The following is a 115343-nucleotide window of genomic DNA, read 5'->3' on the forward strand; positions in this document are numbered from 1 at the left end:
CCGGCGAATCCGGGCAGTGCCCGCCGGGCGAGCTCCCGGTCTGCGACGGCGTAGCTGATCGCCATCACCAACAGTGTGACGGCGCAGAGGAAGAGGACCTCCTCGCCGATGAGGACCTGCGCGGTGACGGCTGCGGCCAGTCCGACGGCAGAGCTGATCATCCGTCGTCGGTCCGGACCGGCCGGCCGGGCGTGGGCCGTCTCGTCGGGTGTCGTTGGGCCTGGGTCGGACGCCCGGAGCAGCCGGACCACCAGCCAGACGATCACCGGCAGCAGCCACTGCGCCGTCATGTGCAGGTGGCTGTTGGACTGCGAGATCATCCCCGGACCAAAGCCGCAGAGTCCACCGCCGAGCGCGGCGGCCAGGCGGCGGGCGCGCAGCGTGCGGTGGAACAGCAGGTACCAGGCGAGGGCGGTGCCGGCCAGGTTGGCGGCGGCGAGCAGCGCGAACGTGGTGGGCGCGCCGAGCAGGAGGGTGATCGGCGCGCAGACCACGCCGAGCGCGATGACGGTGGTGTTAGCCATCAGGTTGACGCCGTCCGGGGCGTTGAGCCGGTCGGTGAGCAGGTGGAAGTCACCGAGCAGCGCCCTCGCGTCGACGGCCAGGAACCATTCGTAGAGCGCCTGGTCCTCGGGGTTGAGCGCCAACGTGCGCCCATCCGGGTCGGGCCACAGCCCGTGGGTCAGCCAGCCGGCCAGCGCCACCCAGACCACCGCGACCAGCAGGTCCGCCCGATGGCGGCGGACGGCGGCCAGCAGCCGGACGGCCCGGGTTCGGCGGTCGACCTGATCGTCGGAGCGGAAGACCTGGTCAGGTGCGGCGTCGGGGGTCGTTGGGGCTGCGCTGGTCACGGCATCGACCCTAATGTGGCCAGCCCGGCGGGGTACGCCGGGTCGCCGCCGACCGGCTACGGTGACACTGCACCCTGCGTGTCGGCGCGCGGGTGCCACCTGCCCGGGTGGTGGAAAGGCAGACACGGCCGCCTTAAAAGCGGCTGCCGAAAGGCGTGCGGGTTCGACCCCCGCCCCGGGCACCGGCCGCCACGGCCTCCGCGTTCCCATTCGTGATCACCAGGAGTGGGTCGGGCAGTTTACTCTTGGGGTGCACGTTCACGTGCAAACGACCCCCTGAGGGAGGCCAGACAGTGAAGACCTCGAACCCGGTGCTCGCCCGGCTCGGCCAGGCGGCCGAGCGGGAGCGCTCCGCCGGGTACGCCCCGGCCGGGCCGTACGGACAGCCCGGCATTCCCCAGCAGTACCCGTCCCAGGCCGGCTACCCGGCCGCGCCGCCCGCCGTGGCGCCCATGACCGTCGACGACGTGGTCGTCAAGACGGTCGCGTTGCTCGGCATCCTCGGCATCACCGCCGCGGCTGCCTGGGCGCTCGTGCCCGACGCGCTGGTCGGCACCGCCTGGATCGGCGCGGCGGTGGTCGGCCTCGTCCTCGGCTTGATCATCTCGTTCTCCCGGATGGCGAACCCGGCGCTCGTGATCGCGTACGCGGTCGTCGAGGGTGTCTTCGTCGGCATGGTCAGCAAGGCGTTCGAGTCGGCCTACGACGGCATCGTGCTCCAGGCCGCCGTGGCGAGCTTCGGCATCTTCTTCCTGATGACCATGATCTACAAGGCGAAGATCATCCGGGCCACTCCGGTCTTCGTGAAGGTCGTGAGCGCGTCGATCGTCGGCCTGGCGGCCGTCATGCTGATCAACCTGGTGCTGGCGCTGTTCGGCGTCAACACGGGCCTGCGTGACGGCAGCCCGCTGGCCATCGGCTTCAGCCTCGTCTGCATCGTGGTCGCCTCGCTGAGCTTCGTGCTCAGCTTCAAGGAGATCGAGGACGGCGTCCGGATGGGCCTGCCCCAGCGCTACTCCTGGGTGGCCGCGTTCGGCATCCTGGTCAGCCTGGTCTGGCTCTACATCGAGATCCTGCGCCTGCTGAGCTACTTCCAGGGCGACGACTGACCTCGTCCGTCCCGTCCGACCGGCGCCCGCCCCCGCTGTCGTGGGGGCGGGCGCCGTCGTCCGCGCCGTTTCACCGCCGCCGCCGGGCCGGGCGGGGCAGAGTGACTGCGGGGGGTACGCGGGCGAAGGAGGCGACGGTGCGCAGCAACAACCCGGTGCTCAACCGGCTGGACGAGACCGGTCGGTTGGAGTCCCGGGTGGTCAGCTCCCGCGACGTCGAGCCGATGACGGTCGACGACGTGGTGCTGCGTACCGTCGGGTTGCTCCTGCTCACCGGGGTGGCCGCGGCGGTGTCCTGGGCGGTGGTGCCCGACGCGGTGTGGCTCGGGGCCGCGCTGGCCGGCTGCGCCCTGGCCTCGATCGTGCTGGTTCTGGTCATCTCGCTGCGGGGGATCACCAACCCGGTGCCGATCGTCGGTTACGCGTTGCTCCAGGGGCTGCTGCTGGGGGTGGCCAGCCGGGCCTTCGAGCAGGTCTACCCGGGGATCGTGGTGCAGGCGGTGGCCGGCACCTTCGGCGTCTTCCTCGGCATGGCGGCGCTGTACCGGGCACGGGTGATCCGGGCGACGCCCCGGCTGGCGCGACTGGTGATCGGCACGCTGCTCGGCATCGCCGTGCTCAGCGTGGTCAACCTGGTGTCGTACCTCATCTCCGGGCGGCCGGGGTTGGAGGTCTACAGCGTCAGCGGGGAGGTCGGCTGGCTGCCGTACGCCTTCTCGGTCGTTGCGATCATCGCCGGTGCGTTCAGCTTCATCCTCGACTTCGACCTCGTCGAACGCTCGGTGCGCGACGGCCGACCCCGCCGGTACGCGTGGCTGAGCGCGTTCGGCCTGGTCACCGGCCTGGTCTTCCTCTACTGGCAACTGCTGCGGCTGCTCAGCTACCTCCGCCGCTGACCGGCCCGGCCCCCGGGCCCGGCGGCATGATCGACTCGGTTTTCCTGATGTCGGGGTGTCCGGGTCACGGTGATGCCCCGGTTTCCGGGAAGTCGAGTCGATCTCGGGCGACGCACGGGCCGGCCGTAGACTCGGCGGCGATGAGCGCAGCAGAGTTGGAGCGGACCGTGCAGTTGCTGGTCCGCCAGGTCGGGCACTGGGAGCAGCCGCGCTGGGCGGCGGCCGCGACAACCGGCAACGTGCCCCGAGCCGACCTGGTGCACAGGTTGGTGCAGGAGATCGCCAATCTGGCCGCCGACGCCGAGGGGCAGCCCCGCCGGACGGTGCCCCGGCTGGACAACGACCTGGCGCTGCCCGACCAGGTGCGGGTGGTGACGGCCGACCTGCTGGCCGCCAGGGCCGACGCCCAGGTGCTGGCGCGGGCCGCCGCCGAGGTGACGGCGACCCGCGGCGCGCTCTAGGGCCGGCCTCGGCTCAGTTCAGCCGCTCCAGCACCATGGCCATGCCCTGGCCGCCGCCGACGCACATCGTCTCCAGACCGATGGTCTTGTCGTGCCACTCCAGCGCGTTGAGCAGGGTGCCGGTGATCCGGGCGCCGGTCATGCCGAACGGGTGGCCGACCGCGATCGCGCCGCCCATGACGTTCAGCTTCTCCTCCGGGATGCCCAACTGCCGGTAGGAGGGGATGACCTGCGCGGCGAACGCCTCGTTGATCTCGACGAGGTCGACGTCGTCGATGGTCATGCCGGCCCGCTTCAGCGCCTGCCGGGACGCCTCGACCGGTCCGAGGCCCATGATCTCCGGCGACAACGCGGTCACGCCCGTGGAGACGATCCGGGCCAGCGGGGTCAGGCCCAGTTCCTCGGCCCGCTGGGCGCTCATCACCACGACGGCGGCGGCGCCGTCGTTGAGGGGGCAGCAGTTGCCGGCGGTGATCCGGCCGTCCGGGCGGAACACCGGCTTCAGGCCGGCGACCGCGTCCAGGGTGACGCCCGCGCGGGGGCCGTCGTCGGTGCTCACCACGGTGCCGTCCGGCGTGGTGACCGCTGTGATCTCCCGGGCCCAGAAGCCGTCGGCGATGGCCTTCTCGGCGAGGTTCTGACTGCGTACGCCGAACTCGTCCATGTCGGCGCGGGTGACGTCGTACACCTGGGCCAGGTTCTCCGCGGTCTGCCCCATGGTCAGGTAGATGTCCGGCAGGTCGCCGGCCTCGCGTGGGTCGGTCCACACCTCGGCGCCGCCCTGCGCGCGGCGCTTCGAGCGCTCGGCGGCCGCCGCGAAGCGCGGGTTCTCCCACCTGCCGCCGACAAGCGCCTGCGCCTCCGGTGGCAGACCGTCGGAGCTGCCGCGGGCGTAGCGGGACACCATCTCCACGCCGGCGGAGACGAACACGTCGCCCTCTCCGGCGCGGATGGCGTGCAGGGCCATCCGGGTGGTCTGCAACGAGGAGGCGCAGTACCGGGTCAGCGTGGCGCCGGGAACGGTGTCCAGCCCGAGCAGGGTGGCCACCACGCGGGCCATGTTGAAGCCCTGCTCACCGCCGGGCAGGCCGCACCCGAGGTAGATGTCGTCGATGGTGGTCGGGTCGAGTTGGGGGATCTTGTCCAGGGCGGCCTGGACGATTGTCGCGGCGAGGTCGTCGGAGCGGACATCGCGCAGGGACCCCTTGTGCGCCCGGCCGATGGGGGAGCGGGCGGTAGCGACGATGACGGCGTCGCGGGACGACTCAATCGGCATGAGCCAACGTTAACCCGCCGGTAACATGACGCGGAAGAAGTGGGCGCGGCGGGAAATGTCACCCCGGCCGGGTGTGCTCTAGCGCCGGGAGGCCACCGCCGCGGCGGCCACGACGGCCGGCAGCAGGGCGTGCGCCCACACCCGGTAGCCGTCGGCCGAGGGGTGGAAGCCGTCGTGGCAGAGCGTCCCCGCGTCGGCCCGGAAGACCGGCCCGGTCTCGGTGGCCAGGTCGACCACCGCGCCGCCCGCCTCCAGCACCGCAGTGGTCTGCGCGCGGGCGATCCGCCGCCCGGACCAGCCGACCAGCTGACGCAGCGGTGGCGCGATGGCGCGTACGGCACCGAGGTCGGGGCAGGTGCCCACCACCACCTCGACGCGTGCCTCCCGCAGCCGGTGCACCGCCGCCGCGAGGTAGGCCGACGCGTCGGCGGGCCGGCGCAGCCCGGTGGCGTCGTTCGCGCCGATCAGGATCAGCGCCACGTCGGGCCGCTCGCCGAGCAGGGCCCGGGCGACCTGGGTGGCGAGGTCCGTCGAGCGGGACCCGGAGACGCCGACGCTGGACAGGTGCACCCGCCGGCCGGTCGGGCCCTCGGCGAGCAGATGGGCCAACTGTCCACCGATGGTGTCCTCGAGGCGGTCGACGCCCACGCCCAGCGCCGAGGAGTCACCGAGCAGCACCAGCCGCAGCGGCGCGGCGTCGGCCCGACCGATGGTGGCCCGCAACGCCAGCCCCAGCTCCGGCTCCGCGTAGCGCCTGTGCCGCGCGACGAACGCCTCGCCGGCCAGTACGGCGGCGCCGCCCACAGTGCCGGCGAGCAGCGAGAACGCCGCCGCCCGACCCAGTCGGCCGGGGAGACCGGCGGTCACGCCTCGCTCGCTGCGCTCGTTCATGCCAGTCCCTCCACTGTCGAGGTGTCCGTCGCGGGGCCGGGCTGCGGCACCGCGTTGACACCGAAGAACGCCCGGCGACGCAGCTGCGCCCACCGGCCGGCCGGCCCTCGGTCGCGGCCCCGGACCTGGGTGCCGCTGACCTCGGTGCCGGCGTGCCGGGCCGCCTCCTGCGCGGCCTGTGGCAGCGACCGTACGCCCTCGCCCCGCGCCGGTGTGGCCCGTCGTTCCGGTCCCGCGCCGAGCGCGGAGAGCATGGTCGGCAGCAGCGCGGCGGCGGCCATCGCGTACCCCTCGGCGGAGGGGTGGAACCGGTCCCAGGCGAACATCCGGTGCGGTTCGGCGGCGAACCGTGGGCCGAGCAGGTCGCCGAGGGACACCGTCCAGCCGCCCGCCTCGACCACCGCCACCGTCTGGGCGGCGGCGAGCTGGCGACTCCACCGGTGCGCCAGCCAGCGCAGCGGTGGTTGGATCGGCCGGATCGCGCCGAGGTCGGGGCAGGTGCCGACGACCACCTCGCAGCCGGCGTCGCGCAGCGCGCGGACCGCCTCGACCAGGTAGCGCACCGCCAGGCCGCGCGGGGTGCGGTTGGTGATGTCGTTGCCGCCGATCAGGATCACCGCGATGTCGGGCGCGCACTCCAGCGCCGCCTCCACCTGGTGCCGGAGCGCCGCGGAGATGGCGCCGACCACCGCGAAGCGGCGCACCTGGACCGGCCGGTGCAGCCGCCGGGACAGCCCGGTGGCCAGCAGCGCTCCGGGTGTCTCCCGGCGGCGGTGCACCCCGTAGCCGGCCGCCGACGAGTCGCCGAGCACGACCATGGTGAGCGGGGGGCCGGGGAACTTCGCGCCGTACATCCCGTCGCAGCGTGGCGGCGGGGCCTCGGCCATCGGGATGGTGCGCCGGGCCTGACGGGCCTGGCCGAGCAGCACCCCGCCGGTCGCCATCGCGGCCGCCGCGGTGGCGCCCGTCCCGATGGCCGCCAGCCGGGCGATCCGCCAGGCGTGCCGCCAGCGCGGACCAACGGGTACGACAGAACCAGCCACCCCCATATGCCGACATTATCGCGCCGGCCCGACACACCGCTGTCGTCGTCCCGGCTCGGGAGTGCCTGGAAACCGACGCGACGGGGTACTTCTGCGGTGGAGGCCGGCCGACTTGCGCCGACCCGCCACGCTGATCCGGCGGAGAGGAGCGCGACGATGGGGAAGACACTGAAGCGCAGCGCGGCGTTCACGGCCCTGGCGCGGGCGCTGGTGGCGGGGGCGCGCGGCGGGCCCTCGCTGGGCACCCGACTGGCGGCGCTGCCCCGGATGATCCGCGCCACGACCCGCGGGGAGTACGACGGTGGCCTGCGGCTGGCCCTGATGACCGCGGCCACGGCGTACATCGTCTCGCCCATCGACGTGCTGCCGGAGATCCCGCTGGCGATCTTCGGGCTGGCCGACGACGCGGTGATGATCACCTGGCTGGCCGGCAGCGTGCTCGCCGAGACCGACCGTTTCCTCGAGTGGGAGGCCCGACGCAGCTCGGTCATCCCCGGGGGGCTGGTGCCCTGACGGCACGTACGCTGGTCGGCGAGGATACGTTCTGCCCGGCCGCCGTTGCCGGCGCCGCGACGAAGGGCACACAGTGCAGTACTACGACAACGTCGTCGACATGATCGGCAACACGCCGCTGGTCCGCCTGCGAAACGTCACCGAGGGCATCCAGGCCACCGTGCTCGCCAAGGTGGAGTACCTGAACCCGGGCGGCTCGGTGAAGGACCGGATCGCGCTGCGCATGGTCGAGGACGCCGAGGCCGCCGGCCTGCTCAAGCCCGGTGGCACCATCGTCGAGCCGACCAGCGGCAACACCGGCGTCGGGCTGGCCCTGGTGGCCCAGCTCAAGGGCTACAAGTGCGTCTTCGTCTGCCCCGACAAGGTCAGCCAGGACAAGCAGGACGTGCTGCGGGCGTACGGCGCCGAGGTGGTGGTCTGCCCGACCGCTGTCGCGCCGGAGGACCCGCGCTCGTACTACAACGTCTCCGACCGGCTGACCCGCGAGATTCCCGGCGCGTGGAAGCCCGACCAGTACAGCAACCCGGCGAACCCGCGTTCGCACTACGAGACGACCGGCCCGGAGCTGTGGAAGCAGACCGAGGGCGGGCTCACGCACTTCGTGACGGGCGTCGGCACCGGCGGGACGATCTCCGGCATCGGCCGGTACCTCAAGGAGGCGTCCGAGGGCCGGGTGAAGATCATCGGGGCCGACCCGGAGGGCTCGGTCTACTCCGGCGGCACCGGTCGGCCGTACCTGGTCGAGGGCGTCGGCGAGGACTTCTGGCCCGAGACGTACGACAGGGGTGTGGCCGACGAGATCGTCGAGGTCTCCGACAAGGCGTCGTTCGAGATGACCCGGCGGTTGGCCCGCGAGGAGGGCCTGCTGGTCGGCGGCTCCTGTGGGATGGCAGTGGTCGCCGCGCTGGAGGTGGCCCGCAAGGCCGGCCCGGACGACGTCGTGGTGGTGCTGCTGCCCGACGGCGGCCGGGGTTACCTCTCGAAGATCTTCAACGACTCGTGGATGGCCCGGTACGGCTTCCTGGACAACTCCGGCGCCGAGCCGACGGTGGCCGACGCGTTGGCCAGCAAGCCGGGCGGCCTGCCCGAGCTGGTGCACGTGCACCCGACCGAGACGGTCCGCGACGCGATCGACTACATGCGCGAGTACGGCGTCTCGCAGTTGCCGGTGCTCAAGGCCGAGCCGCCGGTGGTGACCGGTGAGGTCGCCGGCTCGATCGCCGAGCGGGACCTGCTCGACGCGCTGTTCACCGGTCAGGCCCACCTGCACGACACCATCGAGCGGCACATGGGCGACCCGTTGCCGATGATCGGTGGCGGCCAGCCGGTGAGCGAGGCCGTCGGCCTACTGGAGAAGTCCGACGCCGCGCTGGTGCTGGTGGACGGCAAGCCCAAGGGCGTCCTCACCCGCCAGGACCTCCTGGCCCACCTGGGCGCCCACTAGGTGGTGCAGGGGCGGATGCGCGAGGCTCTTCAGAGGGGGCGGGTGTAGCGGACCTGGGGGGTGAGGGCCGTGCCGATGTGCTCCTCGCGCTCCACACCCGTCGACGTCCAGCCGCCACGCTCGTAGAAGGCGCGAGCGTGAAAGTTGTTCCGTAGCACCCAGAGCACCGCACGACGCCAACCCCGGGCGCGCATGGCGTCCAGGGCGTCCACCATCAACAGGCGGCCGGTGCCCCGACCCTGCTCGGCCGGTTCCAGGTGGATCGCGTTGAGCAGCCCGGTCGCGGGGTCGTCCTCGTCGTCCGGGCCCACGTAACTGAACCCGACCAGCGCTCCCGCGCGCTCGGCGACGGTCAGCCGGTGGGTGTCCCGCTCCCACTGCCACCGTTCGGCCCAGTACCGCCCCATGGCCTCCGGCGTGGGGTCGTCCAGGGCCTCGGGCGGCAGGAAGGCGGAGTACGCGGCGACCCGGGAGCGCTGATGCATGGCGCCCACCGCCATCAGGTCGTCACCGGTCGCGGGGCGGAGCGTGACGGTCACCCGGCCGAGGCTACCCGGCGCGGCGGGACCTGCACGGTGGTCAGGTCCTCGGCGATGACCAGGTCGCCGTCGAAGTGTGCGCGCGCCTCGTCGAGGAACCGGCGGGGGTCGGGATAGCGCTGCGAGAAGTGCGTGAGCACCAGCGTACGTACCCCCGATTCGGTAGCCACCCGCGCGGCCTGCGCCGCGGTCAGGTGGCCGACCTCGGCGGCGAGCGCGGCCTCCGACTCCAGGAACGTCGACTCGATGACCAGCAGGTCGGCGTGCTCGGCAAGGGCGTACACGCCGTCGCAGAGCCCGGTGTCCATCACGAACGCGAACCGCTGCCCCGGCCGGGGCACGCTCACCTCGTCGCGGGTGACGCGACGCCCGTCGAGGTCCAGGTGCCCGACGCGGATCAGCTCGCCGACCGCCGGACCGGCGATGCCGTACGCGGCCAGCTTCTCCGGCAGCATCCGGCAGCCGTCCGGCTCGACCAACCGATAGCCGTACGTCTCGATCGGGTGTCGCAGCCGACGGGCCTCAAGCGTGCCGCTGCTCAGGGCGATCCGCTGACCGTCGGTCTCGATCGGGGTGACCGCCAGCTCGGCCGTCTCGTAGAAGGAGGTGGCGTGCCGCAGGCGGGCGAAGTACTCGCCGCCGCCCGCCGGGAAGTGCACGGCGACCGGGTGCGGCACCCGGTCCAGCGAGAGGCGCTGGATGGTGCCGGGCAGGCCGAGGCAGTGGTCGCCGTGGAAGTGCGTGACGCAGATCCGGGTCAGGTCGGTGGCGGTGACAGTGGTGTGCAGAAGCTGCCGCTGACTGCCCTCACCCGGGTCGAAGAGGATCACCTCGTCGTCCCAGCGCAGCACGTACCCGTTGTGGTTGCGCTGCCGGGTCGGGGCCTGGCTGGCCGTCCCGAGCACCACCAGCTCGCGCATGGACATCGCCGGTCCTCCGGATATGGAGCGACCCCCGGGGCGCTCCGCGCATGTGCGCGGGCCGGCTGGACTTGGCCGGCACCCCGGGGGTCGGGTGGCTGTCGTGGATTCGCCGCACCGCTGCCACACGGTCTCGACGGTCGTACTGGTTGCCCGCCTCGCGGCGGACGGATCACTGTCGAGGACAGCGGCTAGCTGACAGCCACCTCACGAGTCCGATTGCTATACAAGTCTGGACCACCTCCTTTCACGTGTACGGCCACGTTATCGAGTTCTCGCCGGGCTCTGCAACGGATTTCGATCACAGGGCCAAACGGGAATGCCCGGCCACCTCATCGGCAGCCGGGCATCGCGGTCGTACGGGTGGCGGAGGTCAGCCGGCGGTGCGGGCCACGCCCACCGGGCAGCTCAGCCCGTTCGGGCCGTGGTTGCAGTACCCGTTCGGGTTCTTGGTCGGGGCCAGGTACTGCTGGTGGTAGTCCTCGGCGAAGTAGTAGCTGCCGAGCGGGGCGATCTCGGTGGTGATCTCACCCTTGCCGGCCCGGCTCACGATCGGCTGGAACGCGTCCCGGGACGACTCCGCGATGGTCCGCTGCTCATCGGTGGTCGTGTAGATCGCCGACCGGTACTGGGTGCCCACGTCGTTGCCCTGGCGCATGCCCTGGGTCGGGTCGTGGTTCTCCCAGAAGACCTTCAGCAGGTCCTCATACGTGATCTTGCTGGGGTCGTACACCACCTGGACGACCTCGGCGTGCCCGGTCCGGCCGGAACACGTCTCCTCGTACGTCGGGTTCTTGGTGATTCCGCCCGCGTAGCCGGCGGAGGTGGTGTAGACGCCGGGCAGCGTCCAGAACAGCCGCTCGGCGCCCCAGAAACAGCCCATGCCGAAGACGGCGACCTGGAGGCCCTCCGGGAACGGGCCCTTCAGCGGGGTGCCCAGCACCTCGTGGCGGTCGGCGACAGGCATGGCTATCTGCCGGCCCGGCAGGGCCTGCTCGGGCGAAATCATCTCGGCGTTCATACGGCGCAGGAACACGGTGGGACTCCTCTCGTACCTCTCCCAGCGTGTAACACCGGTAGGTCTTCCTTCCTTACCCGCGTCACTGCGACTCAGGCCCCCCGTCACGGGCGGCGGCGATCCGATCGGCGTAGGTCTGCGCCTCGCTGTCGTCGGTGTACCGGGTGCGCGGCCAGAAGAAGCCCCGCAGCCCGTCGCCCTTGGTACGCGGCACCACGTGGGTGTGCAGATGCGGGACGGACTGGGACACCTTGTTGTTCATCGCCACGAACGTCCCACCCGCCCCCAGAGCGGCCTCGACCGCCACCGCGAGCCGCTGGACCAGCGCGAAGTAGCCGGGCAGCAGGTCGGCCGGAAGCTCGGCGAGGGTCACCAGGTGCACACGAGGCACCACCAGCACGTGCCCCTTGAACACCGGACGGGTGTCCAGGAACGCCACCCCGTCCGGTTCGTCCGCGACCCGGAACGCCGGCACGTCACCCGACACGATCCCGCAGAACACGCACCCGCTCATCGCCCCAGGCTATGCGGTTGGCCCTGCGGGACGCGCCCCCCGTGCATCCATCGACTGTGGTAGTCATTTACGGGTCTGAATCATATGGGGGGAAGGACGCACCTTGCGCATCAGAAGAGGCACGACCCTGGCGTTGGCGGTACTGACCGCCGGGCTGCTCGCCGCCACGATCCCGGGAGCCGCCCAGGCCGCCGCCGCGCCGACTGCCACCCCGCTGTCGTTGCCGGCGGTGTCCGACGTGGTGTCCGCCGGTGACCGGGTCTTCGTCAGTGGAGGCCGTTCCTCCACCGACGTCGTGGTGGCCAACGCGACGGGTGCGGTGGTCGGCACCCTGTCCGGCCTGCCCGGCCCCACCGACCTGCTGCTCAGTGCCGATCGGCAGACCCTCTACGTGGCGCTGCCCAGCGCCAACGCCATCGCCGCCTTCAACACCGGCACGCTTGTCGAGTCGGCCCGGTACGACACCGGCGCGGGCGAGTGCCCGTCGTCGCTCGCGTTGACCGGGCGCTACCTGTGGTTCGGCTACGGCTGTGACCAGTGGGGCGGCAACATCGGCCGGATCGACCTGGGACGCCAGCCGGCCCTGGTGACCACCGGGGTGGCCACCGGCCAGGACTTCTACGGCGCTCCGCTGCTGACCGCCGCCAGCCAGAACCGTTCGGTGTTGCTGGCCGGGCAGTCCGGGTTGAGTCCCGCGTCGGTGTACGCGTACACGATCGGCGCCGGGGGCGCACTGAGCGCGCCCCGGGAGAACGACTTCATGGCGGTCGGCAGCAACCTGCGAGACATTGCGCTCGACCCCACCGGCACCACCGTCTTCACCGCTTCCGGCTCCCCGTACAAGGTGCAGGCGTTCCCGTTCGCCGACATCAGCACCCCGTCGGCGACCTACGACACCGGTGCGTACCCGAGCGCGGTGGAGGTGTCCCGCGACGGCACCAAGATCGCCGGCGGAGCGGACGCCTCCTATGACCCGGACGTGTTCCTCTTTCGGGCCGACGGCACCGAGCTGGCCCACTTCGAACTGAACGACGAGCTCAGTCCTGGCGCGCTGGCCTGGGCGCCCAACGGAGCCCGGGTCTACGCGGTGTCCTACGACTGGACCGGGAGCAGCCCCGTCACCCTGCACGTCCTGCCCGTTCCGGCCGGCTGACCGGCCCGCCGGCGGATCGTCGGCGTGTGCGGGGCCGGGCCAGACGGTCCGGCCCCGCCCGGGAGCGCGGGTTCGGTTCCAGCCTCCTCCGTCGGGGCACTAGCCTCACCAGAATGAGTCACGGCTTCGAGACGCTCGCCATCCACGCCGGTCAGGACCCTGAGGCCCGCACCGGCGCGGTGATCCCGCCGATCTACCAGACCAGCACGTACGCGCAGGACGCCGTCGGTGCGCCCCGGCTCGGCTACGAGTACAGCCGCTCCGGCAACCCGACCCGCGACGCCCTCCAGGAGTGCCTGGCCGCGCTGGAGGGCGGGCCGGTGGGCCTCGCCTTCGCCAGCGGGCTGGCCGCGGAGGACACCCTGCTGCGGGCCGTCTGCCAGCCGGGCGACCACGTGATCATCCCGGACGACGCGTACGGGGGCACCTACCGGCTCTTCGCCCGGGTGGCCCAGCGCTGGGGCCTGGAGTTCAGCCCGGCCAAGGTCTCCGACGTGGCCGCCGTCCGGGCCGCCGTGCAGCCCGGCCGGACGAAGATCATCTGGGTGGAGACGCCGACCAACCCGCTGCTCGGCATCGCCGACATCGCCGCCCTGGCCGGTGTGGCGCACGACGCCGGCGCGCTGCTGGTGGTCGACAACACCTTCGCCTCGCCGTACCTGCAGCAGCCGATCGCGTACGGCGCGGACGTGGTGGTGCACTCCACCACCAAGTACATCGGCGGGCACTCCGACGTGGTGGGCGGCGCGCTCGTCGTCGCCGACGCCGCGCTCGGCGAGGAGCTGCGCTACCACCAGAACGCGATGGGCGCGATCAACGGCCCGTTCGACGCCTGGCTCACGCTGCGCGGCATCAAGACCCTCGGCGTACGGATGGATCGGCACTGCGACAACGCCGAGCGGCTCGCCGCGTACCTCGACGGGCACGCCAAGGTGGCCGAGGTGCTCTACCCCGGGCTCCCCTCGCACCCCGGTCACGAGGTCGCCGCCAAGCAGATGCGCCGGTTCGGCGGCATGATCTCGTTCCGGGCCGCCGGCGGCGAGGACCACGCCGTGGAGATCTGCAACCGCACCAAGCTCTTCGTGCTCGCCGAGTCGCTGGGCGGCGTGGAATCCCTGATCGAACACCCCGGCCGCATGACACACGCAAGTGCTGCCGGCTCGCCGCTTGAAGTTCCCGGCGATCTCGTGCGACTGTCTGTCGGCATCGAGACGGTCGACGACCTGCTCGCCGATCTGGAGCAGGCGCTCGGCTGACCGCTGGGGAGGATGGCCGTGCAGGACATCATGGCGACCTGGGTCGGGGCGACCGCCAAGCAGATCGCCCGGGGCGTACGCCGGGGTGACGTCTCGGCCACCCAGGTCGTCGCCGACCACCTGGAGTACATCGCCTCGGCCGACCGCGAGCTGGCCGCGTTCCGCGCCGTTCGCGGCGGCGAGGCGATCACCGAGGCCGAGAAGGTCGACGAGCAGGAAGACCTTGCCAACCTCCCCCTGGCCGGGGTGCCGGTGGCGGTCAAGGAGAACACCCCGGTCGCCGGGCTGCCCACCTGGAACGGGTCGGCAGCCGTACGCACCGACGTCGCGGAGGCCGACCACGAGGTGGTCCGCCGGCTGCGCGGCGCCGGCGCGGTGATCCTCGGGGTCACCCGCATGCCGGAGCTGGGGCTGTGGGCGCTCACCGACGACGACAGCGCGGTCACCCGCAACCCGTGGGACAACACGCGTACCCCCGGTGGCTCCTCGGGCGGCGCCGCCGCCGCGGTCGCCGCCGGTCTGGTGCCGATCGCGCACGCCAACGACGGGCTCGGCTCGATCCGCATCCCGGCCGCCTGCTGCGGCCTGGTCGGTCTCAAGCCCGGTCGGGGCGTGGTGCCCTGCCAGCTCGGCGCGGACGACTGGTTCGGCCTCACCGAGCACGGCATGCTCACCAGCACCGTCGCGGACGCGGCAGTCGGCTTCTCGGTGCTCGCCGGCCGGCGAGCGGAGAAGCTGGTCCCGCCGCAGCGGCTGCGGGTGGGCGTCTCACTGCGCTCGCCGGTGCGCGGCGTCTCCCCGGACGCGCCCAACCGGGACGCGGTGGCCACCGCCGGCCGGCTGCTCGCCGCCGCGGGGCACGACACCGTGCCGGCCGATCCGGTCTACCCCACGGCCCTGGGCCTGCAGGGCATCGCGACCTGGTTCGCCGCTGCCGCCGCCGACGTCCGGGCCGCCGGGTTGGACCGCCGTGGCCTGCAGCGTCGTACCCGGCGGCATGTCGCGCTGGGCGAGTGGGCGCAGCGCAGAGGCTACGTCCGGGAGGCCGACCGGGCCGCCTGGCGGCAGCGGTCGGTCGACTTCTTCACCGACCACTCCGTCGACCTGCTGCTCACCCCCGCGCTGGCCAGCGCCCCGCCGGAGGCCGGACGCTGGTCCGAGCGGTCCTGGCGGGCGAACATGTCGGCAAACATCCGGTACGCCCCGTACGCCGCGCCGTGGAACATTGCCGGCCTGCCCGCGATCGTGGTGCCGGTGGGCCGTCGACCGGACGGCCTGCCGGTCGCCGTGCAGATCGTCGGTCCGCCCGGCTCGGAACTGCTGCTGCTCGGCGTGGCCGGTCAGTTCGAGATGGCCGCCCCGTGGCCGCGGCACGCCCCCGGTTACCCCCTCGTCGGCACGGGGTCGCCGGCCGTCGCATGATCGTCTAACGTGTGCGCGCACCGTCGCGCGGACCCGAAGGACACCCATGCGCTGCCAGACCTGCGGGGACGCCACGTCCACCGAGCACAACGACTGCCAGCGCTGCCACACGCCGCTGGGGCAGCCCGCCGTCACGCCGGGGTTGCCGACCTACCGCGTCCGTGGGATCGGCCTGGCCGCAAACGTCGCCGTCGGCGCGACAGCCGTGTTCTACGTGGTGGTGTCGCTGTCCCCGCTGATCGGCATCGTCATGGCCCGTCAGGCCATGGCCAACGACGACACGGACCTGCTGCTCGGCGCGGCCGTCGTCGGAGGGCTGTTGGCGCTGCCCATGGTGGTGGCGCACCTCACCGCAGCCGTGCTGGTGATCATCTGGACGTGGCGGGCCCGGAAGAACACCGACGCCTTCCCGGGCGCGCTGCCGACGCTCGGGGCCGGCTGGGCGATCGCCGGCTGGCTGGTGCCCTTCGCGAACTTCGTGGTGCCGGCCCGGGTGGTGGCGGGCGTGGCGCGGGACAGCCTCTGGCGGCGGTTCACGCCGTCCCTCGTGGTCGTCTGGTGGTGCGCCTGGCTGGTGTTCAGCGTCGGCGGGCGACTGACCAGTCGCGCCGACGAGAAGGCGTACGACAGGTTGCCGGAGACCCCGTTCAACGACGTCGGCTACCAGGCGTACGTCGACTACTACGGCGACTCCCTGCTCCGCAACGCCCTGCCGGCGGTGGCCTGCGCGGTCTCCGCGGTGACGCTGATCCTGCTGATCCACCGGATCTCCGCCGCGCAGGAGGCCCGGATCGCCCGCGCCGCCCCGGTATGGCCGACCGCCCCGATGTGGCCGGGCGCCCCGGTCTGGCCGGCCCAGGCGTGGCCGGCGGCCCCGGCCGTTCCGGCGGTTTCCGCCGCCCCGGCCCCGGCGGCGCAGCCTGCCTCGGAGGGGGCGCCGGGGGCCACGCCCAACTCGTGATCGACTCCGGGGCGCCGATGTTGTGGTGTCGGGGCGCGGTTGATACCGCGACGTCGGGAATGTCGAGTGGATCAACCCGGTGTCGCCGCAGGGGGCACCGGGGCCGGGTGGCACGATCGGGGCATGACGGAACTGGTCGGCCTCGACGACGTACGGGCTGCGCGGAAGCTACTCGCCGACGTCGTCCGGACCACCCCGCTGGAGCCCTCCCGGCCACTGAGCGCGGCACTGGGCGGACCGACCTGGCTCAAGTGCGAGAACGTGCAGCGCGCCGGCTCGTACAAGGTGCGGGGCGCGTACGTGCGGATCTCCCGGCTCTCGGCGGCCGAGCGCGAACGCGGCGTGGTCGCGGCGAGCGCCGGTAACCACGCGCAGGGTGTGGCCCTCGCCGCCGGTCTGGTCGGCACGCACGCGACTGTCTTCATGCCGGTAAACGCGCCGCTGCCGAAGGTCGCCGCCACCAAGGGTTACGGCGCGCAGGTCGAGCTGGCCGGCAACACGGTGGACGAGTCGCTGGTGGCCGCGCAGACGTACGCCGAGCGCACCGGCGCGGTGCTCATCCACCCGTTCGACCACCCGGACGTGATCGCGGGGCAGGGCACTGTGGCGTTGGAGATTCTCGAACAGTGCCCGGACGTGCGGACGATCATCACCGGCGTGGGCGGCGGCGGCCTGATCTCGGGCATGGCGGTGGCCGCCAAGGCACTGCGGCCGGACGTACGCATCATCGGTGTGCAGGCGGCCGGCGCGGCGGCCTTCCCGCCCTCCCTGGTGGCCGGGGAACCGGTCCGGCTGCCGGCGTTCGCCACCATCGCGGACGGCATCGCGGTCGGGCGGCCGGGGGAGATCACCTTCAACCACGTCCGCAAGCTCGTCGACGAGATCGTCACGGTCACCGAGGAGGACATCTCGCGGGCCCTGCTGATGCTCCTGGAACGCGGCAAGCAGGTCGTCGAGCCGGCCGGAGCGGTAGGCGTCGCGGCGCTGCTGGCCGGGGTGGTGGAGGTGGAGACGCCAGTGGTCGCGGTGCTCTCCGGCGGCAACATCGACCCCCTGCTGATGCTGCGGGTGATCGAGCACGGTCTGGCGGCCGCCGGACGATACCTACGGGTCACGGTGCGGTGCTCCGACCGGCCCGGGCAGCTCGCCTCGTTGCTGAGCCAGATCGCCGAGCACCGCGCCAACGTGGTGGACGTGGAACACCAGCGGGCCAACCCGCACCTGAGCCTCGGCGAGGTGGAGGTGGCCCTGTCGGTGGAGACCCGCGGCGTGGAGCACTCCGACACGCTGATCAGCGCGCTGCGCGCCAGTGGTTACCAGGTGGTCTTCGCCGCCGAGGCGTGACACCGACGTGTGTCACACCTCGGCGGCGGCACGCCTCGGTCGGCGCTCAGGCGCCCTCGGGGCGCTGGTGCCCGGTGGGATCGGCGACGGTGGTGCGGGGCCGCGTGGCTCTCAGCCGGAGAAGGGCTCGAAGCTGACCACTGTCACCTTGATGTCGGCGCCGCTCGGTGCCGTGTAGGTGCAGGTCTGCCCGGCGCGACCACCCAGGATCGCCTTGCCGAGCGCCGACTCGGGGCTGTAGACGGTGAGGTCGGTGGTGGCGGCGATCTCCCGCGAGCCGAGCAGGAAGGTCTCGGTGTCGTCGGCGTCGTCGTCGAAGTAGATCGTCACGACCATGCCGGGCGACACCGCGTCGGCCGTCGGGGCCTCGCCAACCTTGGCGGTGCGCAGCAGCTCCTGCAGGTAGCGGATGCGACCCTCGGCCTTGCCCTGCTCCTCGCGGGCGGCGTGGTAGCCACCGTTCTCGCGCAGGTCGCCCTCCTCGCGGCGGGCGTTGATCTCGGCTGCGATCGCCGGACGGTTGGCGATGTGCTCGTCGAGCTCGGCCTGGAGGCGGTCGTACGCGTCCTGGGACAGCCAGGTGGCGGGCGCCTCGTTGCCAGTGGACACAGGCGTTCTCCTCGGTTGTGCGTGCTGGCTGACAGGTGAACTACCAAGTTACCAGTGCGGTACGACACAGCGTGTCGGCGATCACCGCCGGTGTCCGGATCCGGCACGGGCGGTAGACCCGTCGGGACGGGTTGCCCGAGGGCGTTACGGGGTGACGTGTCCGCAGCTCAGGCGGGAGGCCGGCAGCGCAGCACCTCGCCGATGAACGGTCGGGCGGAGGTGCTCAGCCGGTGCCGGGTGGCGACGTGCCGGTCGCCGGGTGCGGCGGTCACCGTGATCTCCGTACGGGCCACCTCGACGCCGGCGCGGTCCCGGGCGCGCAGCACACAGACCGCCGATCCGCCCGGCGGCACGGTCACCCGGAAGTCGACAACCACCTGACTGTCCGTGATGTCGGTGTACGTGATCACCTGGGCGTCGTAGACCGGGTCGCCGTACTGCCGGTAGAGCCGCAACGAGATTAGGCTCAGCACCGCCACCAGCACCAGGAGCACCAGCGCGGCCAGCAGCGTACGGCGGCGGCTTCCGCCGGGTGCCCGGCGTCGGCCGTAGCGCCCGGCCGGGAAAACCGGCGTGCCCGGTGAAATTGTGGCGTGCGTCTCGGTCACCGGCGGGTATCTCCTGGCGTTGTTGTCGGCGGCATCGGCAAGAATGGCAGGAGTCCATCCTCCCAGCCCGGCCAAACGGCAGGAATGGCAGGTCGGGCCCCCGTGGTGCCGACCGGCGGCGGGGTGCGGAGGGTCCCGGCAGGTCAGCCGGTCGAGCCCGGTCGGGTCTACCGTCCGGCACAGACGAGGAGCGCCGAAGTTGGCAGAGCAGCTGCGTCTCATGGCCGTCCACGCGCACCCGGACGACGAGTCGAGCAAGGGTGCGGCGACGATGGCGAAGTACGTCGCCCAGGGGGTGGACGTGCTGGTGGTGACGTGCACCGGCGGTGAGCGCGGCAGCGTGCTCAACCCCAAGCTCGACCGGCCCGACGTCTGGGCCAACATCGCGGACATCCGACGCGCCGAGATGGACGCCGCCCGGGCGATCCTCGGCGTCGACCAGGCCTGGCTCGGGTTCGTCGACTCCGGCCTGCCCGAGGGTGACCCGCTGCCGCCGCTGCCCGAGGGCTGCTTCGCTCTCCAGGACGTCGAGGTGGCGGCCGGCCCGCTGGTGCGCCTGATGCGTGAGTTCCGTCCGCACGTGGTGACCACGTACGACGAGGAGGGTGGCTACCCGCACCCGGACCACATCATGTGCCACCGGGTGAGCGTGGCCGCGTTCGAGGCCGCCGGTGACCCGGAGCGCTACCCGGAGCTGGGTGCCCCCTGGCAGCCGCTGAAGCTCTACTACGACATCGGCTTCTCCAAGGCCAAGATCATGGCCCTGCACGAGGCCATGCTCGCCACCGGCGGTGAGTCGCCGTACGAGGAGTGGCTCAAGCGCTGGGACGAGCGTCCGGACAAGGGCCCTCGCATCACCACCCGGGTGGACTGCGCCGAATACTTCCCCGTCCGTGACGACGCGTTGCGCGCCCACGCCACCCAGGTCGACCCGGACGGCTTCTGGTTCCACGTGCCCATGGAGCTGCAGCAGCGTGCGTGGCCGACGGAGGATTTCGAGTTGGCGCGCACCGTGGTGGACAGCCCGCTGCCCGAGTCCGACCTCTTTGCCGGAGTGCGGGAGACGGCGCACGCCGGCTGATACCCGGCCGGGGCTACTGTGGTAGGTAATCGCACATCGGAGGAACGCCATGCTGACCGCTGCACAGGTGCTCGCGGAGAACAACTTCGGGGACACCCGCACGGGTGGCCTGGCCGGGCCGATGGGTCTCTTCCTCATCCTGCTGTTGGCCGCCGCGACCATCCTGCTGATCCGCAACATGAACGCCCGACTGCGGCGTCTGCCCGACCGGTTCCCCCAGCCGGGGCGGTCGGTCGATGCGACCAGGACCGACGCTTCAGTCGTCGATCCGACAGACGGGATCAGCGCGCATGATTCATCCACGCCCGCTCCCAACGGGCACCAGCAGCAGCGGAACGGGTAGTCCGGGCATGATTCACGCCGAACCGGGTGGTGGACCCCTGTTGCGACCACCCGGTTTGGCTTAGCCTTCCGCCGGGGGGACCAAAAGTCCCCGAGCCGTGCGCGGAAGGGGGCGCCGATGACTGTCACAGCACCGGCCGCCCGCCGTACCGTTGGCCGGTCGGCTGACGGGGGAGGTCGATGAGCTCCCGCCCGGCCGGCGACCCGTTCGACCGGCTCGGGGTCCACGGCATGCCTGCCCGGCTGCTCGTGCTGACGGCTGCGGTGACGGTGACGGCTCTCGTCGCCGCCGTGGTCGGTCTGACCCTTCCGACCGGGCTGCCGTCCGACGATCCTCTCGGTGGTCCGGCCCGCTTCGGCATCGCCGTAGCCGTCCTCGCCGTGGCCCAACTCGCCCGGCTCCGCTTCCGCAGCTCCGCCGGGATGGTCAGCATCACCTGGGGCGAGGCGGCCCTGATCGTCTGCCTCTATCTCGCGCCGGCCGGCTGGCTGCCGTCGGCCACACTGCTCGGCACCGGGCTGGCCTGGACGGCGCTGTCGCTGCACAGTGACCGCCGTCCGCCGCTGGAGATCGTCCGGATCGCCGCGTCGCTGACTGCCGCGTCCGCGCTGGCCGTGTCCGTGACCACCGCCCTGGGGCACCCACTGCTCACCGCGCCGACACCGATGTTGGCGCTGGCCGTGATCGCCGGTTCGGTGACCTACCTCCTGGTGACCGCCTGGCTCGGTGGGGTGACGCTGGGGCTGCGACACGGGCTGCCCATCGGGCCGCCGCTGCTCGCCGCGCTGCGCAGCAAGCTGCTGATGTTCGTGGGTAACGTGGCGGTCGGCCTGGTCGTGATCGCGTTGCTGGAGCTGGATCCGCGCTGGTTGCTGCTGCTCCCGCCGTTGCTCTGGCTGCTGCAACAGACCTACCGCTACCGGCTGCGCGCGGACCAGGAACGCCGTACGTGGCGTGCCTTCGCCGAGGCCACCGCGGCCCTCAACCAGCTCGACGAGCGGGGCGTGGCCAGCGCGGCGGTGACCGGCGCGCTGGCGCTGTTCAACGCCGAACTGGTGGACGTGGACGTGGCCCGGGCCGACGGCAGGTGGCGCCGCTACCGGGGGGACGCCGGCGGTCAGCTGCTCGACCGGGAGGTGAGCCCTCCGGACCGGTCCGAGCCCGACGAGTACGAGTTGGTGCGGCCCCTGTCGGTGGGCGCCGCGCCGGTCGGCCAGCTACGGGTCCGGTTCCCCCGCTCCGCTCCACCCGCGATGAGGGAACGGGACGCGGTGGCGGCGTTCGGCGATGCGCTCGCCGCGGCCCTGCACGACGCCGCGACCCATCGTGAACTGCGGCTGGTCACCGCCCGATCGTCGTACGAGGCGGTGCACGACCCGCTCACCGGTCTGGCGAACCGCACGGCGATGCTCGGCAAGGGCGACCAGTCGCTGCGGCAGCTCGCCCACGATCACCCGGTTGCGCTGCTGCTGCTCGACATCAACCAGTTCAAGGAAGTCAACGACACTCTCGGGCACGCGGCCGGCGACCAGTTGCTGCGGCTCACCGCCAACCGGCTCAGCGCGCTGGCCCGGCCCGGTGACCTGCTCGGCCGACTCGGAGGCGACGAGTTCGCGCTGCTGCTCACCTCGGTCCCCGTGCTCGGCGATCGGGCCGCGCCGATGGCGCACGCGCTGCGGCAGGCTCGTGAGATCGCCGAGCGGCTGGCCGCACCGACCGAGGTGGCCGGGGTGCGGATGTCCATCGAGGTCTCCGTGGGGGTGGTGGTCGCCGACGCCGGCACCGCCGACCTGACCGAGCTGCTGCGCCGCGCGGACATCGCGATGTACCAGGCCAAGGAGGGCGGCGGCAGCGTCGCCGCGTACGACAGCACCCGGGACGCGGCCAGCACCGACCAGTTGGCTCTGCTGGCCGAGCTGCGTGAGGCGCTGAAGGTGGACGACCAGTTGGTGCTGGCGTTGCAGCCGGCGGTCGACCTGGCCACCGGCGCACCCACCGGTGTGGAGGCGTTGATCCGCTGGCAGCATCCCCGGCGCGGCTGGCTGAGCCCGGCCGACTTCATCCGCCCGGTGGAGAACAGCGAGCAACTCGGCACGTTCACCCGCTACGTGCTGGACAAGGCGCTCGGCGTGGCTGCCGGCTGGGCCCGCGACGGGCTGGACGTCCCGATCTCGGTCAACCTCTCGGCGCGCAGCCTGCTCGACCCGCGGCTGCCGGCGGAGATCGCCGACGCGCTGCGTCGACACCAGGTGCCACCGCACCGGCTGGTCCTGGAGATCACCGAGACTGTGGTGATGAGCGAGCTGGAGATCATCGACGAGGTGCTCGCCAAGCTCCGGTCGATGGGTGTGCAGCTCGCGGTGGACGACTTCGGCACCGGTTTCTCCTCGTTGACCTTCCTCACCCGGATCGCCGTGGACGAGTTGAAGGTGGACCGCTCGTTCGTGATCCGGATGGCCGACTCTCCGGAGGCTGCGGCGATCGTCCGGACCACCGTGGGGCTCGCCCATGAGCTGGGGCTGCGGGTGGTCGCCGAGGGCGTGGAGACGGCCGAGCAGCGACTGGCCCTGGCTGAGCTCGGCTGCACGTCCGCGCAGGGCTACCACTTCTTCAAGCCGATGCCGGCGGACAAGATCGGTGCGGTGCTCGGGTCGCTGCGCGATTCGGCCGAGTCGAACGTCTTCCGCCTGCGCGCCGACGGCGCCTCCTGACCGACCGCGCCAGCAGCGCCTCCGGAACGCTCGCGCGGCCTCACCCGCCTGCCGTGCTCGATGTCGGACGGGGCATTCGATCGCCGCGGAAGGCTCTACAGTCGATTGAGCCTCGTGGATCTACCAGGCTGCGGGGCCGTCCCATCCACCTGCCGAAGGGGCAGCATGCGACTTTTCCGGAAACGTCCCGTGCTCGCGGCGGCGCTCGCACTGACCGCCGCGACGCTCGGCGCCCTGGCGGTCACGTCACCCGCACAGGCCGCGCCCGAGTCCGCCTCGCTGACGGTCACCGGCGACGCGGACGATCCGATCAGCCAGGGCGACGGCGCGTCGTTCTCCACCGCCGCGGGCGACGGCTTCAACGTCTGGGGCACCGAGAACCACCTCACCGTCCAGGTCTTCGACCCGCCAGCCGGGCCCTGGATGCTCGACCTGAGCGCGCCGGTCGGCCAGCCGCTGACCGTGGGCACCTACACCGGCGCCACCGAGTACCTCTACGAGAGCCCGCTGCCCGGCATCGCACTGGCCGGTCACGACCGGATCTGTCCGTACGGGCAGACCGGCTCCTTCACCGTCACCGACATCTCCTGGGGCCCGCACGGATATCTGGAGCGGTTCGACGCCACGTTCGAGCAGCGCTGCAACTACTCAACGGGCTCGGCCCGGGGCGAGGTGCACGTGGCCAACCCGCCCGCGCCGCCGGTGCTCGCCGTCGGCGTGGCCGTGGCCCGCGCGGGCACCATCGACGCCGCGACCGGCGAGGTGACGGTCGGCGGCACTGTCACCTGTACCGCGCCCGCCACCGTCTACGTCGAGGGTGGCCTGACCCAGACGTGGCCCGGCAGACGCGCCGAGGGCAACGTCCGGGCGGAGGTTGCCTGCACCCCGGGCGCCCCGATCGCCTGGACGTCGAGTTCGCAGTCGTTCAGCGAAACCCCGTTCCGCAAGGGCGACGTCGAGGTCTCGGCGAACGCCAGTTCCTACGACACCACGTACAACGTCTTCGTCAGTGACGAGACCACCGCGCGGGTGGCGGTGCGGCGAGGCTGAGGCGCACCCGGCCCGGGCCCGTGTGGCCCGGGCCGGGTGACCGCCCGGCGCGGCCCGGCGGCGGTGGTTATGGTCGTCGGGTGAACCGACTCGCCGACTCCACCAGCCCGTACCTGCTCCAGCACGCCGACAACCCGGTCGACTGGTGGCCGTGGTGCGACGAGGCGTTCGCCGAGGCGAAACGGCGTGACGTCCCGGTGCTCATCTCGGTGGGCTACGCGGCCTGCCACTGGTGCCACGTCATGGCGCACGAGTCGTTCGAGAACGAGCAGGTAGGCGCCCTGCTCAACGACAACTTCGTGTCGATCAAGGTGGACCGTGAGGAGCGCCCGGACGTCGACGCCGTCTACATGACCGCCACCCAGGCGATGACCGGTCAGGGCGGCTGGCCGATGACTGTCTTCGCCACCCCGGACGGCACCCCGTTCTTCTGCGGCACCTACTTCCCGCGCGCCAACTTCACCCGGTTGCTCCAGTCGGTCACCACCGCCTGGAAGGACCAGCGCGCGGAGGTGCTGCGCCAGGGCGCCGCCGTGGTCGAGGCGATCGGCGGCGCGCAGGCCGTGGGCGGCCCCACCGCCCCACTGGACGGCCCGTTGCTCGATGCCGCGGCCGGCAACCTCGCCAGTGGGTACGACGAGACGAACGGCGGCTTCGGGGGCGCCCCGAAGTTTCCGCCGCACATGAACCTGCTCTTCCTGCTGCGCCACCACCAGCGCACCGGCGACCCGCGCAGCCTGGAGATCGTCCGGCACACCGCCGAGGCGATGGCGCGGGGCGGCATCTACGACCAGCTCGCCGGCGGCTTCGCCCGCTACTCGGTGGACGCGCACTGGACGGTGCCGCACTTCGAGAAGATGCTCTACGACAACGCGCTGCTGCTGCGCGTCTACACGCAGCTCTGGCGGCTGACCGGCGACCCGCTGGCCCGCCGGGTCGCCCGGGACACGGCCCGGTTCCTCGCCGACGAGCTGCACCGGCCTGGGGAGGGCTTCGCGTCCGCGCTGGACGCCGACACCGAGGGCGTCGAGGGGCTCACCTACGCGTGGACACCCGCCCAGCTCGTCGAGGCGCTCGGGGAGGACGACGGCCGCTTCGCCGCCGACCTGTTCACCGTCACCGCCGAAGGCACCTTCGAGCACGGGATGAGCGTGTTGCGGCTCGCCCGGGACGTCGACGACGTCGCGCCCGAGGTCCGGGCCCGCTGGCAGCGGGTGGTCGGGCAGTTGCTCGCGACCCGCGACACGCGACCCCAGCCGGCCCGCGACGACAAGGTGGTGGCCGCCTGGAACGGGCTGGCGATCACCGCGATCGCCGAGTTCCTCCAGGTCGCCGCGCTGTACGCGTCGCCGAAGGACGAGGACGCCAACCTGATGGAGGGCGTCACCATCGTCGCCGACGGCGCGATGCGCGACGCCGCCGAGCACCTGGCCACCGTGCACCTGGTCGACGGCCGACTGCGGCGGGTCTCGCGCGACGGCAGAGTCGGTCAGCCGGCCGGGGTGCTGGAGGACTACGGCTGCGTGGCCGAGGCGTTCTGCGCCATGCACCAGCTCACCGGCGAGGGTCGCTGGCTCACGCTTGCCGGTCAGCTGCTGGACACCGCGCTGGAGCACTTCGCCGCGCCCGGAGGCGCCTACTACGACACGGCCGACGACGCGGAGCAGTTGGTGGCCCGGCCGGCCGATCCGACCGACAACGCCACCCCGTCGGGTCGGTCCGCCCTGATCGCCGGCCTCGTGTCGTACGCCGCGCTGACCGGGGAGACGCGCTACCGCGAGGCCGCCGAGACCGCGCTCGCCACCGTGGCGCCCATCGTCGGGCGGCACGCCCGCTTCGCCGGGTACGCGGCCATGGTCGGCGAGGCGCTGCTCTCCGGGCCGTACGAGATCGCTGTGGCGACCGACGACCCGGCCGGCGACCCGCTGGTGGCCGCGGCGCGGCGGCACGCCCCACCCGGAGCGGTGGTGGTCGCCGGTCGTCCGGACCAGCCCGGGGTGCCGTTGCTCGCCGACCGGCCGCTTGTCGACGGACGCTCCGCCGCGTACGTCTGCCGGGGTTTCGTCTGCCAGCGGCCCGTCACCTCGGTCGACGAGCTGGTCGCCGAGTTGGGGTGAGCCGTAGCGCCCGGTAGTCGCCGGAATCGCCCACCTGGGCGGCCCGTCCGGCGCTACCGAGGTGGGTCTCCGGCCCTCCGGATCGCCACGTCGGCCGCCCGGATAGGCTGGCCGCGCTATGGATTCCCGTACCGGTCTCCCCGTTGTCGGCATGGTGGGCGGCGGCCAGTTGGCCCGGATGACCCACCAGGCCGCGATCGCCCTCGGCCAGTCACTGCGTGTGCTCGCGAGCGCCCCCGACGACGGCGCGGCCCTGGTCGCCGCCGACGTCCAGTACGGCGACCACACCGACCTGGCCGCCCTGCGCACCTTCGCCAAGGGCTGTGACGTGGTCACCTTCGACCACGAGCACGTGCCGTCCGAGCACATCCGCACCCTGGCGGCCGAGGGGGTGACCCTGTACCCGCCGGCGGACGCGCTGCTGCACGCCCAGGACAAGCAGGTCATGCGGGAACGCCTCACCGAGCTGGGCGCGCCCAACCCGGCGTGGCGGCCGGTCGGTGAGCCCGCCGACCTGGTCGGCTTCGGTGAACAGGTCGGCTGGCCGGTGGTGCTCAAGGCGGCCCGGGGCGGCTACGACGGTCGGGGCGTCTGGATGGTGGACGACGCCACCCAGGCCACCGAGCTGGCGACCACGCTGCTCGCCGGCGGCACCCGGCTGATCGTCGAGGAGCGGGTGCCGCTGCGTCGCGAGCTCGCCGTGCAGGTGGCCCGCTCGCCGTTCGGGCAGGTGGCCGCGTACCCGGTCGTCGAGACGGTCCAGCGTGACGGCATCAACGTCGAGGTGCTGGCCCCGGCGCCCGGCCTGGACGAGGAGCTGGCCGTCACCGCCCAGCAGCTCGCCATCGACCTGGCCACCGCGCTCGGGGTGATCGGCCTGCTCGCCGTGGAGCTGTTCGAGGTGCGCGACGACGCGGGTCGACCGGCGATCGTGGTCAACGAGCTGGCGATGCGCCCGCACAACTCGGGGCACTGGACCATCGAGGGCGCTCGTACCTCCCAGTTCGAGCAGCACCTGCGGGCGGTGCTGGACTACCCGATGGGTGACACCGCGCTGACCGCGCCGGTGGTCGTGATGGCGAACGTCCTCGGCGGTGAGCCGGGCGGCATCTCGATCGACGAGCGGCTGCACCACCTCTTCGCCGCCGAGCCGGGCGCCAAGGTGCACCTCTACGGCAAGCAGGTACGCCCCGGCCGCAAGATCGGGCACGTCACGGTGCTCGGCGACGACCTGGACGACGTGCGAGCGCGCGCCGCGCGAGCTGCACGCTGGCTGCGCGCGGGGCACGAGTGAGCCACGGTTTCGACAACGACGAGAGGGCCGCAGTGAGCACGGTTGGGCTGATCATGGGCAGCGACTCGGACTGGCCGACCATGCGGGCCGCCGCCGAGGTGCTCGACGACTTCGAGGTGTCCTACGAGGTGCGGGTCATCTCGGCACACCGGACCCCGGTCGCGATGATCGACTACGGTCGCGACGCCGTCGACCGTGGCCTCAAGGTGATCATCGCAGGCGCCGGTGGTGCGGCCGCCCTGCCGGGAATGGTCGCCTCGGTGACCCCGCTGCCGGTGATCGGCGTGCCGGTGCCACTGAAGCACCTCGACGGCATGGACTCGCTGCTGTCCATCGTGCAGATGCCGGCGGGGATCCCGGTGGCCACCGTGTCGATCGGCAACGCCCGCAACGCCGGCCTTCTGGCCGTCCGGATCCTCGGCGCCTCCGACGAGACCCTGCGCGCAAGGATGGTGACCTACCAGCAGGAGCTGGAACAGCTCATCAAGAGCAAGGACGCGGCCCTCCAGGCCACCCTGCCCTAACCCAGCCCCACCCAGGGTCGGCCCCACTCACGGTGACCGGCCGGCGAGTCCGGCCCACTCCCCGTCCCCACTCACGCAGCCTGCCGTGACCCTCCGATTCATCTCATGCCGCGTAGCGCGGTCTGGAGGCGTTCCTGGGCGCGGCGACGGCGCTCGTTGCTGGCTCCGAGGACGAGCAGCAGGAGCCCCACGGGGATCAGCGCCAGCCACGGGCCGAGGCTGAACAGCGCGTGGATCGCGGCGATCGCCGTGACCGACGCGCCGACGATCACCGGGGCCTGCTGCCGGCTCGACGAGCCGAAGATCAGCACCGCCACCGCACCGAGCAGCAGGAGCATCTGCCGCAGCGTGCTGGAATCGGTGGCCAGCACGATCGCCAGCGTCGGCACGAACGCGGCGACAAGCGCCGGCCCGTACGCCACCCAACTGCTCAGATCCGGTCGGTGGCGTAGCTCCAGCACACCGACCAGCAGGGCCAGCGCGGCGAACGGCAGCGTGTACGCCTCGGGCAGCGCCACATCGGCGACGCGCATCAGGATCCACCAGGCGGTGATCTCGCAGAACACCACAGCCCAGAAGAGGATCCGGCGTTCCACAGGCCGTCGGCCGGGCCGGGTCGCCGCGACGCCGAGGACCGCTCCCCAGGCGGCGAGCAGGGCGGCGATGTGCCGGGGGGAGTCGAAGGCGAGCGCCAGCGCGATCAGGGCCGCCGCGTACCCGCTCCACTCCACGGTGGACGCCTCGCGTTGCGCCTCGGGGCGGCGCAGCCGGGGCAGGGTCGCGGCGAGCACCTGGAGGACGGCGCCGACCGCGAGTACGCCGAACGCGGACCAGACCGCCGCCAGCCCGGCGACCAGACCTGCGGTGAGCACGAAGAGCTGAGCCATCAGCGACGCGAAGAGCCAGCCGAGGATGCGTGCCCGCTGTGTGACGCCGAACAGCGCCGCGACAGCGCCCACACCGACGGCGCTGCCGAGGGTGAACAGGGTCAGGTCCCGGGCGGCCAGACTGCCGGACAGGCCGGCGCTGCCGCCGGCCAGGCCGATGGCGAACACGAGTACCCGGGCCAGCCGCAGGGAACGGGCCGGCTCGACGAGCGGCGGTGGCGGGGTCAGCGCGAGGCCGAGCATCGCGATGGTGAAGACGGACAGGGCGGCGACGGTGCTCGCGGGCCAACCCCGGCCCAGCGCGGTGGGCGCGATCAGCAGCGTGACGGCGGCGCCGGGCAGCACCACAGGTACGGCACGGGACCGCCGGCCGCCGCTGAACCCGGTGGCGGCCAGGGCAGCCGTCGCGGTGAGCAGCAGCGCGGTCAGCACGTGGGTCGGGTTGACCACGTCCGGCGGCGGGGTGAGCAGCTCCGGCGGTGGGCCCTGCCAGATGCGGCTCAACGTGCGATGCGGCTCGACGAGGGCGACGATCAGGGCGGGCGTGATCGACGCGACCGCCAGGGCGGTCGGCAGCGCGGCGGCGGCGAGCGCGCCGGCGGAGGGGCTGACCCGCCACCGTCGCCGGTCCGGGTCGTCCGGCAGTCGCCGCAGCGCACCGTCGAGGAGCACCGCCCAGCGGCGGACCGGCTGGGCGGAACCGGTGGGCGGTACGGTCGCCGCGCGGATCAGCTCGGCGAGGACGCCGAGCAGAGCGGCGGCGGCCGCGTAGACCCCGGCGGGGAGGCCGGTGGGGATGGCGGCGAGCGCGCTGATGCTGGCGCCGCCGACCACGGCCACGCTGACCCAGGGCAGGTACTGCGGAACCTGCCGGCGTACGGCGGCCACGCCGGCCAGACCGAGGCTGGACGCGGCAAGCGCGGCGGTCAGCACCACCTGTGCCGAGTGCTGGAACTCGACGGCCAGCGCCGCCACCGCACCGGGCAGCGCGAGCAGCGCGGCGCCGGCAGCCGCGCCACCGATCTGCACGAGGTGCGGCGGCATGCCCTCGGTCTCCAGGTCGGTCACCTGCGGCCGGGCCAGGACGCGTGCCAGCGCGGCCACCACGATGCCGATCAGCGCGATGCTGCCCAGCGCCAGCGCGGTGGTCCAGGGGCGGACCAGGCCCGCGCCGGCCCCGTGCAGCGCGACCACCCCGGCCACGGTGGCCCGGGACAGCCCGGCCCGGGCCTCCTCGCTGGCCACCGCCGCCATGCCGTAGACGGTGGCGACCATGGCCCCGACGAGCACCGGCGACCACCAGGGCAGGTTGAACGCGGCCGGCGCGCCGATCGTGGCGAGCACCACTGCCACCCCGGACGCGTCCCACCGCCAGGGCGGCGGGAGCAGGACGCCGGCGGCGACGGCCAGCAGCAACAACGCGATCGGCGCCTGCCAGGTCGCGCCGCCGGTCGGCGCGGCCGGCCAGCCGCTCAGGTCGCCGTCCCAGATCGGCCCGGGGGTGGCCAGCACACCGACCCCTCCACGCAGCGCCGTCCAGCCGGCGAGCACACCGATGAGCAGGCCGCCGACGGCGATGCCGAGGATCGGACCGCGTCGCCACTCCTCGGGCATGGCGCGGGCGCCCACGGCAACCACCAGGACCAGGCCGGCGGCCACCGCCAGTTGCCCACCCGGGGCGAGGACCGCGGCGATCCGCACCATCGTGGCGATCAGGGCGGTGGTCACCGCCGCCGCGGCCAGGTCCGAACCGTCCAGGGTGAGGTCGGAGCGGCGGCCGGCATCGATCGACGGGGCCAGGAAGAGCAGCACCGCTGCGACCAGCAGCAGCGCACCGACCCAGGCGTCGGCGACCGTCGCACCGGGTGCGCCGAAGGCGGCGGCGGTGACGACCAGCGCCCCCAGCCCGGTGCCGACCGACAGGGGCGCCGGGATGCGCCGCTGGGAGACCTGCACCATGGCGGCGTACCCGAGGGTCACACAGACGGCCAGGAAGCTCGCCGCCAGCACCGGTACGGTCGCCTCGCGGAGGCTGGCCGGGGTGGGGGTCGGATCGACGGGCATGGTGGCGGCCACGAAGGCGGCCACCGCCCCGGGCAGCGCGAAGGCCGCTCCTCCGGCGGCCCAGTCCGTGACGGTGTCGGCGGCGGCCGACGCGATCCGGACCCGGGGGGCGAGCGCGACAAGCACTCCGGCCGCGAAGAGGGTGAGCAGGACCGCGGCGGTGAGCGCGGGACGGGACAGGCCGGCGCCCGCGCCGAACAGGCCCACCACGGCGGCGCCGACGGCGTGGGCCAGCGCGGCACGCGTGGTACGCGCGGAGAGGCCGATGACCCCGATGCCGATCGCGGTGACCACCATCGGCCAGGGCGCCGACGCCCAGCCGAGGCCGAACGACGCCGGTACGGCGAGCGCGGTCAGCGCGGCCCCGGCGACAGCGAACTCGCGGCGGATCTCCGGCGGCAGGGCCAGCACCGCGGCGATGGTGAGCAGGAACGCCGCGGCGGCGAGTTGCCACGTGGTCGGGCCGACGGCGGCGGCCAGTTCGGTGGCGTACCCGTCGAGATCGGCGCTCCACGCGGGCAGCGCGGCCCGAACCGGGGCGACCCCGGCGCGCAGTGCGCCTCCGGCGACCACCAGGCCGCTGACGGTTAGTGCGACCGCCGAGGCGATCTGCGGGCCGCGTCGGGCGGTCTCGGGGATCGCGCGCACCGCCAGCCCGGTCACCGTGATCACCGCCGCGATCAGCAGCAACGCCTGGCCGGGCAGCGCCACGGAGGCGATCCGGCCGAACGCGCCGATCACGGCCAGGGTCACGATGCCGGCCGCCACGTCCGGCAGCGGTGGGCGGCGCAGCACCAGCGCGCCGGCCAGCCCGACGGCGGCGGCCAGCAGGAGCACCAGCCCGGCGCCGGTGGCCGTCGGCACGGTCTGCGCCCGCAGCAGGGCGGTGACCGCGTACGCCAGGGCGACCGCGACGGCCACCGCGTGCAGCGACCAGGTCAGCTCGCGCAGCCCGGGGACCGGACGGGCGGGCCGGGCGTCGACGGCGCCCGCCCCGGCGTCGATCAGCTCGCCGGCCTCCTCCGGGTCGGCCTCCGGTCGGGCCTCGGCGTCGCGTTGCCGGGGCGTCGCCGACGGGTTGGCCGGGCCGGGCAGGTCGTGGCGGACGGGACGCTCCACCACGAGCGGGGAGCGGGCCAGCCACAGGTCGAGGAGGGCCACCAGGGTCAACACCAGCGCCCAGCCGCCCGGCCCGGTGATCCGGTCGTACGCGAGCAGCGGCAGCACCGGCTGCGCGGCGATCACCGTCGCGAAGCGGGGTGTGCGCAGTCCCGTCCAGGCGGCGTACCCGACGGACACGGCAGCGGAAGCTCCGAAGATCAACCCGGCGAACACGGCGCCGGAGGTGCCGTCGTCGGTGATCCGGTCCACCGCCCACAGCGCGTACCCGGCCAGCGGCACGAGCAGCAGGCCCACCGCCGAGATCGTCTCCGCGGTGGACGTGAGCCCGCGCCGGGCCAGCGCCGGGGGCGCGAGCAGCATCAGCACCGTGGCGACCAGCAGGACGCCGAGGCGGGCCAGCGCGTCCATCGAGCTGGTCGCCACCGCGGCGAAGACCACCGCGGCCACGGCGAGCAGCAGCGCGCCCAGCCCGAGTGGGATGTTCTGGACCTCCCGGGAGGACGCCTCCGGGGGGTGCTCGGGGTCGTCGGCGTCCCGCCAAGCCGACGGCGGAGGCGGCGGCGGATCCTCCGGTGCGGGCGGGGTGCCCTGACGTGGAACCCGGGGCGGCGCGCCGGCGGCGGCCGTCGGCGGGCGGCGACCGGGGCGGCGGCGCAGCACCCGGCGGGGCCGTGTGGCCTGCTTGGTCCGCTCCTCACCGGCGTGGGCGAGGATGTCCCGCTGGAAGAGCGCGGCCTGCATCTTGGCGGCGATCTGCCGCTGTTCGCTGGCGATGGCGGCGTCGCGCGCCTTCATCTCCGCGATCGAGCGCTCGATGTCCGCCAGGTGATCACGCCACTGCGGTTGGTCAGCCCCGCAGTGCGGGCAGCGCACGGCCGGCTTGATCTCCCGGCCGCACGAGGAGCATTGAAAGGTCGCCACGACACCCCTCCACCCGCACTGTGGACTCCCACTGTCGCAGCATGCCCAAAGCTGGCGCGGATTTCGACACTTGTCGGCGGGTCCGGGGCAAACAACATCATCGGCCGGCCGCGAAGGGGGGTTTCGCGACCGGCCGGTGAGTGGCGAACCGTCAGGGGCGGCCCATGCCGCGGTACTCCCAGCCGGCCTGGGTCCACAGTGCCGAGTCGAGGCAGTTGCGCCCGTCGACGACCTTGCGGCCGGCGACCAGCTCACCCAGGGCGACCGGGTCGGCGTTGCGGAAGTCCGCCCACTCGGTGAGGACGCAGACCAGATCGGCGTCGGCGACGGCCTCGTTGATGCCGGCCTCGTAGGTCAGCTCGGGTACCGCGCGGCGGGCGTTCTCGCTGCCCTGCGGGTCGTACACGTGCACGTCGGCGCCGGCCTTCTGCAACAGCGCGGCGACGGCGAGCGCCGGGGCGTCGCGGACGTCGTCGGTGTTGGGCTTGAAGGTGGCGCCCAGCACTGCGATGCGGGTGCCGGAGAAGTCCGGGCCGGCCGGCCCGGAGCGCCGGCCGAGCAGGTCCGCCGCGAGCTGGAGTACGCGGGTCCGCCGGCGCAGGTTGATCAGGTCGACCTCGTGCAGGAAGCGCAGCGCCTCGCCCGCGCCCAGCTCCTGCGCGCGGGCCTGGAAGGCGCGGATGTCCTTGGGCAGGCAGGCGCCACCGAAGCCGAGCCCGGCCTGGAGGAACCGGTTGCCGATCCGGGGGTCGTACCCGATCGCGCGAGCCAGCTGCGTGACGTCGCCGCCGCTGGCCTCGCAGACCTCGGCCATGGCGTTGATGAAGGAGATCTTGGTGGCCAGGAACGCGTTCGCCGCGACCTTGACCAGTTCGGCCGTCGCGAAGTCGGTGACCACCAGGGGCACCTCGCGGTCCTCCGTGGCGGCAAGGTCGAACACGCCCTTGTGCGCGGAGTAGAGCATGCCGTTGGCCCACTCGCTCTTGACGCCGACGACGATCCGGTTGGGCCGCAGGACGTCGTCGACGGCGAAGCCCTCCTGGAGGAACTCGGGGCTCCACGCCACCTCGACGTCCAGGTCGTTCGGGGTGTGCTTGCCGACGAGCTGCTCGACCCACTCGGCGGTGCCGACCGGCACGGTGGACTTGCCGACGATCAACGCCTTGCGGGTCAGGTGCTGCGCCAGGCTGGTCACCGACGCCTCGACGTACGACAGGTCGGCGCCCATCCCGTCGGCCCGCTGAGGGGTGCCGACGCAGATGAAGTGCACGTCGCCGAACTCGGCGGTCTCGGCGATGTCGGTCGAGAACCGCAGCCGGCCGGCGGCCAGATTGCGCTTGAGCAGCTCGTCCAGGCCGGGCTCGTGGATCGGCACCTCGCCGGCGTTCAGCATTGCGATCTTGTCCGCGTCGACGTCGAACCCGAGCACCTCGTACCCGAGTTCCGCGTAGCAGATGGCGTACGTCGCACCGAGGTAGCCGGTTCCCAGGAACGTCACCCGCGGCCGAGGCGCGCCCGAGGGCGGCGTCACCGCGGCGATGGCGGGGGTCGGCTGGATGGTGGGGTAGGGGATCGTCACGCCTGTCTTCTCCGCTCGCACTGGCGGCGCGTCGTCGCGTCGCATTCTGCTGCGGCGCCTGACGGGGCACCGGAGGGGTGGCTCACTGTCTGCCTTCCATCATCGCCCAGCGGCGCGGGTGCTCCGTCATGCCCATACCTACGCGCCGGTAACATCACCTGAACTGCAGTCGCTATCCTTCAGTCTGCGCGGTCGGCGGTCAGGGGAGGCCGCAGACTGCGCATGATAGCGGTGAAGGGGAGGGGCCGACATGGCCGCAGGGGAGTCGTTCGACGTCTACCGGTTGCCCGAGGAGCACGAGGCGATCCGGGAGGCGGTCCGTGAGGTCTGTGCCGCCAAGGTGGCGCCGCACGCCGCCGAGGCCGACGAGGCCGGCGAGTTCCCGAAGGCGTCCTACGACGCGCTGCGGGCCGCCGACTTCCACGCACCGCACATCCCCGAGGAGTACGGCGGCGCGGGCGCGGATGCGCTGGCCACCGCCATCGTGATCGAGGAGGTGGCGCGTGCCTGTGCGTCCTCCTCGCTGATCCCGGCGGTCAACAAGCTCGGCACGATGCCGCTGCTCCTGTCCGGTTCCGCGGAGATCAAGCGTCGCTACCTGACCCCTGTCGCGGCGGGCGACGCCATGTTCTCGTACTGCCTCTCCGAGCCCGAGGCGGGCAGCGACGCGGCGTCGATGACCACCCGGGCGGTGCGTGACGGGGATCACTGGGTGCTCAACGGCGTGAAGCGTTGGATCACCAATGCCGGCGTCTCCGACTTCTACACCGTCTTCGCCGTCACCGACCCCGCCGCCCGATCCCGGGGCATCTCGGCCTTCGTCGTCGAGAAGTCCGACGCCGGCGTGAGCTTCGGCGCACCGGAGAAGAAGCTCGGGATCAAGGGCTCGCCGACCCGCGAGGTCTACCTGGACAACGTGCGGATCCCCGCCGACCGCATGATCGGCCCGGAGGGCACCGGCTTCGCCACGGCCATGAAGACCCTGGACCACACGCGGGTCACCATCGCCGCGCAGGCCGTCGGGATCGCGCAGGGCGCGCTCGACTACGCCAAGGGGTACGTCGCCGAGCGCCGCCAGTTCGGCAAGGCGGTCGCCGAGTTCCAGGGCATCCAGTTCATGCTCGCCGACATGGGCATGAAGCTGGAGGCGGCCCGGCAGCTCACGTACGCCGCCGCCGGCAAGTCCGAGCGGGGCGACGCCGATCTGACCTACTTCGGCGCGGCGGCGAAGTGCTTCGCCTCCGACGCCGCCATGGAGATCACCACCGACGCGGTGCAGTTGCTCGGCGGCTACGGCTACACCCGCGACTACCCGGTCGAGCGCATGATGCGGGACGCCAAGATCACCCAGATCTACGAAGGTACGAACCAGGTGCAGCGAATCGTCATGGCGCGCGAGCTCCTGAAGGGCTGATTCGGGGCCGTTTCAGCAGCTCAGAGTGGGTGTAGCCGAGTCGATCAGTGCGGTAGCGAAGCGTGACTGATCGGTTACCTTGCGGGATATTTTCGGTCACCCCAGAACGCTTTCGGTTGGCGTTCTGGGGAAATCCTGGGGAACCCTATCCGTTTATCTACATGGATGAATTACATAGTGGACCTTCGGGCGCCGTTGGGACGTGGGTTGGTTCATCGAAGAATGCGGTTGAGTTCGATCGATGGGTTGCGTGCTGTGGATCGGAGCGGCGGTCACCTAGAGTGAGGGCGGCCGGCGATGGTCGCCATGCCGAGTCTGAGGCGAGGAGTGTCTGCCGAATTCGCCGAACGGGCAGCTGTCGTGGCAGGCGTCCGTGTGCGCACCGTCAACCTTTGTCGACGGGGAGCGGCAGGCTTCGCCAAAAGTGCTGTGATCGGCTGAGCGACGCCTGGCGGCGGGGCGGTACGGAAGGCAGGCGGACCCGCGTCAGCGGCACCAGACGACCCTCGTAGCTCACCGACGGCGAACGGGCTGGCGCAGGAGGTAGCGGTGAGCCGAAATGAACCGTGCGACCGCCTGCACCCACTACTATGCATAGGTGATCGTCTGGGTGTCCTCCTTTCCCCGGTCAGGCAACACCTTTCTTCGGATTGTCCTCAACCGGCTCTACGGCGTAAGGACATCCGTCGTCTATGACGTCGATGGCGTGGCTCAGCGCTTGGGTGCCGATCTGGTCGGCTTCACAGAACGTCCCGCACCAATCGAGGCCATGCGCGAGTCGTGTGAGCTTCACTTCGTGAAGACGCACCGACAGCGCGACGACCAGATCGACGAGATGGACAAGGCTATCTGCCTGGTCAGGGATGGCCGCGATGCGCTTGTCTCGTGGGCTCGCCAATCGAGCGAGACAGATGCCACGAGGTTCGAGACTGAGTTGCACGCCATGATCACCCGGCGGAGCACGGTCGGAACCGGCAGTTGGGGACGCAATGTGCTGAGCTGGCTGCTGCCGGAGGCGCCTCACCGAGTGGTGCTGCGGTACGAGGAACTCGTCCTGCGGCCGAGGGCTGCCAACGAACGAGTAGTGCAAACGTTGGTACCCCAGCTTGGACCCCTCGCTGACGCCCAGATCCCGTCGTTCACCGAGCTTAAACAATCTGACGACCGTTTCTTCCGTAGAGGCCTAACCAACACCCACCGCGACGAACTGCCCGCCGAGCTTCACCAACTCTTCTGGGCGCAGTCCGACAATGTCGCCGCGATGCAGCTACTCGGCTACGGCACCAAGGCGAGGGATTCGCACCGAACGTGAGGGTCTGTCCTTCGCTCAGTGGATGGCCGCCGACGACCGGCAGGCCAAGACTGCCGTTCGGCTGATCGGGAGCGTCGATGCCGAGCAGGTAAGGCCGGTGCGCAGTACCGGGTAGCGCTCCTAGAAGGTGGTGAAGGTCTGCGCTAGGCCGTAGAGATGGCCGCAGAGCCGGCGCATTGCTGATGTGCGACTCGCGGCGGCGCGACATGGCGTTCCAACGACCATGGGGACACAATGCGTAGGTGACGCATCACGGTGAGCGGGTGCCTGATCACCTGCTGGTCAGGATTGAGCAGCGGGACGACCCGGTGTCGGTGGTCTCGGAGGACGACGCCCGGGAACGCTCGATCGCCTATCCGACGCTCATGTGGAGCATGCCAATCTTTGGCTTCGCCCAGCAGGTCGATGGCCGATGGCGGATCCTTCGGCTCACCGCCGACGAGCCTCAGCATGCCCGCGACGGCCTCGCGTCCCACTTCCGCAAGCTTCTCAGCGAACTGCCGGAGATCGACGAGTACGCAACCGAGCGGGCGGCGTACGAGGCGGCGTACGAGTTGCTCGACTGGGAGCCGCTCGATGAGCTCACCGTCAACGGCCTGCACTACCGGATCATTCGCGCCCAACCGTTCATTCGGATGGGTCCGGATGGGCCCGAGCCGCCCCGACCTACCGACCCCGACCCGTACCCGCCGGGCAAGGCGGAACGGGCCGCGTTGCCCATCGACGGGTTCGTTATCGACCCGACCGTGGGCACCGGGCTCACCGACGGACTCGTCCGGATGGAAATGATCTCGGGTCACCTGACGTCGGAGGTCGTCTCGGAGAATGTGCGCGCAGACTCCCGGCGGGCGCTGACCACCCATCCGAACGTGGTGCTGCTCCCCGTCTGTTACACCATCGGGGGTTACGTCGACGGCGGTTGGCGGCCCCGAACGGCGGCCATGTACCCGACGCCGCAGGCGGCACGGGACGCAGGTTCCTTCTCTATGGGAGACGTCGCGCTTGACGAGAACACCCCGTTCGAGAAGGTCATGGCGGCGTACGAACGCGCCCGCGCAGCGCACCAGCCTCCACGTACCGACGACTTCGAGGTGCAGGGCGTGCCGTGCCGGGTGACCCGGGTCGAGATCTTCGTCCGGGTCGGCCCCGACGGTCCGGAAGGGCCACGCCCTTCAGACCGGGACTCGTATCCACCGCCCGCTCGGCAGGTCCACGACCTTCGCGAGCAGGGCCTGATGCCCGATCCAGACTGACCCGGCTACAGCCGCGTGCGGCAAGCCGCGCGGCGTACCGCTGCGACTGGCAGCCGCATCTGCGTCACGTCGAGAGGATCTGCCGCACGCGTGCGTACCGAGGAATCCTGCTGTCGATCCATCGTAGGTTCTCGGTGGTCTTGTCGGCGGGCAGCCGGCTGACCTTGGACCGCGTCGGAGGTTCTCACCGATTGGTCGGTCATTCTTTACCTCGGTCTGTCGTTATCCTGACGGTGTCGTCAGAACGAATGAGACGCAGGGCCAGCGATCCACCTCAGCGAAGTTGACGCAACTTGTCAGATCCCGAGCGGTCTTGCCGCCCGAGGATGCTTGCCAGTTCTGCCAGGGTGTCCTCGCCCAGCATGGAGGGGTTGGTCGCCATTGCCTCGAGCAAGCTCTTGACCTGATCGGACGGAAGTTCTGCTAGCGAGTGCTCCAACTCGGCAAGGCCTTTGCCGTCGACAATGTTGGCGCTAGTCACGAGCCTCATCTGCTCGTCGCTGTACGCTCGAGCAGCGAGGGCCGCTAGGTACCGAGCCTGCGCCTCTGCACTCGACATATTCGGGCGGTTTTCTTCAGACGTCTCAGTCAGTTTCTGAGATGGCTCGACAGCGGTCCCCTCCATAATAGGGGCCTTCTTCTGCGCCTTGCGCCGTGTGCGACGCTCAAGCATCTTGGCCCGATGGGCATCGATGGCTGGACGAGCCGTTTCCCGCCACCACAGTTCCGCGAAGGGCTTGGCTTTGGCGATCCCACGGTCGATCATCTGGGAGACCAGGTCATGGATGGCCTGATTGAGTTCTTCCTCTTCCCGAGTTCGGCGGCGCCGTTCGACGGGGACGTAGACCGTCTCAGTGACGACAAGAGGCTCGGGTTCGCATCCGTCGTCGGGGATGAACCGAGCGCTGCCCTTGAGGTTGCCTTCGCTGTCGAAGAGGTTCTGGTGGAGGCCGCCTTCCCTCTTCTGTCCCGGCGTGAGGTCATCGTCGTCCCACTCGTAGTGCCCCTTGATGCGCCCCATGTCGCCGAACTGTAGTTGCTGCGGCCACGGATCCCTGTGAACCCGCCAGCATCCCGGGACCGGGTGGACCTCCGCCGCGCCATCGGCGCCTTATCGACATGCCGACACCGACAAGTGCACCGACAGGCCGATGAGAAACCGAAAGATCTAGTGAGTACCAACATTCATGATCAACTCAAGCGGACACCGCGAGCGGCCATGAACGCGAAGGGTTCGGTGGCGTTGGCGCTACCTGGCGGGTTGCTGGTGTGAGTTTCGAAGTGCAGGTGAGGCCCGCTGGAGTGGCCGCTGGTGCCGACGACGCCGAGTTGCTGGCCGGTGCTGACGGGTTGCCCAACGGCAACGTATGGGCGGTGGAGCATGTGGCAGTAGCGGGTCGCGGTGCCGTCAGCGTGGCGGATCTGGACGTACCATCCGCAGCCTGGCGTGTTTAGCGAGCCGTCGATGTCGCAGTTGGCGCTGCCGCACCTGGCGGTGATGACGACTCCGGCGCTGGCGGCGTAGATCGGGGTTCCCTTGGGCGCGGCGACGTCCACGCCGTCGTGCGTGGGGCGTTCGGGTGTGCGGAAGCCGCTGGTGAAGGTGCCGTTGACGGGCTTGACCCAGGTGCCGGCCCCCGGCGAGCAGGTGAGGCTGCCGTCGGTGAGGGCGTTGACGATGGCGGTGGCGAGGGGTTCGTGTTGGGCGTAGGCGTCGGGGAAGGCGCTGACCTGGACGCGCTGGGCCACGACGGTCAGGGGGAGGGTCTCCCAGCCGGGTATGCCACGCATCTTGGTGAAGAACTTGGTGGCGGAGATGGCCGGGGTCATCAGTTCTTGGACGGTGCCCCATCCGCCTGCTCCGTCGGGCGGGAGTGGTCGTTGTTGGAAGAGCCCGACGCTGTCATGGTCGGCGCCGACTCCGTCGTGGGGAAGAGTCAGGGACCGCGGGACGTTCGCGTTGGCGAGGTTCCTGAGGTGGGACTCCTGCAGGGCGGTGGCAATGCCGATCACGGCGGCCCTGGCGGGCAACTTCATCTGAACGGACGCGGTGTAGATGCTCTGGGCGTGCGCCAGAGCGGTCGGCGCGAGGTCTTTCAACTCGGTCTGCGCGGCGCTTCCGGGTGCCAGGGCGGGTAGGCAGCCGGTGGTGGAGGCGGCGGGTTCGAGGCTGCCGCTGCCGGTGGCCGCGACAGCGACGCTCAGGGCGAGCGCCAGGGGTACGAGGGGTGCGAGCGTGAGCGGTCTCATCGCCGCCTCGGCAGGGGCGTGGGCATGGGGTACCTCGGACGGACGCAGGTCGGCCTGTATGCGATTGCAAACGGCATGAAGTGCCGCCGAGGATAGCCGAGCGAGGCGTCCAGCTGTCAACTATCGCTAACGGGATCAGGTGAGACTGGCGAAGATCAGGCCCGCGACGATGGTGCCGAGGAGCCCGCCGGCGACGACCTGCGCCGTGGTGTGGTCGCGCAGCGCGACGCGGGACCATCCCACTACCGCCACGACGACGGCCAGGGCGGCGATCGCGAGGGCGGGTAGCTGGCTGGCGAGCATGGTCGTGGCGCCGGCAGCCACGGCGGTGTGCACGCTGATCTTCCAGCGCAGGGTGACGACGGCGAGTGCCGCGAGGGTGGCGAACATGGCCAGGGTGAGGGCGACGACCGCGCGGGGTGCGTTGCCGACGGCCATGGCGCCGATGCCGATCCCGACCGACGTGAGGATGAGGATCATGACGGTGAGGCGGTGGCTGCGTACGCCGAGGTGCCGGTCCGCCCACCGCCCGGCGGTGACGCCGCGCTTGATGACCAGGACCGGGATGACCGCGGCGAACACGGCGCTGACGATGCCCCATCCGAGGCCCGCCCACCGGCCGGCGGTCCAGCCGGTGATGAGGCTGACGGCGACGATCCAGGTCTTCGGGTCGAGCCAGTCGGTGACCCGGCGGGCGGTGCGGGACTCGTCGGCGAGGGCGGCGGTCATCGGTGCGGCTCCGGTGCGGTATTCACGTGGGTCAGGGCGTCCCGGACCGCCGTGGTGTCCCAGACGTGGGCGAGGTCGAGCAGCCGGGCAAGCCGCTCGGACGGGTTCGGCGACGTGGGCGACGGGGCGTAGGGGGCGGCGGGCGTCACCGTGGGCGGCAGAGCCTGGGCGATGCGAAGCAGGCTGGCTTCGGTCGCTGCCGCGAGGTCCTGGCTGGTGAGCCCATGGGTGGCAAGGCGGTCGCGGACGCGATCGACGAGGTGTTCGTCGGTACGGCGGTACAGGTCGTGGATCGTGTCGTGGAGTTCGACGACGTGACGGGAGAGCCTCTCGCGGGGACTGAGCCCGGGTGGATCGAGACGGTGGCCGGCAGGCACGAGATCGTGCCAGAGCGGGTTGAGTGTCCGTAGATGCCGGCGGGCTCTCAGGTTGGCTCGCGTTCCGGGCGCACCGGCGATGGTGAGCCCGGCTGCGATGAGCAGCATGGCGAGGTACTTGATGTCGTCGGAGAGGTCGACGTAGAAGATGTCACCGCGGCTTGGTGGGCCGACGGCGAGACGTGCGCCGAAGTAGGCGGCCCGGTACAGGGCGTACCCGGTGCCGATGATGCAGCCGATGACGAGCACCTGTTGACCCGCGCGTACGACACGGTGTCGGCTGGCCTGGTGAGCGCGGCGGAACAGCCGGGCGGACAGGGCCATCGCGATGCCGAGATACACCGTCCAGCTCAGGATGTACGCCGTGGCGATGGGTTTGCCGGCCGCCTGGTCAGCGAAGTCCTCGGAGTCGACGCGGGGCATCGTCCAGAACAGGCAGGTCATGATGACGACGGTGACCGCCAGGCCGGCCAGGGAAATGCCACGCCGGACATGGGTGGCCGTGCCCAGGACGGCAAGGTCGAACAGGGCCGCTACCGCCACGAGTCCGGCGAGGTGTTTCACCAGGACGCCGGCTCCGTGTACGCCAGCGAGTTGGTCGATTGCGTGCGCGATCGGTTCGACACGGACCGTCATCGACACTGCCAGCCCGGTGATGGCTGCCCACACCGCCCGGTGAGCAGGTCCGCTGCGCAGGGCGTGTGCCCGTGCGGCCGACACGATCCACAGCGCGGCAACCACGACGAGTTCGGCGTTGGAGGGCTCAGACATCGTCGAGCGCGAGGGCGGATGCCACCCGGGACAGCCCGGCGGGGGCGCCAGGTGCGGCGCGGCCGGCGCGGTCGATGATGACGGTGGCCATCATCTCGGCTTCGCGTTCCTGGTCGCTGGTGAAGTCGTGCCGGCCGAGCATGGCGCGCACGACGGTCATGTCGAGGTCCGGCAGCAGGATCTCGCCGAGGTCGACGTCGGATGCCTCGTGGCCCCACAGCATGTGGCCCACCTCGTGCGCCGTGATGTGGTCCTGTTCCCACGAACTGCGGGTGGGGTCCACGAAGATCAGGTCCTGGGTGGCGGTGTGCACCCACAGCCCGGAGTGCTGGCCCGACCGCGAGGGCGCGGGAAGGTCGCGCAGAGTCACGGGCCGTCGTCGGTGCCGGGCGATGGCGGCGGCGAGAGCGTGCCGGTCAAAGGGGGACGGGACCACGATGCCGTTGTCATCGAGTAGCTGCTCGCACCGCCGCCGCAGATCGCGTAGATGTGCCTGACTCTCGGGTCCGGCGGCCCGTGGTCGGCGCATTGCCTCTCCCATCGACTGACGAGCCGGGGCACAGGGCGACCCGGGCTGTGGTGCGATGAGTCAGGCTAGTGGCCTGCCGTGGTGCGGCGTCAAGCCGAAGTCGCAGGTCAGAGGCATTTCACACTCGATTGACCGGCAGCGTCCCACCGCTGTCGGCGTCCGGCAAGCCCTCAATCCGGCGGGCGTACCGTAGCTGCGCCTTGATCGGCTCGAGGGCCTCCGCTGACAGCCCGGCGGCGAGCCGGGCGAGTTCCCGCACCCCGTCGTCGCGCAGCTCAGTGACGATCTCCAGCTGTGCGTCAACACGTTCCGCGACGATGTCATCGCTGAAGTAGGTCACCGGGACGCCGAACAACTGGGCAACCCAGGCGAGCTTGTCCAGGCTCGGCGTTTTGCGCTGGCCGGTGCGGATCTGCTGGAGATAGACCGGGGAGATCACCGCTTCGCCACCGGCCAGTTCGGCGATCTTCGCCGCCGCCTCGCGGTAGCTGTAGGGGCGGCCCAGCGTCGCGGGGTAGACCGTGCGGAACAGGTGATCCAGGCGCGCGGCGACGCGGTGGGTCCTGTCGTCGGTCGTCATCCCGGCATTGGCCTTCCTGTACGTGCGTCGGTCAAGCCTGCAATGACAGCAATCGCAGACGCAAGTTGCCACATGACCTATGTCACCCAGGCGGGTCTATCCCTGCGGACGGCGGGCTGCTTAAAGTCTGACCCTGCTGTACGCGATTGCTAACACCGCTGGTCAGGTCGCGGCGGCGTGTCCCTCCGCTCTGCAAGGAGTTCGTCATGCACACCCTTCCCTCCGCCCTGTCCGTGCTCGCCGACGTGCCCAACCCGGCTCCGGCTGACCCGACGGGAGGCAGCAACGGCATCTCGCTGCTGCTGTCCTACGTCAAGTGGGGCGCGCTGATCGGGTGCGCCATCGCCGCCCTCGCCTCGGGCGGCCTGATGGCCGTCGGGAAGCTCTCCAACCGGCCCGGCACCGCTGAGATGGGCAAGAGCGCCTTCATCTGGTCGCTCGGAGGGGTGATCGTCACCGCCATGGCGATCCCCCTGGTCAACACCGTCTTCGGCGCAGCGAACTGAGCCGAGCCGTGAACGACTTCATCGACCCGGGACCGCGCCGCGCCCGGTGGGTCGTCATCGCCTGCGGAGCACTCGCGACCCTGGTCGCGGCCGCTGGGCTGATCGTCTGGGTGCTGAAACCCCATTCCGGCGACTCCCAAACGGTGCCGCCGGGCGCGCTGCCGCCCATGGCCACCGGCTCCTCAATGTCAGTTCCGAGCGGGCCGGTGCGGCTGGGCGCCGGTAGCCAGACGGTGCAGGGCATCGCGGTGGGCCACCCGCACTCACCAGTGGGTGCGGTGGCGGCCGGCACCGAGTACCTCACGCAGGTGCTGTCGAACCTCGACCCGGCTCGCGCGCGGACGATCGCCACCGTGATCGCCGACCCCTCGTTCGGCGACGCCAGCGACTACCTCGCCGAGGGGGCGGTGAACCTGCGGCGCACCCTCGGCGTGTCCACGGTTGGGCCGGTGCCGCTGGGCGCGTCGCTCACCTTCGGACCGGCCGCCTACCAGCTTCGCGACGCCACACCGGACACGATGACCGTGCTGGTCCTCGGCTACCTGTCCACCACCGCGCCCGGCCGGCAGGTCGCCTCCACCATCGGCGTGTACCCGATCCGGCTGCACTGGGCCGCCACCGACTGGAAGGTCCTACCACCGGATCAGGCGGCCACCACCGACTACACCAGCCTTGCGGCCCAGCCCGGCAGCGCCGAGGCCGCCGCCCGAGGTTGGCAGGAAATCACCTCGTGAACGCCGCAGCCTGCGACCCGCTCAACGGCCAGATCAGCGGCTGCACCCCCGGCGGCATCATCGACGGCGCCGCGGCCAACGCCTGGGAGTCAGTCTGCCGCTCGTTCGCCGACGCCGCGACATCGCTGCTGAAGACCTTCGCCGATGCGTTCGTCGCGTTCCCCAACCTCGACCTGATGAGCATCAACCAGCCACTGGCGATCTCGCGGTGGCTGGCGATGGGCATCGCCGCCCTACTGCTGCTCCTCCAGGTCGTCCGGACCGTCGCCACCCGCGACGGCTCCCCGCTGGCGCAGGGCCTCGTCGGCGCGGGTAAGGCGGTGCTGGCGTTCCTCGTCACGATGGTCGTCGCCAACGCCGCCCTGATCGCCGCCGACGAAGTCAGCCGCGGCATCATCAACCGATCCCTGGGCGGCAACGACGGCCTCAAGGCCAAACTCACCGTCCTGTTCCAGATGGGTTCGGTCACCGGCTCCTCGGGGTCACTGATGCTCATCCTCGCGCTGGTCGGCATCGCGCTCACGCTGGTGCTGTGGTTCGAGCTGCTGCTGCGCAACGCCGCGATCGCGGTACTGCTGGCCACCTCGCCCATCGCCGCCGTCGGCAACATGTCGGAGACGACGCAGAGCTGGTGGTCGAAGCTCTGCGGCGCCACCATCCAGCTGATCATCCTCAAGCCGGTGATCGCGCTGGTCTTCGCGATCGGCTTCGGCGTTCTCGGAGACCCGACCGACCCCACCCGGGCCAAGGACGTGACCACCCTGCTGACCGGCATGCTGGTGCTGCTCATGGGCGTCGTCGCGTGGCCGGTCATCGCCCGCTTCTTCACCTTCGCGACCGTGCAGGCCGCCGCCGGCGGTGGCCTCGCCGGCATGCTCGGCTTCGCCGCCGGCAGGGCGAACGCCAGCGGCCCACCAAGCGGCGTGAACCCGGCCCAGTTCAGCCAGGCCAGCGAGGCACGCACCCTCGCCTCGGCCGCCGGCAAGAGCGGCGCCGCTGGCGGCGGCACGGCTGCCGGCAGCGCCGGTATGGCGGGCGGCACTGCGGCAGCGTTCGGGGCGGTCGCCGCACCGGTCGCGGTCGCCGCCGCCGGCGTCGACCTGGCCCAGCGGGCAGTCAACTCCCTGGCCGGGCGGATGGAACAGACCGCCGGACACGCTGGCGTACACGGTGCGAACCCGCACGCCCGCCCGGCCGGCTACTCCCGGTACACCGGCAGTTGGACTGGCGCCCTCACCGGCACCGCTGGCCGCTCCGCCGCACCAACTGGCACCACCGGAAGCTCTACCGCAACGGCTGAAGCGAAACCTCGAATCCCGGCCTCCTCCGGTGACATGACCGGATCCGCTCCGGCATCTGCGCCGAGTCGAGCGGCCGAAGCCGTGCCGCCACCGCACCACATTCCGTCAGCGCCCACGCAGACCAACGCGACGTCAAGGCCCTCGGCCAGCGCCGCGAGTTCGGCCGTGCCGCCGATCCACCCAACGGGAGCGGGCGTAGCCGATTCAGCCCCGCCTCCTGTTCCACACGATCTTTCATCCGATAGCCCGACCGAGGAGGTCGACCGGTGAGCACGCCCACCGCCGAGCACCGCACCCGCAGCTACTTCGGGTGGCAGCACGAAAAGGTCGCATTCCTGTTCGGGATGACCCTGCAACGGGTCACGATGCTCGCCGGCGCCGTCCTAGCGGGGATCTGGCCGCTCGCCGCCGCCCACCCCGCCGCCGGGGCCGTGCTCTGGCCGCTCGCCATCGTGTTGGCGACGCTGGCGTTCCTGCGCGTCGGAGGCCGCACCACCGACGAATGGGTGCTGGCGTTCACCTCCTATCACTGGGGCCGCTCCCGCACCCGGCACCGCTTCCTCTCCGGCGCGTTCGCTCCCGCCCCGGCCGACGCGACGGCCGCGAAACCGATGGACCTGCCCGGAGTGCTGGCACCGCTGACGATTCTGGAGGCGCAGGGTCCGTCGGGGCAGCCGCTCGCGGTGGCGTACCACCGTCTGGACCGCACCTACACGGCGGTCGCGCGAGTCCGGTACTCCGGAATCAGCCTGGTCGACTCCGCTCGCCGGGACCAACGCGTCGCCGGCTGGGGCGCGCTGCTGGCCGGGCTGTGCACGGAGGGGAACCCGATCGTGCGGGTGCAGGCGCTGCAGCGCATCGTCCCAGAGTCCGGAGCGGCGCTGCGCCGCTGGCACGTCGACCACGTCGCCGCCACCGCCCCGGCCGAGGCCGTCGCGGTCACCAGCGATCTGCTCACCGCCGCCGCCCTGTCCAGCAGCGGCCGGGAGGCGTACCTGGCCTTCACGATGGACCACCGCCGGGCTGCCGGGGCGATCAAGAGCGCCGGTGGGGGCAGCGCCGCCGCCGCGGACATCCTCACCCGGCACCTGCGAGCCCTGTCCGCATCGATCGCCGGCGCGGACCTGCAGGTCGAGTCGTGGCTAGGCCCCCGCGACCTCGCCGAGGTCATCCGCACCGCCTACGACCCGCACGCCGGCCGGCACCTCGCCGAACGCCGCGCCAACGCCACCACCCCGGGTGCCGGCGGCCTGCCCGCCGGCGTCGACCCGGCCGTCGCAGGCCCCGCCGCCGCGCTCAGCTCCCCGGGTAGCTACGCCCACGACGGCGCCCACTCCGTCACGTACTGGATCCACGACTGGCCCCGCAACCAGGTCTACTCCACGGTCCTCGCCCCGCTCCTCGGCGACGGCGTGCACCGACGGGCGTACTCGATGCACATCGAACCCCTCGGGCCGCGCGAGGCGTCCCGCAAGGTGATGGGGGAGCGGACCCGCCGATCCGTCGCCGTGGGGATGCGCCACCGCACCCAGCAGATCGTGCCCGAGCACGAGCGGCAGGCCTTGGCACGCGCCGAGGCGCAGGATGCCGAACTCGCCGCCGGCCACGGCCTGGTCCGCTTCACCGGCTACGTCACCGTGACCGTCACCGACCCCGCCCAGACCGAGGACGCCTGCGCGGCACTGGAGGCCGACGCCGCCGCAGCCCGCATCGAGCTGCGCCGCATGTGGTACGCCCACGACACCGGCTTCGTGATGGGCGCCCTCCCGCTCGGCTTCGGCCTGCCCCGGAAGCGGTGGTGAGCCCGATGCTGCGCCGTACCCGACGCAACAACCTGCCAGTCGCCGACCTGAGCGACCTCCTCGGCGACCTCCCGACCCCGACCACGCCCGCCGCTGCCCCCTCGAAGCCGGGGCGGACCCGACCGGAGCCGACGCCGCCGCGGCGCGGATGGCCGCGGCCGTTCGCCGGGCAGGCAGCCCGCGCCCCGCAGATCCCCGTCTTCCGAGCCTCCACCGGCCAGATGCAAGGCCTCTACCCATGGCTGTACGGGCAGACGATGCCCCCGGCCGGCACCTACATCGGTATCGACACCCAGTCCGGAGGCAGCTTCTCCTGCCACCCCATCGAGTGGCTGCGCCTGCAACTGATCACCAACCCGAACTTCCTCATCACCGGCGTACCCGGCTCCGGGAAGTCCGCCACCATCAAACTGCTCTGCTACCGGCTGATGGCCTACGGCGTGCGCGCCTTCGTCCTCGGCGACATCAAGAACGAGTACGCCACCCTCGCCCGCCACCTCGGCGTCGAGCCCCTCGAACTCGGGCCAGGCCTCGGCAACCGACTCAACCCCCTCGACAGCGGACCCCTCGGCCGCAACCTTCCCGGCGACACGGAGAAGCTCCGCGAGCGGCTCGACGAGATCCACCGCAGACGCATCACCCTGCTCTCTTCGCTACTGGTGATGCGACTTGGTCGGGCACTGTCCCCGACCGAGGAGGCGGCCCTGTCCCTGGCCATCAAGCACGCCTCCGGCGAGGCCACCGGCGACAGCGACCTAACCGACCCGACCATTCCGGCCGTCTGGGCGCTACTACGCGACCCACTGCCGGAAATGGCCTCCGAACTGCGGGTCCGTGGCGATGACACCGGGGAACTGCGGGAGATGATCCGCCCGACGGCCGACGCCCTCGGCAACATGGTCCAGGGGTCGTTGAGCGGCCTGTTCGACGGGCCGACGACCATCCGCCTCGACTTCGACGCCCCCATCCAGACCGTTGACCTGTCCCGCATCGACGGCCGCGGCGACGAGACCGTCGCGATGACCCTGGCCTGCGTCTCCTCCTGGGGGCAGGCCGCCATCGACGAACCCGGCGGGCCCGTCCGCATGGTCATCCGCGACGAACTCTGGCGGGCCATGCGTGTCCCCGCCATGATCCGCAAGGTCGACTCGGACCTGAGACTGTCCCGCGCCCAGGGAACGATTCAGGTGCTCAGCACCCACCGGCTCGCCGACTTCGAAGCCGTCGGTCCGGCCGGCAGCGAAGAGGTCACCATCGCCAGCAACCTCATCGCCTCCTGCGACGTGCGGGTATGCCTGCGCCAGGACACCGCGCCGTTGGCCATGACCAAGGACCAGATCGGGCTCACCGACACCGAGTGCGCCCACATCGCCTCCTGGTCCGGCGAGCACGTCGGCCGGGCGCTGTGGAAAATCGGCCGACAGCCCAGCCAGATCGTGCAGACCATCCTCACCCCGCAGGAACGGCAGCTGTTCTACACCAACGAACGAATGGCGGTGTAGATGAGCGGCAACACCACGCGGCTCGGCGGGAGTCTCACCAACGGCTCTGACTGGGTGGTGGGTGCCATCGTCGCGGTGGCCGCTGGCACCATGATCGGCATCTGGCTGATCGGCCAGGTCGCCGGGCTGCTGGCGCTGCACTGGCCGGTGACCTCCCCAGCCGACGCGTACGGCATCGCTCTCGCCCTGCCCCGGCACCTCAACGACCCTCGACTGGCCTGGCCGCCATCCGCCCAAGGCCAGCTACCGGGTCCGATCCGCTTCTACACCGCCGCCGTGCTCGTCACCGGTGCCCTCTCGACAGCAGGAGCGGTGCTGTGGCAGCGGTGGGGCAACGGACGCCAGGCCCGGGGGATGGCATCGCGGCAGCAGCTGCGGCGCACCCTCTCCGCCGAGGCCGTCCTGCGGGCGGCCCCGCGCCTGCGGCCTGGTCTGGCTCAGAAGCCGAAGCTGACGGACGTCGCGGTGCCGTTGGGCGACGCCGGATCGATGCGCCTGCACGCAGGGCTCGAATCCTCCGTGCTCCTGGTCGCCCCGCCCCGGCAGGGCAAGACCAGCCAGGTCATCATCCCGTGGCTGCGCGGTTTCCCCGGCGCCGCAGTCGTCACCTCCGTACGTCCCGACGTCTTTGAGAACACCGCCACCCTCCGGGCGGGAACGGCATGGGTGATGGAGCTGACCGGCGACCTCACCTGGCCGCACCGCATCGCCTGGAGCCCCATCGCCGGCTGCGACCGGTACGACGTCGCCCGCAAGCGGGCCGGCGTGATGATCCAGGTCGGAAAGCAGGAGAGCACCGACGCCACCAACGCCGGGTTCTTCGGCATGACCGCCACCAACCTGATGGCCGCCTGGCTGCACACCGCCGCCCTCACCGGCCGGACCATGACAGACATCCTGGCCTGGTCCACCGACGACACCAACGACCAGCCCGTGAAGCTCCTGCGCGACGCCTACGGCGCCCGCGACGGAGTCCTGAAAATGCTCGACGGGTTCTACCGCCAACCGCACACCACCCGGTCCAACCTGTGGGCCACCGTCCAGACCGGCACCAGCTGCCTCTTCGGCGAAGCCGCCCACCACGTCTTCGCCGGGACCGTCAACGAATCCTTCGACATCGAGGCGTTCCTGCGCTCCGGCACCGACACCGTGTATCTGCTCGTTGACGAACAACAGGCCGAAGCCCTCGCTCCACTCGTCACCGCCTTCGTCGACGAGATCACCACCACCGCGAAACGCCTTGCACTGCGCGCCCCAACCGGCCGGCTGGACCCGCCCCTGGGCCTGATCCTCGACGAGGTCACCAACGTCGTCCCGCTGCCGGACCTACCGCAGCTGATGTCCTACGCCGCAGGCAGCGGCATCTTCGTCACCGCCGTCCTGCAGAACCTCGCCGCCGCCGAACAACGCTGGCGGGCCGTGGGCCGCCGGATGCTCTGGGCCAACTCCACCATCAAGATCGCCCTCGGCGGGCTCGCCGGCGACGACCTCGACGACTTCTCCCAACTCGCCGGCACCTACCGCGAAACCCTCCTCGTCCCGCAACGCAACGACCGCGGCGTCACCGTCCAGACCACCGTCACCGACCGCAAGACCATGTCCCCCGAGGCGATCCGCACCCTCAACGAGCAGCGCCGGGAGGCGCTGGTCATCCATGCCACCACCCCGGCCGTCCTCACCCGCATGGCCCGGCACTACGAGAGCCGACACGCCAAGGAGTACGCGGACGCGGTCCGCTACGCCCGCACCCTGATGGGCCACACCCCGGAGACCCCGCGATGACCATCGACGGACCGGCCGCTGCGGCATCGGACGCTCCCGTACGGCCGATCCGCGAGTGGCACGCCCTCACAGCCGAAGAGCAGACCGCCGAGTGGGCGGCGCTGGTCAGTTGGGTCACCTGGATCCACGACCTCTACGAACTCTCCCGCGAAGAGCGACTGCCACTGTGCTGGCCACAGCACCCCGGCCTCGTCGAAGAACTCCGCAGCCTCAAGTTCTGGCGCGACGTCATCTACACCAGCCGCGACAGCGGCGGCGCCCACTCCCCCCGCTCCTGGCACGGAGAACTGCGCCAAACCCTCGCCGCCGCAAGCAACTTCTGGGCACCGACCTGCCGGGCAGGTCACACCAGCGCAGCCTTACTGAGCGAGGCGCACCCCGACCTCGCCCAACGCTGGCACGCCCACGGGCCGCCGCTGATGGCCTCCAGCCCTGCGCCCGGCCCGGCCAGCAGCCTGCCCGACATGCTCGCCGACGCGGAGATGGCCACGGCCCTTGACCAGGGCGAGGCCCGGCTACACAGCCGCAGCATGCCCTACTACGCCCACCTCGCCGGCGCGTGGTGGACCCGCAGCAGCGACGGCGCGACGTGGCTTCGGTGTACCGACCCCGACCACCACGCACACCTCGACGAAACGAGCGCCCGAATGCGCGCCGCCGACACCGTCCGCGACCAGCTCACGAAGCAGTAAGGACCCGCCATGAGTGAACTGATCATGCGCGCGGAGCAGGGCGTTCTCGGTGCCCTCCTCGCCGATCCGAACCAACCCCTCATCACCGACAACCTTGTCAGCGACGACTTCAGCCACCCCGCCCACCGGGCCATCTACAGCGCGATCCTGGACACCCCCGTCAACGGCGACGAGCCCGGCCGGATCGTTGCTGCTGTCGTCGCGATCGTTGACCAACCCGAGGTCGACACCAACCTGCTCCATGCCCTCGCCGCCGCTGCCCCGGATGACCAGCGTGTTCGGGCCTACAGCCAGATCGTCATCCAAGCGGCCTTCGACCGCGACACCATCGACTTCGCCGAGCCCTACCTCACCGCCGCGGCGCAAACCACCGATCCGGTCGCCCGGGATGCCCTCGCCCGCCTCGGCCAGGCCCTCACCGCCCAAGCGGAGATCTTCGCCCCCGCCAGCACGATCGATCCGGACCAGGCACTGTCCCTGCCCACCGTCGTGGCCTTGGCTGCCGCCGACCTGCACCCCGAAGACGCGATCATCGCCGACCTTCTACAGCACCCCGAACAAGCCCGCGACGTCGCCGCCTGGCTGACCTCCGACGTCTTCACAACCGACGAACGGCGCCTCACCTACGAACTCGCCGTCTCGATCGCCTTTGACCACGACCCCATCGACGCGGTCATCCTCGCCTGGAACGTCGAACGCGCACGGGAGATCCAATCACTCTGGGGCCCACACCAGCAGCTTCCAGAGACCCTGGACCACTACACCCACCTCGCCCGACTGGAGGTCACCGCCGTCGCAGTCGGGACCGCCGTCACCATCGGCCACGACTTGGTCTCCGAACACGTCACGGTCACGCTCACCCGCAGCGCCAGCGCAGCCGAGGCCGCCGCTACCGCCCGCTCCGCGGAAGTCGAAGGCCCAGTTGCCGGGCTGGAACCGTCACGCGAATCCAGCCCAAACCTCGACGCCCCTCGTATCGAGCTGTGAAGGGAGTGCCAGCCATGAACACGAACCCCGAACCCGCGACCACCATCAGCGCCGGCGCCCCGCCCCGCGCACCGCGGACCATGAGCCACGACGAGATGCGCCACCACGAAGAGCAACAGCGGGTCAGCCGCCTCTCCTCGCGAGACCGACACCACATGTTCGTCCACCACGACGGTGTCTGGTGGATTGGCGACCACGACGGCTACGTCGAGATCACCGACGAGGGGCAGAACCTCAGGCTCGATCAGTGGCACGAGCGGCTCAACAACGGCGCGCTCTGGGTCTGAGCCGTCGAGGCTTAGCAGCACGCTGCCTGTGGGTTGTCGGCGAGCGGTACAAGCGCTGAATCCGGTACTGACGGCTAGGCGTGTCTCCACCACTGCACCGCTCGACTAGTCGACACATCCATGCAACGATCAAACATGTGTTCGATACTTGGAGACTGTGAGTCAAGGGCGGTCCCCTAGGTCGCCTGCAGTTTGGCCCGTAACGGGTTATCGTCGCTGGTGGGGACGGTTGCGATGGCTATGAAGGCTAGGTCTGCGGATGTCGGACCGACGTGGGCGGCGTGACGACGGTTGTCGACGCCGGCATGATCGTGCCTGCGGCCCGTCGGCTGATTCCGGGGGCTCTGGCTGCACGACGGTTGACGTGTGGCTTGGCGCGGCGCGATGCGGCCGTACGCGCAAGGCTGTCCGCCCGGAAGGTGTTCCTCTTTGAGGAAGGTCTGCTTGCGGCGACTCCGGCTGAGGTGGAACGCCTGGCCGAGGCAGTGAGTTGCCGCCCTGATGAGCTGATCGACATCGTGCCAGGCCAGGAGACACTTGCCGATCTGCGCTTCTTGATCGGGCTGACGCTGGCCCGCACGTCGGAGTTGTTGAAGGCATCTCACGCCGGTCAGGATCTGCGTGTGTCGGCGGAGGCGCTGTCTGCGCTCGAATGCGGTGAGTCGATGGCCGGCCGGGATTGGGCGGAGCCGGTGATGACCGGTCGCCTCTTGCCGCCGCTGGCCAAGATCTATCGGGTGCCGACCCGGATGGTTCTGGACGCGTGGATGCGCACCCGACCGAAGGATCCTGCGCCGGCGGTGGAAAGCGGAGGACGCAGGGGGCCGTCTCGGGCCGCTGCCGAGGCGTGGGCATCGCTCAATGAGCGGCAGCGCGTGTATCTGGGCGAGATCATGCGCGACGACCGGATGACCGAGACCGAGATGTGGATGCGTCGGCTGCAGCGGTTACCGGTGCCGCCGGCCGCCGAGTGGCGTCAGCTGCCGCTGGCCCTGAAAGCGGCGTCGTCAGAGCCGGGTCATACGCGTCTCCAGGAGCGGCTGCGCCGACGTGGGGTTCATGACCCGGGCGCTGGCCGGACCCTGCACGCCCTCGCTCGCCGGGGCCTGGTGATCGTGACCGAGGACGTCATCGATCATCCGGATGCCGGTGAGGTCGTTCGGATTGCCGTCAAGATCACCCGACGCGGACGGGCTGCCGCCCGGGCGGGTCTGGATGAGGCTGTCGAAGTGGATCACGAGCCGCATCTGTTGTCGGAGTGGTTATGGGGCGTATTGGCCCGGGTCGCGGCGGCCGGGCCCGAGGGCCTGCCGGAGGACCGGCTGGCGGGCAGATCTTTGTTCTTTCTTGGCGTCGGTTATCGCAACGCGGCCGGTGGTCGGCCGAGCAGAGGTTTGATCGAGGCAGTGCCCGTGCTGGCTCCTGGTGGAACGCACGTGGTGGAGTTCCGTTGGCAGTTGACTGATCTCGGTCGGCGTCACGTCGTCGAGTTCGCGGACACCTATCGTCAGCGGTTTCCGCGTGTGGAGTGCCCCGGACTCGAACGCCTCGTCGTCTGATTTCTGACACTGGCCTCGACCGCTTTCGGGACCTCGTCTTGTCAGGGGGTGGGTCTAACATCCGCCCTCGTGACCAATGCTGTCGATGACGACGCGCGCACACTAAGTGATCTTCATGTTCGGTACCTCGTCACCAAAGCGGCCCTGCATGCCGCGAAGGCTCTCACTGCTGCCGGGTGGAAGCCGGAGCGGCGGCTGGAGACCTTGATGGAGTGCCACGGGATTGTGCTGGCTGCCCGCGGCCCGGGAAGCCCGTTGCCGTTCGGCCGGTTCCGGCAGGCTCTTTCGGGTGACCTTGCGCAGCTACTGCCCGAGGGGGTGGAGCCAGTCGATCTCAAGGGATTGCTCGTCATGGATCAGGACGGGCAGGTCACGGAGGACGCCTTCGATCTGGACTTCGAGCAGAGGATGCTGCTGCACACTCTGCGCAAACTCGATCGCAGCTCGGACATGCTCGCGGGTGTGCGCGAGCTGCGGGAGGAGGTGGAGCAGGAGACTGTGTATCTGGCGCTGAGCAAACCGGGCGTTCAATCGGTCTACGAGAACGGACGTGCGGATCTGATCCGATATCCGTCCGGGCCGACCGATGAGCTGGCGGACTTGCGGCTGCCGCCGACCGTGGTCGAGTTCTACACCGACATCCCGTACGCCTCAATCCACCAGGGCTGGTGGTACGAGTGTCCTATCTGTCGGTGGCCGATGCGGCTGGCGTTGGTGAAGAGCGCCGGTGCGCTGGTGGGGTCGGCCCGATGCTGGCACACCCCGCATGCCGATATGGGGGCCTCCTACCTGTTCCGTCCGAGCGATGACGGTTCTGCTGCCGAACTCCTTCCCGAACCACGCCCGGACCGTCCTGCCGCCCGCGAAGCGGTGCTGTTTCCCGACATCGATGTTGTTCCCCAGCCGATGCCGGCGGAGAACCACAAGGCGCTGGCCCGGGGCATCTGGCGATACACCACGGTGCCGGGGATTCCGGAGCTGGCGCTGCGGGACCGGCTGGTCGAACGCGGGCTGAAGGTGGACCTCTGGCCGGCCCTGGACGCCTACGACCTCAAGGTGACGATCCCTGGCACCAAGACGTCCTTCAAGGTCGACGTCAAGGACTACACGTCGGCGACGACGCTCGCGAGCCTTATCCATGCGCAGGAGGGTGACCGCGGCGGCGCCGGATGGCTCGTGGTCCCGGACTACCGGGCCGGGCAGGTTCCGCTGTTGTCCGAGGTGTGCCAGAAGTACGACATGAAGGTGGCCACCGCCTCGGCCTTCGGTGAGTCGGTCTGCAAGCAAGCGGGGGTGAGGTGGGCATGAGCGACCCGACTGTGCAGACCAGTGTGGTGCACGCCGCCTTGGCCCTGGCAGCCCACTATTTCCCGCGCCGTGTCCCCGGTGATGCACGTGACGCCGCTGGGTTCGCCGACGCCGCGTTCCTGCTGTCCGGGAAATACACGGTGTGGGACCGCTGGAGCAGCCTCACCCACAACGAGAAGCAGCGGATTGCGCTGGTCGGATCGATCGCCCCGGCCGACTTGGTGGAACATCGTGCCTTCTCGGTCGCCGCCCGCACCGCCCTCGCCCCTTCCGATCCAGGACCGGACGAGGAACAGGCACCCATCGCGGCCTTTGAACTCGCCGGGAACAACCCGTTCAGGGCTGACGCCGCGTTTCCTCGCGTGGGCGGGAACCTGCTGGACTACGTCGATCGCCAGACCGCCCGGTTCCGGCGCCCAAGCGTCCGCCCGAAGCCGCCGGACTTCGCGGGCCCCGGAACGTGGAATACCCCCACGATCTACGTCAAGGACGGCGGTCAGATCCACGGGCGGGTGCGGATCCCGCGCTATCCGCACTTCACCGAACCGTTCGCCCTCGACCAGCTGCCGCACGTGTCGACCGTCCCCTACACGCCCGAGCTGCAGATTCCCACGCACGAACTCCTGACGTTGGCCGCCCAGATCGACGAACGCTTCCCGCCGGACAAGCGGTTCCTGCACACCACGCTCACCGGTCTGGTCGACGTGCTGCAGACCACCGACGTCGTCTCGCCCCGTGAAGTCTTGACAATGTCGGCCGTCGGCCTGGAGATCTTCCACGCTCCCACCGGCACCGGCAAGAGCGTGCTGGTCCGGGTCATGGCCAGCTGGTTCGCCCTGCGCAACCTACGAGTCACGCTCGTGCAGCCGGACATCAAGTCCTGCCTGGCGATGACCTCGAACATCCAGGGCGACCTGGCCTATCTCCGAGAGCAACAGGACCTGGACCACACGCCGACGTGCGCGCACCTGATGTCCTCGAGCAGCATGCGCGAGCGGGCCGTCAAGCACGCTTCGCTGATCGACGAAGACCCCGAATCGCCCGGCGACTGGGGTCTACGCGGAGAACGCGACATCGACCCGCTCGCCTACGGATGCGCGCAACGCGAGTTCACCGAGTCCACCGGCGACTACCCGCCCGGACGTGAACCCTGCCTCTCGCTCGGCCGTCAGGGCGTCGGAGTCTCGGCCTGCCCGTGGATCCCGACCTGTAGCAAGTTCACCCCGGTCTACGAGGCGTGCGACGCGAACGTGGTCGTCATGAACCACTTCTATTTCCTGCAGGGCACCCTGCGGATCGGCGTCAACCTCGATGGCCGCCCCGTGCGGACCCTGACGGCTGCCGAGTTCGCCCTGCGTACCAGCCATGCCGTGCTCATCGACGAGGTGGATCAGTTCCAGTCGAGGGCCATCGAACGCTGCGCCAGCGACGTGAAACTGCACTCGCGCCGTCATTGGACCTCGGCCCCTCAGGAGATCGATACCGACGCGAAGCGGCTGCCCATCGACGACGAGAACGTGCTGCTGCCGTCGGTCAGCCACGTGCGGCTCATGGCTGAGTTCCTGCTGCTCAGTATCTGCCGCAACGCGCTCAAACTGCACGCTGCCGAGGACCAGCGCGCCGAGGAACGCATTCCCGACCAGACCAGCAGCCGCTGGCACATGGCGCGTGGCCGCGACCGCACACTGGCCCGACTGCTGTGGCCCGATTCCGATATCGGCGACGCGGGTATACCCACCGAGATCGTCGAGCGGATCAACGCGCTGATGCCTGAGCGCTACCAGCATGCCGACCGGCACGGACGCGCGAGCGGCGCGCTCGAACCGATATGGGCGGACGTCCAACGGGGCCTGAGCGCACTGGTAGGACCACGAGGCGAGAGCCTGCTTGACGCGGTCAAGCTCGAACTACACGAGTTGTTGGGCGACGTCATCAAGGACGGGCACCGCCGAGCCCAGATCATCAACCTGCTGGCGACCCGCGCGGTGATGATCGAACTCGACGAGGCGCTCGCCGAGGTCCGCAAGAACGCGCAGCGCTTCCGGTCGTCCGGGTTGCGCTCCGCTCAGAAGATCATCGAGCAGCTCCAGCACTCGGCGATCACCACCGTGATGCCGATCGGCATGCTCGGCCGCTCCCTGACCGGCTACCGGGTCACCGGCCTCGATGACAGGCAGAAGAGCGCCGAGCTGGTCGCCCAGACCATCGGCGGCGACCCGCACCTGTTCACCGCCGAACTCGGCGGGATCGTCTCGCTGAGCCTGGCCGGAACGCAACGGCCCGTCATGGGGCTGTCAGCGACGGCGTTCTTCCCGCAGGCCGTCCGCGAACACGTCCACGCCCCGGTCCGCTGGTGGATGACCGACGCACAAGCCCGCTCCATCCGCGCCCGGAAACGGCGTGTCGACTACGGCAAAGGGCACCCGCTGCTCGGCGAACCGATTAAAGTCTCGGGACTGCACACCAGCCGAAAACGAGACGCCCTGATCGAGCTCGGCGACCAGCTGTACGACCGGCATATCCGCCGGGAGCTGGAACGGGCAGCTCGCGAGGACCCCGACCGCGCCCACGTGCTCGTCGTCGCGAACTCCTACGAGCAGTGTGCCTTGCTCGCCCGCGGCATCGCCCAGTCCGGGAACTACCGGTCCGGACTGTGCGTGGCCGTGCGCGCCGAGGACCGGCACAGCCTCAATCCGGACCTGCCCCGCGAGAACCTCGCCGTCCGGCTGACCCAGGAAGAGTTCGAGACCTTCCCGGACCGGGGCAACATCCTGGTCGTGCCGCTGTCGCTGATAGCGCGTGGCCTCAACATCGTCAAGGGCATCCGCTCCGCAGTGCGGTCGGTCTACCTGTGCGTGCGGCCCCTGGCGTTGCTGAACGAGCCGTCCGAGATGTACGGGAGCATCAACGCAGCCGGCATGCGCGCCCTCCCCGCCGGTGGAAGCAGTGATCCCGTCGCCGCGCTCGCCGGTGCCCGCGACGCCGCGTGGGAGAGGCTGAGGCTGTTGCTGCGCTCGGCGAGCCAGTTCGCCTCCATGCAGAAATCCCTGCAGGAGGAAGTGGTCGCCGGCATGATCGTCGACCTCATCCAGCTCGCCGGTCGGGCCCGCCGTGGCGGCACCGAAGCCGTCCTGCACATGGTCGACTTCGCGTTCCACGAGGACACCTGGAGCGCTGACCTCGACACCATCCTGCGCCGCATTCACGCCAAATGGCCGCCCGACGTGCGCAAACAGATGAACGACCTGTACGGCGAAGCGCTCAACGCATTCCTGTCGTACGCCGGAATCGACCCCAACGAGCCCACCGTGCTGGACGCCTTCCGAGATGAGGACGAGTGACCCGACACCACCGCGAGCCCGGACGCTATCTCGACACGCTCGCGTACCGCTGCACCCCCGACCTCGTCGGCAACGACCGCGTGTACCTGAGAAACCTGGACGCCGAGACACGCACCCTGTGGGAAAACTTGAACCGCGCCTGCCAGAAGCGGTACGGCAACGACTCAGCCCAGGCCCCGTACTCGATCGCCACCACCGTGCTCAGCGTCCTCACCGGCGGATACGTCTACTTCGAGCCTGGTGGGCCCCAGCCGTTCCTCGCATCACGGGAGCGGATCGACGACAAGCTCCTGTGCCGGGTGTTCACCCTCACCTACGGGCTGGCCCAGGGTATAGCGATCCACGAAATCGACCTGCGGCGGCCGCCGGAGCTGGCACAGAAGATCGCCGACACTCCGGAGAGCGAGGTCTGCCTCGCCGAGCACGTCCGGCCGCAGACCGGCACTCAGCCCGTCGCCCCGAACTGGGTGTTCCGCACCATCGCCTGGGGCCTGGCGCAGAAGCTGGCCGGCCCCTGGACGGTTCGCGAAGGCCTTGCCATCTCACTGCGGCCAGACGTCACCGGCGGGTTGATCGCTCTCGACGACCCCTGGGAAAATGACCAGGGCGGCCGGTACGCCCTGTCACGTACCGCCCTCACGCTGCAAACGGTGCCGAACATCGCCACCCCCGTACTCATGGTGACCTCCCGGGTGACCCGGATCTCGGACTCACTGATCTACAGCAGGACCGTGCTGGCGGTCCAGCCCGGTGACAACCGCCCGGTCCTCGAAGTGGGCCTGCACGGCGGCGGCGGCGCCCGCACCATCAGCCGCTACGCGCTCGAGGCGCTCGGACGCCTCGAGATGGACTACTCCGTCCTGCAGGCCATCGCGACCCGCTCGCAGGCCGAACAGCGCATGCGCGCCGAAGCCATCGCCGAGGCAGGCAAGGACCGCAGGCCCACCCTGAGCTTCTCCCGTGAACGCCCTGCCCAGATCTGGCCCGTACTGCCGAAGAGCCGGCCGTTCCCCATCGGCGTCGGCACCGGCATGCACCACCTGCGGGTCCTCAACGAGCACGTCCTGGGCCGGTTTGAGGGCCGGGCAGAGCCACTCATCGCGCGCGCCACCACCATGGCTCTGCCGCACCGACCGACTGACCCCGAGAGGGTGCCCAAGGCGGAGATGGACCGCCGCAAGGCAGAACGCGAAGCCACCGGGTCCAAGAAGGCTCTGCGCGGCAAGGGCAGCGCGTTTCCCGAGCCCGCCTCCATCGCCGCCGCAGTCAAAGCGGCCGGCTTCACCAAGCTGCGCCTGGTCTGCCTCTGGTACCGCGACGAAACCCGGCTGCGGATGATCGCTGCCCTCGCCAAGACGTACGGCCTCGAGACCGAGGGCCTCGACCCGCACGACGGCGAAGAGATCGATCTCTTCGGCGGGACGATCACCGCCGTCTTCCACCTCGCGGCGAACTTCCTGGCGCACGGTAGCCCGAACGGCCGGACCAAGGCACTGAACCCCGCCGCCGCGGCACTCGACACCAGCGGCGACGTCCTGATCGGTGCTTGGTGCGAAACCCACATCCCCACCACCGACGACATCCCAGGCCTCAAACCCGCCGAACTGGAGGACGCGGACGCGAAGCCACAGAGCAAGATGATTCTGGCGAGCAAGGACATCGCCAGCCAGTACCTGCTCGGCAGGAACGCCAACGGCATCATCGAGCCAAAGGACCCCGACCACCCGGCAGAGATGGCGCTGCTCGACCTCTACCGCTCGCTCGGCATCATCGACGACCGCATCGCCAACGCCCTGCGTCCTGAGAAGCGACACGCGGGGTACGGGGCCGACCGCATCGCCCACGTCGGCTTCCACATCCGCCAGCAGAACAAACGCAAGGGTGAGAAGAGCTCTCCCAGAACGGTCGTGACCGCGACCGCGTTGATCCCGCCGCCGACGCCAGGCGACGTGTGGCAATTGCTCGGCTGGAGCTCGACTGTCGCCTCATGGCAGCCCTACCGCCAAGCCCAGAACCAGTTCCACGAGACCGAATACCCGCAGGAGAACGGCGGCAAGAAGTCGTACCGTCAGCGCTGGGACGACGTCGGCGACGTCGTCGAACAGGCACTGCAGGACCTCGCCGAGGACCTCGATGGCCGGCCGTACGTCGTCACCGTCGACGAGGACAGCGCCCGCCGCATCTGGGATGGGTTGCAGAACAGCAAGCAGGGCAGCCAACCCGGAGAAGGGAAGAGTAAGCGGTGGCTGCCGGGCTACAGCCTGCAAGACGATGAACGCCCCGACGCGATCATCCGCGTCAACATCGCCGACGACAGAGTGCCCCCACCGATCGCCTACACCCACTTACTCAGCACAAAAGACGCCGTACGAGAAGGCGAGACGACCAACGCTCTCTACGAGATTGAGACGGACTTCGGCACGCCGGTCTGGGTCCTGTGCAACGTGCCGCGCAACTACGACGGTGGCAACTCGGGCCGGCTCGGCGCGAAGTACACCAGGTGGGACGCCAAACGGTCCGTCATCTCCGAGAACCGCGAAGAACGCCGCAAGAGCGAGATGCCCGAACCGTGGTACTCGATGACCGCTACCGAGATCTACCCCATCGCCCTCAATGACCGTGTCTCTCATGAGGCACTCGCGGTCGCCACCGCTCAGCTCTGTCACCAGACCATGTATTGGTCCGGCCGCGCCCGCTACCCAGTCGCACTGCACGCGGCCATTCAGATGGACGAGGGCCATCCTCAATATCGCCGCACAGCACAAGCGTCCGATGAGGAGGAAGACGGCCCGGGACGATAAGTAGCTCCTGCGTCAAGTCCGGGGTGTGCATTCGGTGCCTGAGTCTCGGTAGACGACACCGGACAGGCGTCGTTCTCGTACGCAGAGGGATCGAGGCCGCCGTCGCCGGCGGCCTGCGCCCGTGCGCGCCTCCACTAGGTGCCCGAATTGACCCAATGCTATGCGTAAGCTGCATTGGTCCGCCCGGCTCACTGTCGCTACACGTTGACGGCCGGTGTAACCCAACCGAAAGGTAAGCACGTGAGGGCCGTCATCGCTGTCGCCGGCATGGGCAGCCGCTTCTTCCCGATCGGCAAAACGATCAACAAGTGCATGCTGCCGATCCTCAACCAACCAGTCGTCGCCTACGCGGTCGCTGACTGCGTCGCCGCAGGCACCCGTGAGATCGCGATCGTCACCGCCCCCGGCGAGATCGGCCGCCAGGTGCGTCATTACTTCACCGAAGACCACGACCTGAAGGACTACTTTACCGCACGCGGCTGGCAGGACAAGTACGCGTCCGTCGTCGACCTGCACAGCCAAGCCGACTTTACGTTCATCGAACAGCCGCGCGACGACCGGTACGGCACCGCGCTGCCCGCGATCGTCGCCGCTGACTTCATCGCTGGCGACGACTTCCTCCTGGTGGCCGGCGACGACCTTTTGCTTCGCAACGACGGCGGATCGGACCTGGCCGACCTCGCCGCGGCCCGGGTCGCCGCCGGAGTGCCGGCTGCGCTCGCCGCCGCCACGGTGCCCGGCGCCGAGGCCCACCGCTACGGCATCCTCCACCCGCGAGCATCCGAGGGTCATGAACTGCTCGACGAGCTACTCGAGAAGCCGCACGACTACGACGAGCCGACCGCGTACATCAACATCAGCCGTACCCTGCTACCCGCTGACGCGGTGGCCTACTTCCAGGAGCTGATTCCGGCTGCCAACGGGGAGTATCAGGCCACCGACGCCGTCATCGCCTTCGCCCGCGACAACGACGTACTGATCCACCCCGTCACCGGTGAGTACCATGACTGCGGCAGTCCCGCCGGCTGGCTCGCGGCCAACAACGCCGCAGCCATGCCCTAGGCCTGGCCGGTCCCGGTCGTACAAGCGCCTTCAGACCGGCTAACCCGGCGGCGGAAACGCTGCCCGTCTGCGCGTGCCGTGACCCTCCACGCCAGCCAGTCTCACAGGAGGTCCCGCAGCGGCGGTGCCGTCCCCACTGTCAGCGCGCAAGCAGCAACGTCGTCGGACCTCGCTAGGGTTTCGGAGTGGCCGAGGTGATGCGGGTGGGGGCCTGTCAGACCCCGGAGATTCTGGGCGATGTCGGCGCGGCGGTGCAGTGCATCGAGGAGTTCGGCCGCGAGGCTGATCAGCGGGATGTGGAGTTGCTGCTGTTCCCGGAGTGCTTTCTGCAGGGCTATCTCGTGCAGGAGCAGCACCTGGACGCCTACGCTATGGATCTGCGCTCCGCGTCGTTCGCTGCGCTGCTGCGCCGCGTGGGCCGGATCGAGCAGACCCTTGTCCTCGGTGTCATCGAACGACGGGCGGGCCAGTACTTCAACTCAGCGGTCGTCGTGGCCGGCGGTGAGCTCCTCGGCGTCTACCGTAAAACCCACCTCATGCCGGGAGAATCGCTCTTCACTCCAGGTCAGGACTACCCAACCTTCGAGGTTAAAGGCGTGCGGTTCGGCATCAACATCTGCTCTGACACCCGGGTACCTGCTGCGGCCGCGGCGGTGGCGGCGCAGGGCGCGCAACTGCTCCTCGTCCCAGCGCAGAACATGATGCGCCGCGCCTCTGCCCTGCAATGGAAGGACCGGCACACCCCGATCCGCGCCGCCCGGGCCCGGGAGAGCGGCATGTGGCTGGTGTCAGCTGACGTCACCGGTGAGCGTGGCGCGGAGCGGATCGGCTACGGGCCGACGAACATCATCGGCCCGCAGGGCGAGGTCGTCGCGCAGGTCGCGGAGATGACGCCGGGCATGGCGACCGCCGACATCGGACGCTGCAAGCCGCCGGGTCAGGCCACGTGTGGGTGACGCTGCCGCTGACGCCGGTTGGAGCCTGAGGCGATCCCCGGGCGAACGCAGGTGGCCTATTTAGGTGATCCGCCATCCGCTGCTCCAGCAGGGGAACTTCGTCGTGAAGACGTCGACGTCGAGGTTCAGGGTGTGGGCGGCGGGTGCGAACAGCGCCGCGTACTCCGCGTCGGGGAGAAGAGGGTCCAACGGCGCCTTCGGGCGTCGAGCACGAAAAGCAGACCCCAATGGGCAGTGTCGCTGGCGGCTAGTTCCATCAGTTGTTTTCGCAGGCTGGCGGGAACGTGGGCGTGGTCGAATCGACCATAACCGACGATCATCAGCGGGAACTGAGGTCGGCCTCGGTACAAGCCGCGTAGGTTCGGCACCACTGTCACTTCCAGTGCGCTCGTGACTGCGCGGATCGTCCACGCGCCGCTGCGGATGGTCGATGCGACGATGCCCGATCCGCGTCCCATAGCCGTCAACCGAGCGGTGAAGGCATTCCGCAGTCGGGACTACCGTCATTCCCTACGGCAATCGGGGGACCGGGACTTGGTCGAGCCGGACGGGCCCCCCGGGCAGGTGAATCAGCACATCGCTGGTGGTTTCGTCGACGCCGATCGGAGCGTCGCCGATGGCATCGAGCAGCGCCGTTAGGCGGGGGAAGGCGGGGGTCTGCCGGATGCGATCGGCGGCTCCTGCATCGCGGAACGCCTGTACGGCCATTGCGGCTAGGTTGACGGCGCCGCGCCGATACTGGACGTCGTTACGGGCGAGCAGCGGCCCGCTCAGCAGCCGATCCCGATGCTCGGGCTGGACTGGCTGGTACTCGATGAGCAGGTCAGCGCGTTGGACAGCGAAGCTGGTCTCGCCGTCACGCAGCGCCTGCCGGTTCGGCTCAGGAAGCCGCCCGATGACCGGACCTTGTCGCAGTGCCCGGACCTCTGGTACCTGCTCGATGGTCGGATCCACCAGTCTGTCGTGTTCGGGCAGTAGCAGGATGGTGTGCCCGACCAGGGTGGTGTCGTCGTACCAGCTCGGCTCGTCAGTGGCGTACCGGGTACGACCGCCGTCCGGGTCGTGGATCACCACACCGACCGGCAGGATTTCGGCGGCGATCCCGAACTGTTGGTAGGCGTACCGCAGCTGCGTACACGCGTCGATGCACGCGTTGGCGCGCTGCCCCTCGGCCATCTTGATCCAGAGCAGGGGCAGGAACTGGATGGCGAGCACCTTGCCAGAGCCCTGCGTCAGCAGTGCCGGCAGGTGATCGTCATGCAGGGCCAGGGTGCCCGGGTCGAACGGCGTCCTGCTGCTGTGTCGTGGTGCTGGCACCCGACCGGGCCGCCGATTCGCGCCTGCCTTCTGATGCCGGACGAACGTGCGCTCACCCGGGTCGGGGCGGATCTCGGCGTGAACCCCGAGGACCACCCACGGGTCGAACCCGCTGTCACGCTCCAGCACGTCGAAGCCGTGGCTGCGGTAGAACCGCTCCAGCTCCGGGCTGTCGGCCATCTGCCCATACGTGATCATGTAGCCGCAGTGGGCGTAAATCTGCTGGCAGCGGTGTAGCAACGCACTGCCGATCCCGCGGCCGCGCATCGTTTCGTCGACCGCGATCGCCTTGATCCGCACCATCCACATCACTCCGGCCATGACCAGCTGGAACAGCTGCTGACTGCCCAACCCTGCCTGCCGTTGATGCTCGACCAGCTGCTGGAGCACACCACCCGGCGGATATGCGACCACCGCTCCGACCACGCCGCGCTGGTCGTGCTCGGCCACCAGCACCAGCGTCGCCGGCGGCAGCAGCCTCCTCGGATCCATGGCCTGCGGGCCGGTGAACTTCTCGGCCATGTATCGCATGAACGTGTCCGGACCGCCGTCCAAGCCGGCCCGCAACGCGGCCCCGCCGATACCGGCGTCCACGTCGTCGGCGACCTCGTCCTCGAGACGGACACCGGCCAGCGCGGTGAGCCGACGCACTGCGGCCATATCCGCGCCGCGGGCCAGCCGCACTCGCACCTGCTCGGTCACCGGCCAGCCGTCGACCAGGCGCTGCCCGGTCAGGTCGGTGACCCTGTCCGCCGAGGCGGACAGTCGTGTTGCTGGAATCGGCCGGCGAATCGGTTCCCTGCGCCGAGATCGGCTGCTGCGCTTGACCACGAGCAAGCTCCCTCCACCACAACAAACTGCCAGGAGTGACCGTACCGTCGCTGTACGACATTGTTCGATGGGTGGCGCCTGGCTCGGCACCACTGTCACCTCTCGGCGCGGTTGTGGCTGCGCGGATCGTCCACGCGCCGTTGCCGGTAGATGGCGCCGTCGCGGGCGGTGACGCGCCAGGGGCGGGCGTGGTGTACGGCGATGCGCAATTCTGGGGCGTCACGGTCGAGCGTGGCGCAGACCAGGTCGGTGGTGCCATCGGGTTCGCAGCGGGCGAGCCAGCCGCCGTGCGGGCCGATAATTCCGGCGGGCATGGCGGTGCTGCATTGCGCGGGCACCGAGACGCTCATCCACTGGCTCATGGTGGCGGCGTGGCCTTGGGCGATCACGGCGAACATCGGGTCTTCGGAGAAGGTGGAGAACAGGACGCAGTCCACGCCCCTGTGCAGGTAGTCGAGGAACATCTCCGGAAAGTTGATCTCGATGCAGAGTGCCAGGCCCAGCCTGAATCCCGCGAGGTCGAGGACGGTTGGTGTGAAGCCGGGGGTGTAGAAGCGGGTGATCTCGGTGTGGGAGAGGTAGCGCTTGTCGTAGCGGTCGACGATGCGTCCCTGGTCGGAGATCACGTACAGGCTGTTGTGCGGACGGTGCTCGCCGCTGAGTCGGTGGTTGCTGCCCAGGATCACCCACAGGCCGAGCTCACCCGCGAGCGCGGCCGTCTTGTCCAGCTCCCGCAGTAGCGTTGTCCAGTCGACGTTCCAGCCGGCGAAGTGGTCCTTGGCCTGCCCGGCGTACCCGGACAGGGCGCCTTCGGGGAACTGCACCAGGTGGGCACCTTGCTGATGCGCGCGGCGCATGAGCGAACGGATTGCGGCGCCGTTGAGCGCGGCGTCGCAGGTGACCAGCGGTTGGGCGGCAGCGATCGTGAGAGTGGACGAGTTGTCCGTTCGGAGGGCGGCGGGCATTCGGGGTGAGCCTCCTGGCGTCGAATCGTGGGTGGTCAGGTGAGGACTCGGACTCGGGGCCAGCGGTGGGCGGGGCGTTGCCGCGCCATTCGTTGCGCGGACACGACCTGGCTGACTCGGGCCGGATTGCGTTGCCAGATACCGTCGAGAAGGTCATCGAGTCCGTGTGGTGCGCAGACAGCGATGCGCCCGTCGGCGTCGAGACGAATCGCGACGGCGGTGGCGTATTCGGGCCAGGTCGCGACCGCGTCGGCGATGCTTCGCAGCGCGGGGACGGCGTCGCCTCCAAATCGGGCGGCGTACCAGGTGTGCACGGCGGCCTGGTTCTTCGCCTCCCACGGCGGTCCCGGCCACATCGTCGCCAGACGTCCGGTGGCGTGCTCGTCGTTGGCCCGGGTCACGTCGGTGGGGTCGAAGAAAGCCACGTCGATGTCCCGGACTTGGGAGAATTCGAATCCGTGCCCGTAGCGTTGGTCCCACACCAGGTCCCTGAGGACGCCGACGCCGATCCAGGCGTCCGGTAGGCCCGCGTCCCGCACGGCGCGCAGCACCCGCATCAGCGGCTGGCTCCCGCCAACCAGACCGCGTAACTCGTCATCGCGCATGCCCTATTCACCTCCGACAGGACCGGTTGATCGAGGTCGGGTCAGCTGCGGGGGTGCGGCACCCAGCTGGCCGTGGGCAGTCGTGGCTGCGGGCTGGCTTGGATGTCTCCAGGCAGCTGCGCGGCGTCTGGGTGCGGTGGCGCGGTGTTGGTGTGCTGCTGGTGAAGGCGGTGTGCGAGGTAGTCGCTCAGCGAGGTTGCGTGTGGCACGTCTAGGTCGGTGGTGGCGCCAGAGAGGGTGTAGTGGGTGTGCCGTAGTGGCGCCACGATCTCGGGTAGGGGCGCGCCGGCTTGCAGAGCGGTGGTGAGCGCCGTGGACAGCGCTTCGGTTAGGCCGGCCAGGGTGGAGCCGTGTTTGCCGACGCGCAGGTCGACGTGGGTGAGCTGACCGGATGACGTGGCCGTGGTGAGGCGTCCCATGGTGCCGTCCAGCACGAAATCGGTCGTGGTGCCGGTGTAGCGGCGGGGTGACCGCCGCTGCGGGTTGTCATCGCTCATTCTGCGTTCTCCCTGGGTGTGGTGGCGGTGGCCGTGACGGCGGTGGGCAGGCGGGTGCTCGCGCTACCGGAACGACGTGCCGATCGGCGACGTCCCTCTGGGCGGGTTGGCGGCGGGGGTGTGGGGCGTGCTGTTCGAGGTTGTCTTCCAAGGCAGGAAGGCGGCGCTGGTGAGGGTGAGGGCGGCGATTGTTGTGAGGGCGGTGCGGGGGCCGGTGACGGCGGCGAGGATGCCGGCGACGGCGATGAAGACGGGCTGGGTGAGTTTGCTGGTGATGGACCAGGCGGTCAGGACGCGGGACAGGCAGTGCTCGCTGGTGTGGTTCATGCGGTAGGCGGCGAAGGTGGGATTGAACGTTCCCGCCATGAACAGCAGGAGTGTGTCGGCGAGGGTGATGACGATCAGGCCCGGTGTGCCGGGCGGGGCAAGTGGGATGAATCCCATCCAGAGGGTGCGGGCGACGCCGGTGGTGAGCAGGACCCTGCGGAGGCCGTATCGGGTGGTGAGGGGACCGGCGGTGAGGGAGCCGAGGATGCCGCCGAGGCAGGGCAGTCCGAGGGCCAGGCCGTACTGCCAGGGCGCCAGGTGTAGGTCGCGGAGCATGAACACCGCGATGATGGGCGTGCTGGCCGTGATGGCGCCGCCGAAGATGACGGCGTTGACGAACAGGGCTCGCAGACCAGGGTCGTGAAGGATGTGCCGCCATCCTTCGATGGCTTCCCGGCCCCGGCTCGGGGCGGGTTGCCGCGTTGGTGGCAGCGGTTCGGGGCTGCGCAGGCGGCGGATTCCGAGCGCGGACATCAGGAAGCTCGCGGCGTCGACGGTGATGGACGCGGTAGCGCCGAGCCAGGACACGAGGACACCGCCGATGGGTGAGCCGAGGCTGTTCGCCGTCCACTGGGAGGTCTCGAATCGGCTGTTGGCGGTGACGCGTTGATCGGTGGTGACCAGGTGTCTCAGGTGTGCGCCGCTGGCGGCGCTGAACACGATGGTGCCGGCGGTCTGTACGACGGCGACGACGCACAGTTGCTCGTACGTCAGGGCGCCGAGCGCGGCGGCGATGGGGACGCTGGTCAGGGCCGCGCAGCGCAGCAGGTCGGCGCCGATCATCACAGGCCGTTTGCGCCGGAACTCCACCCAAGGGCCCAGGGGTAGGACGATGACCGCTGAGGCGAGGCCGGAGATCACCGCGAGCAGGGAGATCTGCAGAGCCGTTGAGTCCAGCAGCAGGATCGCGACCAGCGGCAGCGCGCCCGCCCCGACGGCGGACCCGAAGTGGCTGATCGAGTACGCGCCCCACAGGCGGTGGAAGTCACGGCTCAGCGGGGCAGGTGCCTGTGAGCCGCCCGCGAGGCCGCGCTGGATCGCTGCGCCGGCGGTTGTCCGGTTCAAGCCCATCGCATCAGCGCCTGAACGTCGTGGCGTGCCTGGCTGAGTAGCTGTCGTAGGTACGCGAGCCGGGACGTTGTCGCGCCGCGTGCTGGCAGCACGGTGTGCAGGCGGATCTCTCGGCAGGTCAGCAGGAGCAGGTTGACCGAGTAGGCGGTGGTGATGTCGGCGGTTTGCACGCGTTCGGTGATCGCGGCGGTGAGGGTCGGGCTGGCTGCGGCGGCGACGATGTGCAGCAGCGCGAGGTCATAGCCGGGTAAGTAGCTGCCGGTGTGCTCGAAGTCGATGAGGGCGCAGTGCTCGCGGTCGAGGAGCAGGTTCGCGGGTAGGGGGTCGCCGTGTGCGGTGACCCGATGCGGGCCGAGCTGGTCGACGAGGGTGTGCAGGGCGTGCTGGTCGGCGTCGTCGAGGAGTCCGGCGGCGTGTTCGGCGTCGATCCGGCCGTGGTAGTCGACAGGTTGCGGCAGTGGCAGTGCTGGTGTCCAGTCGGAGAGGGTGTCGAGGGTGTTCAGAACCAGCTGTGAGGTGGTCGGGCTGACGTCGCGAGTGAGGTGGCGTTGGTCGTCCAGGCGCTGCCCGGGTAGCTGCGTCAGGACGGTCAGGTGGGCGTCGGCGTACAGGACCCGCGGCACGCGCGCGGGTGGCGGTTGATCGGTGAACAGTTCGTACATGCGCAGTTCGTGCTGGCGCCGGCCTGTCCAGTACGGGTCGTCGGTGGTCAACAGCTTCACGATCACCGGTTGGCCGTCGTGGCGGCCGGTGGCGACGATGGCCTTGTCGGTGCGGTGCACTACCCGGCCGGTGCCCACCCGTGCGGCAGCGGCACGGCGGACCAGCGCCGCGTACACGTCATCCGCCCCGCCCGCCAAGGGACCGGCGTGGTCTGGGGTTGCTCTGGGTGGTGCGGTCATGGGACGGCTGGGAGCAGGTCGTCGTTGCGGCCGGTCAACGGCAGGCCGGCGGCGGTGGCGATGCGCTCGATTGCTTCCTCCAGGGTGGTGGTCTCGGGGAGGACGAGTTCGTTGGGCCAGCCGAGGACGTCGTGTGGGGTGTACCAGCTGCGCAGGTGGTCCGGCGACACCTCCGCCGCCATGGGACGCGTTTCGTGTCGCCGCAGGGTCTCTGGCAGCGATACGTCGAGGTAGACGAAGAGCGTTCGCCCGCGGTGCGCGTCGCGCAGGTCGGTGAGCATGCTGCGGTACCGGGCGGTGTGCATGATCCCTTCCAGGATCACGTGGTAGCCGTGGTCGAGGCAGAAGCGAACGTTCTGCGCGATGAGTGCGGGCGCGAGGCCGCCTGGCTTGTCGCGTTCCCTGAGCAGGATCCGACGGAGGTGGTCTTGGCCGACCATCGCGCAGCCGCGGCCGTGCCGGCGCCGCAACGCCGTGGCGAGGGTGCTCTTCCCGGCGCTGGAGTTGCCCCGGATGCTGATGAGGATCGTCTCGGAGGTGCCGGTGGGCGCCGCGTGGTCCATGACGGTTCTTCCTATCGCGAGGCGGGCTGGTGCTGTTGCGGGATGGGGCTGTCCTCGCTTGGGGTGGCGTCGTAGCCGGCGGCCTGGAGGGCGAACAGCTCGGCGTACCGGCCGCCGGCGGCGACGAGGTCGTCGTGGCTGCCGGCCTCGACCAGCCGGCCGTGGTGCAGGACGAAGATCCGGTCGGCGTGGCGGACGTTCGCGAGCCGGTGGGTGATCAGGATCGTGGTGGCCCGGCCCTTGCGGTCGCGGATGGCCTGGAACAGGGCGTCTTCGGCGCGGGGGTCGAGCGCGGAGGAGGGCTCGTCCATGATGAGCAGTTCGGCGTCGCGCAGGAAGCCGCGGGCGGCGGTGATGCGCTGCCACTGCCCGCCGGAGAGGTCCTGGCCTCGGGCGAAGGTCCGGTCGAGCAGTGTCTCGTACCCGTGGGGCAGTTCGTTGATCATGTCGTGGGCGACTGCGCGGGCGGCGGCGGCCTCGATGCGGTCGAGCTGGGCGTCGGTGTCGACGTTGCCGATGGCGATGTTCGTGGCCGCGGTGAACGGCCATTTGTGGTATTCCTGCGTCACCACCGCGATCCGGGCTCGTAGCCCGTCGATGTCGCACTCCGGCATGGGTTGGCCGTTCCATTTGATGACGCCGTCGCTGGGGGTGCGGAGGGTGGCGATCATCGCGGCGAGGGTTGTTTTGCCCGAGCCGTTCTCCCCGACGAACGCGACGGTCTGCCCGGCGGTGATGGTCATGGTGACGTTGTCGACGGCGGGTGTGTCGCGGTCGGGGTAGCGCATGCTCACCCTGCTGACGGTCAGTTCGCGCAGCTGGTCGGGGCTCGTCATGGCCACCGGTCCGCTGCTGCCCGGGAGGTAGGCGGCGGCGCGGGTCATGAACCCGGTGTAGTCGTTGAAGTGCTGACCCTCGGTGTAGACGCGGTCGACCTGGAAGGTGACGATGGCGAGGGAGCGCTGCGCGGACTGCACGGCGATCACGCACGTCGCCGCGGCGGCGAGGGGGATCTGCCCGTCGATGAGCAGCAGCCCGAGCAGGACGTACACCGCGGCGGCGGCCACTCCGCCGATCATCGCTCCGACCGAGGTGGTGGTGGTGACGCGCCGCGCAAGGACGAGCTGGATGTCGGTCTCGACCTGCATGACCCGGTCGTACTGGTCGAGCAGGAACCGGCGCAGCCCGTACGACCGCAACTCCGGCGCGGACGCCCGCTCGGCCATCAGCCGCTGTAGCAGCCACAGCCGGCGCCGCCGCACCGACCCGGCCGTATACGTCTGGTACCGCAGGTGTCCCGCCCGTAGCGCGGCCCACCCGTTCGGCACTGTTGCCACCAGCAGGGCTACCAGCAGCAGCGGGTGGATCACCACGACGGCGACCGCCACCGCCAGTACACCGGCCAGTCCGGCGAGGAGGTTCATCGAGGACTGCACCAGGCCGATCGCCGACTCGGTGCCTCGGGAGGCGCGTTCCATGTCGTCGGCGAACGCGTCGGCGTCGAACGCCTCGAGCCGCACCTGCGTGGACACCTCGAACAGGCCCCGCTCCACCTCCCGGCTCACCTGCGGCGTCAACGCGTTCTGCGCGTACCCGGTGGCGATGCCCATTCCCGCACGCAGCGCGACCGCGACCGCCAGCACGGCCAGTGCGGGCAGCGCCGCCCGGACCTTGTCCGCGGTCGGCCCGCCGGCGAACAACTCCACCAGCACCCGCTGTGTGGCCAACAGGCCGAAGGCCGCCATCACCCCGGCGCCGACCGTCGCTACGGCGACCACGCTCGTGCGGAGTCGGTCCGCCCGCCAACTGACGCCCAGAGCGGTCCGGACGAGCCGGGGGAGTTCCGCGAAGACGGTGAACACGCCCGCTTCCGCCCTGGCCCGCACTCCCGTCTCCCACCACGTGGCCCGCAACTCCGGCAACACCGACTCTGGTCGCGCGGTGCCCGGCTGGCCCGCTGTACTGGGGCTCTGTGCGGTGGTCGTTTGAGTCATCGATAAACCTCCTCAAAATTATGTAAATGGATGGCAGTGGGACATGTGTGAGTCGGGCCGGTCGCCCGAAGGCGACCTCCCGCAGATCGGATTTTCAGCAGAGGGCTACGAGTCGGATCCTGGATGCGGCTGGCCCGTGTAGGGCCGGGGCTCAGGTGACCGGCAGCCCGTTCTCCAGGTACCTGGTGAACCCGTGGCCGCGTGCTTCCCGCGCCGCGGCGACGCGTCGGGCCAGCAGCGCCGGCAGGCGTTCATGGGCCGCCGGCTGGTCGCACCAGGACCAGCTGCGCAACTCGGTCGGTGGCAAGACGATCTGGTCCGTCTGCTCGGACGTGAGCGTGCCCGCGTCGAAGACGAACATGACCCCCTCGGTGCGGCCAGGCTGCGGTGGCACCCAGTCCATGACCAGCAGCCGGCCGGGCGTCAGGGTCAGCCCGAGTTCCTCATGGCACTCCCGGACCGCCGCCTGGTAGGGCGACTCGTCGGCCTCGACGCACCCACCGGGGATCTCCCACGAGGCCTTGTACGCCGGCTCGACGAGCAACACTCGACCGCGAGGATCGGTCAGGAGCAGCCCTGCGGCCATCCGCTTGCGAGGTAGATCGGCGGTGAAGTCAAGGCGTTCGGCGGGCATAAGTCGACCGTAGGACGCCAGCCGTCCGACACGCCCGCCGCGCCGTGCCACGACATTGTCGGCAGATTCCGCCGCCGCCGCCGACAAGACTGCGACATCGTCGGCCGCGCGTGACCCCTACCGGCGGCCGACGCAGCCGCTAGGCTGCCCGGCTGTCGACCAAACCCGTCCGACCCCCGACAGCCCTCAGTAACCGTCCCAGGAATTGTCGGAGGCGGCGGATACGGTCTGCCCGCACCGTGACCGCATCTCGGCACAGCCAGGGGGTGGCAAACCATGGCCGACGACGAGATCACGACGGCACGGCGCGCACTCGGCCGCCACCTCGCACAGCTGCGCAAGCAAGCCAACCTCACCCAGCAGGGCCTCGCCCGGCTTGTGCAGTACGGCCGCAGCTCCGTCGCCAACACCGAGACCGGCCGCCAACACCCCGAGCGCGAGTTCTGGGCACGCTGCGACACCGCCCTGCACACCGGCGGCACCCTCACCCAGGAATACGACCGCCTCACCAAGCGAGTCCAGCGGCACCAACCACAGCCACCGTCGGTCCCGTCGGCGAAGAACCCGCACCGGCCGAAGCCCATCGCCAGCACCGAATCCAACGGCAGCGGAGAAGGTGAATCGGCTCTCTGGGAAGACGAGAACAGCATCAACGCCCGACGGGCCGCGCTGAAGTCCTGCAACGACGAAGACGCCCGACTCAGCTACCTCGAAGACGAGGTCCGACAGGCGATTGCCGACAACGAACGCCTTCCGCCAGCAGTCCGCCTGGCGCGCCTGCGGCCGTTGCGTACCTGTGTGGATGAGCTCATGGCCGGGCAGCAGCATCCACCACAACGCGCCCGGCTCTACACCGTCGCCGTCCACCTGTCCGGGCTGCTCGGCGCCCTCGCCCTGGACCTGGGCGCGACCCGTGTCGCGCACGCCTACGCCGCCGAAGCCTTCGACCTCGCCGAAGCCGCTCAGCAACCAGAGGTACGGGCAACACTGATCGCCCTACGCCGAAAACATCCCGCCTTATCGATGGACGGCCGGGCCACGGCTTACGTGCGCGATGGTGCGTCGGGGGCCGGCGGTGCCGGGTAAGCACCGAGTCGGAGGAGGGCAGATAGACCCGTCCGTACGAAAGCTCGGAATTGTGGGAAGGTGGGCCATATGGGCTTCTTCGAGCGGCAGGTAGCGGCGTCGGAAGTCGAGCCAGAACCGATCAGAGAGCCTCGTCCCGCCTGGATGAAGCCCGAGGCGGTGATCCCCGGTGTGGTGGCCGAAAGCCACGTGCTGGTCCACACCGATCGCGTCGCGGTCGCGATCAGCGGTCTACTCGCCTACCCTGCGGGCTTCGAGTTCAGCGTGACCGCGGTGCTGCGTACGCCGGATCGTCGGGTTGACCTGATGCACCACCACCGGGTCGGGTACTGGGCCGGGCAGCCCGTGCCAGCTGATTTCCTCCGGGTGGGTGTGCAGTTCGCCGACGGGAGCACCGTCACCAACATGGATCGACGCTCACCCACGCCGCTGGATGCCGAGCCCCCTGGCCGGTTGCTGTTTCCGGGCAACGCTGAGTCGGACGCCCGGCGGCACGAGGCGCACTACTGGGTTTGGCCACTACCGCCGTCCGGGCCCGTCACCTTCGTCTGCGAGTGGCCGGCGTACGACATGCCCGAGTCGCGGCTGGAGGTCGACGGCCAGGTGATCCTCGACGCCGCCGCGCGGGCGGTACGGCTCTGGCCCGACACCGACGAGACGACCGACTAACCACGCTCGGACCCGCCCGCACCGCTCAGGCACCCGGAGGTTGCTGCGGTCTGGGCAAGGTCATGCCTCTGCTGTCACCTTCCGCCGGTGTCCGCAGGTCAACCGGCCCACCATCACCATGGCCGACGGGGAGACCCGGCGGATGGAGTGGCCGACGACCGGTGGTGACGGCGAAGGCCGCCGGGCTGGGTCCGCCGCCACGGCTTCCCCAGATTCCCTGGCTGAGCTGGTTGGCGCCGAACAGGCCGGCCGGTGTGGCGAGCAGCAGGGCCGCCCAGAGGCCGGCGTCGTCGGCCCGCAGCGCGTGGCCGAGCCAACGATCAGGACCAGCGGAAACATCAGCCCACCGGCCATCGCGAGCAGTTCGGGATGTTGAACGACGTGTGATCTTCAGTGGATGCGACATCGATCTTCAGTGCCTTTCCGGTGGAGATCACGTCAGTTCCTTGCGCCAGGGAGCCTTGGGGTCCGCGAGCGTGTCGAGCATGAGCTGGCACCAGGTGAACGCGGCGTTCACGGCGAGGTGAGCGTGGCGGGGGCCGAGGCCGACTGGAGCGGTGGCGGGACCGTGGCCGGTGCCGTAGCCGCGGTTGCGGAGTTCGGCCAGTCCGATGGCGATGCCTGAGACGGAGCCGAGGATCTTCTTGATCGCGTCGCTGCCGTCCGGGCCGGGTGCCTTGGAGGACGGGTGGAGGCCGAGGGCTTGCTGGGCGCTTCGGACGAGCGCAGGGAGGTCGTCCTTGTCGTCGACCGGCTGGCCGCGTTCCTTGAGTACGACTTTCGCCGTGCTCTCGATGAGTTCCTTGGCGCTGCCTACGGCGAGGGCAGGGTCGTCCAGGACGGCGTGCTGGATGCGGGTGAGTTGCTGGCGGATCGCCGACGCGTCGGTGATGTTCTGCAGGGAGGAAGGGGTGAAGCGTGGTCCGCCGGAAGCGATGTGGCCTGTTTGCTCATCGACGGTGTAGCCGTCACGGCGCAGGGAGTTGAGGAGCTTGCTCGTGTACTGCGGCTCGAAACCCTGGATGAGGCGCTCGAAGACTCGCAGCGCCCGGCTGACCTGGTTGATGTCGCCCCAGTCGATGGCTTCGAGGTACTCCTGCGTCGTGACACGTCGAACGCTGCTGTCTTCGTACGTGCTGTCGGGGTTCGGTGCGAAGAGTTCGTCCTGGAAGGCTGCGCCGATCGCGCCGACGGTGCTTCCGGTCATGAGGTCACGGAAGAGCCCGCGGGTGGTCCGGCTGACGAGGTCGCTCACGCGGCGCCACCCCTACTGTCCGCGAGCGCGTTGGCGTCGACGAGGCGCTCAGTCGGGTGAAGGCGCTCGCGGCCGATACCACCGTGGCCGGCGGTGGCCATTGAGGAGCGTTCGTGCCTGCGCCGTGCGAGGAGTGGACAGGTCATGCGGTCAGCTCCATGCGGGCCCGGCCGGCGGCACGTAGCTCGCGTAGGTCGGGAATGTGGTTGTAGAGGGTGCCGGGGCTGACGCCGAGCAGCCGGGCGATGGACGCGACGCTGGCGTCGGGGTTGGGTAGCAGGTCGCGGGCGGAGCGGATCAGCTCGGCGTTGATGACGGTGGGTCGGCCGCCGACGCGCCCTCGGGCGCGGGCGGCGGCGAGGCCTTCGCGGGTGCCGGAGACGATGAGTTCGCGGATGAACTCGGCGAGGGCGGCGAAGACGTGGAAGACGAGCCGGCCGCCGGGGGTGGTGGTGTCGAGGTTTTCGTAGAGCGAGGTGAAGCCGACGTCGCGGCCGCGCAGGTCGGTCACGGTGGCGATCAGGTCTTGCACGGACCGGCCGAGGCGGTCGAGGGCGGGGACGACGAGGGTGTCGCCGGGGGCCATGAACGCGAGGCAGGCGGTGAGCTCGGGCCGGTCGGCGTCCTTGCCGGACTGCGTCTCGGAGAAGATGCGGCGGCAGCCGGCGGCGCGCAGCGCGTCGAGTTGCCGTTCGAGTTTCTGCCCGCCGGTGGAGACCCGCGCGTAGCCGATGCGGATCTCGGTGGGATGCGCTGGCGCCGGGGCGAGCAGCTCGGTCGGGTCGAGAGCGTCTGACACCTGTTCATGGTGTCAGAAAAGGGTGCCTAGTGGGTTGTTGAACCCGCCGGTTTTTGACGGAGTTTTTGACGCCTCGGAGGGGTACCGCGAGGCGTCTGACCGTGGTCGTCAGAAAACGATGGTTTTTTGACGGTGCGCAGAGCGCAGGCCTACACCCCTAGCATCCACAGCAAAGAGCAAATAGAGCGTCTTTTGCATGCCGATGACAATAGACACCTGCGGTACTTGCCAAACCTGATGTTCGATGCTGTACTAGCGTCAACAGTTCGGCGGTGCAGATAGATCGGAGGCTAGGTGGGTATTCGGCTTAAGCTCGGTGGCTACGAGACTGTCCAAGGCGACCCGCTCGGGAGGGCGTTCATCGGCTACTTCCCGCGCATGACCGAAGACGAGGCATGGGAGGCAGGCCGGGGCGTCTGGAAGATGAACCGCGAGAAGGCCAGCCGTCAACGATTCGCTTTCATCGTCGGGGAAGGCGTCGTTCGCGCGGTCGCCGAGATCACCGGCTACCACGAGCACTCCACGGAGACCGGCGTACGCGGCGAGCTCATCGGCCAGCCCTTGCCCGCCGGCCACCCCGTGCGCGAGGCGTACCTCGGCCAACCCGACCCGGTCGCCAACGGCTCGCAGAACCCCGTGGGCTACTGCGACCTGCCCGAAGAACAGACCTACCTGATGCGCCCCTGCGCCTGCAGCTGCGGCGAGGACACCGACCGGGACTTCCTGCCCGGCCACGACGTCCGTGCGCTCCAGCAGCGTGTCCGCGACCACTTCGGCGGGTCCCCGCTCAAGCTCATCCAGTTCATCGACCAGAACGTCACCGCCGCGGCGGCCTGACCACCACGAAGCCCTCGTTCGCCTTCTTCAGTCAGGAGGCAAACGAGGGCTTCGTGCTTCCGCAAGGCCCACAGCCCCAGGACCAGGGGAGGCATCCCACATGCCGGAACCACGGAAAACCGTCAAGCGGATCTCCGGCGATCACGCGCATGTGTCGCTCCTCAGGCCTCAAACGGGTGCACTACGTACTTGACCAACGAGGGGGGTGGCTCGCCCAGTTGAGGGCGGCCAGTTCGCCGCCAGCGAGGAGATCGTAAGAAGACCTGAGTCTCTGCCAGCACCGCTACGTTCTCCGGCGTGGGCATCCCGGGACTGGTGCCTGTTGACCAGTAGGCGAACTCGGACTTGGCCCGCGGCGAGTCCGCTGGTCCCATACCTGGATCTGTTCCGGTCATGACCGCTGCGGCGTTCTTCCGTACGGCCCGAACGCGCGGGCACCGAGATCGGCCTCCGATTCATCGTCGGTCAGACGCCATGCCCGGTAGGCGATCGAGCCGCCGCGCGCAACCCCGAATGAGGACCACCGACGTTCGGCAGCCAGTTCGGTACCGTCATCGGCCTCACTCGCCCACCGTGCGACGATGGTTCTGTGAACCACCGCAGCGCCGGCTTGGTGATCTGGGACGTTGACGGGACTCTCATCCCCGCGGACTTGCGCTGGCTGACGCGCGCCATCGCTCGCGCGTACGGTCTCGCGCAGTCCGCGGTTAACTTTCCTGACAAGAAGGTGCATGGCTATACGGACGAGTCGATCGCCGTCGACACGGCGATCGCTTCGGGCGTCGACCCGTCAGATGCGGAGGCGGGCATACCCGCCTTCCGTCAGGCCATCGCCGCGGTCATGCAAGAGGGCCGGCAGGAGTTCGCTGAGGTCCAGCCGCCGTATCCAGGTGCTGCGGCGAGCATCGCGGAGTTGCACGACCGAGGCTTCATCCAGACCGTGCTGACCGGCAATCTGCGTTCGGCCGCCGAGGTGAAGCTGCACGTGGCGGGCTTGGATGAGTTTCTTGATCTCCGCATCGGCGGGTTCGGTTCAGACGAGCGCGATCGCTTTCAGCTTCCGGCAGTCGTCGCCCGACGCTACTCCGCGATCTACGGTGATCAGCTCGATCCTGCGCGCGTCATCGTCATCGGGGATGCGCCCAACGATATCGCCTGCGCGCGCCATGCCGACTTTCATGTCGCCGTTGTCGCTCACCGAATTGGACGGCAAGAGTTGACTGCCTACGAACCTGACCTGGTGCTCGACAGTCTTGAACCAATGATGGTGATGGCCGCCGTCAGTTCGCTGTTGAGCTCGGATGGGTCGTCGACTGCTTAGCCGCTCATCTGCTCTTCAAGTTCGAGCATAACCAGCGTCAGTTGTCGCCGATCCGCAACAGCGGCACGTCGTAGAGGCTCGCCTCGGGGATACGACGCATGACGGGCGCAGTGACCTCGATAATCAGCATCTCGGTCAGGAACTGGACCGTGGCGGCGAGCAGGTGACTGGTGTGGCCGGTCGCGCTGTGCTCCTTGAGTCCGACGCTGACGTGGATGTGCGGCGAGATCCGGTCGTGGGCCTCGTCGTAGGCGATGGTGCCGCCGCCGAGCGCTTCGACGTTGGTCAGGTGCACCCGGTCCCAGACCGGGGCTTGGGGGTCGTCCAGACGCTGGCAGGTGCCGACGATCTCGACCGTGCTGAACCCGGCGATGAAGACTGGGATGTAGCCGTGCCGGATGCCGTTGGTGCGGCAGGCGTCGGCGAGGGCGGTGAAGAAGTCCTCGCCATGATCGAAGGTGACGCCGATCATCCGTCCGGGCGTGAGGTCGTGGCTGCGCATACTGAGGCACTTCCGGTCGGGTTGGTCGGGGGAGTGGCTGTGGTGGGTCCAGCCGGGGACGCACGCCCGTCAGAGGTGAAGAATCCTGTCGTAGTCTTCGTCGTACCAGCCGTCGGTGTTGTGCTTCTGGATGGTCCCCGCGACGCGGGTCAGCATGAGCACGTCGCCGTTGAGGGTCAGGGCCGCGTCTTCAGCTCTGCCGGCGAGGATCGCGGCCACGGTCGCCAGCATGTGGGGCTTGCCCTTGTCGACCAGGGTGTCCTTGCGCATGTAGAAGCTGACGTCGACGTAGGTCTCCGGCTCCCACTGCCACAGAGCACCACCGTCGTCCTCGGCGCTGTAGTAGCCGTGCCGGCCGCCGGTGATGTCCACGACGTACCCGTGCTCGTCGTTCAGGTCGGCACTGAGCATCGTGCCGCCGGACGCCGTGGACGTCTCGACCGCTCCGGGAGCAGCAAGCTCCGCTACCTGTTTGAGTGGGATGTTGCCCGCCAGCGTCAGCCGGTACTCGACAGCCATTTGCACCCCTTCATCAGTCTCGCCGGATGATCTGAATGATCGCACCGTCGCGCGTTACCGCTGCCAGTTCCTTCAGCCCTGTGATGGGCCAGTCGTGGAACTGCTTTTGCAGGGCGGCGAGGTCGCCCCGCCAGTCGTGGAGGTTCAACATGACGCGTTGGGTCTGCTCCGTGTCGACCTTCCTGGACACCGCGCTCCAGACGGCGCGGGCCGGCACGGGAGCAGTGGGCGCGTAGCAGTCGAAGACATGCCCCTCGATGAGGAAGTCGGGTGCCTTTTCCGGCCTCCCAGAATCCCCGGTCTCGCGTCGCGCGTCCGCGACCTCCTGCCTCGTGGGGTTCTGGTGAACCCGGTACCCCTTGCCGGCGACCCTGTCGGCACACTCGTCCTCCAACTCCAGGGCACGGCGCTCCCGTGGCTTCTCGTTCGCGGAGATCCGGGTTCGGCGTCCGGTAGGCGACCCGCCGACGACGCCGGTGGGACGCCTGGTCCACGGGTTTGACGCGTCAGTCTCTGTGAAGACAGTTCCGCCCAGGGTGGGGGTCGTCGGGGATGGGCTGCCGGTGGTAGCAGGGGCGGGGCTGGCCGGTGGATGACCGCCAGCCCCCGTCAGTTTCCCGACGACCCCAACTGCCGGGCCTGCGCGATCGCCCCTTCGATGGCCTGCCGGGCCCCGCCGGTGCGCTGAACGACCAGCACTAGGACCTGCTTGATGGCCTCCAGAGCCTGCAACAGCGGCCCGGGCTGCCCACCCTGCAGGACCACGGCGACGAGCTGCTGCGCCTCACCGACTCCGGTGATGGCCGCGGCCGCCGCCTCACGAGCAGCGTCCACGGCGCTCAGCACAGGCGCCAGCCCGGCGATCGTCTCCTGCGGGGTGGCCTCGTTCGGCACCGCCGCGGTCGCCTTCGTCGCATCACCGATCGACCCGGCAAGACTTCCCAGGCCGCCCTGGATGCCCGTGATCGCGTTACGCACCCGAGCCACACCCGCCGCCACGGCGACGAAGCCCGCGCCCGCGGCCCGCAACGCCACCTCCTGCGCCTGACTGTCGGCGGCGGCTGCCAACCCCTGCGCGCGTTCGACCCCGGTCATCAACGCGCGGAGTTCACCGGTGATCTTCTCGATGTGCGACACGTGGCCGGCATCCCCAATCGATGACAGTAGAAGTGCTCGACAGCTGAAACTACCTGGCGTTCCTAGGGGCCTACCGCCCCGTGTCAGCCCGTCGCCGGTATCGGTCTCGACGAGGTCGAGGAGGCGGTGGGCCGCGTTGATCGCGGGCGCAGGACCTCGGCGGCGGCTTGGTCGACGCGTTCGTCGAGGATCTGCCGCAGCGTGACGATCTCGACGCCGGATGGAAAACCCAAGTGTCGAGTGATGGCGGCACGGCGCGGTCGATCACAGCGGGCCTTGCGCTGGCTTCATGTCCGCCAGTCCCGTCTGTTTGCGGACACTCCTGCTCCTACGTCGGCGCGGCCGTTCCTGGGACTCGGGAGGCGGAGAGACTCGAGGATCGCCGCGCAGTTGGATTCGGTCGACATGGAAATGTCAAGTCGCTGCGTTGGCAGGCCCGGCCAGTCGCCGAAGGTATGCATCTCTGTGGCCAATGCTTGCAAATACCCCAGGTATCCGGGCGTCACGGTCTGAGACGATGTGAGGCGCGGAAGGGCCGTCCGGAGCGCTTCCACGCCGTCCCCAAGTTCGATCGCCACGCACGGGTGGACGTCGGTGAGCGCTCGGACCGAGGTGGCCAGACGTTCCCGAAGTGGTTCGATTGCCGTGCGTCGTTCGTAAGCGTGGGCGCGGGCGGATGCGTAGACGGTCTTCGGTCCGCGATCAACCAGGTGCACGTGGTCTTGTGCGACGCTCAGGTCGCGGAGGTCGTCGAGGCGATCAATCATTGCCGTGATGAGCGCTTCTGCGACGTCCAGACCAGTGGTACTGCCGACCCAGGAGGCGAACTGTTCCGCTGCGGCGATCGTGGGGAGATAACGCCACAGTGGGCTGGAGACGACTGCTTCGGCGCCGCTGCGGTTCAGGGCGGCGGCAAGGTGTCCGATGAGAGTGGTCTTCCCGCTGCCGTCGATCCCGTCGACGAAAATGATCATAGGGATGCCGATTCTTCGAGCATGCTCCTCACGGCCACGAGCGCACCTGGCACCCGTACAGCGAGCCGATCGGCCTGTGCTGCGTCGTCTGCGCCTGCACGGCGGTAGGCGTCGTAGTCTTCAAGGAGCGATCTGAGTTCGGTGCCCGGCCAGTCGCGCAGCGCCTCGATCACCTCGGGAAGCCGCAGGCCGACCTCTGGCGCTCGATGCGCGACAAGCAGCCGACCGGCGCTCGACAGCACCGACAACACCCGGCGTGCGGTGTCCTCGCGCTCCGATTCTGTGTGGTGGCTGGCGGCCAGACGGGCGACGGCAAACTCGTGCAGTACGCCAACATCACCAGCGAGATCGGTCAGTTCTGAGGTGGCGGCCGGCGTAGGGGCGGTGGCACCTGCGATCACGGCGGTGTCGAGCCCTACACGACGCAGCACCTCCCGCATCTTCATGTCGTAGAGCGGACCGAGGCGACGGGCGTCGCCCCCGTGGCTGTCGGCGAGGTGCAGCGACGCTCGAGAACCGTGGCGTCGGGCCGCTTCACTGACGATCTCGTGGAGCGACGTGGCGGCGGACGAGGTGGGGGGCAGGTTCCAAGCGATGAAGTCGACGTCGCTCCAGCCCTCGATGAAGTCTCCTCGTGCGGCCGATCCGCACAGCCCCACCCCGGCATCCGGATGCCCGGCGATGACGGCCTCGGCCTCTGCCGCCACCTGGTTGACCAGGTAACTGAGCTTTCGGCTGAACGGCAGGGGATTAGCGGCACGCCAGGTGATGACGGCAAGGGCGCGATCCAGCACCTGCTGGAACTGGGGATGGCTGGCGGCCTGCCGGGCGGCGGGAGCCTCGAGCCAGCGGGCCTGGACGAAGCCTTCGTCCCGGGCCGGCGTTGTGGTGGTGGTGGACGTCGAGAAGAGGAACCAGTCGACGATCTTCGCCGCTGGCGTGCCGTCGTTGTCGGTGAACGTGTAAGCCTCCTGCCCGAGATACGCGCTGTAGTGCGTGTCGGTGAGGCCGGCTTCCTCGGCCACCTCCCTCTTGGCTGCGAGGAGTGGTGCCTCGCCTGGCTCCAGTCGGCCTTTCGGCGCGACGGTCTGTCGTTCACCGGTCTTTCGGACCTGATCGAGGAGCAGGACTTGTGGAGAGCTGAGGTCGTCGGTCGCGACGACGGCACCGGCGGAGGCGTATCGACGAGTCATGGCTGGATGCCTCCTGAGGATGTCTGCATGGTCTGGAACGCGTCCCGGAGACGAGCCCTGAAGTTGATGATGTTGGCAGTGTTGTCGATCCAGTGATCGGCAATCGCGCGCCAGGCCGGAAGCTGTTCGTGGACGCGTTTCCGCTCGTCTTTGCGTCGGATGATGCGTCGGGCCTCGTCGGCGGTCAGCCCTCGGGCCCGCGCGAGGCGTCTGACGCGGACGAGTTCTGGTGCGGTGATGAAGATGATCGAGCATGGTGCTGGCCACGTTCGCTTCACAGTCACAGCCAAAGCGGCATCGATGAAGCTCTCGACTGCCAAGGGGGCCTCGCCGCGGTCGGTTAGTGCGAGGAGTTTCGCGACGAACTCGTCGTACCCGAAGCCTTCCCGCGTCTCCACGCCCTCGTGGTAGGCCTGCCGGCCTGAGCTGAGTTGCACGAGGACTGTCCTGATCTTGACGCGGCGGGAGCCGAGGGCGGCCAGGTACTCGCCTGCGCTCGACTTTCCGGCCTCGCTGGTGCCGGCGAGGAGGAGCATCGGTGGTGCGGCCGGCTGCCGCATCACGAATCTCCTCTTGTCCGACGGATCACCGCGGCAACACTGGTGGGCAAATCGTCTGGCTTGCCGATGCCGACGCGGATGACCGGTACAGCGGCAAGTGCGTCGAGCGCCTTCTCCCCGAAGTTGAATGCGGGAAGACTGCGGTTGATGGTGACCTCGTCAGCCGATGAGAAGATCGAGACGTGGTCAAGAGTCGGGTCGCGTAGCTTCGCCTCGTGGTCGGTCACCGCCGCGCGCAGCAGATCCCGGGCTGCGGGAGTAGGCGTCTCGCGCAGTTCGCCCGCCGCGAGGCCCTGATCCGGAATGACGATGAGGCTCAGCGGCAGCGGGCGGTGTCCGGTCGTGGTGGGGGTGGGAAGATCCACCGCGTAGAGGAGCCGTTCGGCGGTGTGAGGTGCCAGCAGCGGCGCCATGTCGGCGCGTACGTGCCAGGGCAGGGTGGGCATCGGTACCACGCAGGGCTGACGGCAGGGGAATGCGGTGAAGGCGAACTCGTCGACCAGGAGGCTGCCTCCGTGAGCGGCGACGCCCAGCGCGAGTGATGTCTTGCCCTGCCCGCGTCCGCCGTCGAGCACCGCTATGGCCGACCGTCCGTCGTCTATGGTCACCGCACTCCCGTGCAGGAGCGTCAGCTCGCCGTCCCCCATGACGGCCAACGAGCGTGCCGCGGCCTGGAGCACTCCGATCTCCAACGTGGGTGGATCGCCAGCCAGCTCTGGGGCCAGTTCCAGGAGGACCTCACCTCTACTGACGTCGACGGTCAGCCGGGTTCGGTGCCCGTCACGTACCTGCATGACCTGCCCGGCAGGCATGGTCGGCAGTTCCGTGTCAGCGAGTCGGGCGACGAACCGCCGCAGGCAGCGTGGTGCCGACTCAGCGATCCGGATCTCCAGCGCGTGGTCGCCGACTCTCAACAAGCTCATGACCGCTCCCCGGGCTTGCGGAGGACGAGCCACATCGAGTACCGGCGGTGTCTGCCGCGTACCGGGGGCGCGGGGGCCGACAGGACACCCTCCTCCGATGTCACAGTCGCGTACTGCCGGATCCCGCATGTCGCCGCGAGGAGGTACAGCTCGTGGGCGGTGGTGAGGTGGGCGTAGCCGGGTGCCGCTCCGCTGGTCTTGTTGGCGAGGTAGATGATGTCGCGCGCTGGCAGGGGCCGCGAGCCGGTGCGGCGCTGCCCCCGCCATCGCGCGGCGCGGGCGGCCAGGTCCAGCAGATTGGCGATACGGACAAGCCCGAGCCGGCCGGCGTAGTACCAGTTGAACGTCTCCACCAGGACGGTGCCTCCCGGGGCGCACACCCGCCACATCTCGTGCAGGGTCTCCACACGTTCGGCCTCGGTTGCCAGCGCGTTGAAGGAGAATCGGAGGCACCACACCTGGTCGAAAGTGTCCGTTGGTAGTGGCAGGGCGTTCATGCTGCCGTGCACGAAGGTGCCGTTCGGGCACGCGGCCCGGGCAACGGCCAAGGCCGCCTCGTTGATGTCGACGCCGACGATGTCGCCGCCCAATGCGGTTATCGCTTGGGCGACGCGACCGGCACCGCATCCCACATCGAGGATTCGCGCCCCCACGCCGAGCCGGTGGTAGAGCGCCTCCTCGCAGGGGCGCAGCCTTGCGTTGTTGTAGAACGACGTCTCGCCCGCGTAGTGGACCTGGTTCAGGGCGCGGATCATGGCTGCGTAATCGATCTCGGTGATGCCGCCGTGGGTAGTCGTCATCGCAGTCCCAGTCCTCCGTGGACCTGCAGCGTGCTGCCGGTGGTGTACGACGCCTTCGGTGAGAGCAGGAACATGATCGTGTCCGCCACCTCTTCCGGTTCACCGCAGCGCCCGAGGAGGCAGCGGTGACCGGCGGCCTGGTCGGGGGTCATCTGGGTGACGATCGCAGTTGGCACGAGCATGTTGACGCGGACTTCGTGCTCCACTGGCACCTCCCAGGGTCGTGGAGAACCAGGGCGGATCTGACGAGTGGTCGCGCCCCGTTCTCCTCACACTCGCCCTCAAAGTTGCCGTCGTGAATGCCGAGCATGCGGACGAAGGCATTGTCCGCATGCGGCGCGCCTTCTGGGTCGACGGTCATGTAGCGCAGTCCCCGGCGATCCTGGTTGCGCCGCGCTGGACACTGGGTGACCCTATGTGCGCGATGTCCACGCTGCTCAATGCCATCGGCGACGCACAGCCCGAAAGGCGGTGTCATGGGCCAGACCCCGCGAGCGCTCCAGCCATCCCTGTCCGAGCGCCACTTCTTCGGCGCCGAACTGCGCCGACTGCGCGAGCGCGCCAACCTCTCGCAGGCGCGGCTCGGAACCATGATCCGCTTTAGTGCCGATCTCGTGCGTCGGGTGGAAACGGCCGACCGGTTTCCCTCCCGCGAGTTCGTCGAGGCCTGCGACAAGGCGCTGGTGACCGGCGGCTCCCTGATGCGCCTGCTACCGCTGCTCGGCAGTAACCGGACCAGCGACGGCAAGCCGAGCACCCCCTCACCGGCCGGCGGCGGCCTCAGCAGCGCGCTGTCCAATCGCCCGACAGGAACGTTGGGGCTGGTTGAGATGGTCGCTCGGGTTCCGTTCCAACCCGGTGTCCTGGACAGCGCCGCCCTTGACTGGCTGAACGCTGCGGCGGGACCCCGGCCGCCCGTGGCCGGACGACCCGGCTCGCCTGACCATGTTGACGAAGAGGATCTTCATTCGGCGGAGACCGCTCTGGCGATGTTCCGGCAGTTGGACCACACCCACGGCGCCGGACGAGTCCACGCGCAGGTGCAGCGGTACGTCGAGGGCGAGCTGAACCGGCTGTTGGCGAATACCCCCACCTCTGACGCTGTTGGTCGCCATCTCTACACGCTGGCGGCGGGATTCTTCGAGCTCTGCGGGTACCAGGCGGTTGACACTGGCGCCCACGGCCTCGCCCAGCGCCGTTACCTTCGCGCTCTGCGTCTGACGGAAGCTGCCGAGGACCGCCCGTACGGCAGCTACCTGCTCGCCGTGAACATCGGTCACCTCGCGCTGCACTGCGGGCACCCCGAGCCGGCACGCAGGATGGCGCTGACGGCGGTGAGAGGGAGCGAGACCCAGGCGACTCCCGCTGTGGCAGCCGCACTGCACGCGGTGGTGGCACGCACGCACGCCCGCCTCGGACGCGAACGCGATTGCCTGACCCACTTCGACATCGCGGAGAAGCAACTGGCCCGTAGCAAGCCCGAGGACGAGCCTCCGTGGATCCGGTACTTCGACGCGGCGTACCTCGCCGACGAGATCGCCCACTGCTTCCACGACCTGGGCCGACCGCAGCACACCCAGCAGCACCTGGGCGAGGCCCTCACCGCGCTGAGTCCCACCCATGTCCGGCGACTCGCCATCGACACCGCGCTCCTGGCCTCGTCGCTGGCCGCCGCCGGCCGCATCGACGAAGCCTGCGCCGCCGCACGCGAGGCAGTCGACTACGCCGCACGAACCACCTCACACCGCTGCCTGCAGCGCATCGTCGAGGTACAGGTCGACCTCGAGCCCTATCGGTGTGAGCCCGAGGTCCGCGAGTTCGGCGAGTACGTGCGTCACCGACTACCGCTGGCGGCTGTGTAACCCCTGTCGATCGTTGGCTGCATCCGCCATCACCGAGCGGTAGTGAGCCAACTCCGCCTCCAGCGCCGCGCCCGCTCGACGGGACGACGCCACATAGTGGCCGACATCAGCAAGAAGCAGCACCTCGGGCGCCATGCCGCGAGAGGTTAGCTCCTCGGCGAGTTCGCGCACATCTTCGACCACGGCCACCTCGTCGGCGGTGCCGTGAATGAGCAGCACTGGCCGTTGGACATCGGCGGCTCGGACCCGACCGGCGCCACCTCGTAGCCGCACCGCGTGCGCGCGCTGGAACCGGGGCACCGTCTTCGCCCACCGCTCGGGATCCACGATCGCCGACACGGCGGTGGCGGCGGTGAACGGGCCGTCCTGGGCCACCGCGTGCAACGCCGTGTATCCGCCGGCGCTGGCACCACGGATGAACACCTGCCCTGGCACCGCCTGCCCCGCCGACAACAGGTGCACCGCCACCGCCGCGCAGTCATCGACATCGTCCAGACCCCACCGGCCGTACAGCGATTCCCGGAACACCCGGCCGTACCCGGTGCTACCCAGATAGTCGACATCCACGACGGCGAACCCGCGACTGGTGAAGAACTGCGCCTGCCAGTCCAGGCGCAGCAGGCAGGAGGCGGTAGGCCCAGGATGGGCCCGCACGATCACCGGTGCCCGCCAGTCCGCAGCCGCGCTCGTCGGCGGATACACCAGGGCAAGCACCTCCCGACCATTGGCCACTGGAACGCGAAGCTCGGTCGGCGCCGATACTCGCGCCCCGTCGAGTCCGGCGTGCTCCGACCTGGCAAGCACCTCCACCTGGGGATCGGCGTCAGCCAGGTCGATCAGCGCGACCTGCGGGGCCGCGGTCGGCGATGATCCGATCAACGCCACCGTCGTCCCTTGCACGGCCAGGTACGGCTTGATCGACGTGTACGGGAGGCCGATCGGGCGGATAGTGCCGTCGGGCTCGATGATGACGAGGCGGTGTCGCGGCCCCTCCTGCACCGCCACGACGATCCGACCGTCGTCGAGGAAGCCGTAAGACGCGTAACCTAGCTCCCATGGCTCCGCGGCGCACTCGCCCGCGATCGGCGCCACCGCCTCCACCTTGAGCCCGTTCCACCGGTAGAGGTTCCACCAGCCATTGCGGTCCGACACGAAGTACAACGCCCCGTCGGGTCCCCACCGCGGCTCCACCGCAGACTCATCAGGGCCCCCGGCGAGCCTCACTGGGTCCTCGACCCCACCGTGCGGTGAGTAGGCGGCGGCCCACACCTCACACGCGTCCCAGGGCATGTCGTGCTCGCTCCACGCGGTCCAGGCCAACGAACCCGGACCCGGCCGAGGCGCGCCGAGAAACCCCCGGGTCGGGACGAGAGTTCGCATCTGCGGATCACCGGTGAGCGACACCGCGATGAGTTGGTCACCCTGCTCCGACTCCCGCACAGCCAGCAACTCACCGTCGCCGATCGTCAGGTCACCGAGGGATCCATGGCTGACCAATTCGAGTTCGTCGCCGTGACGGCGGCTCCGGTAGAGGCCATCTCGGCCGACGCACCACAACGTCTCCTCGGCGACAGCGAACGATCCGCCTCCGTACGCGTGAACGCCGCTGGCGACATCGAAGCCCTTCGGACTGATGTCACGTTTGCCCTCGCCGGGCCGCCACCGTGTCACTGTCGTGCCCCCGCCGGCGTCGGGGCGAGTCTCCAGCCAGTACAGGCCGTCATCACCGGTACGCAGCTGGTCATAACTCACTGAGGCGCGGACGGCGTCGTCCACCGACACTTCAGCGATCCTGTCGCCCAGCCTCACAGGTCCTCCTCGGACAACTTCCACGCGGGCCGGACGACGGCGGGCTCGTCAACCGCGTCCGCCCGAGCGCTCTCCCAGGGGCAATGTCGATGCGAACGAAAGCCTCGTCCAGCATCATTCCTGATCCTGCCTAGGGTCTCGGCAGGAGGCCGTAGTGGTCGGCGAATGAGCGAACAAGGTCTTCGAGTACGGCTTTGCCCTTGGCCGCGGTGGCGTGGGACGGCAGACCAATGACGCCGCTGGTGGTGTAGCCACTCATGCCCCGCGTGAGGAGGTGACGTCGGTCGTCCGCTAGGTGGTCGGCATGCTGGAAGCCATCACGTACCACTTCCGGCGCAACGTGCAGAAGCAGCGAAACTTCGAGCTCGCCAGCGTGCATGTCCTGGTGGGCTGTGCTGTGCAGGCCGGCGGCAACGCGAGCGTCGTCCCAGTCGGCCCGAGCGGGGAACAGAGTCATCCTCGGTCCGGCGACGTTGGCTTCCTGAACGATGTTGGCAAGGGCGTAGTTCCCGCCGTGTCCGTTGATCACGGCGAGTCGATCGACGCCCGATTCACGTAGGGAGTCAGCGATGTCACCGACCACGGCGGCGAGGGTGGTGGCGCTGATACTGACCGTTCCACGCCACGCGGCGTGCTCGTGGGAGCAGGAGATCGTGACGGGCGGCAGCAGAAAGAGGCCGTAGCGTTCGGCGACTGCCTTCGCGATCGCACAGGCCACGATGGTGTCCGTCAGCAGCGGGAGATGGGCGCCGTGCTGTTCGAAACTCCCGACTGGGAGGACCGCGACGGACGCTGCTCGTTCGGACTCGTCGGTGCTCGTTGCCGTGGTGATGAGATCCACGGGCTAATGGTTGCACGCTTCGAGGGTTGCCTGCCGATAGGCGAGCACGAAGGCCGCCACCTCGGGAATGGCTGTCTGCTGGCGCAGGGCCACCGCCGTCGGGTTCAACCAGCGCAGAGCCCGCGCGGAGGAGGTACCAGTGGCCAAGGTCAGGGCGTTGGCGGCCTCCGTCGCCGCGCGCTCGACGTCGCCACTGTTGAGGTAGGCGGTGGACAGGGCCGATCGCCAAAGGGCCTCGTCGACGCGCCACTGAGCTGGCCAGTGGCGCAGGAGTTGCTCGTAGAGATCGGCAGCAGCCGCCGGTTGGCCGAGGAGCAGACGGCATTGCGCTTCGTGGGCAGCCACGTACACCGCGTCGCAGTGGACGCCGACATCGATCGGCAGTTCCGAGCCCCATTCGGCGCTGCCGGCGACCCTGTGCGCCTTGTCGATGCTGGCTGCACAGGCGTTCTGGTCACCTCCCATCGCGTAGGCCTGGGCCTGGCGGATCAGCAGTAGAGCGCGGATACGGCCTGGTAGCCGGACCTCCTCCAGCGCCCGCTGCGCCAAGGCAATGGCATTACGTGGATCGAAGCGTTCGAGGGCGCGTTGGCTCTGCCTCATCAGGACGTAGCTGGCGAGCGCCGGCGCGTTGGCTTCGACGGCCTGCTGCTGGGCGCGTCGCAGCCAGGCGTCAGCCTCGGCGGCGTCGCCCTGCTCGTCGATCCAGCTGAGAAACTCCGCCCACAGTGCCTGCGCGATGAGTATCTCTCGGCGATCGCCTGAACGGCTCCGCCGCCCGACCGCGGCCGCGATGCTGATCTGCGCATGGGCGGTGGACGCCATCCCGGCGTATCCGGTGCGGTTTCCGGCAATGGCCAGACCGGCGAGCTGCTCGTGCCACGAGCGGAGCAGGTAGGGCCTGTCGGGATGATCGATGGAGGCCCGGAGTTGGCCCTCCGCACCGTCGACCAAGCGGTAGCCGACGCTGGTGAGGCGACGCCCACTCTCGAGGTCTGACAGAAAGCGGACCAGCTCACCACCCGTCTGCAGTGCGCCCTCACATGACTCGACGAAGCGGGCGGACGGCCAGCGTTCGGCCTTCTCCACCTTGCCGACGAGATCCCCACTGACGTGCACCAGCCTGCCTAGAGCGCGCTGGGACAGCCCGCGGCACTCGCGCCACTGCCGAAGCGCGGCCCCGAATCCATGCAGCGCCGATCGGTGCGGGGTCAGCCGTCGTGGAGTTTGCGCCACCGGTACTCCTGAGTGCTGTCTGTCCGTCACTGCCGCAGCCGGAAGGGTCTGACCGTACGTGGTCGAACGCTACGCGGACAGTTGCATGCGGACAACACCGTGTGTCCGCATCAGCGCTATCGACTCATCTGTCTCGGTGAGCAAATCTCGTTGCTGAGATACCTGTCCGCTTGCTGGTCGAAATCATTAGCAGCGGTTCAGGTCCGACGAAGCAGTTGCCTTCGCTGACGAGTCAGTTGCGAGTCGCGAGATTGGACAGGACGCAGACATTTGAGGAGTGTGATGAGTTTTCAGAATGACCTCTCCCGATATGGATATCGACAGGAACTGAGCCGCCAACTCCGGTTCCGGGACTTGGTCGCGTATGGGTTGGTGTACATGGTGCCGATCGCGCCGATGGCGATCTTCGGCAGCGTGTACGCCGGCTCCGGCGGGATGGTGGCCCTGGCGTACGCGGTCGGTGTGGTGGCGTTGGTGTTCACCGCGTTCTCCTACGCGCAGATGGTGAAGGCGTTCCCGATGTCGGGCAGCGTCTACAACTACGCCGGCCGGGGTATCAGCGCGCCGGTCGGGTTCCTGGCCGGCTGGGTGATCCTGCTCGACTACGTCCTCGTGCCGGGTCTGCTGTACCTGGTGGCGTCGGTGGCGATGCACGCCACCGTCCCGGCGGTGCCGGTCTGGTTGTGGCTGCTCGGGTTCGTCGCGGTCAACACGGTCGTCAACTCTGTCGGGATGCGGATGACCGCGATGGTGACCCGGGTGATGCTGGTCGGTGAGTTGGTCGTCCTGGCGGTCTTCCTCGCTGTCGCCGGTTGGGCTCTTGCCTCGGGTAGGGGCAGGTTCAGTTGGGACGCGTTCTACAACTCTGACACGTTCACCTGGTCGCTTGTCGCCGGTGCGGTGTCGATCGCGGTGCTGTCCTTCCTCGGCTTCGACGGCATCTCCATGCTGGCCGAGGAGACCAAGGGCGGTTCCCGGCAGATCGGCCGGGCCATGGCCGCCGTCCTCATCCTGGCCGGCGTGCTGTTCATCGCCCAGACCTGGCTGGCCGCGATGCTCGTCCCCGAGCCGGCCTCGCTGCTCAGCGACGGGGATCCGAACGGCACCGCCTTCTACGACGCCGCGCAGGTGGCTGGCGGAGGGTGGCTGGCGACCCTGTGCGCGGTAGCAACCGCGATCGCGTGGGGCCTGCCGAACTCGATGGTCGCCCAGGTCGCCACGTCCCGGCTGTTGTACGCGATGGCGCGGGACCGGCAACTGCCCGCCTTCTTGGCGAAGGTGTCGATCCGCCGGAACGTGCCGATCAACGCGACCCTGCTCACCGGCGCCGTGTCTCTGGTGCTCGGCCTGTACATGGCCACCCGCGCGGACGGGATCACGCTGCTGTCGTCGCTGATCAACTTCGGGGCGATGGTCGCGTTCCTGATCCTGCACGTCTCCGTGGTCGTGCACCACCTCATCCGCCAGCGCAGCGGGAACTGGTGGGCGCACCTGGTCATGCCCGGGATCGGGTTCGCGATCCTCGCCTACGTGGTGGTCAACGCGAACATCGCCGCGCAGCGCCTCGGTCTGGCGTGGCTCGCCCTCGGCGTGGTCGTGCTCGCTGGCCTGTACCTGGCTGGCCGCCGGCCCGCGCTGTCGGGTTTGGCGCCCGCCCAGCCGCAGGCCCGCCACGTGGAACGGGTGTGACCGCCATGGACACGATCACGTACCGTCCCGCCCGCGACGAACTCGCCTACACCTTCGGCGGCCGGATGCCGGTGGCCCACGTCCGCTCCGGCGACATCCTGCAGGTGTACACCGAGGATTGCTTTGGCGGCCTCGTCCGCGGGCCGGCGGACCTGCCGTCGCAGGTGTGCCGGATGCCGTACCTGAACCCGGTGTCCGGGCCGTTCTTCGTCGAGGACGCCGAACCCGGCGACACCCTCGCCGTCCACCTCGCCGCCATCACCCCCGCCCGCGACTGGGGCGTCTCCTCGACGTTCCCGCACTTCGGGGCGCTGACCGGTACGTCCCACACCGCCACCCTGCAGCCGCCGCTGCAGGAGCGGGTGTGGGTGTACGACATCGACCGGCAGGCCGGCACGGTCCGCTTCCACGCGACGGCCAGCGACCACTCCATCGACCTGCCGCTTGACCCGATGATCGGCACTATCGGGGTGGCGCCCGGCGGGTTCGAGGCCCGCTCCACGATCGTCCCCGACATCCACGGTGGGAACCTGGATACCGCTGAGCTGCGCGCCGGATCGACCCTGTACCTGGGTGTGAACGTGCACGGGGCGATGCTCGCCCTCGGCGACGGACACGCCCGCCAGGGCGAGGGGGAGGCCTGCGGGGTCGGGGTGGAAATTGCCACGACCACCACCCTGGTTATCGAGGTCATCAAGGGCGTACCGGCGGTGTGGCCCCGCTTGGAGACCGATCGGGAGATCATGTCGATCGGTTGCGCCCGGCCATTGGAGGACGCCTACCGGATCGCTCACCGCGACCTCGTCGCCTGGACGAGTCAGCTCACCGAGCTGGACGAAATCGATGCCTACCAGTTGGTGTCGCAGGCAGGCCGGGCACCGATTGGGAACGTCTGCGATCCCAACTACACGGTCCTCGCCGCGGTGGACAAGGGGCTGCTCCCGCAGCCGCAGTCCGTCCACGACGGCGTGCACGCCCGGCTGCGGCAACGGGCCGCCGGGCTGCGGTAGGAGCCCCGCCGATGACCGCGTCGATCCCGCGCCTGCCGCTGCGCGATGACCTGTTCCTGCTCGGGCACGACGACGACAGCGGCCAGCTGCATATCCACCGTCAGGCCCTTGCCCTCGGCCTCGCCGGCGCGGTCCTGATCGACCTGTTCCTCGCCGGTCGCGTCGCGTTCGACCCCGGAGAGGGCGACGGCCAGCCGGGCGCAGAGCGGCGGTTGTGGCTGCGCCTGCACGAGCCGGTCGGCGACTTGATCGCCGACAGCGCGCTCTCCTCGATCCGATACGCGCGCCCGGCCCCATCCCTGCGCGGCTGGGTGCGAGGGTTCGCCGACGGCCTGTACGAGCGCACCCGCGCTGGCCTGGTCACCGGTGGGATCCTGCGCCACCAGCAGCGCCGCCGCTTCGGTGGGCTCGCCCGCACCGACCGCTACCTGCTCCTGGACGTCAAGTGGCCGGTCGTCGCTCGCGCCCGGCTGCACTACATCGCCACCGGCCGCAACCAGCCTGACAACCACACCGCCGCTCTCGCCGGGCTGGTCACGACCCTCGGGCTGCTCAACCATCTCTACCTCGCCGACGACACCACCGTGCTCGCCGCACAGCTACGCACCATCGCCGAACAGCACCACCAGCCGGTACGCGACATCACCGCGACGGTCGACGCCGCAGTGGGGGATCTCGCCACCGCCGCATACCGCTGACCCCGGACACCACCGGCAGCTATCCATCTGCCCGCCGTGCTTGGAGAATCCATGGACGTCATTCCGCGCATCCGTTCTGCCCGATGGGTGGACAAAGGCCCGGTCGCCGCACTTATCGCCGATGCCGTTTACCCCACCGCACTCGCCCAGTGGCTGGTGCCCGACCCGGCCGCGCGCCGCCGCGTCCTGGCTGACGTCGCGGCGATCTGGGTAGAGCACGCCATGTTCCACGGCGACATCCAGATCACTGACGACCTGAGCGCTACCGCCGTCGCCTTTCACCGTTACCGGCCCATCGCGCCACCAGCGAACTACCGGAGCCGCATCGACACCGCCGCCGGCACCCACGCGCAGCGCTTCGACATTCTCGACCAACTGCTCACCAACCAGCGGCCCACCGATCCGCACCACCACCTGGCGATCCTCGCCGTGCGCCCTGACACCCAGCGGCGTGGCCTCGGCGCGGCGATGCTCACCCACCACGAAGCCCGCCTCGACCGCATCAACCTGCCCGCCTGGACCGAGACCCTTCCCGACACCCAGGACCTGTACCTCCGACACGGATACCTTCCCCGACCGGCGCTCACCCTCCCCGACGGGCCGACGGTGACCTTGATGCACCGCGCCCCACGCCCAGCTCACGAATCGGGGCAACTCAACGCCACCAACCCCACCGCCGTCGCCCCGACGCTCGCGAGGCCCGTCGCCCCCCAGTGAGCCGGATGCCTACGCGGAGGCGACAGCTCAGCCATCACGCCGCGTCTTCGCATCACCGTCGCGCGCTATCGCCTGCCAGTCTCGCTGAGCCGCGCTGGGGCGCACAAGCCGGTCGCCCGCCTATGAAAGGGAAGGGCCGCGGCGACCGACGTGGCCGACGGCGATCGGCCCCCACTGTCGCCGTCGGCCACACCAGCCCTTTCCCCAAGACCGAACATGAATAGGAGCTTGAACGGACATGCCGACGCGGACGCCGAGGCCCCGGGTACTTGAACCGGCGTGCGGGCCACACCACACGCCCGCGCGTAGGGCGATCGACCACGCCGTGGCGCGGCAGACGCTCGGCGACCTCACGGACGCCTACCAATGGGCCGTCTACGCCCGCACGCTCGCCCACCGCGCCACCCCACCTGCCGAACAACTCGATGCGGCGGCGCTGCTGGCACCCCTGGCCGCCGTGAACGGGCACGCCGACCAGGCCGTGGCCGCCTACCGCGACCTGGTCGACCTCGCCACCGCGCACCTCGGCGCCAGCCACGAGCGGACCCTGTACGCCCGCGCAGGCCTGGCCCGGGCACGCCACCGCGTCGGCTGTTGTGACCAGGCGATCCGGGACCTCGCCGACGTCTACACCACCGCCGCGCACCGGCACGGCCCCGACGCACCAGTCAGCCTGACCACGCTCACCGAACTCGCGTTCCTCTACCGCGACTGCGGATGGCCCGACGTTGCCCACCGCTGCCTCGCCGCCGCCACGACCATCGCCAACAGGTACCTGCCCAGCGGCGATCCTCTCCGCGCCCGCATCACCGACACCGCGGGGACGCCCACCAGCTCGAACCATCGCGCCGTCTGCACCCAGGCGAGGTGGCCATGACAAGCATCGACGCCGACCGCCCGAGGTGCCTCCGGCCGGTCAGTGCGACAACGGGACCGCTGGCCGACACCCGGACGCCGGCTTCCCGGTTCGCAGGCGCCCTGCGACCTCGCACGCTGCTTGGCCACACCGCTATCAAGATCGCGGTTCTGCTGTTGGCCGGTAGTCCGCTGCCGGGCTGTGCCATCCGATCTGCCGGATCAGCCCGTCCCGACGCAGGGCCGTGCACGACACCACGCAACGCGTCCACCGCCCAGCTGCAACAGGTGGTCGATAGCACGCGGATCGCTGGGCCGACCCGGCTGTGGTACCCCCACCCGCCCGCGACACGACTACATCAGCTGATCGGCCAGGTCTCCGCCAGCAGCTGCGATCTCACGGCGGGCACGTACGACGTGATCCACCTTCGCCTCTGGCGCAGCGACCCAATCATGGTGCGGGACATCATCCGCTGGCGCGCCGATGACCGGTCGGGCGCGCAGCTTCTCACCAGTTACCCCCGCGGGTATGTCGAGGTGACCAAGGACTGGTGGTTACCCGGCGAAATCCTCTTCGTCGAACCGGGTAGTGCGTTCACCGACAGCGGGGCAGTGCGCGACGGGATAAACCGCCGCTATGGCGACATCGCCGAGCCCCAGGCGGTGCTGCGGGGAATTGCCTCGCTCGCCAACTGGTACAGCCCACGGCGCGTCGAACGCGCCACCACGATCGCCGTTCTGCGCGACACCCAGCCGATTACCTACTACTCGCGGGTGATCGACCGTGCCGGTCGCAGCGGCATCGGCATCACCGCCACCGGCAACAACGACCGCGATCTCCTGATCCTGCACCCCAGCACCGGCGAGGTCCTCGCCTACGAATATGCCCGCCGTACGCCCACCGGCTGGCACGTCGAGAACTACTTCCTCTATCTCACCCACACCCACTCGTCTCATCGGTGGTGGGAACCCCCCGGCGCATCGAATGACGAACCGCCGCCACCACCTCTGCATCCGCGCGTCGAACCGAACTGGGACTCGTCGACCCGCCCAGCCGCATGACATCCCACGAACCACCGTCGGGCATACCCACGAGCAGGAAGAAGAGTGCGCCATGCCGTCGAGGACCCCGCCGCTTGCCTCGTGGACGCCGGCGTTTGTTGCCGATGCGGTGGCCGCGACGTTGAAGCGTGCCGTCGAGCACGGCCTGCCACCGGCGATCAAAGATGTGGCTCGAGAGCGCGGGCTGTCACCGGCCACCATCGACGAATGGGTGGCGCGGGCACGAGCGGTGCCGGCCGCCCCGGTACCGCCAGGGCTGCTGGCCTGCCACAGCTGTGACCATCCGATGATCCTGGTGCAGCTCCCCGGATGCCCACCGGTCTACCTGTGCATGCCGGCCTGCGGCCGGGCACCCGTCTCAGCCCAGGCCTTGCGCGACGCGATCGCTGAGGCGGTGCTGCACCGCGCCCCGCACCTAGTGCCCCCCGGCAAAGTCGATTCTGCTGCCGCGTACGCCCCTGGTGGCCTGCACCGTGTCGCGGTCGGCGCCGATCCCGGCGATCTGCGCATCACGTGGCGGGCCAACCCGCGCCAGCTCGTCGGACCTCGGATGTCCATGGCGCAGCGCCTCACTTACGCTCGTGCCCGCGCTGATCACGGAGATCACGCACGCGCCATCCAGGTCCTGCACACCGGGCTGCTGCTCACCGATCCCACCGACGACATCTGCGCCCTGGACGTCGCCTCCGCGAACGCCGCCGCGTTACTCGCGGAACTCACCCTCGACCACGGTGAGGCCTGCACCGCGCCGCCCTGGGCGGAGTGGGCGTACCGCTCCCTGCGTCGCCTACTTGGTGTCACCTCACCGGAGGCGCATGCCGCCCTCCGGGTCCTCGCCACCGCACACCGCCGGACCGGCAACCTCACCGAAGCCGCGAACTGCTACAGCGACCTCATCCGCCACCACAGCAAGGCCGAAGGCCCCCAGGCGCTGCCCACCCTCGCCGCCCAAGCGACCCTCGCCCTCGTCCTCTACCAGGACGGGCACTGCTTACACGCTCGTCAACTCCTCACCCGGACCGTCACGGTCCACCGCGCCGCGCACCCGGGCCACCGCGACGGCCTGCGCCTGCGTCAAGAACTCGCTCGCATGCGTGCCGGCTGCGTTGACCAAGGCCACGGGCACTCTGCCGGAATCGATGAGTCGGGGCGGTAGAGGTGACGCATCCGGGTGGAGGTGCGGCGGCGGACAACCGGTGCCGTATCTACAGGGCGCTGCTCGCCGATCCGACCCGTGCGTGGACGGTGCGGGAGTTGGCCGCAGCGGTGGACACCGCCCTGGACGGCACGGTTCGCGACACCTTCAACGTGCTGCTGGCCGACGGAATCCTGCGGCAGGTGCCGTACCGGCGTTCCCTGACGGCCGTGCTCACCGATCACGGCTACCAATCCCTGACCCGACTGGTGCGCCGTGCCCCCTAACGCCGCCCAAGTGCAGCGCCGCCGGAGCGGACGGTGCTCAGACAGCGCACCGCCCGGCCGGGCACGCCGCCGTGCCACAGAGACCACCCCGCCTGCGAAGCCACCCCTCGATCGTCAGGAGTGTCAATTGAGCATCGCCTCACCAGCCAGCATCCGCCCGCAGCATCGGTCGCCTCCTGGCCATGTCGCCACGCCCGGCTGCCCATCCGACTCGCGCACAGCGCCTCCCGAGGAGACCTCGTACGCCATGTCCTTGACCTTCGATCCGCAGTGGCTATCTCGATACCCGGCACAAGACTCGATCGGTGACGCGGTGTCCTCCTGCGTGTTCTGCGGCATTGCGAGCGGCGACGTGGAAGCGCACGTCATAGCCGAGACAGCGGACACCCTGTGTTTCCTGGACCATCTCCCGGCGACCTACGGGCACGTCCTCGTTGTTCCCAAGCAGCACTTCCAGGACCTGCTCGACATCCCGGAAGAGCCATTCCAGCACGTCATGGCGACCGCGAAGCAGGTGGCGAACGCGCTGCGGGACTCGTGCGGCGCGTCCGGCATCAATCTGGTCCACGCCACCGGTCGGGCCGCTCATCAGACCGTCTTTCACTTCCACGTCCACGTCGTGCCGCGCTACGACGGCGATTCGATCATCGTCTTCCCTCGGCTGGCCGATCCGGCCCACAAGCACGAGGTCGCACAACGACTGCGCACCGCCCTCAACGCCCCACAGCCGTCCAAGACCAAGGCAGAAGGCAGCCAACCATGATGACCTCACCGATCGACGCCGTCGCCCAGTTCACCGAGCAGGGCTTCGTGCTCCTCAAGCAGGCCGTCCCGGACAGCGTCGTCAGCACGCTGGACGCGGCCGTCCGCAGGCTTACCGATGACCGCGGCCCCGACCTGACGCACAGCTCGTTCAACACGAACCCGGCCCTGACCCACGTACGTGACGCCGCGAACCTCCTCGCCGAGTACCAGCTGCTCTTCGAGAGCGGTGCCCTGATGTCCATACCCCATCGGATCCTCAACGGGTCGCTCCAGGTCCTGGGCACTGAGGTGCTGCGGCGGGGGATCTACCAGGAGGCCCACGAGCCGTGGCACCGCGACTCCGGGCCCTACCTGGAGCGTCCGTACGACGAACTCAACGGACCGCTGCACCTCAAGGCCCAGGTGTTCTTCACCGACACACGACCCAAGGACAGCGGCAACCTCGTACTCATCCCCGGTTCACACCGGTGGCCGGCCAACCACATGGACGACGCCTACTGGAAGGCGGCGAACGACGCCCTCGCCCGGGGCTCGCTTCCCGACGGTGCCCTGAGCATCCACGCGGAACCAGGCGACGCGGTCGTCTTCGGCAACACCATGTGGCATGCCGTGCTGCCCAACCGGACCCAGGAGCGCCGCAGCGCGATCATCCGCTTCGGGCAAGCGTGGCTGCGCCCGTACGACCACACCGCCGACCCCGCCACTGCGGCCGGCCATCTCTCCTCCCAGAGCCGTCGGCTGCTCGGCTACCACGCCAACACGGTCAACCCGGTGGACCTGTACAAGGACACGACGAGCGGCGAGAGCTGGGGCGCGTGATGACGGACTTGCCGCAGGTCGTCACCGTGCTCGGGGCGACCCGGAACTTCTTCAAGGTCGGTCACTACACGCTGCGCCGACTCGCCGCCGACGCGCAGCAGATGACGCTACGCCTGGCCATCCCCGAAGCCCGGACCGCTGGGCGGGCCGTGAGCGACATCGAGGTTCAGCTCCGGGACTGGGAGCCGACCCAGCCCGCCTCGCTGGTCGAAGCGCTGGCCGGCACGGAGACCATGCTGATGGTGCCTCCAATCGACCGGCGACTCGACATCGGCGGCATGTATCTGCAGGCGGCGCAGAGGGCCGGTGTGCAGAGGATCGTCTGCCTGGGCATCCAGTTCGCCCCGGAGCAGTGCGCGATGGCCGACGAAGCAGCAGCGCTGGAAGTACTCCTGGAGCAATCCGGGATCGCGTTCGACGTCGTCCAGCTGCCCATGTTCCTGGAGAACATTCTCTACCAGTGCCAGTCGATCGCCGAGACGCGGTCGTTCACCTTCCCCGTCGACGCGGACACCCCGTTCTCCTACATCAGCTGCGACGACGCCGCCGATCTGTTCTGCCGCAAGATCCTGTCTCCCGACTCGGTGGATCTGAGCGGCTCCCTGATGAGCCACCACTCGCAGGCGACCTGTGCCCAGTGGGCCTCGGCCCTGAGCGAGGCATGCGGGCGGCCGATCAGGTTCGTGCGGCAGACAGACGAGCATTTCGTGACGAGCCTGGCCAAGTACGGGATGCGCCGCCCTGCCGCAGCGCAGGTCCTCGGCCTGTGGGGCCGCATCGGCACCGAGGGGGACGCCCCGGCCACCCGGACGGCCGCGCAGCTCCTGGGGCGATCATCCACCGATCTTGAGACCTGGACGACGGCCCATGCCTGCTGCTTCGGCCCCGGGTTCACCTCATGCCCCCACCCGCACCCGCCCACTCAGCACATGTTCGGCCCCGCCTGAGAGGCGGAGTGCCAGGGCGCAGCGCGCGCCCCCCGCCGGGCCCGCGCTGCGCCTGACCGTCAACTGCGGGCCCGCGCTTCGGGGGCACGACGGCGTGGCCGAGTAGAGCCATTCGGCGCCAGGCGCGACGGGCGCTTTCCGCCCCGAGCACAGACCGAGACAGCTGAGGACTCCTTCAATGACTCTCACCAACTGGGGCGGCAACGTCGCCATCGCCGCCGAGGGCGGTTGGACGCGCATCACATCCCTGGAACAGCTGGAGTCGATGCTGACGCGCGAGGAAGGAACAGTGCGCGTCCTCGGATCCAGGTTCACCTACCCCGCTCAGCTGCGGTGCCCAGACGGAACTCGCGGCATCCTCCTCGACCTGCCCGGTCGGGGAGCCGGCGAGCTGCGTGGCGAGAACCTGTACGTCACGGGAGACACGCTCCTCGAAGACGTGTGGCGGGCTTTCGGCCGCCGCGGTTTGGAGCCGGCCGCATGCCCGCCCGTGATCACAAGCCAGACGGTCGCCGGCGCGCTCGCCACCGGCACCCACGCACAGGGGCTGTCCGGGGGCACTTTCTCCGACTGCGTAGCCGCTGTCGAGCTCATGGACGGGAGCGGCACCCTGCACCGGCTCACCCCCGCTGACGCCGAGTTTGACGCGGCCGTGCTCAACCTCGGGTGCCTCGGCGTGGTCGTCGGCCTGGAACTTCGTGGCCGACCGGCACAGGAGTTGCACTGCGCCCGTTTCACCGTGGCCGAGGACAGCCTGCCCGAGCGCTACGCCGCCTGGAACCGCGAATCCGTGGCCGCCAAGAGTTGGTGGTTCACCGAGCACCAGGTCACGCACACCTGGATCGTCCACGACGACAACTGGACACCCACAGGATGCGAGACCCAAACCGGGGCTGAGCTGGACCGCATCGTGACCCGCACCCGCCGTCAACTGATGGCCGACATCGGCGACGGCCAGGGCCGGACACCAGCGGCCCAGACGCTGGAGAAGTTCCTCAGCGCGACGGGCTCCACGGGGACACTCCACGGGATCTTCAAGAACGGCATCCCGGCCCCGCAGCTGAACATGGAGATCGCCGTTGCCCTGGACGTCGTCCCTGCGGCGTACGCCGGTCTCAAGGAACTCCTGCGCGACTCTCCCTACAAGCTGCACTACCCCGTCATCCTGCGCACCACCGGCCCAGCCCACGGCCACCTGAGTCCCACACAGGCAGCCCCAGCCACCTACTTCGGCTTCGTGTCCTACATGAGCGCCGCCGAGTCGATCACCGCAGCGCGCCCATTGTTCGACGACATCCAGCGCCTGCTCTACGGCCTGGGTGGTAGGCCGCACTGGGGCAAGTACTTCACTCCCGAGCTGCTACCCGCCTCCAACACCGACGGCTTCCACCGGTTCCGGCAGGCTCTCCACACGTTCGACCCGCACCGGCGCTTCGAGAACGACACGTTCTATCGCACGCTCGGGCTCTCCCCGGCACGACCCGGAACTGACAGGCCGCCCCCGCTCAGCCGCCCCCGCCTATCGGAGCAGCGGACAGAACCCCGCCCGTCGGCGCCGACGCGACACCGCGGATGAATCCCACCAGCGCTACCGACACGCTGTCAGGGGCAGTCAGCAGAATGGGCAGCATGACCACACCTTCCGCAGCGGCGCCCGCTGCCGACCTCGCTGACGAGGCCGCCTACCTTGAAGCCGTCGCGCAGGCGCGGAAGGCCGCCGATGCCTACTACGGCTCCGGCGAATCAGACCTGGACGACGAGACCTACGACCGGCTGCTGCGCGGTATCACCGCGTGGGAGGACGCGCACCCCGAGCAGATCGCGGTCGACTCCCCGTCCCAGCAGGTCGCGGCAGGCGTGACAACTGGCGACGTCGCGCACCCCGTTCCGATGCTCAGCCTGGGCAACGTCTTCTCCGACGAGGACCTGACGGCGTGGGCCGTCTCGCTGGAGCGGCGGCTGGACGGCGCCGCGGTGGCAGGCTGGGCGGTGGAACCCAAGCTCGACGGTGTGGCCCTGGCAGCCCGCTACCGCGAGGGCCGGCTGGTTCAACTCGTTACCCGCGGCGACGGGACGACAGGGGAGGACGTGTCCCACGCGATCGGGGACATCACCGGCCTGCCCATGACCCTGACCGAACCGGTCACGATCGAGGTACGGGGCGAAGTCCTCATGACCGAGGAGCAGTTCGCTGCTGCGAACGAGCTGCGGATCACGCACGGCGTCACGGCATTCGCCAACCGCCGCAACGCCTCCTCGGGCTCGCTGCGCGCCAAGGACCGGGCCTACCGAATCGGTCAGACCTTCCTGGCCTACGCCGCACTGACCCACCCCGAGCACACCGACGATCCCGCCCTCGCCGCGCTCACCCACACTGAACTCATCGCCCGCCTCGCCGATCTCGGGCTGGGGACGATGGCCGACACCCCGCTCGCCACCCGGGCCTACGCGACCCTTGACCAGGTGGTGAACCGGGTGCACGAGATCGGCGCCCTGCGCGCGGGACTCGACATCGAACTCGACGGTGCCGTGATCAAGGCCGACAGCCCCGCGGACCAGATCCGGGCCGGGATGGGCTCTCGCACCCCGCACTGGGCCACCGCCTTCAAGTTCCCGGCCGCCCAGAAGATCACCGTGCTGCGCGCCGTGCAGTGGAGCGTGGGCCGCACCGGTGTGATCGCCCCACGGGCCGTCCTCGACCCCGTGGACGTCGCCGGCACCACCATCACCTACGCCACGCTGCACAACCCGGCCGACATCACCCGCCGGGGCCTGATGCTCGGAGACCACGTCATCGTCTACCGAGCCGGCGAAGTCATTCCCCGTGTCGAAGGCGCGGTCGCCGGTCTCCGTACCGGCACCGAGCAGCCCATCGACTTCCCCGACCTCTGCCCGCGCTGCGGCTCCGGCATCGACCGCAGCCAGGAGCGCTGGCGCTGCGCGCGGGGACGGTCCTGCGGCCAGAAAGAGGCGATCCGGTACGCCGTGGCCCGCGACGCGCTCGACATCGACGGCCTCGGCGAGAAAATCATCGTGCAACTCGTCGACAAGGGGCTGATCGAGGACTTCGCCGACCTGTTCACCCTCACCCGCGATCAGCTACTCACCCTGGACCGCATGGGGGCCAAGAGTGCCGACAACCTCCTGGCCGCGATCGAGACGGCCAAGACCAAGCCCCTGAATCGCGTCTTCTGCGCCCTCGGCGTCCTGGGCACCGGCCGTTCCATGTCGCTGCGCATCGCCGCGCACTTCGGCTCCATGCGGGCCATTCAAGACGCCGACGCCGTGGCTCTCGAGCAGGTCAACGGCATCGGCAACGAGAAGGCCCCAGTGATCGTCGAGGAACTGGCCGACCTCGCCCCGGTCATCGACAAGCTCGTCGCCGCAGGTGTGAATCTGGACCAGCCCGGCTTCGCTCCCGCTGCTCCCACAGATGCTCAGGGCGATGCGGAGGCGTCCGCCCAAGAGGCGAAGAGCGAACTGCCCTTGGCGGGGCTGACCGTGGTGGTAACCGGTGCGATGACCGGCCCTCTCTCGGACCTATCCCGAACCGAGATGACCGAACTGATCGCCAAGGCAGGGGGACGCGCATCCTCAAGTGTCTCTGCCCGCACACACCTCGTCGTCGCTGGAGAGAAGGCCGGCAGCAAGCTCGACAAGGCCCGGACGCTGGGCATCGAGACCATCACACCCGAGGAACTCGCCCAGCGCCTCGCTGGCATCTGACGTCGGCCGTCGCAACCGAGGACTCCGGGTACGGCGTCCACGCCGCTTACCAGGCGGGAACGCGGGCGCCCCGCGTACCTCGACGTCTGCCTTGCTCGGCTTACCAGGACATCTGAACGTCCGGCTGACTCTGGACTTGGTCAAGAGGTGGCTCAGGCGCGGTGTGCTGTAGGCCGACGCGCTGCTCAGGCGAGGTGGCAGCCGGCACGGCTTCGGGCGTGCCCGCGGAGATGCGGTAGCCCTCGCCGATGAGTTGAGCGTTGAGATGCGTCGCGTACGTGGGCGTGGTGAGGATGCTGTCGGGATCGCCTTCGCGGGGGCCGAGCCAGTCTCTGCCCAAGTCGTCGGCGATTCGGGCGGCGATGTGTGCCCGTTGTTCGTCGGGTAGGGCGAGGTAGATGTCGCGTGCGATTCTCGCGGTGGCGGGGTCCGCGGGGGTGGTGTGCGGGTGCCGGGCGGCGAGGACGGCGTCGGCGGCGTGGAGGTAGGCCTGGTGCCCGGCGTGGTGCTGGGGAACGTAAGGGCCGATGGGTTGGTCGGGGTCATCGCCGGTGATCTGGTACTGGTCGCGGTAGGCCGCGACAGTCGCCACGTGGGTCCTCCACGCCGTGTGCACGTCCGGCTGGGTGACGTCGCCCTTAAGCCCGGCGAGCCAGGCGGGTTGCTCGGTGAGGGCGCGGTCGGTGACCTCGTTGACCCGCTTCTGGATGAGCCGGGTGGCGTCTTCGAGGTAGGCCGTCAAGGCGGTATCGGCGGTACGCGGAGTGGCGTCAAGCCAGGGAACCGGCCCGGCCTCGGGGGCGGGGCGGGTGAGGCTGTGGAGTTGGTGGCGGACGCTGTCCAGGTCGCTGCCGGGACGGGAAACGGTGAGGAGTTGTTCAGCGGGGTGGCCCTGTGTTTCGGCGGCCTTGAGGGTCCAGGCGAGGGTGCGCCAGCCGTCGGTGGTGCCGGCTTCGACGGGTGGCGGGGTGGAGTCGAGGTGCTGGTTGAGGCGCCAGGCGAGGACTTCGGAGAGGGACCGAGCGTCGTGCAGGGGCCGAGCGAGTGCCGCGGTAGCGACGGCGGTGAGGGCGTCGTGTCCGGCGTGTTCGGCGCGGCGGATCGCGGCGGTGAGGGCTGGCCAGGCGGGCTCGCCAGCAGCCCGGTCGGCCTTTCGGTCGCCGAGAACGGTGGCGATCAGCTGTCGATGGTCGCCGTCGTGCGAGGTGGGTTCGCTTGCGAGAAGCCGCGGTGAGCGGGTCGCGTCGATGGGGTCGAGGGGCTCGGCGGTACGCAGGATCGGTCCCAGGAGAGCGGCGTACCGCGCGGTGTCGTCGACGCTGGGTTGGGTGAGGGCCGGGCTCGGGCGGCGGCCGTCCAGGTGATCTGTGATGCGCCAGGTGAGAAGTTGAGCGGGGGATTCGGCGCCGACGAGGGTGCCGCGGCGGGCGGTGTTGGCGAGGACTTGGGGCAGGTCCCAGCCGTTGCTCTCGGCGGTGCGCAACGCGCGGACGACGCTGGGCCAGGCGGCGTCACGGTGCACCGCGCCAGCGTCTGGGCCAAGGGCGTCGGAGACGAGGGCGTGCAGGCGCTGGCTGTCGGCGAGTTCGGTCGCGTAGCGCAGTCGGGGGACCAGGGTGGCGAGGCAGCGGGCCTGGTCGGCGGCGTGGGCGATGGCTTCGGTGGCGGAGGTTTGCGCGCCTTCGGTGGCGAGGACGGTTTCGAGGACTTCCCGGGCGGCGCGGGCGTGTGGGTCGTAGCCGGCGCGGTCGAGGCGGGCGTCTTCGTCGAGGGGCAGGATGCGGTGGGTGACGGCGTAGAGCGTGGTGTGTTGGCGGGCGCGGGTGGCGGCGACGTAGAGCTGTTCGCGGGCCATGTCGTCGGTGATGAGGGCGTGGGTGGTGTCGACGGTGGCGCCTTGGGCGCGGTGGACCGTGGTGGCGTAGAGCAGTTCGACGTGCGCGCCGACGTAGGCGGCGGGGAGGGTGAGAGTGCCGCCGTGCTGCTGGTGTTTGACGGTGAGGGCCCCGTCGGGGCGGCGGTGGGTGACGGTCCAGGCGTCACCGTTGCGGACCCAGTCCTTGCCCCGGTTGCTGGTCATGGTGCGGCTGTTGAGGCGGGTGACGATCCAGTCTCCGCGGCCGGCGCGGTTGCCGTCGTGCAGGTTGACGCCGTCAGGTTCGACCTGACCAGCGGTGACGCGGTCGGCGCGGGCGCGGGCGGACAGGGCGGTGACGCCGGCGCTGGTGGACGACGACATGAGGGTGGTCAAGCCTGCGGTCATGTCGGTGTGCCAGGCGGTGTAGGCCTGTTCGACCATGGCCTCGTAGGAGCCGCCACGTATCCGGCCGCTGCTCTCGTAGTGGTCGAGGGCGGTGGTGTCGCCGTCGCGCAGGCGGCGGGTGGCGTCGGCTTCGGCAGCGGTGGTGAAGCGGTGCAGGGCGGTGAGTTCGACGGCGCCGGCCTCCGTTGCGAGCAGGCGCAGTGCGCCGCCGGACTCGACGGCGGCGAGTTGCCGGTGGTCTCCGAGCAGGCGCACGAGGGCGCCGTGGCGGGTGGCGATGTCGCGTAGGGCGTCGAGGTTGTGGGTGCCGGCGAGGCCGGCTTCGTCGACGAGGATGACATCGCCGGGCCGTACCCGGAAGAAGTCTTTCCCAGCGGGGAGATTGCTGTCGGCGTGCCGGTGGGTGGTGTGTTCGTGGACGAACTTGTGCAGGTTTTCGGCGGGGACGCCTAGGTCGGCGCTGAGGACGGCGGACGCGGCGGCGGAGGTGGCCAGGGGGATGAGTCGCTGGCCGTGGGCGGCGACGACGTGTTGGTACGCGCGCATGGTGGTGGTCTTTCCGGCTCCAGCGGGGCCGAGCCCAACGGCGATCAGCCGCGCGTCGGTGGCGAACGCGACGACCATGGCCCGCTGCCCGGCATCGAGCGTGGTGCCGGTGGTGGCCTCGTAGCCATCAAGCATCGCCTGCACCGCGGGGGCCGCGTAGCCCAGGACGGTGGGGGTGCGGGCGGCGTCGAGGAGGCGATTTTCCGCGTCGAGGATCGCCTGGCTGGTGTAGCGGGCGGCGCCGTGCTGCACGAACACCGACGTTCCGTCCTCGCGGCGCAGCCCGGCGGGCTCGACCAGGTCCGGCTCGAATGTCACGGGTACGCAGAGCGCGGTGACGGCCTGGCGGACGACCTGCTGCAGTACCTCCGAGCGATCGTGGGGATCGGTGAAGCGCAGCCCGCGAGGGGCGACGGTGGTGGGCGGTTCGCGCAGCAGCCGGTCGGCTTCGGCACGTAGGTTCCACACGGTCCACGTCGACCGGGATCCCTCCGCCTGCCGCACCGCCAGAGCGGCTAGGGCCCCGATCTGCTCTGTGGATAACGTTGTGGAAACTGTCTCGTGTCTGTGGGTGGGGCCGGTGGCGGTGACGACCTGGGCAAGGGATCGCGCGGCCGATTGGCCGTGTTCGGCGTGCAGTCGGGCCGTCCATTCCTCGCGCAGCGCGGCGAGGGAACGGGGAGCGGGTTTGGGACCGCGGGTGTCGAGGTTGGCCTGGCCCGCGAGGCGGAACGCGGCCTGGTTGTCCGGGTCGCGGCCGTGGGCGCGACGGAAGTCGACGACCAACTGCTCGTAGCGGGCCTCGATCTGCGACCGCCGCGATGAGAACGTACCGATCACGTCGCGCGGAACACCGGCTACCTCACGGACCGGATGCCGCTTGCCCACGGTGTCAGGGCGGACCGCGAACTGCACCCCGAGGTGTTGGATGGCGAGGGTCTCGACGGTGGAGTTGTAGTGCTCGGACGCGGCGACCGCGACGCGGTGCAACGGGCCGCCGTCAAGGCTTCGCCACTTGCCATCCGCTCCCTGGATCTTGTTGCTGATCGCGACGTGGGTGTGCAGGTTCGGGTCGCCGTCGCGGGAGTCGTAGTGGTCGAACATGGCGTAGACCAGGCCGCGGGTGTCCAGCTGCGCCTGTCCGGTATCGCCGCTGCGGGTGAACGCTGCATGCTTCTCCAACAGCTGTAGCGCGGAGTCGCGAGCCTGCTCGTGGATCGCCTTCACCGTGTCGCGGACCCACTCGCGCTCGTCGAGGGCCCACAGCAGGACGAGGCTCTTCACGGGGGTGAAGACGAGGTCGTAGCCGGCGACGGCACCCCGGGCACGACGCGCCTCCTCGGCGCGTACCTTGCCTGTCTCGGCCTGTGTCGGCTTCCGCCCCGTCTCGGCGCGCACCACGTCGAGCCGTTGCTCGACACGGGTGTCGAAGTCCTGCAGGGTCGCGTAGACGGGGAAACGGCGCCCGAGGGTGGCCTGACGGATCGCCTCCTGCGTGAGCCGCTCGACCTCCTCGTCGTCCATGCCGGGCCGAACCCGGGTAGCGAGATGTCGGGCGATGATGGCATCGGCATCGGGGTGCATCCCCTGGCCAAACAGGTGCCGCATCTGCTCCTCGGACACCTGCCCGGCCAGACCGAGCGGGGCCAGACCTCGGCCGCCCCACCGGCCCGGAGGGTTACCGGGGGTGGTGTAGTAGTCGGTCGCGTCCTGCCCGGGAAGCCGGTCGCGGTCGCCGCCGACGACGTGTCGGGTGAGGTAGGTGTAGCCGTCGCCGACCGACAGCTTGTGCAACGTCATCACTGGGCGACCACCCCTTCCCCTGCGTCGAATTCGCCCCCATCCGCCTTCGTTGGCGCGATTGTTTGCGCCGTTTGTTTGAGCGGGAGAGGGGACGGTACCCGCCGCAGGCGATCCATGGCAAGAGCATCTGCAAGAGGTGTGTCGGCGTTCTCTTTGGAAGCTGTGGATCCACGTTTGAGCTGGTAGGGGCGGTGCTATGTCTGGGTTGAGGCCGCTTTTCTTTTCGGTTGCTTGTGGTTGGATTGACGTGGCTTGAAATTGCGACTTGGTCTTGTTGGAAATGGTTTTACGTAGCTAGGGTTTCGGTATGGCTAAGCGAATTTCTGGTGCGGGAGTGAATCGGATGGCGGCGCGGAAGGCGTCGGAGGTTCGGGCTGCGCGGGTGGCGCGGCTCGCGGCGTACGAGGCGAACGTGACGGAGGCGGTGCGGGTCTACTTCGACCGGGTGACACGTGCGGGTCAGGTGCGGGAGGAGGCGGACCTTCGGGCTCAGCGGATCCTCGCTGCGGGACAGAGCAGGGCAGGAGGGCTGGACCGGGAAGCCGATGCGGCCGTCGCCCGGCTTCGGAAACTTGGTGAGCCGGTCACGGAGATCGCGGCCATGATCGAGCTTCCTGTCGCTGGGGTACGCGCCGCCCTCGCCCGCGCCAGCGACCAACCGACTCCCGTGGGCGACCAGCCGGCCCTCGTCGATGAGCATATGGAGATGCGCACGCAGGAGGAGCCGGCATTGTCGAAGGCATGAGTTCGGGCGCGGTCTCCACCACGGCGCTGCGGGCGCGGTCGGCAGGGGCGGGCGATGTCGCCACCGTGATGGAGCGGCGGAGCCGGACTCGACAGTCCGGCTCCGCCGCGCGTGGCGTGTCAGCGGTCGCCGTAGCGCAGGACGGTCCGGTACTCGGCGGCGTCGGCGGCGCTGTACGGGTCGTAGGCGTCCTTCTGCCCGACCAGCACGAGCCGGCGGCGGACGGACGCCGTGGTGGGGGAGCGGTGCTGCGGGGCAGTGGGAGTGGCGGTGGTGCTCATGGGTGAGTCCTCCTGACGGTTCGGGTTGGTGCGCTGCTGCCTGGGTGGGGCCGGGGTGCCGCGCTGACAGGCCGGTGAGGGACCCGCCGCGGCCGGCGGCGGGCAAGCGGGAAGGCCGCGAGATCTTGGGGGCGCAGCGGTCCGGGGAGCGCAGCGAGCCGGCCAAGATGTTGGGGTCGGCGCTTGCCGAACGCGGCCGGGTCGGTCACCACTGGGGACTGGCCAGCGCGCACCACGGACACCGGCGAGACCCAAGCGGGTCAGGGCGGAGTGGCGATGCGCGGCGTCTCCTACGGGCGGGTGCGTCGTCCGGCGAGACGTAGGCGCAGGTGCCTGACCGGTGCGGTGGGGTAGGCGCGGAGGTAGGTCACCAGCGTGTAGGCGAGGTTGGCGGTGCGCTTTTCGACATCGTCGAGACCGGGCTGCCCCTGCATTCGGGCGTTGAGGGCGCCGAGGAGTTGGTACCAGCCGTAGTAGAGCTCCTTGATGGCGATGACGTTGTCTGCCGTCAGGTGGGTGCAGGTTCGGGTGGCGGTGAGCCACTGTTGGTTCACCGCTTGGGCGTGCTCGTCGAAGAGGTTGCCGGTGAGCATGTCGAGTTGGCGGCGTACGTCGTCGGCGTCCTGCGGGAGGCTGATCGCGGGCACGGGCAGGCAGGCTCCTGGCTGGGGGTGGGCGGCGTGGACGACTTGGGTGATCGCTGCGCAGCCGCGGACCAGGTCCCGGTATGCGTCGGCAAGGTGGTGGTCGGCTGGGGGAGTCGTCACAGGTTCTCCGGGGCGTCGGGCGGGGGTCTCGGTGTTCGAACTGGCGGATGGACTGGGCCACGGGCGGGCCGTGGTCAGCGGCCCGCCCGGTGTGGTGGTCAGCGGTGCAGGAGCTGTGCGTCGGTGGTGACCTCGGGGTAGAGGTGCGCGGCGTACTGCTCGCCGTCGGGGGTGGTGACGATGTCGCCGCGGCGGGCCTTGACCGCAGTGCCAGCGTGGGCGTCGGTGAACCGCATGGAGACCGACAGGTTGCGGGCCTGGACTTTGAGGCTGGGCATGTCGGAGTCGTTGAGGTAGGGCAGGAGTTGGCCGGCTTCGACGAGGACCTGGTCGCCGCGGGTGAGGTTGCGGGCCCGGGCGGCGAGGTCGCCCCAACACATGACCTCGAAGAACATGGCGCGGGTGTCGACCCATTTGCCGCTGTGGTCGCGGTAACGGTCGCGGTGCACGATCGGGAACTGGACGTACTCGCGGCCGTCGCGGGTGTGGCCGGTCTGCGGTGAGGCGGTGAGCCGGCCCTCGACGATGCAGGTGAACAGGGACATGACGACGCTCCAGACAGTCAGGTCGGGTGGGGGGTGATGGGCGGGGCCGGCCGGCGCGGCCGGCCCCGCCTGCGGTGAGGGCTAGAAGGCGGGCTCAAGCTCGCGGTCGTCGGCGCTCCAGGGGTCCTCGACCTGCTCGGCCTTGGCGGTGCGGGCGGACTGGGCGCCGGCGAACCGCATCGAGACCGCGACGTTGCCGGCGGTGACCTGCAACTGCCCGGCCGGCTTGTCGCTGTTGGGTGACTGGTAGGCCCAGACGGAGAGGTCGTCGCGGGCCTCGACGATGACCGTGTCGCCCTTGCGCAGGTGCTCGGCGCACCGTTCGGCGAGGCTCTCCCAGCAGGTGACGGTGACCCACATCGTCGGCCCGTTGGTCCACTCACCGCCGTTGCTGCGGCGGCGGGTGTTGTGGCCGACCCGCAGCTTGCAGACGGCCTTGCCTGAGGGGGTGAGGCGCAGCTCGGGCTCGTCGGCGAGGTTGCCTTCGAAGGTGAGGTTGAACAGCATGACCGTGCTCCCTGTCGCTTGGTGTGCGGCGGGCGGGCCGGTCGGGTGACCGGGGCGCCGGGGTGCCGCGCTGACGGGGCCGGTCAGAGCCCGCCCTGGGGCCGGGGCTGCAAGCAACCAGCCAAAAGATCTTGGCGTCGAGCGGAGCGAGACAAGGGGCCAAGATGTTTTGGAAGGGGGCTTAGCGGCCCCGGCCCGGGTGGGCTGACCTTCGGGTCCCTCAGCAGCAGACACCCGGCCGCCACCCGGGACACCAGCACCGCCAGTGCGCGTCATCCGCGACCAGTCGGGCCCGGACGTCGTACCGACCTCGCCGGCTGCCGAGCTCGGGCGCTGGCGGCACGCTTGGACGGAGCCAAACGATGTGCGGGGCGTTCTGCGTCCGCCAGCGCCGTCCGAACGTGTCGTGGCCAGATCGCTTGTTCCGGGGCGAGATGCTGACCGCGAGCAGACCGCCCGCGTCTGGCTGCTGTCCACAGGGCGCCGAGTCAGACGCCCAATGACATACGGCGGCGGGGTGGTTGAACTCAACAACTGGTAGGCGCTGGGTGCTGGACTGGTCGTGTTGGTTCGGTCACGATTTGGTGATGAGTGAGGTGCGTCCTCGGTGGGCGAAGCTACCCCCGGCTGAGCGAGACCGCCGTCTGGCGCAGAGCGCCGCAGATCGCACGCGACACGAACATGGCGCAACGCCGTCGACGGCCGTACCGCGCATGGATGTGCCTGAGCAGGAGCGGCGTAGCCGGCAGGGTCAGAGCGACGCCGCCCGTGCCCAGGTGACGCGCTGGGCGGGACTGCCGGAGGAGGAGCGCCGTCGTCGACAGTCGCAGAGCGACGCTGCTCGGGCTGCGGCCCGGCGTACCGAGGCGCGGCCTGCCCGAAGCTCGGCGACCGAGTTGAGCGACGACGAGACCGTCCGGGCGATGGAAGACACGATCGACAACGGCGGCTACGACTTCATGTCGAAGGACGACTGGTGACAGCAAGACGAAGGCGGCGGCCTGGGTGAGGGCTCGTACCCCCACGGCGCGGTTGTCGTCCCCGGGTTACTGCCCGGGGGCGGCGTAGTCCGGCTCGCCAGCCGGAGGCGATCGTCGTACGAGCCTCAGCAGCCGACAGGCCGACGGTGCGCGCGGCTTCCGCGAGCCGGGGCCACACCACCTGTGCGTCTAGCCCGTCGTGCGCGGCGAGTTGTCCGAGACGGAATGCCGCGAGGTGCAGGGCCGTGTTTCGGCCGCCAGCGGTGATCCGCTGTCCGCCGCGGATGACCGGCCGGGGTGCGGCGAGGATTCTGCCGATCTCGCCGTTGAGGGCGGCGAGCCCGTACCGGTCGGGGTCGTCGATCCGCCCCGGGATAGCCGTAGCCGGTTCGGGCACTGGGGCCGGCGGTGGTGACAGCAGTCGCCGTAGGGCTGGTGGGCAGTCTGGCAGGACGCGGTCGAACTGTTGGGTGAAGGTGTACCGGCGACCGGTGGGGTGCAGCGACGGCGGTGCGACGACGAGTCCACCGCGTCCACGCCAGTCCACCCCGGGTATGACGCCGACGCGGTTGGCGTGCCCGGTCGCGGCGAACCAGAGATGCCACCCGGATCCGGTTCGTACGACAGGCCCCTTCGAGGGGGCGTTGTCGAGGATGGCCGTGACGGTTCGGAGTCCGTCTGCGGTGTCCATGTCGCAGACGTCGAGCAGGCTGCCGGTGGCGAGGCCGATGTTCGCGTCGGGCCACCTCGTCCACCATTGCCGTACGAGAGCGGGGTCGGTGGAGGCATCTCGCAGCCCGTGCCGCAGCCT

The 115343-nt window shown here is 69.9% G+C and carries 103 protein-coding genes, 1 tRNA gene and 1 pseudogene (2 of these 105 only partly in view); 56 read left to right on the plus strand and 49 right to left on the minus strand.

The genetic code is table 11. The annotated features are described in order from the left end of the window. Window positions 1-851, minus strand: partial view of a hypothetical protein gene (locus ACGFIE_RS11560; protein WP_393293587.1) — the start only. Its footprint begins 1009 nt before the window's first position; only the first 851 of its 1860 coding nucleotides appear in the window; it begins with the start codon at window positions 849-851; its stop codon lies off the left edge, out of view. 101 nt (window positions 852-952) lie between these two features. Here ACGFIE_RS11560 and ACGFIE_RS11565 point away from each other — a divergent pair. The 4 genes from ACGFIE_RS11565 (at window position 953) to ACGFIE_RS11580 (ending at window position 3317) form a co-directional block, all read left to right on the plus strand. Further along, window positions 953-1033: transfer RNA gene (locus ACGFIE_RS11565), tRNA-Leu, on the plus strand. A gap of 111 nt (window positions 1034-1144) precedes the next feature. Continuing rightward, complete coding sequence (locus tag ACGFIE_RS11570; protein ID WP_393293590.1) at window positions 1145-1960, plus strand: Bax inhibitor-1/YccA family protein; 816 nt, start codon at window positions 1145-1147, stop codon at window positions 1958-1960. 137 nt (window positions 1961-2097) lie between these two features. Continuing rightward, window positions 2098-2856 (plus strand): Bax inhibitor-1/YccA family protein, encoded by a 759-nt coding sequence (locus ACGFIE_RS11575; RefSeq protein WP_393293592.1) that lies wholly within the window; start codon window positions 2098-2100, stop codon window positions 2854-2856. 140 nt (window positions 2857-2996) lie between these two features. Further along, entirely contained in the window at window positions 2997-3317 is a 321-nt protein-coding gene (locus ACGFIE_RS11580) for a hypothetical protein (RefSeq protein WP_393293595.1), read from the plus strand. Window positions 3318-3330: 13 nt separating this feature from the next. On the opposite strand, the gene ACGFIE_RS11585 is transcribed toward ACGFIE_RS11580, so the two are convergent. From ACGFIE_RS11585 to ACGFIE_RS11595, 3 genes and pseudogenes are all read right to left on the minus strand, one after another. After that, complete coding sequence (locus ACGFIE_RS11585; protein WP_393293597.1) at window positions 3331-4593, minus strand: acetyl-CoA C-acetyltransferase; 1263 nt, start codon at window positions 4591-4593, stop codon at window positions 3331-3333. Between the two features lie 78 nt (window positions 4594-4671). Continuing rightward, window positions 4672-5484 carry an SGNH/GDSL hydrolase family protein gene (locus tag ACGFIE_RS11590; protein WP_393294631.1) on the minus strand — a complete coding sequence of 271 codons (813 nt, stop codon included), beginning with the start codon at window positions 5482-5484 and terminating at the stop codon, window positions 4672-4674. Next, window positions 5467-6533 (minus strand): annotated as a pseudogene (locus tag ACGFIE_RS11595) (SGNH/GDSL hydrolase family protein); the annotation flags it as partial. The gene ACGFIE_RS11590 and the pseudogene ACGFIE_RS11595, both read right to left, overlap by 18 nt. 150 nt (window positions 6534-6683) lie before the next feature. Here ACGFIE_RS11595 and ACGFIE_RS11600 point away from each other — a divergent pair. Continuing rightward, a complete protein-coding gene (locus tag ACGFIE_RS11600; RefSeq protein WP_393293599.1) occupies window positions 6684-7040 on the plus strand; it encodes a YkvA family protein in 357 nt (118 codons plus the stop codon). A 73-nt stretch (window positions 7041-7113) separates the two neighbouring features. After that, the gene (locus ACGFIE_RS11605; RefSeq protein WP_363678594.1) at window positions 7114-8484 is read left to right on the plus strand and encodes a cystathionine beta-synthase; all 1371 of its coding nucleotides are present in this window, start codon (window positions 7114-7116) and stop codon (window positions 8482-8484) included. A gap of 29 nt (window positions 8485-8513) precedes the next feature. Here ACGFIE_RS11605 and ACGFIE_RS11610 read toward each other — a convergent pair whose 3' ends face one another. From ACGFIE_RS11610 to ACGFIE_RS11625, 4 genes are all read right to left on the minus strand, one after another. Further along, window positions 8514-9023 carry a GNAT family N-acetyltransferase gene (locus tag ACGFIE_RS11610; protein WP_393293602.1) on the minus strand — a complete coding sequence of 170 codons (510 nt, stop codon included), beginning with the start codon at window positions 9021-9023 and terminating at the stop codon, window positions 8514-8516. Beyond that, window positions 9020-9949 carry a ribonuclease Z gene (locus tag ACGFIE_RS11615; protein ID WP_393293604.1) on the minus strand — a complete coding sequence of 310 codons (930 nt, stop codon included), beginning with the start codon at window positions 9947-9949 and terminating at the stop codon, window positions 9020-9022. The genes ACGFIE_RS11610 and ACGFIE_RS11615 overlap by 4 nt, the downstream gene beginning before the upstream one ends. Before the next feature lie 367 nt (window positions 9950-10316). After that, complete coding sequence (gene msrA / locus ACGFIE_RS11620) at window positions 10317-10979, minus strand: peptide-methionine (S)-S-oxide reductase MsrA (protein ID WP_393293606.1); 663 nt, start codon at window positions 10977-10979, stop codon at window positions 10317-10319. A 64-nt stretch (window positions 10980-11043) separates the two neighbouring features. Next, window positions 11044-11475, minus strand: a complete 432-nt coding sequence (locus ACGFIE_RS11625) for an HIT family protein (RefSeq protein WP_393293608.1) — start codon at window positions 11473-11475, stop codon at window positions 11044-11046. A gap of 103 nt (window positions 11476-11578) precedes the next feature. Between ACGFIE_RS11625 and ACGFIE_RS11630 the strand changes: the two genes are divergently transcribed. The 5 genes from ACGFIE_RS11630 (at window position 11579) to ilvA (ending at window position 17611) form a co-directional block, all read left to right on the plus strand. Beyond that, window positions 11579-12628 carry a hypothetical protein gene (locus ACGFIE_RS11630; RefSeq protein WP_393293610.1) on the plus strand — a complete coding sequence of 350 codons (1050 nt, stop codon included), beginning with the start codon at window positions 11579-11581 and terminating at the stop codon, window positions 12626-12628. Window positions 12629-12741: 113 nt separating this feature from the next. After that, on the plus strand, window positions 12742-13884 hold the full coding sequence (locus ACGFIE_RS11635) for a cystathionine gamma-synthase (protein ID WP_393293612.1): 1143 nt from the start codon (window positions 12742-12744) through the stop codon (window positions 13882-13884). A gap of 12 nt (window positions 13885-13896) precedes the next feature. Next, window positions 13897-15306, plus strand: a complete 1410-nt coding sequence (locus ACGFIE_RS11640) for an amidase (protein ID WP_393293614.1) — start codon at window positions 13897-13899, stop codon at window positions 15304-15306. 46 nt (window positions 15307-15352) lie between these two features. Next, window positions 15353-16267, plus strand: coding sequence for a DUF4328 domain-containing protein (locus ACGFIE_RS11645; protein WP_393293617.1), 915 nt, complete (start codon window positions 15353-15355; stop codon window positions 16265-16267). Between the two features lie 123 nt (window positions 16268-16390). Further along, window positions 16391-17611 carry a threonine ammonia-lyase gene (ilvA, locus tag ACGFIE_RS11650; RefSeq protein ID WP_363678612.1) on the plus strand — a complete coding sequence of 407 codons (1221 nt, stop codon included), beginning with the start codon at window positions 16391-16393 and terminating at the stop codon, window positions 17609-17611. Between the two features lie 111 nt (window positions 17612-17722). Here ilvA and greA read toward each other — a convergent pair whose 3' ends face one another. Both greA and ACGFIE_RS11660 read right to left on the minus strand, forming a co-directional pair. Beyond that, window positions 17723-18220, minus strand: a complete 498-nt coding sequence (gene greA / locus ACGFIE_RS11655; protein ID WP_266248993.1) for a transcription elongation factor GreA — start codon at window positions 18218-18220, stop codon at window positions 17723-17725. A 167-nt stretch (window positions 18221-18387) separates the two neighbouring features. Beyond that, entirely contained in the window at window positions 18388-18828 is a 441-nt protein-coding gene (locus tag ACGFIE_RS11660; RefSeq protein WP_393293619.1) for a DUF4307 domain-containing protein, read from the minus strand. A 199-nt stretch (window positions 18829-19027) separates the two neighbouring features. Here ACGFIE_RS11660 and mca point away from each other — a divergent pair, with 199 nt between their 5' ends. The 7 genes from mca (at window position 19028) to purE (ending at window position 27948) form a co-directional block, all read left to right on the plus strand. Continuing rightward, window positions 19028-19909: a mycothiol conjugate amidase Mca gene (mca, locus tag ACGFIE_RS11665; protein WP_363678616.1), complete on the plus strand. Its 882-nt coding sequence runs from the start codon at window positions 19028-19030 to the stop codon at window positions 19907-19909. Between the two features lie 49 nt (window positions 19910-19958). Continuing rightward, window positions 19959-20252, plus strand: a complete 294-nt coding sequence (locus ACGFIE_RS11670; RefSeq protein ID WP_393293622.1) for a hypothetical protein — start codon at window positions 19959-19961, stop codon at window positions 20250-20252. Window positions 20253-20482: 230 nt separating this feature from the next. Further along, a complete protein-coding gene (locus ACGFIE_RS11675; RefSeq protein ID WP_393294633.1) occupies window positions 20483-22963 on the plus strand; it encodes a putative bifunctional diguanylate cyclase/phosphodiesterase in 2481 nt (826 codons plus the stop codon). A 165-nt stretch (window positions 22964-23128) separates the two neighbouring features. Next, complete coding sequence (locus ACGFIE_RS11680; RefSeq protein WP_393293624.1) at window positions 23129-24013, plus strand: hypothetical protein; 885 nt, start codon at window positions 23129-23131, stop codon at window positions 24011-24013. 80 nt (window positions 24014-24093) lie between these two features. Beyond that, a complete protein-coding gene (locus ACGFIE_RS11685; protein WP_393293626.1) occupies window positions 24094-26130 on the plus strand; it encodes a thioredoxin domain-containing protein in 2037 nt (678 codons plus the stop codon). Between the two features lie 118 nt (window positions 26131-26248). Then, window positions 26249-27424 carry a 5-(carboxyamino)imidazole ribonucleotide synthase gene (locus ACGFIE_RS11690; protein WP_393293628.1) on the plus strand — a complete coding sequence of 392 codons (1176 nt, stop codon included), beginning with the start codon at window positions 26249-26251 and terminating at the stop codon, window positions 27422-27424. Window positions 27425-27456: 32 nt separating this feature from the next. After that, window positions 27457-27948, plus strand: a complete 492-nt coding sequence (purE, locus tag ACGFIE_RS11695) for a 5-(carboxyamino)imidazole ribonucleotide mutase (RefSeq protein ID WP_393293630.1) — start codon at window positions 27457-27459, stop codon at window positions 27946-27948. Between the two features lie 98 nt (window positions 27949-28046). Here purE and ACGFIE_RS11700 read toward each other — a convergent pair whose 3' ends face one another. Further along, window positions 28047-32942, minus strand: coding sequence for an SCO7613 C-terminal domain-containing membrane protein (locus ACGFIE_RS11700; RefSeq protein ID WP_393293632.1), 4896 nt, complete (start codon window positions 32940-32942; stop codon window positions 28047-28049). A gap of 151 nt (window positions 32943-33093) precedes the next feature. Then, complete coding sequence (locus tag ACGFIE_RS11705; RefSeq protein ID WP_363678630.1) at window positions 33094-34521, minus strand: UDP-glucose/GDP-mannose dehydrogenase family protein; 1428 nt, start codon at window positions 34519-34521, stop codon at window positions 33094-33096. Window positions 34522-34771: 250 nt separating this feature from the next. Here ACGFIE_RS11705 and ACGFIE_RS11710 point away from each other — a divergent pair, with 250 nt between their 5' ends. The 3 genes from ACGFIE_RS11710 (at window position 34772) to ACGFIE_RS11720 (ending at window position 38500) form a co-directional block, all read left to right on the plus strand. After that, entirely contained in the window at window positions 34772-35935 is a 1164-nt protein-coding gene (locus ACGFIE_RS11710) for an acyl-CoA dehydrogenase family protein (RefSeq protein WP_393293635.1), read from the plus strand. A gap of 598 nt (window positions 35936-36533) precedes the next feature. Next, window positions 36534-37247, plus strand: coding sequence for a sulfotransferase domain-containing protein (locus tag ACGFIE_RS11715; RefSeq protein WP_393293636.1), 714 nt, complete (start codon window positions 36534-36536; stop codon window positions 37245-37247). Window positions 37248-37489: 242 nt separating this feature from the next. Continuing rightward, window positions 37490-38500, plus strand: a complete 1011-nt coding sequence (locus tag ACGFIE_RS11720) for a DUF5954 family protein (protein ID WP_393293639.1) — start codon at window positions 37490-37492, stop codon at window positions 38498-38500. Window positions 38501-38774: 274 nt separating this feature from the next. Here ACGFIE_RS11720 and ACGFIE_RS11725 read toward each other — a convergent pair whose 3' ends face one another. The 6 genes from ACGFIE_RS11725 to ACGFIE_RS11750 all read right to left on the minus strand — a co-directional run bounded on the left by ACGFIE_RS11725 (window position 38775) and on the right by ACGFIE_RS11750 (window position 43736). Then, the gene (locus ACGFIE_RS11725; RefSeq protein ID WP_393293642.1) at window positions 38775-39521 is read right to left on the minus strand and encodes a hypothetical protein; all 747 of its coding nucleotides are present in this window, start codon (window positions 39519-39521) and stop codon (window positions 38775-38777) included. Window positions 39522-39691: 170 nt separating this feature from the next. Continuing rightward, entirely contained in the window at window positions 39692-40750 is a 1059-nt protein-coding gene (locus tag ACGFIE_RS11730; RefSeq protein WP_393293644.1) for a M23 family metallopeptidase, read from the minus strand. Window positions 40751-40885: 135 nt separating this feature from the next. Next, window positions 40886-41479, minus strand: coding sequence for a phosphoesterase PA-phosphatase (locus ACGFIE_RS11735; protein ID WP_393293647.1), 594 nt, complete (start codon window positions 41477-41479; stop codon window positions 40886-40888). Continuing rightward, complete coding sequence (locus ACGFIE_RS11740) at window positions 41476-42627, minus strand: MAB_1171c family putative transporter (protein ID WP_393293649.1); 1152 nt, start codon at window positions 42625-42627, stop codon at window positions 41476-41478. Before ACGFIE_RS11740 ends, ACGFIE_RS11735 begins: the two co-directional genes overlap by 4 nt. After that, window positions 42620-43156 carry a hypothetical protein gene (locus tag ACGFIE_RS11745; RefSeq protein WP_393293652.1) on the minus strand — a complete coding sequence of 179 codons (537 nt, stop codon included), beginning with the start codon at window positions 43154-43156 and terminating at the stop codon, window positions 42620-42622. Before ACGFIE_RS11745 ends, ACGFIE_RS11740 begins: the two co-directional genes overlap by 8 nt. Before the next feature lie 118 nt (window positions 43157-43274). Next, window positions 43275-43736 carry an XRE family transcriptional regulator gene (locus ACGFIE_RS11750; RefSeq protein WP_393293654.1) on the minus strand — a complete coding sequence of 154 codons (462 nt, stop codon included), beginning with the start codon at window positions 43734-43736 and terminating at the stop codon, window positions 43275-43277. 206 nt (window positions 43737-43942) lie between these two features. Here ACGFIE_RS11750 and ACGFIE_RS11755 point away from each other — a divergent pair, with 206 nt between their 5' ends. From ACGFIE_RS11755 to ACGFIE_RS11825, 15 genes are all read left to right on the plus strand, one after another. Further along, window positions 43943-44242 carry a hypothetical protein gene (locus tag ACGFIE_RS11755; protein ID WP_355621940.1) on the plus strand — a complete coding sequence of 100 codons (300 nt, stop codon included), beginning with the start codon at window positions 43943-43945 and terminating at the stop codon, window positions 44240-44242. 8 nt (window positions 44243-44250) lie between these two features. Then, window positions 44251-44976, plus strand: coding sequence for a hypothetical protein (locus ACGFIE_RS11760; RefSeq protein WP_393293657.1), 726 nt, complete (start codon window positions 44251-44253; stop codon window positions 44974-44976). Further along, window positions 44973-46547, plus strand: a complete 1575-nt coding sequence (locus tag ACGFIE_RS11765) for a hypothetical protein (RefSeq protein ID WP_393293658.1) — start codon at window positions 44973-44975, stop codon at window positions 46545-46547. Before ACGFIE_RS11760 ends, ACGFIE_RS11765 begins: the two co-directional genes overlap by 4 nt. Continuing rightward, entirely contained in the window at window positions 46544-48079 is a 1536-nt protein-coding gene (locus tag ACGFIE_RS11770; RefSeq protein ID WP_393293661.1) for an SCO6880 family protein, read from the plus strand. The genes ACGFIE_RS11765 and ACGFIE_RS11770 overlap by 4 nt, the downstream gene beginning before the upstream one ends. A 5-nt stretch (window positions 48080-48084) precedes the next feature. Beyond that, window positions 48085-49581 (plus strand): VirB4 family type IV secretion system protein, encoded by a 1497-nt coding sequence (locus ACGFIE_RS11775; protein ID WP_393293663.1) that lies wholly within the window; start codon window positions 48085-48087, stop codon window positions 49579-49581. Next, window positions 49582-51363, plus strand: coding sequence for a type IV secretory system conjugative DNA transfer family protein (locus ACGFIE_RS11780; protein WP_393293664.1), 1782 nt, complete (start codon window positions 49582-49584; stop codon window positions 51361-51363). Further along, window positions 51360-52055, plus strand: a complete 696-nt coding sequence (locus tag ACGFIE_RS11785; RefSeq protein WP_393293665.1) for a hypothetical protein — start codon at window positions 51360-51362, stop codon at window positions 52053-52055. The genes ACGFIE_RS11780 and ACGFIE_RS11785 overlap by 4 nt, the downstream gene beginning before the upstream one ends. Window positions 52056-52079: 24 nt before the next feature. Next, complete coding sequence (locus ACGFIE_RS11790; RefSeq protein ID WP_393293667.1) at window positions 52080-53042, plus strand: DnaB-like helicase N-terminal domain-containing protein; 963 nt, start codon at window positions 52080-52082, stop codon at window positions 53040-53042. A gap of 14 nt (window positions 53043-53056) precedes the next feature. Beyond that, window positions 53057-53329, plus strand: coding sequence for a hypothetical protein (locus tag ACGFIE_RS11795; protein ID WP_393293669.1), 273 nt, complete (start codon window positions 53057-53059; stop codon window positions 53327-53329). Between the two features lie 281 nt (window positions 53330-53610). Then, window positions 53611-54888 carry a hypothetical protein gene (locus ACGFIE_RS11800; RefSeq protein ID WP_393293671.1) on the plus strand — a complete coding sequence of 426 codons (1278 nt, stop codon included), beginning with the start codon at window positions 53611-53613 and terminating at the stop codon, window positions 54886-54888. 69 nt (window positions 54889-54957) lie between these two features. Beyond that, window positions 54958-56196 (plus strand): hypothetical protein, encoded by a 1239-nt coding sequence (locus ACGFIE_RS11805; RefSeq protein WP_393293673.1) that lies wholly within the window; start codon window positions 54958-54960, stop codon window positions 56194-56196. Then, window positions 56193-59537 (plus strand): hypothetical protein, encoded by a 3345-nt coding sequence (locus ACGFIE_RS11810; protein WP_393293676.1) that lies wholly within the window; start codon window positions 56193-56195, stop codon window positions 59535-59537. Before ACGFIE_RS11805 ends, ACGFIE_RS11810 begins: the two co-directional genes overlap by 4 nt. Then, window positions 59534-62338, plus strand: coding sequence for an RNaseH domain-containing protein (locus tag ACGFIE_RS11815; protein ID WP_393293678.1), 2805 nt, complete (start codon window positions 59534-59536; stop codon window positions 62336-62338). The genes ACGFIE_RS11810 and ACGFIE_RS11815 overlap by 4 nt, the downstream gene beginning before the upstream one ends. A 240-nt stretch (window positions 62339-62578) precedes the next feature. Beyond that, complete coding sequence (locus ACGFIE_RS11820; RefSeq protein WP_328654486.1) at window positions 62579-63400, plus strand: sugar phosphate nucleotidyltransferase; 822 nt, start codon at window positions 62579-62581, stop codon at window positions 63398-63400. Between the two features lie 185 nt (window positions 63401-63585). Continuing rightward, window positions 63586-64356, plus strand: coding sequence for a carbon-nitrogen hydrolase family protein (locus ACGFIE_RS11825; protein WP_393293680.1), 771 nt, complete (start codon window positions 63586-63588; stop codon window positions 64354-64356). Window positions 64357-64416: 60 nt separating this feature from the next. Here ACGFIE_RS11825 and ACGFIE_RS11830 read toward each other — a convergent pair whose 3' ends face one another. The 10 genes from ACGFIE_RS11830 to ACGFIE_RS11875 form a co-directional block, all read right to left on the minus strand. Then, a complete protein-coding gene (locus tag ACGFIE_RS11830) occupies window positions 64417-64545 on the minus strand; it encodes a hypothetical protein (RefSeq protein WP_393293682.1) in 129 nt (42 codons plus the stop codon). Between the two features lie 321 nt (window positions 64546-64866). Next, the gene (locus ACGFIE_RS11835) at window positions 64867-66594 is read right to left on the minus strand and encodes a GNAT family N-acetyltransferase (RefSeq protein ID WP_393293685.1); all 1728 of its coding nucleotides are present in this window, start codon (window positions 66592-66594) and stop codon (window positions 64867-64869) included. A gap of 5 nt (window positions 66595-66599) precedes the next feature. Beyond that, a complete protein-coding gene (locus tag ACGFIE_RS11840; protein WP_393293688.1) occupies window positions 66600-67469 on the minus strand; it encodes a carbon-nitrogen hydrolase family protein in 870 nt (289 codons plus the stop codon). A 35-nt stretch (window positions 67470-67504) separates the two neighbouring features. Beyond that, the gene (locus ACGFIE_RS11845; protein WP_393293690.1) at window positions 67505-68074 is read right to left on the minus strand and encodes a nucleotidyltransferase family protein; all 570 of its coding nucleotides are present in this window, start codon (window positions 68072-68074) and stop codon (window positions 67505-67507) included. Between the two features lie 41 nt (window positions 68075-68115). After that, window positions 68116-68571: a hypothetical protein gene (locus ACGFIE_RS11850; RefSeq protein WP_393293692.1), complete on the minus strand. Its 456-nt coding sequence runs from the start codon at window positions 68569-68571 to the stop codon at window positions 68116-68118. Between the two features lie 63 nt (window positions 68572-68634). Beyond that, the gene (locus tag ACGFIE_RS11855) at window positions 68635-69969 is read right to left on the minus strand and encodes an MFS transporter (protein ID WP_393293694.1); all 1335 of its coding nucleotides are present in this window, start codon (window positions 69967-69969) and stop codon (window positions 68635-68637) included. Continuing rightward, complete coding sequence (locus ACGFIE_RS11860) at window positions 69960-70829, minus strand: phosphotransferase (protein ID WP_393293696.1); 870 nt, start codon at window positions 70827-70829, stop codon at window positions 69960-69962. The genes ACGFIE_RS11855 and ACGFIE_RS11860 overlap by 10 nt, the downstream gene beginning before the upstream one ends. A gap of 38 nt (window positions 70830-70867) precedes the next feature. Beyond that, the gene (locus ACGFIE_RS11865; protein ID WP_393293699.1) at window positions 70868-71434 is read right to left on the minus strand and encodes a kinase; all 567 of its coding nucleotides are present in this window, start codon (window positions 71432-71434) and stop codon (window positions 70868-70870) included. An 11-nt stretch (window positions 71435-71445) separates the two neighbouring features. Next, complete coding sequence (locus ACGFIE_RS11870; RefSeq protein WP_393293702.1) at window positions 71446-73428, minus strand: ABC transporter ATP-binding protein; 1983 nt, start codon at window positions 73426-73428, stop codon at window positions 71446-71448. 151 nt (window positions 73429-73579) lie between these two features. Continuing rightward, the gene (locus tag ACGFIE_RS11875; RefSeq protein ID WP_393293704.1) at window positions 73580-74062 is read right to left on the minus strand and encodes an NUDIX domain-containing protein; all 483 of its coding nucleotides are present in this window, start codon (window positions 74060-74062) and stop codon (window positions 73580-73582) included. A gap of 276 nt (window positions 74063-74338) precedes the next feature. Between ACGFIE_RS11875 and ACGFIE_RS11880 the strand changes: the two genes are divergently transcribed. Together ACGFIE_RS11880 and ACGFIE_RS11885 are read left to right on the plus strand one after the other, a co-directional pair. Further along, entirely contained in the window at window positions 74339-75148 is an 810-nt protein-coding gene (locus ACGFIE_RS11880) for a helix-turn-helix domain-containing protein (protein ID WP_393293707.1), read from the plus strand. Window positions 75149-75217: 69 nt separating this feature from the next. After that, window positions 75218-75817, plus strand: a complete 600-nt coding sequence (locus tag ACGFIE_RS11885; RefSeq protein ID WP_393293710.1) for a hypothetical protein — start codon at window positions 75218-75220, stop codon at window positions 75815-75817. Window positions 75818-76250: 433 nt separating this feature from the next. Here the strand turns inward: ACGFIE_RS11885 and ACGFIE_RS11890 are convergent, their stop codons facing one another. Then, the gene (locus ACGFIE_RS11890; RefSeq protein WP_393293712.1) at window positions 76251-77072 is read right to left on the minus strand and encodes an abortive infection family protein; all 822 of its coding nucleotides are present in this window, start codon (window positions 77070-77072) and stop codon (window positions 76251-76253) included. Window positions 77073-77214: 142 nt separating this feature from the next. Next, window positions 77215-77871, minus strand: coding sequence for a recombinase family protein (locus ACGFIE_RS11895; RefSeq protein ID WP_393293715.1), 657 nt, complete (start codon window positions 77869-77871; stop codon window positions 77215-77217). A 294-nt stretch (window positions 77872-78165) separates the two neighbouring features. Between ACGFIE_RS11895 and ACGFIE_RS11900 the strand changes: the two genes are divergently transcribed. Both ACGFIE_RS11900 and ACGFIE_RS11905 read left to right on the plus strand, forming a co-directional pair. Further along, window positions 78166-78708, plus strand: coding sequence for a hypothetical protein (locus ACGFIE_RS11900; RefSeq protein ID WP_357129743.1), 543 nt, complete (start codon window positions 78166-78168; stop codon window positions 78706-78708). Between the two features lie 589 nt (window positions 78709-79297). Then, the gene (locus ACGFIE_RS11905; protein WP_357129746.1) at window positions 79298-80029 is read left to right on the plus strand and encodes a haloacid dehalogenase-like hydrolase; all 732 of its coding nucleotides are present in this window, start codon (window positions 79298-79300) and stop codon (window positions 80027-80029) included. A 37-nt stretch (window positions 80030-80066) separates the two neighbouring features. Here ACGFIE_RS11905 and ACGFIE_RS11910 read toward each other — a convergent pair whose 3' ends face one another. The 10 genes from ACGFIE_RS11910 to ACGFIE_RS11955 form a co-directional block, all read right to left on the minus strand. Further along, complete coding sequence (locus tag ACGFIE_RS11910) at window positions 80067-80531, minus strand: PCC domain-containing protein (protein WP_357129749.1); 465 nt, start codon at window positions 80529-80531, stop codon at window positions 80067-80069. A gap of 69 nt (window positions 80532-80600) precedes the next feature. After that, the gene (locus ACGFIE_RS11915; protein ID WP_357129752.1) at window positions 80601-81050 is read right to left on the minus strand and encodes a SitI3 family protein; all 450 of its coding nucleotides are present in this window, start codon (window positions 81048-81050) and stop codon (window positions 80601-80603) included. Between the two features lie 13 nt (window positions 81051-81063). Continuing rightward, window positions 81064-81450, minus strand: a complete 387-nt coding sequence (locus tag ACGFIE_RS11920; protein WP_357129860.1) for a hypothetical protein — start codon at window positions 81448-81450, stop codon at window positions 81064-81066. 209 nt (window positions 81451-81659) lie between these two features. Next, window positions 81660-82187, minus strand: coding sequence for a DUF6244 family protein (locus tag ACGFIE_RS11925; protein ID WP_357129754.1), 528 nt, complete (start codon window positions 82185-82187; stop codon window positions 81660-81662). Window positions 82188-82474: 287 nt separating this feature from the next. After that, window positions 82475-83161 carry a hypothetical protein gene (locus ACGFIE_RS11930; protein ID WP_393293719.1) on the minus strand — a complete coding sequence of 229 codons (687 nt, stop codon included), beginning with the start codon at window positions 83159-83161 and terminating at the stop codon, window positions 82475-82477. Continuing rightward, complete coding sequence (locus ACGFIE_RS11935; protein WP_357129760.1) at window positions 83158-84354, minus strand: NUDIX domain-containing protein; 1197 nt, start codon at window positions 84352-84354, stop codon at window positions 83158-83160. Before ACGFIE_RS11935 ends, ACGFIE_RS11930 begins: the two co-directional genes overlap by 4 nt. Next, on the minus strand, window positions 84351-84914 hold the full coding sequence (locus ACGFIE_RS11940) for a hypothetical protein (protein ID WP_393293722.1): 564 nt from the start codon (window positions 84912-84914) through the stop codon (window positions 84351-84353). Before ACGFIE_RS11940 ends, ACGFIE_RS11935 begins: the two co-directional genes overlap by 4 nt. Beyond that, on the minus strand, window positions 84914-85837 hold the full coding sequence (locus tag ACGFIE_RS11945) for a hypothetical protein (RefSeq protein WP_393293724.1): 924 nt from the start codon (window positions 85835-85837) through the stop codon (window positions 84914-84916). The genes ACGFIE_RS11940 and ACGFIE_RS11945 overlap by 1 nt, the downstream gene beginning before the upstream one ends. Next, a complete protein-coding gene (locus ACGFIE_RS11950) occupies window positions 85834-86637 on the minus strand; it encodes a class I SAM-dependent methyltransferase (RefSeq protein WP_357129768.1) in 804 nt (267 codons plus the stop codon). Before ACGFIE_RS11950 ends, ACGFIE_RS11945 begins: the two co-directional genes overlap by 4 nt. Continuing rightward, a complete protein-coding gene (locus ACGFIE_RS11955; protein WP_393293727.1) occupies window positions 86634-86843 on the minus strand; it encodes an SDR family oxidoreductase in 210 nt (69 codons plus the stop codon). The genes ACGFIE_RS11950 and ACGFIE_RS11955 overlap by 4 nt, the downstream gene beginning before the upstream one ends. Before the next feature lie 270 nt (window positions 86844-87113). Here ACGFIE_RS11955 and ACGFIE_RS11960 point away from each other — a divergent pair, with 270 nt between their 5' ends. After that, window positions 87114-88499 (plus strand): helix-turn-helix domain-containing protein, encoded by a 1386-nt coding sequence (locus tag ACGFIE_RS11960; RefSeq protein WP_393216971.1) that lies wholly within the window; start codon window positions 87114-87116, stop codon window positions 88497-88499. Here ACGFIE_RS11960 and ACGFIE_RS11965 read toward each other — a convergent pair. The 3 genes from ACGFIE_RS11965 to ACGFIE_RS11975 form a co-directional block, all read right to left on the minus strand. After that, window positions 88479-90281: a prolyl oligopeptidase family serine peptidase gene (locus ACGFIE_RS11965; RefSeq protein WP_393293730.1), complete on the minus strand. Its 1803-nt coding sequence runs from the start codon at window positions 90279-90281 to the stop codon at window positions 88479-88481. The two genes, ACGFIE_RS11960 and ACGFIE_RS11965, sit on opposite strands and share 21 nt — an antisense overlap. Window positions 90282-90438: 157 nt before the next feature. After that, window positions 90439-91149, minus strand: a complete 711-nt coding sequence (locus tag ACGFIE_RS11970; protein WP_357129778.1) for a creatininase family protein — start codon at window positions 91147-91149, stop codon at window positions 90439-90441. A 3-nt stretch (window positions 91150-91152) separates the two neighbouring features. Next, complete coding sequence (locus ACGFIE_RS11975; RefSeq protein WP_393293734.1) at window positions 91153-92385, minus strand: helix-turn-helix domain-containing protein; 1233 nt, start codon at window positions 92383-92385, stop codon at window positions 91153-91155. 282 nt (window positions 92386-92667) lie between these two features. Here ACGFIE_RS11975 and ACGFIE_RS11980 point away from each other — a divergent pair, with 282 nt between their 5' ends. The 13 genes from ACGFIE_RS11980 to ligA all read left to right on the plus strand — a co-directional run bounded on the left by ACGFIE_RS11980 (window position 92668) and on the right by ligA (window position 106095). Next, entirely contained in the window at window positions 92668-94074 is a 1407-nt protein-coding gene (locus ACGFIE_RS11980) for an APC family permease (protein WP_393293737.1), read from the plus strand. After that, window positions 94071-95084, plus strand: coding sequence for an acetamidase/formamidase family protein (locus ACGFIE_RS11985; RefSeq protein ID WP_393216975.1), 1014 nt, complete (start codon window positions 94071-94073; stop codon window positions 95082-95084). Before ACGFIE_RS11980 ends, ACGFIE_RS11985 begins: the two co-directional genes overlap by 4 nt. A gap of 11 nt (window positions 95085-95095) precedes the next feature. Next, window positions 95096-95782: a GPP34 family phosphoprotein gene (locus ACGFIE_RS11990; RefSeq protein WP_393293740.1), complete on the plus strand. Its 687-nt coding sequence runs from the start codon at window positions 95096-95098 to the stop codon at window positions 95780-95782. Between the two features lie 51 nt (window positions 95783-95833). Beyond that, a complete protein-coding gene (locus ACGFIE_RS11995; RefSeq protein ID WP_393293743.1) occupies window positions 95834-96499 on the plus strand; it encodes a GNAT family N-acetyltransferase in 666 nt (221 codons plus the stop codon). A gap of 325 nt (window positions 96500-96824) precedes the next feature. Continuing rightward, window positions 96825-97376 (plus strand): hypothetical protein, encoded by a 552-nt coding sequence (locus ACGFIE_RS12000; protein ID WP_357129795.1) that lies wholly within the window; start codon window positions 96825-96827, stop codon window positions 97374-97376. After that, the gene (locus ACGFIE_RS12005; RefSeq protein WP_393293746.1) at window positions 97373-98416 is read left to right on the plus strand and encodes a hypothetical protein; all 1044 of its coding nucleotides are present in this window, start codon (window positions 97373-97375) and stop codon (window positions 98414-98416) included. Before ACGFIE_RS12000 ends, ACGFIE_RS12005 begins: the two co-directional genes overlap by 4 nt. A gap of 52 nt (window positions 98417-98468) precedes the next feature. Further along, window positions 98469-99572: a hypothetical protein gene (locus tag ACGFIE_RS12010; RefSeq protein ID WP_357129801.1), complete on the plus strand. Its 1104-nt coding sequence runs from the start codon at window positions 98469-98471 to the stop codon at window positions 99570-99572. Window positions 99573-99574: 2 nt separating this feature from the next. Continuing rightward, window positions 99575-99838, plus strand: coding sequence for a hypothetical protein (locus tag ACGFIE_RS12015; protein ID WP_357129804.1), 264 nt, complete (start codon window positions 99575-99577; stop codon window positions 99836-99838). A gap of 247 nt (window positions 99839-100085) precedes the next feature. Next, a complete protein-coding gene (locus ACGFIE_RS12020; protein ID WP_393293750.1) occupies window positions 100086-100601 on the plus strand; it encodes an HIT family protein in 516 nt (171 codons plus the stop codon). Further along, window positions 100598-101422, plus strand: coding sequence for a phytanoyl-CoA dioxygenase family protein (locus ACGFIE_RS12025; RefSeq protein WP_393293753.1), 825 nt, complete (start codon window positions 100598-100600; stop codon window positions 101420-101422). Before ACGFIE_RS12020 ends, ACGFIE_RS12025 begins: the two co-directional genes overlap by 4 nt. Beyond that, window positions 101419-102369, plus strand: a complete 951-nt coding sequence (locus ACGFIE_RS12030; RefSeq protein ID WP_393293755.1) for an NmrA family NAD(P)-binding protein — start codon at window positions 101419-101421, stop codon at window positions 102367-102369. The genes ACGFIE_RS12025 and ACGFIE_RS12030 overlap by 4 nt, the downstream gene beginning before the upstream one ends. Window positions 102370-102547: 178 nt before the next feature. Continuing rightward, window positions 102548-103945: a D-arabinono-1,4-lactone oxidase gene (locus ACGFIE_RS12035; RefSeq protein WP_393293758.1), complete on the plus strand. Its 1398-nt coding sequence runs from the start codon at window positions 102548-102550 to the stop codon at window positions 103943-103945. After that, window positions 103942-106095, plus strand: a complete 2154-nt coding sequence (gene ligA / locus ACGFIE_RS12040; RefSeq protein ID WP_393293761.1) for an NAD-dependent DNA ligase LigA — start codon at window positions 103942-103944, stop codon at window positions 106093-106095. The genes ACGFIE_RS12035 and ligA overlap by 4 nt, the downstream gene beginning before the upstream one ends. A gap of 100 nt (window positions 106096-106195) precedes the next feature. Here the strand turns inward: ligA and mobF are convergent, their stop codons facing one another. Beyond that, window positions 106196-110704, minus strand: coding sequence for a MobF family relaxase (mobF, locus tag ACGFIE_RS12045; RefSeq protein WP_393293763.1), 4509 nt, complete (start codon window positions 110702-110704; stop codon window positions 106196-106198). Between the two features lie 346 nt (window positions 110705-111050). Between mobF and ACGFIE_RS12050 the strand changes: the two genes are divergently transcribed. Next, window positions 111051-111452, plus strand: a complete 402-nt coding sequence (locus tag ACGFIE_RS12050) for a hypothetical protein (protein ID WP_393293765.1) — start codon at window positions 111051-111053, stop codon at window positions 111450-111452. Window positions 111453-111571: 119 nt separating this feature from the next. Here the strand turns inward: ACGFIE_RS12050 and ACGFIE_RS12055 are convergent, their stop codons facing one another. The 4 genes from ACGFIE_RS12055 to ACGFIE_RS12070 all read right to left on the minus strand — a co-directional run bounded on the left by ACGFIE_RS12055 (window position 111572) and on the right by ACGFIE_RS12070 (window position 113552). Continuing rightward, complete coding sequence (locus ACGFIE_RS12055; RefSeq protein WP_158630759.1) at window positions 111572-111733, minus strand: hypothetical protein; 162 nt, start codon at window positions 111731-111733, stop codon at window positions 111572-111574. Window positions 111734-112023: 290 nt separating this feature from the next. Further along, on the minus strand, window positions 112024-112500 hold the full coding sequence (locus ACGFIE_RS12060; protein WP_393293767.1) for a hypothetical protein: 477 nt from the start codon (window positions 112498-112500) through the stop codon (window positions 112024-112026). A gap of 98 nt (window positions 112501-112598) precedes the next feature. Continuing rightward, entirely contained in the window at window positions 112599-113045 is a 447-nt protein-coding gene (locus ACGFIE_RS12065; protein ID WP_393293769.1) for a single-stranded DNA-binding protein, read from the minus strand. Between the two features lie 81 nt (window positions 113046-113126). Next, window positions 113127-113552 (minus strand): single-stranded DNA-binding protein, encoded by a 426-nt coding sequence (locus tag ACGFIE_RS12070; RefSeq protein WP_393293771.1) that lies wholly within the window; start codon window positions 113550-113552, stop codon window positions 113127-113129. A 713-nt stretch (window positions 113553-114265) separates the two neighbouring features. Here ACGFIE_RS12070 and ACGFIE_RS12075 point away from each other — a divergent pair. Further along, window positions 114266-114532: a hypothetical protein gene (locus ACGFIE_RS12075; protein WP_124770653.1), complete on the plus strand. Its 267-nt coding sequence runs from the start codon at window positions 114266-114268 to the stop codon at window positions 114530-114532. Here the strand turns inward: ACGFIE_RS12075 and ACGFIE_RS12080 are convergent. Next, window positions 114510-115343: the 3' portion of a bifunctional DNA primase/polymerase gene (locus ACGFIE_RS12080; RefSeq protein WP_393293774.1), read on the minus strand. 210 nt of this gene lie beyond the right edge of the window; the window shows 834 of its 1044 coding nt (coding positions 211-1044); its start codon lies off the right edge, out of view; the stop codon is at window positions 114510-114512. The two genes, ACGFIE_RS12075 and ACGFIE_RS12080, sit on opposite strands and share 23 nt — an antisense overlap.

The sequence above is a fragment of the Micromonospora sp. NPDC049275 genome, assembly GCF_043197115.1.
Taxonomy (GTDB): domain Bacteria; phylum Actinomycetota; class Actinomycetes; order Mycobacteriales; family Micromonosporaceae; genus Micromonospora.

Bases quoted from the DNA above. Each gene is read 5' to 3' on its own strand.
- ACGFIE_RS11670 (WP_393293622.1), top strand. From the start codon at position 19,959: ATGCTGACCGCTGCACAGGTGCTCGCGGAGAACAACTTCGGGGACACC.
- ACGFIE_RS11755 (WP_355621940.1), top strand. From the start codon at position 43,943: ATGCACACCCTTCCCTCCGCCCTGTCCGTGCTCGCCGACGTGCCCAAC.
- ACGFIE_RS11775 (WP_393293663.1), top strand. From the start codon at position 48,085: ATGCTGCGCCGTACCCGACGCAACAACCTGCCAGTCGCCGACCTGAGC.
- ACGFIE_RS11680 (WP_393293624.1), top strand. From the start codon at position 23,129: ATGCGACTTTTCCGGAAACGTCCCGTGCTCGCGGCGGCGCTCGCACTG.
- ACGFIE_RS11645 (WP_393293617.1), top strand. From the start codon at position 15,353: ATGCGCTGCCAGACCTGCGGGGACGCCACGTCCACCGAGCACAACGAC.
- ACGFIE_RS12010 (WP_357129801.1), top strand. From the start codon at position 98,469: ATGCCGTCGAGGACCCCGCCGCTTGCCTCGTGGACGCCGGCGTTTGTT.
- ACGFIE_RS11875 (WP_393293704.1), bottom strand. From the start codon at position 74,062: ATGCCCGCCGAACGCCTTGACTTCACCGCCGATCTACCTCGCAAGCGG.
- ACGFIE_RS11740 (WP_393293649.1), bottom strand. From the start codon at position 42,627: ATGTCTGAGCCCTCCAACGCCGAACTCGTCGTGGTTGCCGCGCTGTGG.
- ACGFIE_RS12020 (WP_393293750.1), top strand. From the start codon at position 100,086: ATGTCCTTGACCTTCGATCCGCAGTGGCTATCTCGATACCCGGCACAA.
- ACGFIE_RS11735 (WP_393293647.1), bottom strand. From the start codon at position 41,479: ATGACCGCCGCCCTCGCCGACGAGTCCCGCACCGCCCGCCGGGTCACC.
- ACGFIE_RS11615 (WP_393293604.1), bottom strand. From the start codon at position 9,949: ATGTCCATGCGCGAGCTGGTGGTGCTCGGGACGGCCAGCCAGGCCCCG.
- ACGFIE_RS11725 (WP_393293642.1), bottom strand. From the start codon at position 39,521: ATGGGGCGCATCAAGGGGCACTACGAGTGGGACGACGATGACCTCACG.
- ACGFIE_RS11915 (WP_357129752.1), bottom strand. From the start codon at position 81,050: ATGGCTGTCGAGTACCGGCTGACGCTGGCGGGCAACATCCCACTCAAA.
- ACGFIE_RS11810 (WP_393293676.1), top strand. From the start codon at position 56,193: ATGAGCGACCCGACTGTGCAGACCAGTGTGGTGCACGCCGCCTTGGCC.
- ACGFIE_RS11580 (WP_393293595.1), top strand. From the start codon at position 2,997: ATGAGCGCAGCAGAGTTGGAGCGGACCGTGCAGTTGCTGGTCCGCCAG.
- ACGFIE_RS11590 (WP_393294631.1), bottom strand. From the start codon at position 5,484: ATGAACGAGCGCAGCGAGCGAGGCGTGACCGCCGGTCTCCCCGGCCGA.
- ACGFIE_RS12005 (WP_393293746.1), top strand. From the start codon at position 97,373: ATGACAAGCATCGACGCCGACCGCCCGAGGTGCCTCCGGCCGGTCAGT.
- ACGFIE_RS12050 (WP_393293765.1), top strand. From the start codon at position 111,051: ATGGCGGCGCGGAAGGCGTCGGAGGTTCGGGCTGCGCGGGTGGCGCGG.
- ACGFIE_RS11995 (WP_393293743.1), top strand. From the start codon at position 95,834: ATGGACGTCATTCCGCGCATCCGTTCTGCCCGATGGGTGGACAAAGGC.
- ACGFIE_RS11780 (WP_393293664.1), top strand. From the start codon at position 49,582: ATGAGCGGCAACACCACGCGGCTCGGCGGGAGTCTCACCAACGGCTCT.
- ACGFIE_RS11855 (WP_393293694.1), bottom strand. From the start codon at position 69,969: ATGGGCTTGAACCGGACAACCGCCGGCGCAGCGATCCAGCGCGGCCTC.
- ACGFIE_RS11885 (WP_393293710.1), top strand. From the start codon at position 75,218: ATGGGCTTCTTCGAGCGGCAGGTAGCGGCGTCGGAAGTCGAGCCAGAA.
- ACGFIE_RS11790 (WP_393293667.1), top strand. From the start codon at position 52,080: ATGCGCGCGGAGCAGGGCGTTCTCGGTGCCCTCCTCGCCGATCCGAAC.
- ACGFIE_RS11940 (WP_393293722.1), bottom strand. From the start codon at position 84,914: ATGCGGCAGCCGGCCGCACCACCGATGCTCCTCCTCGCCGGCACCAGC.
- ACGFIE_RS12075 (WP_124770653.1), top strand. From the start codon at position 114,266: ATGGATGTGCCTGAGCAGGAGCGGCGTAGCCGGCAGGGTCAGAGCGAC.
- ACGFIE_RS12035 (WP_393293758.1), top strand. From the start codon at position 102,548: ATGACTCTCACCAACTGGGGCGGCAACGTCGCCATCGCCGCCGAGGGC.
- ACGFIE_RS11935 (WP_357129760.1), bottom strand. From the start codon at position 84,354: ATGACTCGTCGATACGCCTCCGCCGGTGCCGTCGTCGCGACCGACGAC.
- ACGFIE_RS11840 (WP_393293688.1), bottom strand. From the start codon at position 67,469: ATGCCCGCCGCCCTCCGAACGGACAACTCGTCCACTCTCACGATCGCT.
- ACGFIE_RS11600 (WP_393293599.1), top strand. From the start codon at position 6,684: ATGGGGAAGACACTGAAGCGCAGCGCGGCGTTCACGGCCCTGGCGCGG.
- ACGFIE_RS11950 (WP_357129768.1), bottom strand. From the start codon at position 86,637: ATGACGACTACCCACGGCGGCATCACCGAGATCGATTACGCAGCCATG.
- ACGFIE_RS11785 (WP_393293665.1), top strand. From the start codon at position 51,360: ATGACCATCGACGGACCGGCCGCTGCGGCATCGGACGCTCCCGTACGG.
- ACGFIE_RS11870 (WP_393293702.1), bottom strand. From the start codon at position 73,428: ATGACTCAAACGACCACCGCACAGAGCCCCAGTACAGCGGGCCAGCCG.
- ACGFIE_RS11730 (WP_393293644.1), bottom strand. From the start codon at position 40,750: ATGAGACCGCTCACGCTCGCACCCCTCGTACCCCTGGCGCTCGCCCTG.
- ACGFIE_RS12070 (WP_393293771.1), bottom strand. From the start codon at position 113,552: ATGCTGTTCAACCTCACCTTCGAAGGCAACCTCGCCGACGAGCCCGAG.
- ACGFIE_RS11880 (WP_393293707.1), top strand. From the start codon at position 74,339: ATGGCCGACGACGAGATCACGACGGCACGGCGCGCACTCGGCCGCCAC.
- ACGFIE_RS11930 (WP_393293719.1), bottom strand. From the start codon at position 83,161: ATGATCATTTTCGTCGACGGGATCGACGGCAGCGGGAAGACCACTCTC.
- ACGFIE_RS11990 (WP_393293740.1), top strand. From the start codon at position 95,096: ATGACCGCGTCGATCCCGCGCCTGCCGCTGCGCGATGACCTGTTCCTG.
- ACGFIE_RS11945 (WP_393293724.1), bottom strand. From the start codon at position 85,837: ATGAGCTTGTTGAGAGTCGGCGACCACGCGCTGGAGATCCGGATCGCT.
- ACGFIE_RS12055 (WP_158630759.1), bottom strand. From the start codon at position 111,733: ATGAGCACCACCGCCACTCCCACTGCCCCGCAGCACCGCTCCCCCACC.
- ACGFIE_RS11625 (WP_393293608.1), bottom strand. From the start codon at position 11,475: ATGAGCGGGTGCGTGTTCTGCGGGATCGTGTCGGGTGACGTGCCGGCG.
- ACGFIE_RS11910 (WP_357129749.1), bottom strand. From the start codon at position 80,531: ATGCGCAGCCACGACCTCACGCCCGGACGGATGATCGGCGTCACCTTC.
- ACGFIE_RS11675 (WP_393294633.1), top strand. From the start codon at position 20,483: ATGCCTGCCCGGCTGCTCGTGCTGACGGCTGCGGTGACGGTGACGGCT.
- ACGFIE_RS11745 (WP_393293652.1), bottom strand. From the start codon at position 43,156: ATGCGCCGACCACGGGCCGCCGGACCCGAGAGTCAGGCACATCTACGC.
- ACGFIE_RS11635 (WP_393293612.1), top strand. From the start codon at position 12,742: ATGAGTCACGGCTTCGAGACGCTCGCCATCCACGCCGGTCAGGACCCT.
- ilvA (WP_363678612.1), top strand. From the start codon at position 16,391: ATGACGGAACTGGTCGGCCTCGACGACGTACGGGCTGCGCGGAAGCTA.
- ligA (WP_393293761.1), top strand. From the start codon at position 103,942: ATGAATCCCACCAGCGCTACCGACACGCTGTCAGGGGCAGTCAGCAGA.
- ACGFIE_RS11980 (WP_393293737.1), top strand. From the start codon at position 92,668: ATGAGTTTTCAGAATGACCTCTCCCGATATGGATATCGACAGGAACTG.
- mobF (WP_393293763.1), bottom strand. From the start codon at position 110,704: ATGACGTTGCACAAGCTGTCGGTCGGCGACGGCTACACCTACCTCACC.
- ACGFIE_RS11710 (WP_393293635.1), top strand. From the start codon at position 34,772: ATGGCCGCAGGGGAGTCGTTCGACGTCTACCGGTTGCCCGAGGAGCAC.
- ACGFIE_RS12025 (WP_393293753.1), top strand. From the start codon at position 100,598: ATGATGACCTCACCGATCGACGCCGTCGCCCAGTTCACCGAGCAGGGC.
- ACGFIE_RS11845 (WP_393293690.1), bottom strand. From the start codon at position 68,074: ATGCGCGATGACGAGTTACGCGGTCTGGTTGGCGGGAGCCAGCCGCTG.
- ACGFIE_RS11585 (WP_393293597.1), bottom strand. From the start codon at position 4,593: ATGCCGATTGAGTCGTCCCGCGACGCCGTCATCGTCGCTACCGCCCGC.
- ACGFIE_RS11750 (WP_393293654.1), bottom strand. From the start codon at position 43,736: ATGACGACCGACGACAGGACCCACCGCGTCGCCGCGCGCCTGGATCAC.
- ACGFIE_RS11960 (WP_393216971.1), top strand. From the start codon at position 87,114: ATGGGCCAGACCCCGCGAGCGCTCCAGCCATCCCTGTCCGAGCGCCAC.
- ACGFIE_RS12065 (WP_393293769.1), bottom strand. From the start codon at position 113,045: ATGTCCCTGTTCACCTGCATCGTCGAGGGCCGGCTCACCGCCTCACCG.
- ACGFIE_RS11640 (WP_393293614.1), top strand. From the start codon at position 13,897: ATGGCCGTGCAGGACATCATGGCGACCTGGGTCGGGGCGACCGCCAAG.
- ACGFIE_RS11690 (WP_393293628.1), top strand. From the start codon at position 26,249: ATGGATTCCCGTACCGGTCTCCCCGTTGTCGGCATGGTGGGCGGCGGC.
- ACGFIE_RS11850 (WP_393293692.1), bottom strand. From the start codon at position 68,571: ATGAGCGATGACAACCCGCAGCGGCGGTCACCCCGCCGCTACACCGGC.
- ACGFIE_RS11795 (WP_393293669.1), top strand. From the start codon at position 53,057: ATGAACACGAACCCCGAACCCGCGACCACCATCAGCGCCGGCGCCCCG.
- ACGFIE_RS11865 (WP_393293699.1), bottom strand. From the start codon at position 71,434: ATGGACCACGCGGCGCCCACCGGCACCTCCGAGACGATCCTCATCAGC.